A 115,343-nucleotide genomic window follows, 5' to 3' on the forward strand; every position below is an offset into this window, starting at 1 on the left:
CTCGTGGCAGAAGTGGTTGTGCCCGTTGAGGATGATGACGTCCTTGACGCGCCCGGTGATCACCACCTCACCGCCGGCGACGAACGCGAGGTCACCCGAGTCCAGCCACGTGCGGCCGGTGCGCTCGTGGTCGGGGAACAGCGCGCGCGTGCCGTCCTCGTCGCCGAGGTAGCCGGGCGTGACCCGCGGCGACCGCACCTGCAGCCTGCCGACCCGCCCTTCCGGCACCACGTCGTCGTGCTCGTCCACGACGCGCAGCGCCGCACCGGGGGCGGGCGGGCCGACGGAGACCAGGGTGACCAGGTCACGGTCCGGGACCGAGTCGTCCGCCCGCACGAGGTCACCGCTCATGCTCGACTTCAGCAGCCGGTGCACGGCGGCCGGGGTGTACCGGCCGAGGGTGATCGCCGTGGTGGTCTCCGCCATCCCCCACACGGGCCGCACACAGTCGCCGGGGAGGCCGAACGCCCGGGTGGCGTCGAGAAAACGGGACACGACCGCAACGGTGACCTGCTCGCCGCCGGTGACCATGGTCCGGATCCCGGACAGGTCCCAGCAGCGGTCACAGTCGGGGTCGCTGCCGGCGAGCGCGTCGGCGACCAGCTGGTAGGCGAAGTTGGGTGCCCAGCCGTGCTGCGCGCGGTGCTCGACGAGCAGGTCGAGCCACAGCAGCGGGTCGCCGAGGACGAGGTCGGTCGGGGCGTGCACGTTCGTGGCGCCGACGAACACCTCCAGCACGTGGTACAGGAGCAGGGCTCCGCTGTGGTCGAGCGGCATCCAGTTGACGCTGGTGTGTTCCGGCCGCAGGTCGAGCCCGCGGCGGGAACTCGCGGCGAACTCGGCGAGCGCGTGGTGGGTCAGCCGCACCGCCTTCGGCGGGCCGGTGCTGCCGGAGGAGAGCATGAGCAGCGAGGTGTCGTCCCCCTGCGGCCGGTGCGGGTCGGCGGGTTCGGCCGCCGCGCACTCGTCGACACCGGTCACGGAGCCGCACTCGCCGGTAGCGCGGAGCCGGTCCACGGCTTCCGCGCCGGTCAGCACGAGTGGGCGGCGGAGTAATCGACAGACGTGCGCGAACCGTTCGGCCGCCGCCGGTGACGGGTCGTCGGACATCGGCTCGGCGATCACGGCCGGGGTGATGCCGCCGAGCAGGCACGCCCACAGCGCGGGGAAGAAGTCCGGCAGCGGCAGCCCGTGCAGCACCACCGCGTCGCCGGGACGGCGGCCGCGGGTGCGCAGCCCGGCGAGCAGGTGCCGTGCCCGCCGGAGCAGCTCCGGGTAGGTGAGCCGGACGGCCCGACCGGGCGAGGTCACCGCGACGACGGCGCTGTCCGGGTGGTGTTCCGCCGCACGCAGCAGAGCGGCGCGGGCGTCAGGTGGGTCGTCCTCGTCGTGGACGAGCGGCGCGCCCACGGTCATGGCCATCGGTCTAGTCGACATCCTTTTCCACACTCCCAGCGGGTGCCGTGGCGCGGCGGAGGGCGAACGCGACGGCGAGCAGAGCGGTAGCGGCGAGGAAAGCGACACCGTGGAAGATCGCGACGACGGTCACCTCCGGGGCGGCCTCCAGCACCGCGGAGCTGCTCAACATCCCGACCGCGAACCCCGCGGTCTCGGCGGTCGCGGACATGCCGAAGAGGCGGCCGCGTTGCTTGTCGGGGGCGGCCTGCAACCGCGAGGTGTAGACGATCTCGGTCCAGCCGTCGGCGAGCCCGGCCAGCAGCGCCACCGCGATCAGGGCCGGCCCGGCCGGGACGGCGAAGGCGAGCACGAAGCCCACCGACATCAGGCAGGTGCCGAGCCCGAACGCCCGCTCCCCCAACGCTTCCCCGTGTCGCCACCGGCGGAGGACCTGGTGCGCGAGGAGCGTCCCGACCGCCCAGGACGCCCAGAACTGGCTCATCACGACAGCGGGCTCGGCGCCGTCGAGCCGGCTCGCGTAGAGCGGGAGGGCCATGTTGTGCGACGCGGACCCGAAAGCGTCCGCGCCGCGTACCGCGATCATGAGGACGACGACGGGACCGGCGAGCGCGAGCAGCGTCCGTTCCGGCCGTCCCGGCGCGGTGCCGGTCGCGGTGCCGGTCGAGTCGTCGTCCGCGCGGGTGGGGAGCCGAAGGACGACCAGCGCCATGGCGGATACGACGAACGAGGCGGCGTTGAGGTAGAACGCGGCCGCGAACCCGCCCGACGCCACGATGACGCCCGCGGAGGCGAAACCCAGCACGGTGCCGATCGACCGCCCGGTGACGAGCTGGCCGTTGGCCCCGACCCGTTGGTCCTGTCCGACCATCGCGGGCACACTGCTGCGCAGCGCGACGTTGAACAGGGCGTTGCCGGCCCCGAGCACGACGGCGGCGGCCACCAGGAGCCCGACGTTCGCCGGCCCGGCCGCGAGCGCGACCATGGCGGTCGCCTGAGCGAGGTCCGTGCCGATCATGAGGCGCCGCCGGTCGAACCGGTTCACCAGCCACCCGGCGACGAGCCCCGTGCCGAACCCGGCCCCGAGCCGCAGCGCCATCACGATGCCGACACCGAGCGGACCACCGGTGACCGCGAGCGTGAACAGGCTCAACGCGACCAGGTTGAGGTAGTTGCCGTACGCGGAACACGAGTACCCGACCACCAGCACCCGGAAGTTACGCGGCGGGCCAGCCAACAACGCTCCCGTTCTCCGACGGCCAGGTGGACGGCGCCCAAGGTGGCACAGGTCGATGGCCAACGGGGCCACTGAGGCGAAGATCACGTAGGTGCCGCGTCAGTGGCCACAAAGGACGGTCCCGGTACGGGTGTGACGACGAGCCGGCGCCGGTCCCCGTCCCGGACCGCTCAGGTCATCCGTCGGACGAGCCGGCGAAGTTGATCTCACCGAACGGAGTGCTGGCGATGCCGCCCTCGCGCATCTTCGCGGAGAATTCCTGGAGGGCCTTGGTGTCGTTCAGGTGCGGATACGGCGTGTCCGGCACGTCGACGCCGAGGAACGCGCACAGCGGCTCCCAACCGTCGCTGGCCTCGTGCACCAACAGCCGACCGGCCGGTGCCGTGGCGCGAACGTGATCGACGTGGCGCTGGTAGACCTCGACGGCGTCGTCCTCGCTCGGCGCCCGGTCGGCGTGCCCGAACGTCGCGCCGAACACCAGATCCAGCATGGCGCCCGTCGCACCGAGACGGTCGCTGGGGCGGCCGTCGGCGTCGATGCCGGCGAAGATGGTCTCCCGCATGCTGCGGTACCACCGGTGCGGGTCCCGGGTCGTCAGGATGATCTTCGCCTCGGGGTAGGCCGCCGCGATCTCCTGCCAGAAGTGGCCGGACGGCCAGTCGACGGCCGACCGGTACCCCTCGAGCACCCAGTCCCAGTCCACGGTCCGGCGCTGGTCCGACGTGTCGTGCTTGGCCAGCGCCGCCGCGTGCCAGCGTTCGCCCTGCTCGGGGTTCGCGAACACCTCGAACATGTGGTGGCACGGGCCGAAACCCAGTTGGTCCAGCGCCGCCTTCATCGACGACGTCCCGGTCCGCGGGAACCCCGCGCCGATCACCTTCACCATGTGGTCGCCCTCCTACTCCACGTTACCGACAACCACATTGCCACGGCTTCCCGAATCAGGCACGGTCCGAGCCCGACAAGCGTCGGTGACGCTGCGGACAGGTCGTCAGATTGCCCAGGCCACGGCGGCTACGCCTGGGTCGGCGCCGAGTCGGTGTGTACGCGGAGCGCGTGGTACAGGTCGTACCGGGCCGACGGGCCGACCAGCAGGGCCCGACCGAGGAGTTCTTCGACCCGGGCGAGGCGTTTGCGCAGGCCGTGTGCGGAGATCCCCAGCGCGGCGGCGACGGGGGCCGTCCGCAGGTCGTGTTGGAACCAGGCTCGCACGGTGGTCAGCAGCGTCCGCCGGTTGGCGGGCAGCAGCGGGGACAACTGGAGGGCGGCCCAACGCCGGATCTCCGGGCGATCGAACAGCGTGGTGAACTCGACCGCCTCGGCCGGCGCGCCGGGGTGCGGCCGTTCGTCGATCAGCTGCAGCGCCAGGTAGAGCTCGGCCTGGGTCGCGACCCGGGTGAGATCGCGGTCCAGCTCGGCGCCGATGTGCTGCAGACGTGCGGACAGCGTGTTGCGGTGGATCTTCAGCTGCGACGCCGCCCGGGAACCGAATTCGAGCCACGACAGCAGCGTGGCCAGCAGCTCGAAGGCGTCGGGGTCCTGGGGACGAGCGGGCCGGTAGGCCAGCAGCGGTGCGAGCGTGCTCGCGGCCCACGCCCGCCCGGCGTGCCCCAGCAGCTCACCGAGCTCACCGCGGGGCGAGAACCCGGCGTACCGCTCGGGCCGGTGGCGGGCCACCGACAGCGCGTGGAACGCCTGCTTGTACCCGACCACGATGTCCCGCAGCGCCACTCGCGTCCCGACGCCCATGCGGGCCTCCGGGACCCGCTCGGTCAGTTCCCGGATCAGGTGGGCCGGCGGCGGCACGGCGTCGGCCTCGGCCGGGGCGATCACGATGACGTGCCTGCTGTGGACCGGGCACGGCACCACCCAGGCGGCCGTGCCGAACACCTCCCGGCACCGCGGGGTGAGCAGCCCTCGGGAGTCCGGCCCGCCCTCGACGATGTGCACCCGGGCCAGGTCGGGCAGTGCCGGGCGGAGGGCTTCCGCGGTCCGGCGGGCACCGGACAGCTGCCCCACCATGAGCAGGTGCAACACCGATTCGCGCACCGCCGCGTCGGCGGCGTCGAGGCGCTCGGCCCGCTGCTCGGCGATCATCGTGCGCCAGCTCAGCCAGAGCGGGTTCGCCGCGTCGGCGAGGAGGCTCCGCTGCTCCGCGGTCAGCGGCCCCCGGCGCGCGACGACGAGCACCGGCCGCGCCGGCGGTGGCCCCACCGGCAGTACCGCGACGTCGTACCCGCTCGCGTGTACCGCGGCGGCGTCGACGTGCCCGGCGCGCACCCGGGCGACGTCCTCGGCGAGTTCGCCGCCGAGCATGCGGACCAGCCGATCGGCGCCCGACGAGGTCACGACCGCCCGCTCCTCGGCGGGTCCCGCGAGCACGATCTCCCCGGCGAGTCGGCGGGCGAGCAGCTCCAGCACGCGCCGCACACCGTCCGGGCCGGTCGCCTCCTGACACACCCGTCGCAGTTGCTGGCTCGGCACTCCGGGCAGCTCCCTGTAGGTAGCGCTCTCCGCCCTGACCGAAGCGGCGCTGGCACAGCGGAGGGTGACTGGATGCCAGGGGCACTGTGCGCATCAACACTGGGGCGGCTCGTGCCAGCAGTCTAGCGTTCCTGGTGACCGTGGCCGGCCCGCCAAGGCCGGCCCGGCCCGCCCGGGACCGAGACGGGGAAGGATCGGTCCGTCATGGGCACGACAGGGGGAGCTCCGGGCGCCGGTGGGGAGTGCCCGGAGTCCTCTTACGACCGTCCGGTGACGTCCGACGAGGCCGAAGCCCTCTGGTCGGAGGTGCACGCCGCCGCCGACACGTACCGGCAGGCACGGTGGCGGTTTCTGCGGGACGTTCCCTTCGAGGAACGCATCCGCGTCCTGCACGAAGCGCTACGCGGACCGGCCGTACCCGTCCCCGGCGCTCGAGTTCCTCCTCGATCACCCCGATCATGTCCACGGGTTGCTCGTCCGCCGCGCGCTCGCCGGCCACGACGAGGACGTCCGGGAGATCGGCCAGGACATGGCCGACGAGTACGGGCCACTCGTCACCGACCCGCGATTCCCACGCCGTCGATGAGCAGCCGCCGGCCTCAGCCGATGAAGCCCTGTTTCCGCAGCCATTCGGCCGCGACCTTGGCCGGCGCGGCGCCCTCGACGCTCACCTGTTCGTTCAGCGCGAGCAGCGTCTCGTCGTCGAGTGCCTCGGCGATCGGGGTGAAGACGTCCTCGAGGCCGGGGTACTTCGTCGCGAGTTCGGCGCGGATCGTGATCGCCGGGTTGTAGACCGGGAAGAACGACCTGTCGTCCTCCAGCACGACCAGGTCCTGGGCGGGGATCCGGCCGTCGGTGGACGCCACCGAGCCGAAGTCGCAGGTCTTGCCCGAGCCGACCTCGGTGTAGACGACGGCGTCGTTGACCTCGTGCCGCTGCGCGTCCGGCAGCGTGAAGTCGTACATCGCGGCCAGGCCGGGAAGCCCGTCGTCCCGGCTGTTGAACTCCGGACCCATGCAGGTCGACGCCGCCGCCGGGTTGGTGTTCGCCAGCTCCGCGTAGTCCGAGATCGTCGTGATGCCGTGTTCCTCGGCGGCCTCGCGGTTGGCGGCGATGGCGTAGGTGTCGTTGCCCGGTGCGCGCGCCCACCAGGTGACGCCGTTCTCCGCGTCGAGCGTCCTGACCCGGTCGAACAGCTGCTCCGGGTCGGTCACCCGTTCGGTCTGCTTCAGGAAGGAGACCCAGGCGGTGCCGGTGTACTCCCAGTACAGGTCGATCTGGCCGGTGGTGAGCGACCGGCGGACCGCGTCCGTACCGGTGATGTTCGTCTCGTCGACCGGATCGGCGCCGGCGGCCTGCAGCGCGAGGATCGCGATCTGGCCGAGCACCAGCTGCTCGTCGAACTCCTTCGACCCGACGGTGATCGACACGCCGCTGAGCTCGTCGATCCGCTCGATGGAGCCGGATCCGGTCTCGGCCCGGGGGGACTCCTCCTCCAGCGTGCAGCCGGCGGCCAGCACCACGAGGCCGACGACGACGGCGACGACCGACAAGCCGCGCATGAGAGTTCCTCCTCGAATCGACGGGTCACATTCCCTTGGGGCGCAAGAACATCTCGGCCAGCAGGCCGAGCCAGTCGGCGAACAGGGCGAGGGCGGCCACCAGCACCCCGAAGGTGACGCTGATGACCGGCCGGTTCAGGGAGAGGCCGGTGAACAGCCCCTCCCCCAGCCCGCCGCCGTCGATCAGGGCGGCCAGGGGCGCACTGGCGACGGTCAGCACCAGCGCGGTGCGGACGCCGGCGAGGATGACCGGCACGGCGAGCGGCAGTTCCACCGTGAACAGCACCGCGAGCCGGGACAGCCCCATGCCGCGGGCGGCCTCGGTCAGCACCGGGTCGACGCCCTCGATGCCGACCATGGTGTTGCGCAGTACCGGCAGCACGGCGTAGGCGACCAGGGCGATCACCGCCGTGCCGACGCCGATGCTGATCACCAGGGCGAGCAGGACGATCAGGCCGACGGACGGGATGGCCTGGCCGAGGTTCCCCAGGCCGAGCACCACCACCCGCCCGACCCGGCTGCGCGACAGCGAGACGGCGACCCCGAGCGGAACCGCGATGGCGATCGTCAGCGCGGTGCAGATCAACGTCAACTCGACGTGCTCGAGCACCTGGGACCCGATCACCTCGCCGTTGACGTTGCGCGCCTCGATCGAGTCCAGGCGCTGTCCCCGCGTCCACAACCACAGCACCAGCAGGCCGGCCACGATCAACGCGGGCCGCACGAGCAGGCCCGCCCACCGCGGCCGTCCGGTTCCGCGTGCCGCCCTGGCCGGGCGGCGGGCTTGGATCGGTGCCGTCATGGGTTCCCGGCTTCGCCGGCGGCCGCGCCCATCACCATTCGCAGGTCCAGCGACCCGATCACGGTGGCGTCGTCGCCGAAGTCGTCGGTGACCAGCACCACGTCGCTGCCCTCGCCGAGCATCAGGTCGAGCGCGTCGCGCGCCGTCGCCTCGACCGCGATCCGCGGCAGTCCCTCGGCTCGCGGTGCCGGGGCCAGCTCGACGTCCCGCAGTCGCAGCAGGGCCAGCTTCTTCAGCTGTCCCCCGGCGCCGATGAAGCTGGCGACGTAGTCGTCGGCGGGGGCGGCCAGGATCGCCTCCGGGGTGTCGTACTGGGCGATCACCGACCTCGGCCGGAGCACGGCGATCCGGTCACCCATCTTGAGCGCCTCGTCGAAGTCGTGGGTGACGAACACGATGGTCTTGCGGACCTCCCGCTGGAGCCGCAGGAACTCGTTCTGCAGGTGGTCCCTGGTGATCGGGTCGGTCGCGCCGAACGGCTCGTCCATCAGCATCACCGACGGGTCGGCCGCGAGCGCCCTGGCGACCCCGACCCGCTGCTGCTGGCCGCCGGACAGCTCGCGGGGGTAGCGCCGGGCGTAGTCCGCCGGAAGGCCGACCAGTTCCAGCAGCTCGGCGACCCTGGCCCTGATCCGGGACCTGCTCCAGCCGAGGACCTTGGGCATCAACCCGATGTTGTCCTCGATCCGCTTGTGCGGGAACAGGCCGATCTGCTGGATGACGTAGCCGATGTCGCGCCGGTGCTGGTCGGGGTCGAGCGTGAGCACGTCGGTGCCGCCGATCGTGATGGTGCCCGAGGTCGGCTCGATCAGCCGGTTGATCATCTTCATCGTCGTGGTCTTGCCGCAGCCCGACGGTCCGACCAGGACGACGACCTCGCCGGCGGGAATGACCATCGACACCGCTTCGACGGCGGGCTCCGCCTGACCGGGGTAGCGCTTCGTGACGTCGGTGAGCTCGATGGTCTCCCCGGGGCGGCCGGTGGGTTCAGGCACGGATCCCCCGTGAGGTGGTGAGCCTGGCGACGCCGGCCAGCGCCAGGTCGAACAGGAGTGCGAGCAGGATGATGCCGAGGGTGCCGGTGAGTACCTGGTTGAGTGAGTTGGCGCCGCCGAACCGGCCGAGCCCGTCGAAGATCTGGTTGCCCAGGCCGGGCCCCTGTACCCAGGCGCCGATGGCCGCGATCCCGATGATGATCTGGGTGGAGACCCGGACCCCGGCGAAGATCACCGGCCAGGCCAGCGGGAGCCGAAGGTCCCAGAGCACCCTGGTCCGGCTCAGGCCCATGCCGCGGCCCGCCTCCACCACGGCCGGGTCCACCTCCTGCAGGCCGACGATCGTGTTCCGGGTGATCGGCAGCAACGCGTAGACGACCAGCGCCACGAGCACCGGCAGCACGCCGAGGCCGAACGGCGCGATGAGCACCCCGAGCAGCGCGACCGACGGGACGGTCAGGAACGCGCCGGTGGTCGTCGTGGCCAGCGCCGCGAGCGTCGAGTGCCGGTAGGTGAGCATCCCGAGCCCCACGCCGATGACCACCGCGATCGCGATCGCGCCCAGGGTCACGTCGAAGTGCAGGATGGTGTCGTTGACGATCGTGATCCAGTTCTCCCGCAGGTACTCCGCAAAGGTCACCACCGCCTCCTCACCGTCATCCGGGTGATCGAACCCTAGCAGCGAGCCGGGCCGACCGGGTCCGTCGCGAGGCCGCGCTGCCTGCGGCGACGTTCTTCAGCGCGGGGTGTCGTCGTGGTCGGCGTCCTGTTCGTCGCGGTCGGGCGGCCACCGGAAGGCGATGTCGTTGCGGGTGCCGTAGCTGGCGGTTCCGGTCCGGGTGACCCGGTCACCGAGGCGGCACAGGTCGTCGGCGCGGTACGTGTCGGGGTCGGGCTGGACGCGGTGGTCCGGGTGGGCGTCTCGGTCGCCTGGCAGGAGACGAGCACGAGCGTCGCATCCGTACCGTGACCGCGCGCGGACTATTGACACAGGAGTCACAGCGGCGACAGGCTGAACATGCCTGTGTGACGGTGCGAGACCTACCTCAATGGCGAGAGTGAGGCTGCCGCATGACAGAGGACGACGGACCGCAGCGCGTCAAGCAGTGGACCCTTCCCGACAAGTACCTTCCCTCGGTCCCGGTCCGCGATCTTCCGGAACCGTTGGGCCTGCGGAAGATCACCGGCGCGAGCGTGATCATCCTGGCGACCGCGATCGGCTCCGGGGAGACCGTCCTCTGGCCGTACATCACCTCGCAGGTCGGGTTCGTGTTCCTGTGGGCCGCGGTCGTCGGGTTCGGGATGCAGTTCTTCCTGAACATGGAGATCGAGCGCTACACGCTCGCCACCGGCGAATCGGCCATCACCGGGTTCGCGCGGCACTGGAAGCCGTGGTGGTGGCTGTTCATCATCTTCGCGCTGTTCCAGAACTTCTGGCCCGGCTGGGCGACCGGTGCCGCCACCACGCTCGGCTTCACGCTCGGGGCCGAGGACTTCCCGGTGGTTCCGGTGACGCTCGCCGCGCTGGTGGCCATCGGCATCACCCTCACCCTGTCGCCGGTGGTGTACCAGTACGTCGAGAAGATCCAGTTCGTCCTGGTCGCGCTGATCATGCTGTTCGTCGTGGTCGCGATCCCGGTCGGCACGACCGCGGACGCGTGGGGTGCGGTGTTCACCGAGGGCATCGGGGACATCGGCTTCCCCATCGGGGAGGCGAACCTGAGCATCGCGCTGCTGCTCGGCGCGCTGGCGTTCGCCGGCGCGGGCGGTGCCAACAACCTGGTGCAGAGCAACTACATCCGGGACAAGGGCCTCGGGATGGGCCAGCACATCCCGAAGATCGTCTCGCCGATCACCGGGCACGAGGAGGCCAAGCCGTCCCTGGGGTACACGTTCCCGCTGGACGAGGAGAACATGCGCCGGTGGCGTGGCTGGTGGAAGGTCGCGAACCGGGAGCAGTTCATCACGTTCTTCGTGATCGGTGTCGTGTCGCTGGTCGTGCTGTCGGTGCTCGCCTACTCGACGGTCGGCGTCGGGCGGGCCGACCAGGAGGACCTCGAGTTCCTCTTCCTCGAGGGCCAGATTCTGCAGGACTCCGTCGCACCGTGGTTCGGCACGGCGTTCTGGGCGGCCGCGACCCTCGCGCTGTTCTCCACCAACCTCGGCATCATCGACTACACCAGCAGGCTGATCGCGGACCAGCTCAAGATCCACGCGGCGAAGGACAGTTCGTTCTGGACCGAGAGCAAGATCTACGTCGGCGCCGTCTGGCTCATGATCGTGGTCGGCTCGATCATCCTGCTGTCCGGGGTGGACCAGCCGTTCGTGCTCGTGGTGATCTCGTCGTCGATCGCCGGCGTGCAGATGTTCATCTACTCCGGTCTGCTCATCATGCTGAACCGCAGGGCACTGCCGAGGCAACTACGGATCAGCGGTGTTCGCCTCGCGGTGATCGCGGCGGCGTTCCTGTTCTTCGGCTTCCTCTCGGTGATGCTCGTGATCGACAACTTCTGAGCGGGTTCCGTGCTCAAGCAACTGTGGCTGAAGCTCCTGGTGGCGCTGACGATCTGGGCCGGGTTGATCGTCCTCATGTGGGCCGTCGGGATCATCTAGCCGTCCACCAGGTCGGCCAGCTGCCCGAGTCCGTCCACTCCCACCGGTTCGCCGGGAAGCAACGGGATCTCCAGCAGCGGCACCCCGGGGATCCGGTCGCGTACGACCTCGAGTTGCCGATCCTCCTGGGTGCGGCGGGCGGCGAGCAGCCCGCCGGCATCGGCCGGGGAGCGTCGGTTGACGACCAGGGCCGCGACGTCCACGCCGAGGTCGGTGAGCTGTGCGTGGACGTCGAGGGTCTCGGCGACGGGGAGTCGCTCGGCGGCGAGGACGAGGACGAAACCGCTCCGGGTCGGGTCGGTGACGGTGTCGCGCAACAGCGCGAACCGGTCCTGCCGGCGCAGCAGTACCCGGCGCAGCTCGGCGTCGGACTTGCGGCCGGGATCGTCCCGCGTGCTCGTGATGCCCCGCATCGCCGCCCTGAACCGTTCCGACCGGTCCCGGTTGGCCAGCAGGGTCTCCGTCCACGCGGTGAGCTGCTCGGGCAGTGCCATCAGCCGCAGCGTGTGACCGCTGGGCGCGGTGTCGAACACGACGAGGTCGTAGGCGGCGTCACCCAGCGCGACCGCTTCGGCGACCCGTTCCAACACGGCCGATTCGTGCGTCCCCGGTGCCGCCCTGGCCAGCGCCAGGTGCCGGTCGGCCTGGCCGTGCAGCCGCTCGGGCAGCAGCCGTCGCATCGTCCGCCGGACCGCGGCCAGGTGCCGGTCGACGGTACGTCCCGGGTCGACCTCCAGCCCGTCGACATACGCCTCCGCACCGGCCCCAGGAAGCGAAGCCAGCCGGGTCGGCTCGTCACCGACGGTGATGTTCCACAGGTGCCCGAGGTTGTGCGCGGGATCGGTGGAGACGACCAGCACCCGCCCGCCGGCGCGCGCACGGGCGAGCGCGAGGGCGGAGGCCAGCGAGGTCTTGCCGACTCCGCCCTTGCCGCCGACGAAGAGCACCCGGCGACCGCGCGCGAGCTCTAGCAGCATCCGACGTGTTCCAGCGGGGAGCGTTCCATGCCCATCCGACGGTGCCAGTCGTGGAACTCCGGATACAGCGCCGGCATCAGCTCGACCGTGTAGTAGGCCGCCGGGTCGGGTACGCCGAGCGCCTCACCCAGCACCACCACGGTGAACAGGTCGTCCTCCTCGCGGCGGGCGCGGGCGAACGTACGTCGGTAGGGACCGGCGTAGAACTCCCGCAGCCCCGCCGTGAAGGCGGCCCAGCGCGACGTCACCGCTTGCCGAAACCGACGTCGACCAGGTCGGCGTCCGGTGCCTCCGGCGGCTCCTTGCTCGCGCGCATCATCGCCAGCACCGCCTCCGCCGCCACCCACACCGCGGCGACGATGATGACGATGTCGAGCCCGAGCAGCAGCCAGTCGCCCGAGTCGCTGAACGTGCCGAGTTGTTCGATCGCGGCGTAGAAGGACATGACGAAGACCAGTACGAGGGGGATCAGCGCCGGCAGCGGGTTGCGCCGCTTGCGGATCAGCATCACCGCGATGATCGCCAGGGTCAGCGACGCGAGCAGCTGGTTGGTCGTGCCGAACAGTGGCCAGATCAGCAGGCCGCCGCTGCCGTCCACACCCTGGCTGAAGGTGAGTCCGACCGAGACGACGATCACGATCGCCGTGCCGGCGAGCGTGCCGATCCGGACGCCGACGACCTCGCCGCCCTCCTGGACGACGAACCGCAGCAGACGCACGCCGGTGTCCATCGTGGTCGCGGCGAACAGCACCGCCATCGTGGCCAGCACGGTGGCGCTCAGCGAGGAGGGCAGCCCGAGGCCTGCGTTGACGAGGTTCCCGCCACCTTCCACGAAGGCACCGACGCCACCCGCACCGAACGCGCTGTAGATCTCCTCCCACTGGGTGACGGTCTGGAACCCGGCGGTGGCGGCGAGGATCGCACCGAGCGCGAGCAGACCTTCACCCACGGCACCGAAGTAGCCGACGAACCGGGCGTCGGGCTCCTTGTCGAGTTGCTTCGAGCTGGTGCCGGAGGACACCATCCCGTGGAAGCCGGAGATCGCGCCGCAGGCGATCGTCACGAACAGCAACGGGACGATGCTCGGCGTGTCCGCGGGGAGGTTGTCGTTGAAGGCCGGAGCGACGAGGGTCGGCGCGCTGAACAGCACCGCGACGAACAGGATGCCGAGGCCGACGAAGAGCTGGACGCCGTTGATGTAGTCCCTCGGCTGGAGCAGCACCCACACCGGGAGCAGCGAGGCGATGCCGGCGTAGAGGAAGAGCGCGATGATCCAGAAGGTGCCGGGGGACATGCCGAGGAACGGGTCGGGCAGTTCGACCGGGACCGCGTCCCCGAGGAGGATCAACGAGTACAGCGCGACGACGCCGACCACGGTGACGGCGGCGAGGTTCATCTTCCAGCGGTAGACCGCCTGGCCGACCACCAGCGCGACCAGGACCGCGCCCCACGCCGGGATGACCGCGGACGGCGTGCCGATCAGCAGATCCTTGATCACCACGGCGAACGCCGCGATCACCATCAGCAGCAGCAGGAAGATGACGACCAGGAAGAGCTTCGCGCCACGACCGCCGATGTACCGTCCGGACAGCGCGCCCATCGACCGGCCCTTGTTGCGCTGCGAGGCCCACAACGACCCCATGTCGTGCATCCCGGCGAAGAAGACCGTGCCGAGCGTGACCCACAGGAAGGCCGGCAGCCATCCCCAGATCACCGCGATCGCCGGTCCGACGATCGGCGCCGCACCGGCCACCGAGGTGAAGTGGTGCCCCCAGAGCACGAGCTTGTTGGTGGGGACGTAGTCGACACCGTCACGCAGCTCGTGCGCCGGCGTCACGAATCCGTCGTCGAGCCGGAAGATTCGACGAGCCAGGTACTTGGAGTAGAGGAGGTAGCCGGCCACGATCATGGCGAGGCCGATGAGCATCAAGATCAAGGCACTCACGGCGGGACACCCTTCCGTCGGTCAGAACCCAGGATCTTAGACCCAACCGGCCAGGTCGGGCACGTTGCCGATCACGCAACGCCGCCGGCCCCCCACGGGCGGAGCTTCTCGGGGTTTCGCACCGCCCAGATGTGGGTGATCCGGTCGCCCGCGACGTCGAACGCGATCACCGTGACGCTTCCGTCGTCGACGTGTGCCACCAGGCCGGGCTGGCCGTTGATGGTGCGTTCCGACAGGGTCAGCCCAGGCGCCAGGTCCGCGAGGTCGACGAGGTAGCGCGCGACCCGCTCGGCGCCTTCGATGGGGACGAGCGCGGCGACGGCGCGACCACCACCGTCGCCCACCGCGGTGACCTCGGGATCGAGGAGGTCGACCAGGGCGTCGATGTCCTTGGCCTCCCACGCCCGTTTGAGGCTCCGGACGAGGTCCGCCCGCCGGTCAGCCGACGTCGTGGATGTCGTCGATGTCGCCGATGTCGCCCGCCCGGAGCGGATGCGGCGTCGGGCGGAGGTGGCCAGCTGGCGGCAGGCCGCCGGTGTCCGGCCGACGATCTCGGCCACCTCGGGGAAGGAGTACCGGAAGACGTCGTGCAGGACGAACGCGACGCGCTCGGCCGGCGTCATCGACTCGAGCACGACCAGGAACGCCATGTGCACCGACTCGTCGAGGGTGATCCGGTCGGCCGGGTCGGGGGTGGCGGCACTCCCCCACTCGTCGCGGTCGGGCAGCGGCTCCGGGATCCACTCGCCCACGTAGCGCTCCCGCCTGGCCCGGGCCGAGTCGAGCAGGTCGAGACAGATGCGGCTGGCGACCGTCGTCAGCCATGCGCCGGGTGACCGGATGTCGTTCCGCCGCTGCTCGGACATCGCGTACCAGCGGGTGTAGGTCTCCTGGACGACGTCCTCGGCCTCGGTCAGCGAGCCGAGCAGCCGATAGGCGAGGTTGATCAACTGTCGTCGCTCACCCGTGGCCGAAGCCAGGTCCGAATCGGACCGGCCGTCGTCGGATCGCTCGTTCATGGTGTCCCTGACTCCCCTGGTCGCGGCTCTCATGGGATCCGACGAGACACGCCGAGAAAGTGTGAGGTCCGCTCACCGCCGACAGCGCACCTCACACCCCGAGACGCTACATCGTCGGTTGGACATGAACATCGCACTGTGGATCGTCGCGGGCCTGCTGGCCGTGGTGTTCCTGGGCAGCGGCGTCACCAAGCTGGCCCAGCCCAAGGAGAAGCTCGTCGCGTCCAGCACCGGAGCCGCACTCGATGGCTACGGAGCCGGCGCCATCAAAGCCATCGGAACCCTGGAAGTCCTGGCCGCGGCAGGACTCATCCTGCCAGCCGCCCTGACCACCGCGACGGTGCTCGTGCCACTGGCCGCCCTCGGCACCGCACTACTCATGGTCGGCGCCGCCCTCACCCACCTCCACCGCCACGAACCACAGGCGATCACGGTGAACATCGTCCTGCTCGCCATGGCGGTGTTCGTGGCCTGGGGCCGCTTCGCCGCCCAACCCTTCACCACCTGAACCGGCCGTCGCCGCCACGGGCCGGTTCGTCAGCGGACCGCCACCGCACCGGACCGGCGCTTGGTCCACACGTCGTAGGCGACGGCTGCCAGCAGGACAAGGCCCTTCACCAGCATGACCCGCTCGCTCGGTGCTCCGATCAGCGACATGCCGTTGTTGATCACGCCCATGATCAGGCCGCCGGTGATCGCGCCCACCACCTTGCCGACGCCGCCCTGCACGGCCGCTCCGCCGATGAACGCCGCCGCGATCGCGTCCAGTTCGAACGCCGTGCCCGCGGTCGGGCCGGCCTGGTTGAGCCGGCCGGCGAAGATCACCCCGGCCAGTGCGGCCAGCACACCCATGTTCACGAACACCCAGAAGGTCACCGGCCGGACCCGCACGCCGGACAGGGTCGCCGCCTGCAGGTTGCCGCCGACGGCGTACACGTGCCGGCCGAAGACCGAGCGGCTCGCCATCAGCGAGTAGCCGAGCGCCAGTACGGCGAGCAGCACCAGCACCCACGGCAGGTTCCGGAACCGCGCCAACTGCACGACAACGAACAGCACCACCACCGCCGCGAACACGATCTTGCCGACGAACAGCGGCATCGGGTCCACGCTCTGCCCGTACCCCTGCCGCGCGCGCCGGCTCCGCCACTGCGCGACGCCGAACCCGACCACGACGAGGACGCCGGCCAGCAGGCTCACGAGGTCCGCGCCGCCGAGCGGGCCGAGCCCGACGTTGCCGAGGTAACCACCGGTGAACCCGTTGGCCAGGGTGCGGATCTCGTCCGGGAACGGGCCGATGCCCTGGTTGCCCAGCACGGTCAGGGTCAGCGCGCGGAAGACCAACATGCCGGCGAGCGTCACGATGAACGCGGGGATGCCGAAGTAGGCGATCCAGTACCCCTGCGCGGCGCCGATCAACGCCCCCGCGACGAGGGTCGCCAGCACCGCGAGCCACCACGGCAGTCCCAGCTGGACGGTCAACACCGCGCAGATCGCACCGGTGACCGCGACGACCGAGCCGACCGACAGGTCGATGTGCCCGCTGATGATCACCAGCATCATGCCGACCGCGAGGATCAGCACGTAGGAGTTCTGCACGATGATGTTGGAGATGTTGCCCGGCCGCAGCAGCGCGCCGTCGGTGAGGACCGCGAACAGCACCACGATCAGCGCGAACGCCACGTAGATCCCGCTCTGCCGCGGGTTGATCCGCAGCCGCCGCGGTGCCTCGGCCGGCGCTCGCACGTCCGAGCCGGGCACGACGTCGAGACTCATCGGCGATCCTCCTGGGTCATGTACCGCATCAGCCGTTCCTGGGTGGCCTCCCCCGCGGTCAGCTCACCGGTCACCCGGCCGGCGGACAGCGCGTAGATCCGGTCGCACAGACCGAGCAGCTCGGGCAGCTCCGAGGAGATCACCAGCACCGCCTTGCCCTGTGCGGCGAGGGAGTTGACGATGGCGTAGATTTCGTACTTGGCGCCGACGTCGACGCCGCGGGTCGGCTCGTCCAGGATCAGCACGTCCGGCTCGGTGAACATCCACTTGGCCAGCACGACCTTCTGCTGGTTGCCGCCGGAGAGCGTGTGCGTCGGGGCCAGCACGTCGGGGGTCTTGATCCGCAACCGGTCCCGGAACCGCTCGGCCACCCGCAGCTCCTCGTGCTCGTTCACCCAGCCGCGGTTCGCCAGCAGACCGAGGCCGGCCGCGGAGACGTTGCGCTTGACGTCGGCGACCAGGTTGAGCCCGTGGCGCTTGCGGTCCTCGCTGACGTAGGCGATCCCGTGCCGGATCGCGGCGCGCACCGAGCGCACGTCGATCTCCTTGCCGTCCTTGAAGATCCGGCCGGAGATGCGCACTCCGTAGGACCGGCCGAACACGCTCATCGCGAGTTCCGTGCGGCCGGCTCCCATCAGGCCGGCGAGGCCGACGATCTCCCCCCGGCACAACGACAGCGTGGCGCCGTCGACCACCCTGCGGTCGGGTTGCGTCGGGCTGTGCACGGTCCAGTCCTCGATCCGCAGCACCTCCTCCCCCGGCGCCGTGGGCTCGCGGGGCGGGAAGCGGTGTTCGAGGTCGCGGCCGACCATGCCGGCGATCAGCCGCTCCTCGGTGAGCTGGTCCGCGCGCACGTCCAGCGTCTCGATCGTGCGGCCGTCACGCAGGATCGTGACGGTGTCGGCGACGTCGATGATCTCGCCCAGCTTGTGTGAGATCACCACGCAGGTGATGCCCTCGTCGCGCAGGCCGCGCAGCAGGTCGAGCAGGTGCGCGGAGTCGTCGTCGTTCAGCGCGGCGGTCGGCTCGTCCAGGATGAGCAGCCGGACCTCCTTGGACAACGCCTTCGCGATCTCCACCAGTTGCTGCTTGCCGACGCCGAGAGCACCCGCCGGCGTGGTCGGGTTCTCCCGCAGCCCCACCCGGCGCAGGTGCCGTTCCGCCGCGTGGTTGGTGCGGTTCCAGTCGATCAGCCCTCGGGTGGCCCTCTCGTTGCCCAGGAACAGGTTCTCCGCGATGGACAGCTGCGGCACCAGGGCCAGCTCCTGGTGGATGATCACGATCCCGCGGGCCTCGGAGTCCCGGATCCCGCCGAACGCGCAGTCCTCGCCGTCGAAGACGACCTGCCCGGTGTACGAACCGTGCTGGTACACCCCGGAGAGTATCTTCATCAGCGTCGACTTGCCGGCGCCGTTCTCCCCGCACACCCCGTGGATCTCGCCGCGGCGCACCGACAGCTCGACGTCGCGGAGCGCGGTGACGCCAGGGAAGGACTTGGTGATGCCGCGCATCCGCAGGATGTGGTCGGTCATCACCGGAGCTGGTCGGCGGAGTAGTACCCGGACTCGACGAGCACCTCCTCGTAGTTGGTCCGGTCCACGATCACCGGTTCGAGCAGGAACGCGGGCACGACCTTCTCGCCGTTGTCGTAGTCCTCGGTGTTGTTGACCTCCGGCTCCTCGCCCTTGAGCACCGCGTCGGCCATCCGCACCGCGACCTCGGCGAGTTCCCGGGTGTCCTTGTGGATCGTGGAGTACTGCTCACCGGCGATGATCGACTTCACCGAGGCGACCTCGGCGTCCTGGCCGGTCACGACCGGGTACGGCTGCTCGGCGGTGCCGTAGCCACTCGACTTGAGCGCGGACAGGATGCCGATCGACAGCCCGTCGTACGGCGAGAGCACCCCGTCCACGGCCGCTCCCCCGCGGTAGGTCGAGGTGAGCAGGTCCTCCATCCTGCGCTGCGCGGTGGCCGGGTCCCAGCGCAGGATCGCGATCGTGCGGAAGTCCGTCTGTCCACTCCGGACCACCAGGGTGCGGGCGTCGATGTGCTCCTGGAGCACGGACATCGCCCCGTCGAAGAAGAACGTGGCGTTGTTGTCGTCCGGCGAGCCGGCGAACAGCTCGATGTCGAACGGGCCCTCCGCCGAGCCGGGTGAGCCGTCCGGCTCGAGCACCCCGAGCCCGGTCAGCAGCGAGGTGGCCTGCTGCACACCGACCTCGAAGTTGTCGAACGACGCGTAGTAGTCGACGTTGGGGCTGTTGCGGATCAGCCGGTCGTAGGAGATCACCGGGATGTTCTCGTCCGCGGCCCGCTGCAACTGCGAGGTGAGCGCGGTGCCGTCGATCGACGCGACGATCAGCACCCGTGCGCCCTTGGTGATCTGGTTCTCGATCTGGTTGGCCTGTGTGGGGATGTCGTTCTCCGCGTACTGCAGGTCGACCGTGTAGCCCAGGTCCTCCAGCGCCGCGGAGATGTTGTCCCCGTCGTGGATCCACCGTTCCGAGGACCGGGTCGGCATGGTCACGCCGACCAGGGCGCCGTCGGTCGACTGCGGTTCCTGGTCGACCGTCTTCTGCGACGAGCCGCACCCGGCTAGCACCAGCGCGATGGCGGTGACACCCGCCGCGAGCCGTGGAAACGTCATTGTCTCTCCCCAATCTCCTAGTGCAGCCCTTGTGCGAGGCGGTGGTAGGCCTGGTTCCAGCGCAGTCGGTCGGCGAAGGCGTCGGTCGTGGTGTGCTCGTCGATCAGCACCAGCTCGGTCCGGGCCATCTGCGCGAAGTCACGCAGGACGCCCGAGCCGACGGCCTGGGTGAGCACGGTGTGGTGCGGGCCGCCGGCCATCAGCCAGCACTCCGCCGAGGTCGACAGGTTCGGCGCCGGCTGCCACACCGCGCGGGCGACCGGCAGCCTCGGCAGCGGCTCGTCCGGTGGAACGACCTGGATCTCGTTGGCCACCAGCCGGAACCGGTCGCCGAGGTCGACGAGGCCGGCGACAACGCCGGGACCCGGGGCCGCGTCGAACACCAGGCGGACCGGGTCCTCGCGGTCGCCGATGGCCAGCGGGTGGATCTCGCACGACGGCCGCGCGGCGGCGATCGTCGGGCAGACCTCGAGCATGTGCGCACCGAGGATCTTCGGCGTGCCAGGGCCGAAGTGGTAGGTGTAGTCCTCCATGAACGACGTGCCGCGCCCGGTGCCAGTAGTCATGGCTTTGATCGCGGCCAGCAGCGCGGAGGTCTTCCAGTCACCCTCGCCGCCGAAGCCGTACCCCTCGGCCATCAGCCGCTGCACGGCCAGGCCCGGCAGCTGGCGCAGCCCGCCGAGGTCCTGGAAGTTCGTGGTGAACGCGCCGAACCCGCCGTCGGTGAGGAACCGGCGCAGGCCGGCCTCGATCCGCGCCGCGTACCGCAGCGAGCCGTGCCGGTCGCCGCCACGCGCCAGCTCGGGGGCCAGCGTGTAGGTGTCGGCGTAGTCGGCGACCAGCAGGTCCACGTCGGCCTCGGGGACCGCGTCGACCAGCGCGACGAGGTCGTCGACGCCGTAGGTGTTCACCGAGACGCCGAAGCGCAGCTCCGCCTCCACCTTGTCGCCCTCGGTCACCGCGACGTCGCGCATGTTGTCGCCGAAGCGGGCGAGCCGCAGGCCGCGCAGGTGGTGGTGGCCGGCCGCGGCCCGCACCCACTCGTCGATCCGCCGCGTCACCTCGGGGTCGGCGGCGTGCCCGGCGACGGTCTTGCGGGCGAGGCCGAGCCGGGTCTGCACGAACCCGAACTCGCGGTCGCCGTGCGCCGCCTGGTTGAGGTTCATGAAGTCCATGTCGATGGTCGACCACGGCAGCGCCTCGTTGAGCTGGGTGTGCAGGTGCAGCAACGGTTTCCGCAGCACGTCCAGCCCGGTGATCCACATCTTCGCCGGCGAGAACGTGTGCATCCACGCGACCACCCCGACGCAGGACGAGTCGGCGTTGGCGTCGGTCATCACCTGCCGGATCGCCGCCGAGTCGGTGAGCACCGGCCGCCACACGATCTCCGCCGAGATCCGCGCGGTGTCGGTGAGCATCCGCTGGAGCTGCTGCGACTGGTCCGCGACCCGCGCCAGCGTCTCGGCTCCGTAGAGGTGCTGGGACCCGGTCAGGAACCAGATCTGCGGCTTCGCTGCGGACGGCACGTGGCCTCCTCCTGCTGGGTTCACTGCCCGTAGACGTTCTGGTAGCGGGTGTAGAGGTGGTCCACGTGCCGGGCCTCGATGGTCTCCGGCGTGCCGAGCTGGTGTGCGAAGTGGACGGTCCGGGCCACGTCCTCCAGCAGCACCGCGGCCTTCACCGCGGCCCTGGCGTCCTGGCCGACGGTGAACGGGCCGTGGTTGCGCATCAGCACGGCCGGGGACCTGCTGCCGCGCAACGTGTCCACGATGCCGCGGCCGATCGAGTCGTCGCCGATGAGCGCGAACGGGCCGACCGGGATGTCGCCACCGAACTCGTCGGCGATCATGGTGAGCACGCACGGGATCGGTTCGCCGCGCGCCGCCCACGCGGTCGCGTACGGCGAGTGCGTGTGCGCCACCCCACCCACGTCCGGCAGGTGCCGGTAGACGTAGGCGTGTGCCGCGGTGTCCGACGACGGGCTGAGCGCGCCGTCGACCAGCGTGCCGTGCAGGTCGGTCACCACCATGGCGTCCGGTCCGAGCTCGTCGTAGGAGACGCCGGAGGGTTTGATCACCATCAGGTCCTCGCCCGGTACGCGGGCCGAGACGTTGCCCGCCGTCCAGCTGACCAGCCCGTACCGGGTGAGCTCCCGGTGCAGAACGGCGACGGTCTCCCTCAGCTCGGCGATCACGCGGTCCTCGCCTCCCGCCGCAGCGCCTTCAGCCGGCGCATCACGTCGTTGCCGCCCCGGCCGAAGTGGTCGTGCAGCTCGGTGTACTCGGTGAACAGCCGCTGGTAGGCGGCCACGTTGGCCGGGATCGGCTCGTAGGTCGCCCCGTCCGGCGCGCCCATCGCGTCGGCCGCCGCGCGGATGTCCGGGTAGGCGCCGGCGGCGACCGCGGCGTGGATGGCCGAGCCGAGGGCCGGTCCCTGTGCCGAGCCGATCGTGCGCAGCGGCAGGTTGGTCACGTCGGCCTGGATCCGCATCAGCAGCGGGTTGCGCACCAGCCCGCCGGCGACGACCAGCTCGTCCACCGGCACGCCCGCCGAGGTGAAGGCGTCGATGATCGTCCGGGTGCCGAACGCGGTCGCCTCCAGCAGCGCCCGGTAGACGTCCTCCGCGCGGGTGGCGAGGGTCTGGCCGAGTACCAGCCCGGACAGCTCGTGGTCGACGAGCACCGAACGGTTGCCGCTGTGCCAGTCCAGCGCGACCAGCCCGTGCGCCCCGACCGGCTGTTCGGCGGCGAGTTCGGTGAGCAGCTCGTGCACCGAGATCCCGCGCTCGCGGGCCAGGTCGTGGTACGACGGCGGCACCATGTGCTCGACGAACCAGCCGAAGATGTCCCCGACACCGCTCTGTCCGGCCTCGTAGCCCCACATGCCCGGCACGATCCCGCCGTCGACGACCCCGCACATGCCCGGCACCTCGCGCAGGTCCGCACCGTTCATCACCAGGCAGGTCGAGGTGCCCATGATCGCGACCATCCGGCCGGGATCGACCGCGCGGGCGGCCGGCGCGGTGACGTGCGCGTCGACGTTGCCGACGGACACCGCGATGCCCTCGGGCAGCCCGGTCCAGTACGCGGCGAGCGCGGAGAGGCCGCCCGCGCGGTCACCGAGCGCACCGACCGGCTGGTTCAGCTTGTCCACGACGAACGTGCCGAACCGGGGGTTCAGCTCGCGCAGGAAGTCCGCCGACGGGTAGGTGCCGTCCTGCCGGATCCCCTTGTACCCGGCCGTGCCGGCGTTGCGCACGTAGCGGCCGGTGAGCTGCCAGACGATCCAGTCCGCTGCCTCGACCCAGTGCGCCATCGCGCGGTAGACCTCTGGCGCCTCCTCGAGCACCTGCAGGCCCTTGGCGAACTCCCACTCCGAGGAGATCAGGCCGCCGTAGCGGGGCAGCCACTTCTCCGCGCGTTCGGCCGCGAGCCGGTTGATCCGGTCGGCCTGCGGCTGGGCGGCGTGGTGCTTCCAGAGCTTGACGTACGCGTGCGGGTCCCCGGCGAACTCGGGCAGCTCGCACAGTGGGGTGCCGTCGGCGGTGGTCGGCACCATCGTGCACGCGGTGAAGTCGGTGCCGATGCCGATCACCCGGGCCGGGTCGACGTCCGCGTTCCGGACCGCCGCCCGCACCGCCGTGCGCAGGACGTCGAGGTAGTCGCGCGGCACCTGCAGCGCCCAGTCCGGCGGCAGCGCCGCGCCGGTGGCCGGCAGGACTTCGTCCAGCACCCCGTGGGCGTAGTCGTGCACGGCGGTGCCGAGTTCCGCCCCGTCGCGCACCCGCACCACGACCGCGCGGCCGGACAACGTGCCGAAGTCGACGCCGACCACCACGGGCTCGTCCATCATGCCCGGTAGTGTTATCGCTAACAATCAGGCCGTCAAGACGTATTGATCACTTGTCGAGTAATCGAAGTGAACGCGCACATGAGCGCGCGAAGGATCAGGCCGGGGGCGGGGCGACGCTGTCGCGGGACACCAGGGTCGGCGGAACCGTCCGCTTCGGGTCGGCGACCTCGCCCTCGTCGACCTGCGCGAGCAGCAGGCCGAGCGTCTCGCGCGCCACCGCGTCGAAGTCCGGGCGGACCGTGGTCAGCGGCGGGATGAAGTAGGCCGCCTCCGGCACGTCGTCGAACCCGACCACGCTCACCTCGTCCGGCACCTTCCTGCCGCGTTCGCTCATCGCGCGCAGGAGCCCGAGCGCGAGGTGGTCGTTCGCCGTGAACACCGCGGTGACCTCCGGCATCCTGGCGAGCATCTGGCCCGACCGGTAGCCGGAGGCCGCGCTCCAGTCGGCCGCTACCAGGGGCGGGACCTCCGCGCCGGCGGCGGCGAGCGCGTCCTGCCAGCCGCGGACCCGGCCCATGGCGTCGAACCAGTCCGGCGGTCCGGACACGTGCCACACCGTCCGGTGCCCGGCGTCGAGCAGGTGCCGGGTGGCCTCGAAGGCACCGGCGTGCTGGTCCACGGTCACCATCGCGGTCGCCCGCTCCGGGTCGCCGTCCACGGTGACCAGCGGGACCCCGGCCGGCACGTCGGCCAGCGCCTCGTTGGCCGACGCGGTCGGCGCGATCACGACGATGCCCGCCACCCGCTGGTCCCGGTGGTGCTCCACGGCCTCGGCGATCGAGGTCCGGTCGAGCACCCGCACCCGCTTGAGGCTCACCGCGAACCCGGCCTCCCCCGCGGCGAGCTCGAACGCGGCGAGCAGCGACGCCGGCCCGTACAGCGTCGAGTTGGCCGCCACCACCCCGATGAGCTGGGTGCGCCCGGTGACCAGTGCCCTGGCCGCCTTGTTCGGCCGGTACCCGAGCTCCGCGATCGCCGCCCGCACCCGCAGCCGGGTCTGCTCGCGCACGTTGGGGTGACCGTTGAGCACCCGCGAGACGGTCTGGTGGGAGACGCCCGCCAGCCGCGCGACGTCGGTCATCGCCGGCTCGCGCGCGACCTTGCTCCCCACCACCGGGTCGTCCACCGCCGAACCTCGCTCCGGGTCATGATCGTCCTGTCCAGGTCCAGTGTCGCACCCGGCAGCGGGTTCGGAGCGTGGCACGCACTCGTTCGGCGCGTCCCGGGGTCACACCCCGGCCGTCGACCTGATCCAGTCGCGGTGGGCGGCGACGCTCGAGTAGACGGCGGTCCCGTTCGGGTCGTTGCCGTCGTGGTCGAGCATCGACGCGACGCCGACCTGCTCGCCGTCGTGGAACTGGGGGCCGCCCGAGTCGCCCGGCATGGCGGCGCCGGTCCGGCCCTCGTTGACGAGTGCCCGGCCGCCGAACATGTCCGTGCGGCCGCCGGCCGGCAGCACCGTCACCTCGGCGACCTTCAGCCTCGGCGCGGGCGGTCCACCCGGGGTTTCCCTTCCCCAGCCGTAGATGCTGTCGACCTCGCCCGGGCTCGGGTCGGTGTCGGCGAGTTTCGCGTACCTGGTGCACACGGGTCGGGACAGGTGGAGCAGGGCTATGTCGGAGTCGATCAACGGGTTCTTCCCGTCGACACGCACCTCGGTACCCGCTCCGAACGTGTTGGCTCCGATCCTGACCCGCATCCCGTCGTCCGCGTCGACGCAGTGCCGGGCGGTGAGGACCCATCGCGGGGCGATGATCGTGCCGCCGCAGACGAAACCGTCCGCCGGGCGGCCGGGCTCGTCGGTGTACACCTGGGCACCCCAGGGGGCAGGCGGGGCGACGGTGCCGCCCACGATGGCGTCAGCTTCGGTCGGTGCCAGGACGACCGCTGTCATGGCGCAGGCCACGGCCAGAACGCGCATGGGAATCCGAATCCTTTCCGTGCTACCGGGTGACGGGGATGGCCGGGCGGGGCTGGCCAGGGCAGGTCAGGTCCGCGGCGGGCAGCGTGCCGTCCAGCAGGTACCTGGTGACGGCGTCGTCCAGGCAGGCGTTGCCGCGGCGGGCGTACTGGCCGTGGTTGCCGTCGTCGACCACCGTGATGAGCCGGTTGTGCAGCCGGCGGGCCATCTCCACCCCGCCGGAGTACGCGGTCTGGATGTCGCCTTCGGCCTGCACCACGAGGCCGGTCGGGTAGCCGGCCCGCCGGAGCGTGGTCGCCCTCTCCTTCGGTGGCTCGGCGCGGAAGGTACAGGGGTCGGGCATGGCGGTGACGGCACCGGCGCCGTACGGGTACTTCTCGCTGAACAGCGCCGTGTCGCGTCGGTAGGTGTCCAGGTCGGTCGGCCACTCGGTTTCACAGTGGACCGTCTGGTTCACCGGGATGTAGCCGGTCAGCAGCCCCGTGCCGGAAGGAGCGGCCGGCGGGACGGGGGCGGGGAACGTGCCCGTGGCCCTGGTCTCGCGCACCAGCTCGGCCAGCCGGTCCCAGTCCGGGCGCAGGGCCGCCGCGAAACCCACTTCCTTGTCGAACCGCGTTCGTTGGCTGCCGAACTGCTCCGTCGTCTCCGGCAGCTTCGCCGAGACGGCTGCCACCGTGGCGAGGACCTCCGCCCGCGAGGCGCCGAGGTGGTAGCGGCCGTCGCGGTGCGCGGTCCACTCCGCCCACTGCTCCACGTTGCGCTTCGCGGCGACCGCGCTGTTCATCTGGGTGCGGCGCCAGTCCATGTTCCCGGGGACCGCGGAGTCGAGCACGCTGCGGTCGAGGTGTTCCGGGAACAGCGTGCCGTACACGGCGCCGAGGTAGGTGCCGTACGAGTAGCCGACGTAGTTGATCTTCTTCGCGCCCAGGACGCCGCGCAGCACGTCCATGTCCCGGGCCGTGTCCCGGGTGTTGATGTGCGGCAGCAGGTCGCCGCTCACCTGCTCACACCCAGCCTGGGCCTGGTTCGCCCATTCGATCGCCGTGTCGAAGTCGGCTTCGGTCGGCCGGGAGGTCAACGGCTTGGCCGTCGTCGGCTGCTCACAGGACAAGGAGGTCGACCGGCCGACACCACGTGGATCGAAGCCGATGAGGTCGTAGTGCCGGCTCAGCGGTGTGTCCGCGAACCGGTCCTTGGGCCAGGAAACGGTGTCACCACTGGCGTCCACCGTGACGAGCCCGGAACCGCCCGGCCCACCGGGATTCGAGAACAGCACCCCGCGCCGGGTCGCCGGCTGGGCGGCCGCCTGCCTGCTGACCGCGATCGAGATCCGTTCTCCGCCCGGGTCTCGGTAGTCCAGCGGCACCTCGATCGAGGCGCACGACACCTCGGCGTCGAAGTCGCACGGACTCCACTCGGGCCGCTGCTCGTAGAACTCGCGCAACCCGACGGACTGGGACGCGGCCACGGGTACGGCGGTCACGGCGGCGGTGGTCAGCAGCAGTGCCGCCAGAGCCACTCGTCGGATACCAAGCAATTCCGTCCTCCTCGCAGATCTCACGATGACCTGCGACCACCCTCTCCGGTGGACGTCCTGGCTTCGTCCGCGTCATGTCCCAGTTCCGTCGCGGGGGACGGACCCGCACCGTCAGGACGGGAGGGACTCCAGGAGCTGGCTCAGGCGCGCAAAACTCCGGCGGGCAGTCCCGCGAGGCGGCCTCCGCGCCGCGCCGCTCGCAGCGACATCGGCCGCTGACCCCTCGACCGGCTCCTGGTTGGGCCGGCGCCGGCGCCGTCGGCGCGACCCGCTCCGCCGATGTGCGGCGAACTCTGGACCTCCAGCGCGGTGGAGGTTCCACAATGGCGGGCGTGATCATGTTCAGCGGGTGGTCGTACCGGCGGGTGTTGCGCGACGGTCGGATCAGGGCACTGTTCGCGGGGGATGTCGTGGCCAAGGTCGGCGACGGCATGATCATCACGGCGTTGCCGCTGCTGACCCTGCGCGTCCACGGTGACGTGCCCGCCGCCCTGGCCATCGGGGCGGTCCAGGCTTCGCCGTACGTGTTGGCGACCGTGCTCGCCTTCACGATCGGGCTCGGCACGCTGCGGATACCGCCGCGCGCCCTGATCCTCGCCGACTGCCTCCTGCGCGGCGGTGCGCTGGTCCTGGTTCGGCGTGCTCGCCGTGGCCGACTCGGTCACGCTGGTCACGCTGGCCGGTGGCCTGCTGGCCGGTTCCGTGTTCCGGATCGTCGCGATGAGCGCCCGCCGGCTGGTGTTCACCGCCATGGTGGAACCCGAGGCCCGGTTCACGGCGAACGCCTTGCTCGGCACCAGCACCAGTCTGGCGCTCTACGCCGTGGGGCCGGTGCTGGGCGGGGTGCTGTCCACCGCAGCGAGTCCTGGAACCGCTGTGCTGGTCAACGGGCTCAGCCTGGTCGTGTTGGCGGTCGCGGTGGCCTTCGCCGCCCCGGCGAAGGCCGGTGCGGTCAGCGGGGCGAGCGTGTCCGTCTCCGGTTTCCAGGTCCTGCGGCGCATCCCGGTGGCCGCCCGGCTGCTCGTCGTGGTGTTCGGTTTCAACCTGTTCTACATGCCGGTGGAGGTCGCCCTGCCGCTGCTGGTGCGCGGTCTCGACGGCAGCGGGGTCGCCCTGGGGTTGGTCTGGTCCGGTTTCGGCGTGGGCGCGTTGCTCGGTGCGGTGCTGGCGAACCGCCTGCAGCGGTTCTCCGGGCAGAAGATTCTGGTCGCCATCATCGGCGGCTGGGCCGCGACGGTCCTGCTGCTGCTCGCCGCGCCGTCCACCCCCTTCGCGGTCGCCGTGTTCTTCGTCGGCGGACTCGTCTACGCACCGTTCACCCCGGTGGTCCACACCCTGGTGCAGTCGGCGCTGGAACCAGCCGAACAGCAGCCGTTGATCACCTTGTGGACCGCCGGCTCGGTGCTGGCGGCACCGATCGGACTCGCGTTGGCGGGACCGCTGGTCCACGGGATGGGCCCGGAGGGCGCACTGCTCGTCTCCGCCCTGCTGACCGTCGCACTGGTGCCCTTCGCCGGCGCGGGGCTGCGGACGACCCGGTTCAGGGCGAAGGCATGAGCCCGACAGCGGCCAGCAGCGCCGGCACGGCCACGAGCACCAGGCCCAGCAGCACCGGCCCGCCCAGCACGCCGAGAACCGCGAGCCGCCGGCGCGTGCCGTGCCGCCGCGAGTAGGAGACGGCCAGGACGCCGAAGCCGGCCGCCACCAGCAGGAAGAACAGCACGTACACGATGCCGGCGAGATCGATTCCGTCGACGGTGCCGGTGAGCCCGACGGCCATGCCGACCGCTTCCGCCACGCTGCCCAGGGCGTACCCGGCGAGGGTCGCGAAGGCACCCCAGAGCGACACGGTCACCACCGCCGCCGGGACCGGCCAGGGACGCCTGGCGACCGACAGCAGGGCAACCGCCGCTCCGGCCACCTTCAGCACCACCACCAGCCAGTTCAGCACGCTGAACGCCGAGGAGTACTCGGCGTAGCGGCCTCGGTCGAAGTGCCCTGTGACCTCGAAGACGACGTTGACCAGAGCGAAACCGAGACAGCACAGGCCCACCAGCACCCCGACGACGGGGACGACGTTCGGGCGAACATCCACAGCGGACTCCTTTGCCGTTGTCGTTGGCACGCCTACTGGGACGCACCGGCTCGACGCCCTGTGACAGGGACGGGTGTCACAGGTGCTCGGTCGCGTCCACGGTTGGAGGAAGGTCTAGTTCCGGCTTCGTCGGCTGGATATGTTCACACCGTGTTCACCCTCCGCGCGTTGTTGGCCGACCGGCGTCTCGAGCTGCGCCTGCTCGTCGAGGGCCGCCCCGGCGCCCTCGACGAGGAGGTGCTGTGGCCGCACAACACCGAGCTGCCCGACCCGTCGCCGTACGTGCGGGCGCGCGAGCTGGTGCTGACCAACGGGCTGTGGCTCGACCGGACCGAGCCCGCCTCGTTCGTCGCCGGCGTGGTGCGCGCCGGTGGCGCGGGGATCGTCTTCGGACTGCGCACCCAGACCCCGCACACTCCCCCGGAGCTGGTCGCCGCCTGCACGGAGGCGGACCTGCCGCTGGCGGAGATCTCGGTCCGGGTGCCGTTCACCGCGCTCACCCGGGCCGCCGCCGCGATCTACACCGAGCAGCGGCAGGACGCGCTGCTCGGCATGGTCCGCCGCGGGGACGCGCTCGCCGCCGCGATCTCCCACGGCGCGGGCGCGTCCGGGGTGCTCAAGGTGCTCCGCCACGACCACGACCTGCCGCTCGCGGTGGTCGACCGGATGGGCCGGCCGCTCGCCAGCACCGGTGTCGACCTCACCGCGGAGCAGCGCGCCGCGGTCGCCGACGCGCTGGCCCGGCGGCCGCCGCCGCTCGAGGTGGAGCTCGACGGCTCGGTCTCGGCGGCGATGTTCCCGGTCGGGGCGGTCGGCGACTTCGACGCCACCCTGCTGTGCCTGCGACCGGCCGCCGACCTCGGTCCTGGCGAGCGGGACGCACTCGACCAGGCGGCCCGCTTCCTGTCCCTGGAGGTCGCGAAACGGCAGGCCGTGCAGGCGATCGAGCAGCGGTTCGCCAGCGAGCTGCTCGACATGATCCTGTCCGGGGCGCAGCGCGCGGCCGAGGTGCCGGAGCGGCTGCGGGCCTTCGGCGTCGATCCGGGCGGATCGCTCGCGGTGTGCGCGGTGGCGTTCGCCGATCCGGACACGCCGACGCTGCCGGGGCTGGCCGAGGCGGTCGGCGAGTTCCTCCTCGCCGAGAACACCGCGGTGGTGGTGGCCGGCGGCAGCCAGGACGTGGTCGCGGTGCTGGCCTGGCAACGGCCGGAACGGGAGCTGCGGGAACTCGCCACCCGGTTGGTCGACGCGGTCGAGGCGCGTTTCCCCGGGCACCACCCGGTGCTGGGGCTCGGCGAGCCGGCCGCCGACGCGACCGCGCTGCGCCGCCCGCTCGTCTCGGCCCGCGAGGCCTGCCGCGTGTTGGTCCGCCGCGGCGGCCCGGGGGTCGCGGTGTTCGGCGAGTTGGGCACCCACCGGCTGCTGCTCGGCCTGCACGAGCCGGAGACGCTGCGGGGTTTCGCCGACAGCGTGCTCGGACCGCTGCGCGAGCACGACCTGCGCCGCGGCGGCCAGCTGGTGGTGACGCTGCGGACCTTCCTCGACCACGACGGCCAGTGGGCGGCGACGGCGGCCGCACTGTTCGTGCACGTCAACACGCTGCGCAACCGGCTGAGCAAGGTGACCGAGCTGACCGGCCGCGACGTCACCCGCACCGAGGACCGGGTGGACCTGTACCTGGCGCTGGCGGCCGACGCCTTCCAGCGGTAGCCGCCCCTCAGCGGTAGTCCGGCGACGCGGGAACCGGGCGGGCGGGCAGCTCCTGGTCGGCCATGGCCGCGTCCGCGACCTCGCGGCAGCGGGCGAACCGCACGTCGCCGCGGTCCAGCGCGTACTCGATCAGCCGCCGCAACGCCATGATCCGCCCCGGCCGCCCGGTCAGGAACGGGTGTGAGCACAGGTTGAACAGGCAGCCGTACCGGCGCATACCGTCCAGCTCGGCACGCCACAGCTCCAGCGCCTTCTCCGGCGACTCGATCACCGAGCCGATCCTCGGCCGCGGCAGGAACGCGTACTGCTCCCAGTCGTCGAGCGACCAGTGCACGGGCAGTTCGGCGATCTCCCCGTGCCGGGTGGCGATCCGGTACGGCCGGTCGTCGGCCATCAGCGACGAGTCGTACCGCAGCCCGTACCCCGCCACCAGGTCCGGGGTCCGCCGGCTGGCCGCCCACAGCGCCGCGCGGTGGCCCGCGACCTCGATGCCCTGCGCGGCGAAGACCTCCAGCGCGCGCTCGAAGTCCGCCCGCTCCTCCTCGGGGGTCATCGACGTCGGCGGGCGGTGGGCGTAGGAGTGGTGGGCCACCTCGTGCCCGCGCTCGACGACCGACGCGGCGAGGCCGGGGCGGTGCTCGGCGACCCAGCCGGGCACGAAGAACGTCGCCGGCACGCCGAGGTCGTCGAGCGTGTCGAGGATCCTCGGCACGCCGACGTCCGGGCCGTAGGACTGGTGGGTCATCGTCGCCAGGTGCTCGGCGTATCCGGGGTCCTCGGCCAGGACCGGTGTCTCGGCGTCCACGTCGAACGTCAACGTCGCCACCGCCGCCGCACCGCCGCGCCAGCCGGTCATCCCCGCACGCCCTCCCGCCACCGGCGCGCCACGGACAGCGTCGCCATGGGCTTCAGCATGCCCGCGTCGAACGGCTCCAGCGCGACGTCCTTCGCCACACGCCGGGGCAGGTCGGGGTTCGCGAGCGCCCCACGGCCGATCGCGAGCAGGTCGGCGTGCCCGCCCTCGAGCACGTCGGCGGCCCGGCGCAGGTCGTGCATGCCGCCGTTGGCGATCACCGGCAGGCCGGTGCGCCGCCGGGCGAGCGCGGTGATCGTGTCGCCGCCGGCGAGCCTCGCGGTCTCGATCCAGTCCCGGCCCTCACTCGCGACGTGCACGAAGCCGGCACCGGCCGCGGCGACCGCGTCGAAGACGACCTCCGCGTCGCGCACGCCGCCCGGCCAGCGGTAGGTGAAGTCGTTGACCTTGGTCTGGGAGAACCGGATACCGACCAGGAAGTCGGGCAGCGCCCCGTGGACGTCGGCGACCACCTCGGCCGCGAGGCGCACCCGGCCGGACACCGTTCCGCCGTAGCCGTCCGCGCGCCGGTTGGTGTAGTCGGTGAGGAACTGGTCGAGCAGGTAGCCGTTCGCCCCGTGCACCTCGACGCCGTCGAACCCGGCGGAGTGCGCGTTGCGGGCGGCCGCGACGAACCCGGCTCGCACCTGCTCGATGTCGTCCGCCGACATCTCGCGCGGGACTGGCCACGGGCCGCTGCCGCCGTACTCCGGCATCATCTCGCCCAGCGGCGCCACGGCCGACGGGGCGATGCGGACGGCACCGTGGGCCGAGCCCTGCGACAGCGCGCCGGCGTGCATCAGCTGCGCGATGATCCGCCCGCCCGCGGCGTGCACCCGCCGGGTCACCTCCCGCCAGCCCTCGACGTGCTCCGCGGTGACCAGGCCGGGTTGGTTGTGGTAGCCCTGGCTGTACGCGGCGTCGGTGTAGACGCCCTCGGTGATCACCAGCGGGAACCCGCCCTCGGCGAACTCCGTGTAGTAGTCGGCCATCTCGGTGGTCGGCAGCCCGTCGGGGGTCGCCGAGACCCTGGTCATCGGTGCGACCGCGAAGCGTCCGTCGAGGTCCAGCGCGCCCAGCCGGAAGGGGGTGGCCGCCGCGTGCGGTGAGTCGTTCATGTGGTGCTCCTGGTCGGTGCGTGCTTTGTGGCTCCACCCAACCAGCGGCGACCGGGTGCGCGCAGTGGACGATCATCCACCGAGACGTGGCCGGACTGGCGAAGTGAACAGCCCATCGGCGTCAGGTCCAGGACACGAGCCGCTCCAGCACGAGCGGCTTCGGGGTGCCGGCGTTGATCCCGGACAGGTCCTGCGGGCAGGCCGAGACGACCACCACGCAGTCCGACTCGGCGCGTACCGTCACCGCGGCCCCGGGACCCGCAGGTGAGGAGTTCCAGCGCAGCTCGCCGGCGGGGGTGACCGGGATGTCCATGAACAGGTTCACCGGCTGCGGCACCACGTCGAGGTCCAGCCCCAGCGCCGTGCGCAGGTTCTCCGCGCACGACGCGTGCCAGCCGGTCACCCCGAGCGCGGCGTACCGGACGGGGTCGCAGGCGGGCAGCAGCATGTCGTGGCGGCCGGGCGAGGTGTCCTCCACGAGCGTCAGGATCGGGCGTCGCCGGGTGGTGACGAACGGCTGCCCGATCTCGGGGAACAGGCGGCTGTGGTGCACGCGAGTGTGCGCGGCGCTGAGCCACTCCGCCGGTGTGCCGGTGCAGGCGAAGAGATCACCGACCTGACCACCCTCCTCGGTGACCACGCGCAGGTGCTCCCCCGTCCGCAGATCGATCCGGCGACCTTCCCGTGCGGGCACGACCACCCGATTCCGAAGCGTGAGCTGCATGCCGACAGCCCACCACCGCCGCCCGCCGGCCGCCATGGACGATGTCCCACCTCGACTCCCGTCGCGGTGGACCTTCACCCAGTGGCCCGTCCCCACATGTCACAGCCGACGGGCCTGCTTCGTCCCCGGTCCGGAAGCCACCAACCGAAACGAGGGAACTCATCGTGAGCGAGCAGAGGATCGCGCTGGTCACCGGGGCGAACAAGGGGATCGGTCGCGCGACCGCCGAGCAACTCGCCGCACTGGGCATGACGGTCGTCGTCGGGGCCAGGGAGCCGCGGCGCGGCGAGGAGACAGCCGCCGCCCTGCGCGCGGCGGGCGGCGACGCGCACCCGGTCACCCTGGACGTCACCGACCAGGAGACCGCGCGAGCGGCCGCGGAGCGGGTCGAGGAGCGCTTCGGCCGCCTCGACGTGCTGGTCAACAACGCCGGCATCACCGGCTCCGGGCAGGTCGCGCCCCAGGACGCCGTCGACCAGGTCCCCAGCTCCGTCGACCTGGTCATGGTCCGGGCCGTGTTCGAGACCAACGTCCTGGGCGTGATCGCGGTGACCAACGCCCTCCTGCCACTGCTGCGACGGTCACCGGCGCCGCGCATCGTCAACCTCAGCAGCCACGCCGCGTCGCTGACCATCTCCGCCGACCCGGACGGTCCCCTGGCGGCGCTGCCCGCGTCGGCCGCGTACACGCCGTCCAAGGCCGCGCTGAACGCGGTGACCGTGCAGTACGCCAACGAGCTGCGCAAGGACGGCGTCCTCGTCAACGCCGTCGCTCCCGGCTACGTCGCCACCGACATCAACGACCACCGCGGGTTCCTCACCCCGGCGCAGGGCGCCGCGGCCGTCGTGCGGCTGGCCACGCTCCCGTCGGACGGGCCGACCGGTGGGTTCTTCGACGCCGACGGCCCGGTGCCCTGGTGAGGGCGGGCGCGCTCCGGAACGAGGAGTTCGAGCGGCTGCGACCGCTGCTGTTCTCGATCGCCTACCGGATCCTCGGCAGCGTGGCCGAGGCCGAGGACGCCGTGCAAGAGACGTGGCTGCGCTACGAGGGTTCCCCGGTCGAGCCGGAGTCGGTCCGGGCCTACCTCTCGGTCGTGGTGACGAGGGTCGCCGTCGACGTGTTGCGCTCGGCACGGGTCCGGCGGGAGTCCTACGTCGGCCCGTGGCTCCCCGAGCCGCTGCTGACCGACCCCTACCAGGATCCGGAGCGTTCGGCGGAGCTGGCCGACTCGGTGTCGATGGCGGCACTGCTCCTGTTGGAGCGGCTGAGCCCGTTGGAGCGGGCGGTGTTCGTGCTGCGGGAGGTGTTCGGGTTCGGCTTCCCGGAGATCGCCACGGCGGTGCGGCGGTCGGAGGCGGCGTGCCGGCAGCTCGCCGTACGCGCACGCCGCCACATGGAGGCGGGGCGGCCGAGGTTCGAGGCCGACCGGGCCGAACGCGAGGAGCTTGCCGGCCGTTTCCTGGACGCGTTCCGGAACGGGGACGTCGAGGGCCTGCGCGAGCTGCTGGCCGCCGACGTGCGACTGGTCGGCGACGGCGGTGGGAAGACCCCGCAGGTAGCCGCCGCCTTCGTCGGCCCGGTGAAGGTGGGACGAGCGCTCGCCGCACTCGCCGCCTGGCTCGGGCGGGCGGAGGTGGAGTTGGAACCGCACGAGGTGAACCGCCAACCCGGCGCGATCTTCCGCGACCGCGACGGCAGGGTCGTCAACACCTGGGCACTCGACATCCTCGACGGCCGGATCCAGACGATCCGTACCGTCCTCAACCCCGACAAGCTCGGGCACGTGGGTCCGGTGGCGGACGTGTGGGCGCTCGCCCGGCGGACACGCCGACCCCGTGACTCGACGGAGTGACCGACCGCCGGCCCCGGGCCGGGTCACGGCTGGAGGGCCGCCTCCCGCGCGGGTGTGTATGGCCGGGGTGTACTCGTCGACGCGGAGCAGCATCGCTGCGCACCGAGGTCAGCGACTCGGTCACCTGGACGGTCGACACGTGTACGACCCGTTCGAGGAGATGTACCCGGACTACAGCCAGCTGGCCGAGAAGGCACGCGAGCACGTCCGCGACACCGTCTGGGACCTCGTCGTCTGCGTCACCGACCAGCCGATGCAGGACGACTCGACGGTGGTGGTGGCCAACCCGCACCTCCGTGACCGGGTCGCGGTGGTCTCGCTGCCGGCGCTCGGCGGGCGGCGGCTACGCCGGCGACTGACCGCGGCGGTGGTGGCGGTCATCGCCCGGCCGCACCTGGACCCATTACCCGGCCAAGGCCGCATGGCGCCACTAGTGTCCTGAGTCGTCAATTCGTTGACAGTAGACAGTGAGGGTCTCTCACGCCGTACTCCAGCACCGGCGCCACCTGGTCGAACCAGGACGTCGTCGACGGGGTGATGCCGCCGACCACGGCCAGCATCGCGTCGGTGGTGACCGGCACCAGCTCACCGCGGCTCATCGACTCGACCATCGCCTGCCGCAGCCGGCCGCTCGGCGTCCCACAGCGACGCCGACGCGGCGGCGCTGTCCCGGGGGTCGTCGGCGGCCGGGACCGGAACCGGAGGACCGGGCTCGACGGGCGGCGGCGGGTTCGACGCGCGCAACCGCGCCGCCACCAGTTGAGCGCGCAGCAGCCGGACCCGCGCCGGATCGCCGCCGCGGGCCTCGAACGCCTCCAGTTCGGTGGCGGCGCGACCCGGATCCCGTTCCAGCAACAGCGTGACGAAGTCCTCACGCAGCGCCAGGTTGCCGGGGTCGGCCGCCACCTCGCGGGCGATCACCTCCACGAAACCGTCGTTGTCTCTGGTCATCCGGTTCTTTCTCGTCTCAGCTCAGCCGGTCGCGTCCGCGATCCGTCTGGTTGGAGACAAGCAATGCCGCCGATCATGGTGAACAGGCGGCCCGACGGCCTACGAGCAAGCCGCCCGTGGAGTGAGCGTGCCGACCGGTGTCCTGGCGCGGAACGTGTTCGACAGGGGCCCGACGGTGATCGGGTACGTGCCGGCGGCGTCCGGAGTGACCGTCCAGCCCACCGTGGTCGACGCGCCGGCGGCCAACGTCACGGGGGTGACCGCGAACGTCGAACCGCGGACGGTCAACTCCGCGTCGTACGTGCCGGCCGAACTGCCGACGTTCTTCACCCGCGCCGCGACGCAGACCGGCTCGCCGACCTGGACGTCGTCCGGGCTGACGGTCAGGTCGTACGCGGCGAAGTGCGGCGCGTTCGCCTGCGGTTCGGGTGCGGCCCAGTCGATCGCGTTGTAGAAGATCTCCTTCGCGTCGGGCGTCCAGGCGTCTGGGTCGGCCCCGTGCATGGACAGCAGCACATGCCGGTTGTTGGCTCGCTGGTCGATGGCGACGCCGCCGCCGACGGTGCCGCTGTTGCGGTCCAACATGCCGATGATCCGCCTGCCGTCGCCTTCGTAGCCGGCGAACCAGGCGGCCCATTTGGGCAGGTCCGAGTCGACCGGGGCCAGCATCACGTTGTCGCCGACCTTCCGGTCCCCGAAGATCGGGTGCTCCTCGGTGACCTCGTAGCGCAGGTCCTCCCCGGCGATCCAACCCGCCGTCGACCAGGTCGCCTCGGGTTGGCCGGTGTGCTTGGACAGCTGACCGATCCCCTTGAGGGTGCCGGTGGCGTAGTCGAGGAAGAGCACGCCGGCGCCACTCGCGTCGGTGGCGTCCAGCATCGCCTGGAACCGGTCCCGGTTGTAGGTGCCCGTGCTGATGTTGTAGCCGATCACCACGACCGGGTGCCGCGCGGCCTGCTCCAGTTCGCTGTAGGAGTAGATGGTGGCCGGGATGCCCGCCGGGGTGAACACGTGGTCCAGGAACGGCTGGGCGTACGACTCGGGGTAGGACACGATGGCCACCGACGGCGGTTGCCGGGTCAGGGTGAAGTTCGCCGTGGTCGACCCTTCCGCCGTGACGGTGACCCGGCTGGGTTCCGGTGCGGTGAAGGACGGGTGGTCGACCTCGACGGCGTAGTTACCCGCCGGAACGAGCGGGATCGTGTACCGCCCGTCCGCGCCGCTGGTCGCGGAGACGTCCCTTGGCACGTCGAGGACGCGGATGGTCGCGTTCGGCACGCCGTGGCCGGACTCGTCGAACACCACCGTGCCGGTCAACTGTCCACTCGGGACGTGCTGGAGCGGTACGGCGACCGGCGTGAAGGAGTTCGCGGAGACGACCACGTCCGACACCCTGGCGTCCTCGAAACCGAACACGGACACGGACAGCTCGTACGTGCCAGGAGCGAGCCGGGTGCCGAAGGTGCCGTCCGCGTCCGTGGTCAGCGTGCGATCGCCCGGCGAGACTTCGACCGTCGCCCTGCCGACCGGGTCACCCGTCGCGCCCGCGGTGACCATTCCGCTGATCCCGGAGTGCACCGCGACCCGCGCGGTGGCCTCGTAGGCGTTGATCCGGCCGTGCCCGAACCGGGTGTCCGGCCGGTCCGGCGCGTTGCGGTCGTCCCAGAACGACGTGTCGGCGAGCGCGTCGAACAGCTCGTCGACGGACAGGTCGGGCGCGGCGGAGCGCATCAGCGCGGCCGTCCCCGCGGTGTGCGGGGTGGCCATCGAGGTGCCGGAGAGCGTGCTGTAACCCCCGCCGGGGGCAGCGGAGTACACGTCGACCCCGGGCGCGGAGATGTCCGGCTTGACCCACTCCTCCGGCCACTCGGCGGGCGGTTCGGTCCACTGGTCCTTGCGAACCACGGCGCCGCAGGAGAACGAGGCGACGTTGTCCGACGAGTCGGTGGCGCCGACGGCGACCGCCTCGTACACGTTGCCCGGGCTGGCGGTGCCGGCCGTGCCGCAGTTGTTCCCGATGGCGATGGCCGGGACGATGCCCGCGGCCCGGATGGCCCGGACCGGCGCGATCATCTCGGTGTGGAAACCGTTGCTGCCCAACGACATCGACACCACGTCGGGCGGCGACCCCGCCGGTTCGCCGTTGCTGTCGGTCGGCGCGACGGCCCACTGCATACCGGCGGCGACCTGCGCGAACGAGCCACGCCCGTGCGGGATGATCAGGCCGTGCATGTACTCCGCGTCGGGCGCGACGCCGATCGCGGTGCCCGAGGTGTCGCCGCCGACCACGGTGCCGGTCACGTGCGTGCCGTGCCCCGACGTCTCCCGGGGCAGGGTGTCGACCCGCGCCCCGGCGGTGTCGAACTCCGCCCAGCCACCGGGGTGTTGGGGGTCGCGGGGGTCGGTGGTGGCCATCTTGCCGGCCAGGTCCGGATGGTCGATCGCGACGCCCGTGTCCAACACCGCGACCTTCGCGTCGGCGCCGGTGACGCCGAGTTCCTGCCAGACCCGCGCGGCCTCGATCTTGTCCAACCCCCAGGTGGACGCCTGCGCCGTGACGTCCGCGGATTCCGCCACGTCCGGCACGGTCAGCTCGAAGTTGGGGATCAGGCGGTCGACACCCGGGATCTCGGCGAGCGCGCCAAGGGCTCCCGTGTCGGCCGGGAACTCGACGACGAGCATGTTGGTGAGCCACAAGCGGTTCAGCACGGTGATGTCGTCGCGGGCTTCGAGGTGCCGCACGACCTCGGCCTGGCTGTCGGCCGCGTGCTCGCGCAGCGTGTCCACGACGGTGTCGTAGCCGCCGTCGTGATCGGTGGTGTTGGGCAACATCACCAAGGCCTGTACCGGCTCGCCCTCGTCCGCGTCCTCGACCAGCGCGACGAGTTCCGACGCGATCGACGCGGCGCCTGGTTCCGCGGCCGCCGTCGTCGACGCGGTCACCGTGCCGGCTAAGCCGGCGATCGCGGCGATCGTGGTCAACCTGGCCACCATGGATCTCATCCGGAAGAGCCGCATCAGACCACCTCAGAAGAGTGTGAAATTTCAACCATCTCCAAGGATGGTGGAGAACACACCCACGTTCAATGCTCTGTTCGGCCGCCTACCCACAGGTTCGTCCGGCCCGGCCACGTCGCGGCTGGGCCGGACACCTGGCTCCTACTCCACCTTCCAGGCCCTGGTGATGGTCTGGTCGATGCTGTTTCCACTCGCGTCGGCGGCCTTGACCCGGATGGTCACGAACCCCTTGTCGCGAGGCGCGGTGAGCCGGAACGTGGCGTCACCCCGTCGATCCGCGCGCTTGCCGCCCGCGCGCTGCCAGCTCGCGCCGTCGTCGGCGCTGGTCCACACCTCGACGTCGTAGCTCCTGCTCCTCGGTCCGGTGTACGCGGACTGGTAGCCCACGTTGAACGTCGCCCGGTACGGCCGGCCCGCCCGCACACCGTTGGTGAGGCTGAGGTGGTCCACGTCGTAGCGCAGGTCCACGACGGGAACGGTCCTCTCGCTGTTCACCGGGTGGTCGAACGTGGCGTGGAAGTCCCACACCGTGTGCGTCGCCGTCGAGGTCGGCCGCACCTCCTGGGTGTAGCCCACCTCCAGCCGGTACCGGCCGTTCCCCGAAGCGCGACAGGAGAAACCGAAGTTCATGTCATCGCGCTCGCACAACGTTTCCCCGTCGCGCGAGAACCGCCAGCCGGAGCTCGTCAACGGCCACCCGGACACCTGTCCGGACGGCGACCGGTACAGCGACAGACTCGGCTGGAGATAGCCAAGCGGGTTGTTCGGGGTCCCGTAGATCCGCGCGATCACGCCGGGTTGGGAACCCGGTGCCGACACCACGGGTGCGGTGCCGTAGTCCTCGGTGACCCGCGTGCCAGCGGCGTGCTGTCGCGGTGCCACCTCGTACACGGCCCCCGTCGGAACGCGGAGGAACTCGTAGCGGTGCGACTTCTCGCTGATGGCGCTGGGCATGGGCGGTGAGACGTACTCCGTGCGAGTGTGCGGTGCGCGGAACTTCGTCCAGTCGTGCGCGGTGTACGGGGTGAGGCCGCTGGACCCGGTGCTGCTGACCGAGCCGGGGACATCGGTGTGGTACCGCGCGTTGATCGTCGCCAGGTTCCGGTGGCGCACCGACGGGTCGGGCACCGTGAGCCGGTCGACCTCCGTCGCCAGGTCGTAGACGTAGGGCGACACGGGTTGGCCGCCGGTGCTGATTCGGACCGGCCCGTTCCGCAGGGCCTTCGCCAGGTCCCTGCCCTCCGCGGCGGACAGGGTCGCGACCGGGATCGTCGTCGGTGCCTGCTGGTGGCGCAGGTGCCAACCCGGATACGCGGCCGAGATCAGCACGCCCGCCGCCCCCGCGGCGGCCGCTGCGGCGGCCACCGAGTCGACCGTCGGTGCGTCGGAGGACCAGTACTTCTGCTCTCCCCACTGCTCGTCGACCAGCACCACCTTGCCGCGCACGTTCGCCGTGCCCGACTCGGCGGCGGTGCCGTTGCCCACGCGGACGACCTCGTACCTCCCGCGCTGGTCGAACGGCGGGAAACAGAGCTCCAGCTCCGCGCAGCTACTCCTGTCGCCCTCGGCGGGATACCAGGGATGCAGTACGGGCGCGCGCCGCCCGTGGGCACGCATCGTCAGCGCGGGCGCCGTCCGGTGGCTGGTGAACTGCGTGAAGAACTCTCCGGTCGTCGCGGTGGTGCGGTTGGGCACGACGTACAGCTCCGGCGCCACCGATGCCCGCCGCAGGAACCCACTCCAGACACCGGTCTCGTCCTCGAACATCACGTGGCGGAACGCCAGCATGCCGATGGCCCGGCCGCGGTACCGCGTCGCGAGCTGTTCCGACGGCCGTGGGGTGTGGAACTCGACCCGCTCGGCCTTCCTGGCGTCGATGTCGATCTTTCGGTCCCTGTCGAGCTGGAACTCGATGTCGCCGCCGATGGTGTCCGACAGCAGGAAGTACGGCGCCTCCTGGGTGTAGGTGCACACGTTGCCCAGCACCGCGTACCTGCCCTCGGGAAGCAGCGGGTCCGGGCCGCCGTAGCGCCACGTGTGCGCCCGCCCGTCCTGCCACCAGCCGGGGATCATCTCACCGGTCCCCAGGTTGAGGATGTTCACGAACGAGCAGTCGCCGGTGCTCGCCGGGATCCCCGCTCGGTCGGTGCCGGTGATGATCAACCGGTGCCGGGGAGGGGACTTCCGCCAGGACATCGTGGTGTGCGTGCGGACGGTGTCGCCGTCCTTCGCCGTCAGGTAGGCGAAGTAGGTGTCGATCTCGAACTTGGTCGTGTCCACCGCGATGTCCACGGTGACCGACCCGCCAGCCGGAATGTCCACTGTGGAGGGGGTGACGGTGACCGCGCCGGCGGCCGGGGTGATGGCGGCCATGCCCTGCAGGCCCTTGCGCACGTCGAGGGTCAGGTCGGCGTGCACGGCCTCGTCCGACAGGTTCCGGAAGGTCGCCTTTCCGTGGCGCACGGTGTAGGGCGGCTCGGCCACGCCGATGTTGACGGTGCCGGTCGCGACGATGTCGGTGGTGGTCGCCGCCGCCACGTCCAGCATGCCGCCGCCCTCACCCGCCGGTCCGTTCTCCGGGTTGCGGTCGGCGGAGCTGACCAGCACGTCCTTGAGCTGTTCCCCGGTCCAGTCCGGGTGTTGCTGAGCGAGGATCGCCGCGGCGCCCGCCACGTGCGGCGTCGCCATCGACGTGCCGTGCGCCTGGAGGTACCAGTCGTCGACGATGATCCCGCGGCCCAGCATGCTCGTGCCCTCGGCGCGGGCGGCGACGATGCCGGTGCCCGGCGCGGCGATCTCCGGCTTCACCGCGTGGTCCAGGATCCGCGGTCCCCGGCTCGTGTAATAGGCCAGCGGATACGGTTCGGTCTTGTCCACCGCCCCGACCGTCAGTGCCCGGTCCGCCGATCCTGGCGTGTTGACCGTCTCGTTGATCTCGTTGTTGCCCGCCGCGACGACGAACAGCGCGCCGGTGTCCGAGGAGATGCGGTTCAACGCCTGGGACATCGGGTCGGTGCCGTCGGTCGGCTGGCCGCCGAGGCTCATGTTGATCACGTCGGCGCCCTGCTCGGCCGCCCACGCCATCCCGGCGATGATCTCGGAGTTGAGACCGGTACCGGTGTCGTCCAGTACCTTCCCGACGATGAGCCCGGCGTTGGGTGCGACACCCCGGTAGCGGCCGTCCGAGGCCGCGCCCGTGCCGGCGGCGATGGACGCCACGTGGGTACCGTGCCCGACGCGGTCGTCGACGCCCAGCCCCGGCACGAAGCTCTTGCTGGCCACGATCCGGCCCGCCACATCGGGGTGGTCGGCGTCGATGCCGGTGTCCAGCACGGCGATCTTCGTGCCGGTGCCGTCGAACCCGGCCGACCACGCCCGCGGCGCCCCCACCGCGGGCACGCTGACGTCGAGGGACGCGGTGACCTTGCCGTCCAGCCAGAGCTTCCGGACCGGCGCGGAGGTTCTGTTCCGCTCGCCCTCCCCGGTCACCTCCGACCAGACGCCGCCGGTGTTCTTCTTGTCCACCGACAACGCGGCGGCGCTGACCGCGGGCAGTTCCCTGGTCCGCTTCGCACCCGCCGGTACCGCCCGCGCGGCCCGTGCCCCGGCGCCGGGGTACGTGGCGATGACGGGCAGCGTGGCGGACGAGGCGTCGTCGTAGCCGAACTCGGCCAGCCTGTCCAGGTTGAACAGATTGCGGTCCAGCCTGCCGGTGCCGATCAACGGCACCGCGGCGGCGGGGAGGGCGTGGAGGTCGCGGTCGATCTGCTGGAACTCCACGTCCCCACGCGGTTCCGCGTCGAAGACGACCACGCCGTCCTTGGTGCCGTCCGCCGCGGTGTCGAGGCGGACCCGGTCACCGCTCAGCAGCGTGAACGTCGGCCCCTCGGTGGGCTCACCAGCCGGAGGTGGCTCCGGAACGGCGGGTGGCGGAGGTTGCGGTTGCGCCGCGACCGGACTGGCGACGGAGAACACGAGCGCGACCGTGAGCACGGCCACGGAAGATCGTCGTAAACGCATCGAAGCCCTCTTCTGTGTGGGGTGGCGGCTCACAGCGGCATCCACTCATCTGACCCAGAAGCCGCGGTGACCGCCGGTTCGACCGGTTCGACCGGTTCGTGCGCACCGTCGTCCGGTGGAGGTGTCCCCGGCGTGCACCGGTCGTCGAAAGCCCGCGTGTCGTGAGCAGCGGAGTCCGCCTGATCCATGGCCGTCACCCTGCACGGCCCCGTCCGGGCTAGCTATGGCACGGACTTACCATTTTCGCCGCTCCCGGGACGACCCCGGCCGGCGTCACCCACGAGCATCCCTGCCGACCTGGCCGCGAGCAGAACGCCGGTTCACACCGGACTGCACCGACCGCCCGAGCACGTAGCGCTCGCCGGTGAGCATGGACCCTGTTGATGACCGGGTCAGGCACGCCACACCGTCGCTCGGCGCCGCGCCCGCCTTCCCGGAGGCGTCGCGAGCTCACGCGCGGCGAACCGGCGCACGTCCTCGTCGGCGGAAGCGGCCGCGTGATCGAGCGGACGCCGGTCATCGTCGAAGAAGACCACGGCCACCGCGGCGGCGAACGATCGGACGACGGGATCGCCCGAGTCCAGCCGCGGGACGACGTCCTCGGCCGTCGTCCCGCCGCGCATGGCCGCCGCCAACCAACCGGTGAGTTCACGAACCTCACCGGTCAGGTGCGGGACGGCGGCGTCCACCTGTTCCCGCGCCGACCACGCGAGGAAGTCCATCACCCTGGTCCGCAGCGGGCCCCACTGGTCGGCGACCCGCGCGATCGCCTTCGCGATCACCGGCCCGTCCTCGGTGCCGGCCGCGGAGTGGACGGTGTCCACGGCATTCCACCGCACCGTGCGACTGGGGTGCTCCAGCAGGATCGCCACTTCGGCCAGCAGCGGCGCCGCCTGGATCGCGAGTTCGGAAAGGATCCAGGAGCCGGACTCCACCACCGGGTCGTACTCACTGCGCAGCAACGGAACGAGCCGCTCGAGCGGGTAACCCCGGAACGCCTGCCGCAGCAACTCGTACGCCGCCTCGCCAACGGCCTCCGCACGCCGGTCGGTGAACCCGGTCAGGAACCGCACGAGTTCGTCACCACGCTCGAGACCGGCCGCGCCCTTCCCGCTCGACGGCATGCCACACATCCTGCCACTACGGTCGAGCCCTGGCGGTCCCGTCCCGGTGCCGAACGACCAAGGCGTCCAACGGGATGGGCAACGGCAGCACCGGCACGGTGGTACCCAACCCGGTCCAGGTCTCCGGCCTCAGCGACATCGTCGACCTCGCCGGCCTCGGCGACGCCGTCATCGCACTGGACTCCACCGGGACAGGTCCACGGCTGGGGCGCCAACACGCACCGCGAGCTCCCCTGCCCGACCTCACTCACATCGAAAGCATCTCCAACGGCACCGACGACGGCCGGGCATTCCGGTCATGGCGCGCGGGCACGCAGTCAGCCCTTGCGTGGCTCGTCGGCCGCCTTCAGTCGGGCGGCCTCCTTGCGGACGTCGACCTGTGTCTCGCGTTCGCGCTGGAGCCACTCCGGGTTCTCGGCCTTCAACGCCTCGATCTCGTCGGTCGTCAACGCGTCGGTGATGCCCGCGCGGGCGAGGCCGCTGACCGAGATCCGCAGCTTGGCCGCGACGACCTGGCGCGGGTGCGGCCCGTTGCGGCGCAGGTCGCGCAGCCACTCGGGCGGGTCGGCCTGCAGCGCGTTCAGCTCGTCCCGCGACACGACCCCGTCCCGGAACCCCGCGGGGGTGGCGTCGAGGTACACCCCCAGCTTCTTCGCCGCCGTCGCGGGCTTCATCGTCTGTGGGGTCTTGCGGGACGTCATGCGGCGAGGGTAGTCGCCCCGTTCCCGCCGCTCACACCCGGTAATCTGCCCTCGTGACGAGCCAGGACGCAGCGCCGACGTTCCGGCTCGCGTACGTGCCGGGTGTGACGCCGGGCAAGTGGTCGCGGGTCTGGCACGCGCGGCTGCCCGACGTGCCGTTGATCCTCGATCAGGTGACCGCCGCCGACGCCGTCGCCGTGGTGCGCGACCGCGGCGCCGACGCGGCCCTGCTGCGGTTGCCGATCGACCGGACCGGCCTGCACGCCATCCCCCTCTACACCGAGACGACCGTGCTCGTGGTGCCGAAGCACCACGAGCTGACCGCGGCGACCGAGGTGTCCGAGGCGGACCTCGCCGACACCGTCCTGCTGCACCCCCACGACGACACCCTCGACTGGGCCGAGCCACCCCGCGTCGCCGCCCACCGGCCGGACACGACCACGGACGCGGTCGAGCTGGTGGCGGCCGGGGTGGGCCTGCTCGTCGTCCCGCAGTCGATAGCCCGGCTGCACCACCGCCGGGACCTCACCTACCGGCCGGTCACCTTCGCCCCCGAGTCCCGCGTCGCTCTCACGTGGCTGGAGGACGAGACCACCGACCTCATGGAGCAGTTCATCGGGATCGTGCGGGGGCGGACGGTCAACAGCACCCGGGGCCGACCGCGGGCCCAGGAGAAGCGTTCCCAGCCCGCCGCGCGCAAGGCCGAGACGAGTCGATCCGCGAGCCGGGGGCGCGGCGCCAGGCGCGGTAGGCCTCGCCACCGCTGAACTCCTCGTCACACCCGTGGATCCGCACGTTGTCCGTCAACGAACGATGACGGTCCGGCCGTCCCGCGGCGGGACGAGCTCGCCGATCACCGGTGCGCCGGGGATCTCGCCCGCGATCAGCAGGCCGCCGGAGGTCTGCGCGTCGGCCAGGAGCAGGGCGGTGTCCTCCGGCACGGTGTCCAGGGCGGCGTGCGGACGGACCCAGTCGAGGTTGCGGCGGCTGCCGCCGGGGACGAAGCCGTCGCGCACCGCCTCGTGCGCGCCGTCCAGGTACGGCACCGCCGCCGCGTCGACCACCGCGCTCACTCCGCTGGCGCGGGCCAGCTTGTGCAGGTGACCGAGCAGGCCGAATCCGGTGACGTCGGTGGCGCAGGTGAGGCCGGCGGCGACGGCGGCGGTCGAGGCGGCCGCGTTGAGCGTGACCATCACCTCGACGGCCGCCGGGAAGCGCTCCCCCGTCGCCTTGTGGCGGGAGTTCAGCACACCGAGCCCCAGCGGCTTGGTCAGCGACAGCGGCAGGCCGGCCCGCCCCGCGTCGTTGCGCAGCAGGCGGTCGGGATGTCCGAAACCGGTCACCGCGAGCCCGTACTTGGGTTCCGGGTCGTCCACACTGTGCCCGCCGGCGAGGTGGCAGCTCGCCGACGAGCAGACGTCCATGCCGCCGCGCAGCACCTCGGCGGCCAGCTCCATCGGCAGGATCTCCCTCGGCCACGCCAACAGGTTCAGCGCGACCACCGGGTGTCCGCCCATGGCGTAGACGTCGGAGAGCGCGTTCGCCGCGGCGATGCGGCCCCAGTCGTAGGCGTCGTCGACGACCGGGGTGAAGAAGTCCGTGGTGGCGATCAGCGCACGGTCACCGTCCACCCGCACCACGGCCGCGTCGTCGCCGTCGTCGAGGCCGACCAGGAGCTCACCGGCCGGCTGCGAGGCGGGCGCGCCGTTCAGTCGCCGGACCACCTCCTCGAGCTCGCCCGGCGGGATCTTGCAGGCACAGCCGCCGCCATGGGCATATCGGGTCAGCCGGTAGCTCATGCGGACGATTCTGTCGTTTGCGATGATGACCGCATGTCGCAGGGAGGCGCTTCCGGCCTGGTGACCGGCGCGGTCTTCAACACCGTTGAACGGCGGACACCGTCGTTGGCGGGTTCGATTCCCGTTCGCCTCCGCGTGGGGGCGGGGATGTGCCGGCGTGGGTGATCCGCGGCGGCACATCCCGCGCACCGATCTCCTGCTCGCCGAACCCCCGCTCGCCGACGCCGCGCGGGTACTCGGGCAGGCGCTCGTGAAGGCCGCCGTCGTGGCCGCGCAGAACCGGGCCCGCGCCGGCGAGATCGGCGTCGACGCGATCGTCGAGCACGCGATCGCCACCCTGCCCCCGACGGCGTCGACCCTACGGCCGGTGCTCAACGCGACCGGTGTCGTCGTGCACACGAACCTCGGCCGCGCGCCGCTGTCGGCCAGCGCCCTCGACGCCGTGCGCGCCGCCGGCGGCAACACGGACGTGGAGTTCGACCTGGCGACCGGGCAACGGGCCCGCCGGGGGCGCGGCACGCTCGCCGCCCTGGCCGACGTGGTGCCGGACGCCGAGGCGGTGCACGTGGTCAACAACAACGCCGCCGCACTGCTGCTGTGCGCGCTCGCGCTCGCCGACGGCCGGGAGATCGTGCTGAGCCGGGGCGAGCTGGTCGAGATCGGCGACGGGTTCCGCATCCCCGAGCTGCTCGCCGCGACGGGGGCACGGCTGCGGGAGGTGGGCACGACCAACCGCACGACGGCCGCCGACTACGCCGCGGCGGTCGGTCCGGACACCGGGTTCGTGCTGAAGGTGCACCCGTCGAACTTCCTGGTCACCGGGTTCACCGCGGCGGCGGGCATCGCGGAGCTGGCCACGCTCGGCGTGCCGGTCGTCGCCGACATCGGCTCGGGCCTGCTCCGCCCGGACCCGCTGCTGCCGGATGAGCCGGACGCGACCACCGCGCTGCGAGCGGGCGCCGCGCTCGTGACCGCGAGCGCCGACAAGCTGCTCGGCGGTCCGCAGGCCGGGCTGTTGTTCGGGCGGCGTGACCTCGTCGAACTGCTTCGCCGACACCCGACCGCCCGCGCGCTGCGCGTCGACAAGCTCACCCTGGCCGCGCTCGAGGCGACGTTGCGCGGGCCGGTGCCGCCGGTCCGGCGGGCCATCCACGCGGACCTCGCCGCGCTGCGAACCCGTGCGACGCGGCTCGCCGAGGAGCTCGGCCGCCGCGGGGTCGAGGTGACGGCGGTGGACTCCGTCGCGGTGGTCGGCGGCGGCGGAGCGCCCGGCGTCGAGCTGCCGAGCGCCGCGCTGTGCCTGCCCGCCCGGCACGCCGAGCGGCTCCGTACGGCCGACCCGCCGGTCGTCGGGCGGGTGGAGCGCGGCCGGTGCCTGCTCGACCTGCGGACCGTGCCGCCGGAGGACGACGGACGGCTGCTGGAGGCGGTGGCGCGGTGCACGTGATCGCCACCGCGGGGCATGTCGACCACGGCAAGTCCACCCTGGTACGGGCACTGACCGGAATGGAACCCGACCGGCTCGCCGAGGAGCGCCGTCGCGGGCTGACCGTCGACCTCGGGTTCGCCTGGACGGCGCTGGCCGGCGAGGAGCTGGCGTTCGTCGACGTGCCGGGCCACGAGCGGTTCGTGCCGAACATGCTCGCCGGAACCGGGCCCGCACCCGCCGTGATGTTCGTGGTCGCCGCGGACGAGGGCTGGCAGGCCCAGTCGACCGAGCACCTCGCCGCGCTCGAGGCGTTCGGGGTGCGGCACGGCCTGCTGGTCGTGACCAAGTGCGACCGCGCCGATCCGGCGGCCGCCACCGCGGTGGCCGGGGAACGGTTCGCCGAGGGCGGGCTGGCCGGGGTGCGCGCGGTGGCGGTGAGCGGGCGGACCGGCGTCGGGTTGCCGGAGCTGCGTGCCGCGCTGCTGGCGCTGGCCGCCGAGCTCCCCGTCCCGGACACCACCGCGGACGTGCGACTGTGGGTCGACCGCGCGTTCACCATCCGGGGCGCGGGCACGGTGGTGACCGGCACGCTTGGGGCGGGCACGATCCGCGTCGGTGACGAGCTCGTGCTCGCCGGCCGACGGGTGTCGGTGCGCGGGCTGCAGGCACTCGGTCGGCCCCACGACGAGGTGCGGGCCGTGGCACGCGTCGCGGTGAACCTGCGCGGTGTCGACCGGCGCCACGTGCGGCGCGGTGACGCGCTGCTGACCCCGTCGGCGTGGCGGCTCACCCGCGAGGTGGACGTCCGGCTGCGCGGCGACGCCGCCGCCGACCTCCATCGCACGCTGGTGCTCCACGTCGGCGCGGCGGCGACGCCGTGCCGGGTTCGTCCACTCGGGACGGACAGCGCCCGCCTCTCGCTCGCCGCCGGGCTGCCGTTGCGGGCCGGCGACACCGGCCTGCTGCGGGACCCCGGCGAGCACCGGATCCCCGACGGCGTCGAGATCGTCGACCCCTGCCCGCCACCGCTCACCGGGCGCGGCGCGGCGCGAACACGAGCCGAGGAGCTGGCGGCGGCGGCCCGTGCGCACGTCCGGCGACACGGCGCGGTGCGCGCAGCCGACCTGCGCGTGCTCGGGTGGTCCCCGACCGGGATCCGGATCGGCGACTGGGTGGTCGACGAGGCGCTGCACCGCGACCTGCCGGGCCGGATCACCGCGCGGTTCACCGCATGGTCGGCGGCCGACCCGGTCGCGGCCGGAATGCCGGTCGAGGTGCTGCGCCGCGAGGTCGGCGTGCCGCGACCGGTCCTGCTCGCCGCGCTCGCCGAGACGGAGCTGACCGTCCACAACGGGCTTGTCTGGGCCGGGGACAGCGGGCCGTCGTTGCCGGAGACGGTGGCGCGGCCGCTCGCGGAGGTCGAGACCCGGCTCGCGGCGGAACCGTTCGGCGCGCCGGAATCCGCGTACCTCGCCGAGCTGGGACTCGGCCCGCGCGAGCTGGCGGCCGCCGAGCGCGCCGGCAGGCTGGTTCGGCTGACGGGCTCCGTGGTCCTCGCGCCGGACGCGCCGGCGCGCGCCGCCGAGGTTCTCGCCGCGCTGCCGTCGCCGTTCACGGTCGGCGACGCCCGGCGCGCGCTGGGCACCACCCGCCGGGTCGCGGTGCCGCTGCTGGAACACCTCGACGCGAACGGGGTCACCCGCCGCCACGACGACGGCACCCGCACGATGCGCCGCGGCGACTGAGCCGGGTCAGCCGTTGAGTGGCTTCGCCGCGTGGACGGTCACGGTCACGTCGGCGATGTCGGCGCGGCTCACCCGGTCGTCGCAGTTGTCGGCGAGTACCGCGATCTGCTCCTTCACCGGAAGCCGTTGCCACTGCGGGGAAACCGGGCCCCGATGTCCGGGAAGTGCCGGTTCGTCCTCGGTCACCACGAGCTTCTCGGCGATCGCTCCCGCGGCGGTGACACCGCCTCGGACCGAGCCGGACCACTGGCGCACGCCGTAGAACGTCGAGTCGGGACCCGGGTTGATCCACTGGGAGACAAGCAGTTGGGCGTTGCCCAGCGTCGAGTACGGGTGCACCACCGGCGCGTAGAGATACGGCGCCTGGGACCAGGTCACGTGGGTCCTCGGCGCCGACCACAGGCCGGTCGGGTACGGCGCCGTCTGGGTGACCGCTCCGCGTCCACCGTTGAGGAACGACAGCACGACGCGCCCCTCGATGACCTCGGCCGCGATCTCACCGATCGCCTCGGACGGGCTCGGCGCGCCGATGATCGGCGTCGACGGGCCACCCGGCCGCCAGTCCCAGCGCCCGCCGCCGTCCGCGCCCCAGAACTGGTACTGGCTCGGCTCCCACATCCTGTTCCAGTGCACCCGCATGAGGTGGATGCCGCCGCCGTTCCACCGGCCCTCGTTGGTGCCGTAGATGTAGACCCAGTCCTCGCCCGGCCACATGATCATGGCGTTGTTCTGGAAGTGCGACCAGAGGCCCTGGTTCCAGAAGTCCATGTTCTCCCGGTTCGTCTCCAGGTTCCAGGTGCGTTGCCAGTGCTCGGCGTGCGTGTCGGTCGAGGTCCACTGGCGGGAGTACCAGGTGCGCCAGCTGCCACCCGGGCTCGGGATCCCGCCCTGGTCCGGGATGGCCCAGTCGCGTACGCCGAACGTGGTCATCAGGTAGCGGCCGTCCGGCAGGTGGATCAGGTCGTTGGGGATCTCGGTGACCACCTGGCCCGGCTCGTTCCGCGCCACGTGGGGATCGGCGTGGTGGTAGTCGATCATCTGCTTCGCGCGGGCGCCACCGATGCAGTTGTCCCAGCGGATCCCGGTGTGGATGTCCGCGTTCGACTGCCGCAGCCCGACCGGGGACCGCCAGCCGGTGCTGTTCTGCGGCACCGGCTGGTCGAACGTGTCCCCGAAGAGAGTGATGCAGTAGCCGTGGTTGGTGCGCGCGGTGAAGCCGAGATCGGTGCCGCGGAAGCCGAACCGGGCGGTCTCCTCGCCGGTGAGGTCCTTGACGTGGCCGGCGCGGGCACCGGGCGAGGTGCTGGCCGAGGCACCGCCCATACCGGCGACCAGGCCGCTCGCGCCGAGCGCCAACCCGGCGGCGCCCTTGAGGAACGTCGCCCGGCTCACCCCCCGCGCCGACAGGTTCGGATCGCTACCGGTGTCGTCGTCGCGCCGCATTCCACTCCCCTGACCTGAGTACGGGTCCGCCACCAGACCTTCGTCGTGATCTGGCAGCAGGTACGCGGTGGGGGAAACGGCCTATTTCCCCACCGGACTTCACGTAATACATTTACGTTATGTATCCACTCATGGTCAATGAGTACCCAACACCGTGCCGGGGGGTGCTGTGACGACCTCCGTGGTGCACCGGGCGCTGGACGGGCGGCGGTACGAGCTCAGCGGGTCACTCGACCTCGGGTACCCGGGCACGTCCTCGGTGCGGGTGACCGTGCGCGGCCGGATGTACGAGCTGGTCGCGGGGGTGAGTGGGCTCGCAGAGGAAGTGGCCTCGGCACTCGGCGTGTCCGGGTTCGACGAGAACCTGCGGTTCGCCGGCGGCACCCTGCTCATCGGCCGCACCCACCGCGTCGAACCGGGTTCGCGGATCGCCGAGGACATCATGGTCGCCGTGTGGCGCGGGCGGCGACACTGCCTGATCATCCACTTCTACGGCGCGTCCACCACCACGGCCGTCGAGGTGCTGGACACCCTGGGCATCGTCGAGCACGACGACGGGATCGCCCTGCGCCCCACCGCCGGCAGCGCCCTGGTCTCCCCGGCGGCGGTGGTCAAGGAGGTGCCGTCGCTCGGCCTGCTGGAGCTGACCGTGCCCTCGTCTCCGCAGGCGACGCGGCTGCCGGGCTGGAAGGGCAGGGCGACCCGTTCCGGCGAGCTGTTCTCCGACCGCCTGTCCAACGGCGATCCGTACTTCGTGCTCGCCGGTGCCGACACGTGGACGACCGTGCTCCCGCTCGCCGACACCGATCTCGCGCGGGTGCCCGAACTCGTGGACCGGCTCGACACCCGCCTGCTCGGCGACCGGTGAGATGGTGTTCCCGGTCAGCGTCGCGGCCAACGTGGTCCTGGTCGTGCTCGTGATCGCGGTGGCCGAACGGCTCACGGCGCCCCGCGTGCTGCCCGCCGCGATGACCGCGCACCGCGTCGTGCCGGGCCGCGCGGTCCGCCCGGTGGCCGTCGCGGTGACGGCCGCGGAGGCCGGGCTCGCCGTGCTACTGCTCCTCGCGCCGTCCCCGATCGTGCTCGCGGGCGCCGCGGTGCTCTTCGCCGCGTACGGCGGCTACGCCTGGCACGTCACCGCGAGCGGTCGTGGCGGGCCGTGCGGCTGCGGCGGGGCCGAGGTGCCGATGAACCACTGGGTGGTGGGTCGCGCGGTCGTCCTCGCCGCGCTGGCGGCGGTCGCATCGGCGGCGCACGCCGCGGTGCTACCGCTGACCCGGTTCGACTCCCGGCTGGTGTTGGTCCTGCTCGCCGCGGTCACGATCGCGGTCCTGCTCTGGCACCTGCCCGCCGCCATGACCCAGCACAATTCCGAGGAGGCGGAACGGTGAGCTTCACGACCAGCGCGTTGATCGTCACGTGGGTGGCCCTGTTGCTGCTGGCCTTCGTGGTCGCCGGGCTGGTCCGCCAGGTGCACGCGCTGTCCGCCGGCACGGGCGCACGGCCGGTCGCCGCCGGGCTCAGGACCGGGGACCGGGCCGACCTCGACGCGCTGCCCGCCGACGCGCCCGCCGTGCTGCTGTTCCTGCGCGCGACGTGCCACACGTGTGTCGAGGCGCTGGCGGAGACCGTCGAGGTGGTGACGGGCCGGCTGCCCGTGCTCGCGCTCTACGAGGGACCGGCGCCCGAGACACCGCCCGAAGTGGTGGCCCTCGGCGACCGCGCCCACCTGTTCGCCACCTATGGCGCGCTGGCCACCCCCTTCGCGGTCCTGGTCGGCCAGGACGGCCGGATCACCGCCGCCGCCCCGGTCGGCTCGAGGGCGGCCGTCCGCGAACTGCTCGCTCCCGTCAGCGTGATGGAGGTCCCGTGACCAGCGATCTGTCCACCGGAGTGCCGCCGCTGCGCGGCACCGACCCCGGCATGCCCGTCGAACCCCGGTCCCGCACCAGGAAGCCGCACTGGGCGGGCTGGGCGCCGACGAGGCGAGCCGTGCTGCGCGCCGGCGGCGTGGCGGGCCTGACCCTGCTCGGCGGCGTGTTCCCGTCAGTGCGCCGGGCGGTCGCCGACGGCTACGACATCTACCCGCGGTGCCCGTCCTACGCCTCGGACCACGACTGCTCGCCGGGCTGCGGGCCAAGCACGGTCTTCGCCGACGCGTGCGTCACCTCCGGGGAGAACACCGGTTTCCACAAGGACGACCAGGTGACGTGGCGGCTGCGGCCCAACGCGTGCCTGTCCGGCAGCTACGACGGCTGGATGTGGCGCTACGACCAGGCGTGCGGGGCGTGCTCCTGCCACATCGAGCGGCGCTGCCACGACGGCTACCGCAGGACCGGCTCCGGCTGGGTCAACTCGATCTGCCGGTGGACGACCGAGTGCGGCTGCCCGTCGACGGTGAACTGGCCGACCGTCGCCGCCGGCGACCGGGGCGCCACCGTCACCGCGATCCAGTACCTGGTCACCCACCACGGATTTCCGACCGAGCCCGACGGGGTGTACGGCCCGGCGACGGCACAGGCGGTCCGGGACTTCCAGACCGGGAGCGGGCTCCCGGTCTCCGGCGAGGTGTCCGCCGACACCTGGCCGTCCCTGGCGGCCACCGCCCGCCGCGGCGACTCCGGCGAGCACGTGCACGCCGTCCAGGCGCAGCTCAACGCCTACGGATACCGGCTCGTCGTGGACGGCGTCTTCGGTGCCGCGACGGTGGCCGCGACCACGGACTTCCAGCGCCAGAACCGGTTGACCGCGGACGGGATCGTCGGCCCGGTCACCTGGCGGACCATGACCGGCGGCGCGGTGTGAGCGAGCCGGGAGCGGTGCTCCGCCGCGGGCTGACCCACCCGGTGGCACCGCTGGTCATGGTTCCCGCGTTGGTCGCGCTGGTGCTGGCGGGCTGGGCGGTCGCGGCGTGGGCGGTGCTCGGCGGGCTGGCCGGGTACACGCTGTCCGGCTCCGTTTGAACCAGGAACAGCGCGTTCGCGCTGACCTCGTCAGGTTGGCGGGGTAGGACACGGCAGGGCGTCGCGCTCCTGCTGTTCGACACGGGTCTGGTACTGGGTGCGGTGCTGAGCGCACTCGTGCTGTTCGTGGTGAGCGGGCTCGCCACGCCGGTGCCGGAGCCGGTGCGACACGGGATCGTCGTCGCGGCCGCCGTTCTCGGCGTGCTTCGGGACGTGGGAGCGGTGTCCTTCCCGCTGCCGCAGAACGCGCGCCAGGTGCCCCAGGACGTGCTGCGGCGCGACGTGGTTCGCGGCGCGCTGCGGTTCGGGTTCGAGATGGGGACCGGGGTGCGCACGTACGTCTCGTCGACGGTGCCGTACGTGCTGGTGGTCGCGCTGCTGCTGACCGCGCCCGGCATCGCGACCGCGATCGCGGCCGGCGTCGGTTTCGGGCTCGGCCGCGCCCTCACCCCGACCACGCGCTACGCCAGCGGCGACGGGGAGACCTGGGATGATGCCCTGCACGCGCACGTGCGGGGCATCAAGGTCGCGGCCGGGCTGGCCGTGGCCGCGGCGCTCGTGTTCCTGCTGTTCGCTGCCCGGTGACCGGCGTGGAATGTCAACGAACTTCTCCTGGTCGCGCGACGCGTCCTGTTCTCGACTTCCGACAGCACGTCGTCCGACAGGTCGACGCCGAGATCCTGTCGGAGCCGAGCAGGAACTCGGCCGCATCAACAACAACGTCCACCCCAGGACCGCGTCCCTGATCGACAGCGATGAACCATCGACCGACGCGTCGGCTGCGGCACTCGGTCCCGTACCGGACTGCTCCCGTTGTCCGCCACCGGGACCCCGGCCGTGGGGTCGGTTCGGGCACATCGACGGCTTGCCCCGGTTCGGTCAGTCGGCGGGCCGTCCGTGCCAGTGGACGACGTCCGGGAACTCGTGGTACTTCCGCAGGTGTCGGACCTCGGTCTGCCCGCGCAGCGGGAACTCGAACTTCGAGCCGTCCGGCCAGGTGAGCGTGCGGGTGCGGAAGCTTACTCGCGGGCGGTCCGCGTGCTGGGCGTGCCAGAGGATCCGGGGTGACGGGGCGTCGGCCGGGTCGAGGTGGGTGGCTCCCGAGTCGACGACCGCGAGGTGTGACGGCGAGCAGGCCAGCCAGGGTCCCTTGGCCGGCTTGACGCTGTCCAGCAGGCCCAGCGCCATCGCGTTCTCCGGGCCGGTCACACGGATGTCACGTTTGAACGGGTTTCCCGCTCCGCCGGCGGCGAACAGCGAGAGGACGACGGCCACCGCTCCGCCCACCCCACGGACGACGTTCCAGCAGAAACGGCGGACCAACCGCTTGCCCTTGACGGTGCCGTCCAGGCGCCTGCCGGGCACCGCGAAGCCCAGGTCGACCGTCTCGTCGAGCCGCAGCACCAGCACCGGTTCCCGCCACTGGGCGCGCAGCATTTCCTCGACGCGCTCGCGATGACCGGGGCGCACCATCGAATTGTCCATTTTGGCCTGTGCGCGCTGTTCGGACTCGAAGAGGTCGCGGGCGGCTCGTTGCCTGGCCTCGCCGCGTGCCTGTTCGGCGTGGGCCGCTAGATCTCCAGGTTGCCCCGGGTCTCCTCCGCGCTCCGGTCCCCGCCGATCTCGCTCTTGTCGAACCACGGCTCGCCCCCTCCGACGCCCATGTCCTCGGTACCCTCGCCGTAGACGCTCCTGCCGGCCGCGATCCCGGCCTTGACCCCGGCACCGCTCAACAGCGGTGTGACGCCCACGGACGTGCCGAACATCGTGGTCAGTGCCCGGTTGCTCGGGGTGAGCGCGACGCCCGCCGTGTTCTCCAGAACGTCGAGGCTGAACTTCGACTCGCCGGCGAACGTACCGATGCGGAACTTCCTCGTCGCCTGCATGACCTTCGTCGAGTACTTCGCCAGGAACTCCACGAAGGTGTCGAGCAGTCTCCCGAACCGGCCGAGGTAGCCGGTGACCTTCGTGAACACGGAGGCGGCCTTCGCGATGGACGCGGTCATCGCGGCCGCGACGGAGCTGCCGAAGCTGATCACCGAGGAGGCCAGTGCCGGCAGCCAGATGGTGATCAGCCAGGACACCAGCTCGGTCATGATCGCCTTGATCACCTCTTCGATGACCACCATGACCATCGACCACATCCGCAGCACCTCGGCCACGGAGCCGGCGGAGGAGCCGATGCCCCGGATGCCGGCCGAGAAGTCGCCGAGCGCCTCCCGCGCCGCGTTCCCGGCGTCGTCGATCCAGTCCTTGAGCGCGGTGTCACCGGTCCGCTCGAAGTCGTCCGCCAGCGCGACGAAGCCCTGCGCGATCGTGACGAAGTTGTCCGAGGCGTGCCCGATCGCCGGGCCGTCCCCACTGACCTGGTGCAGCGCGTCCTGCAGCGGCTGCACCAACTCGAGCAGCATGTTCAACCCGTGGCCGACCAGCCAGCCGATCGGATCCATCGCGAACGTGGTCACGTCCGCGGCGGCCGCGCCGACGAACGCGGCCCCGTCACCGACCAGCGCGGCTGCGGCGGACGCCAGCTCCTCCGGGTTGTCCGCCTGTGCCGCTTGCCGCGCGTGCTCGGCGACCGACTTTCCGGACTTGTACACCGTGCCGACGACGGGTACGTGCCCGAGCGCCCGATCGACGTTCGCGCCGGTGCTCTCGTCGTACCCCTCCACGTCGAGGGCGTCGGCGATGCTGGGCTTCGGATCCGTCACGTCACTGGCCTCCCATCGCCTCGATCTGGGCTTCGTACCGGCCGAACGTGATCGTGCCGGCGTCCTCGACGCCCTGGTACATCCGAGCCGACTGGTCCACCTTGGTGACGAGCGCGTCGACACCGTTCCTCATGTCGTCCAGCAGCGAGCGCAGTTCGGCCAGCCGGTCCGTGTAGCCCTGCTTGGCGAACGCGCCGACGACGCCCCACGCCTCGTCGGTCACGTCGGCGGCGTCGATCAGGTTGCCGAACTTGTCCGCCTCGTCCTCGTAGTAACCGAGTTGGCGGCCGTACGCGGAGAGCGCCGTGATATCGACCTGAGATCCGCCTGACATCGTCCCGTCCCGTCTCGTCAGCGCCCGAAGATGGTGTCCTGGTCGAAGTCGTCGTCGCCGGAGGCGTCCGGCGGCCGGCGCGACGACGTCTCGTCCTGTGACGCGAGGTCGCCCTCCCAGGTTCCGAAGGCCGCGGCCTGGGCCTGTCGGACGTGCTCGGAGGCGTCGACGTTGAAGGCCCCGCCGAACGCCTCGTCCACGATGCCGGCCTGCTGCCGCGCCGCTCCGGCCACCGCCTGCCGCAGCGTCGCCATGATCGTGGCGGACAACTCGGCGGAACCGAGGCGCAGCGCCTCGGGCGCCAGGCGGATGTCGGTCACCATCCCCCCGGCGCCGGCCACCACGGTCACCCCGCGGTCCGGCGAGGTCGCGACGCTCTCCACCTCCGCGACCCGCTCCCCCAGGTCCGACACTCCGGCGAACCGCGCCTCGGCCTGTCGGATCCTGGCACCGAACTTCTCGAACTCGGCGATCAGCTGCTCCATGTGAGCGGACATGACGTACTCCCCTACGTGCCTGAGCCGAGCGACATCATGGCACATGCCGGGATCTCCGAAGCGCATCGTCGCTGTTCACGAAAAGGTCGCCCTGGCGCGCAAGATCGCGAACAAGGAGACCCACGAATTCGACATCTGGCTCGGCGAACCACTACTCAGTGAGCAGTTCGCCACGGCGCGACTCGACCGCCCGGGCGCGACAGCCGCGGCAAAGACACTGTGTGCGTCCATCCCGGCGTGATCAATCAAGAGCGCCAATGGTTTTCAGGACCGCTGACGCCTGTGCGCGCGCTTGGTCGTACGTCGGGGCGGCGCTGAGTCCGAGGAGCCGGCGCCGATGCGGCTCGCCCAGGAGCAGGGCGAACAGGTGCTCCGCGCGATCGGCGACGACCTCGGGAAGGGCGGTCGCGATGGCCCGGATGTAGGACTCAGGGCCGTCACGGTAGAACCGGTCGGCGAGTTCGGGGAACCGGTGTGCTTCCGCGATCATCAGCCGGTGCAGGGCGATCGCCTCGTCGGAATGCAACCCGTGGACGATGCTGGCGGCGAGATCGATGAGTGACGGGTGGTCGTCGGGAGTCAGGGTGAGCGTGCGCTGCCTGAGTCGCTCGACGGCGGCGAGGAAGATGTCGTTGCGGTCGCCGAAGTACTTGTAGATCGTGCGTTTGGTCACATGCGCTTCGGACGCGATGTCGTCGAGCGACACCCGCTGGAAACCCCCCGCACCGAACAGCCGGACCGCGGCATCCAGGACTTCGTCCCGCCGCTGCGCACGCTCAACCTCCGTGGGGCGTCCACGCTTGCGGGCGCCGGCTTGCTGCTCGGTCACGGCGTGCGGCCTCCTCGGGAGTCGACGACGGGCTACCCCCACCCTATATAATGAGACGTAGAACGTATCATTATGGCGCCCCTCCATCCGATGGGTCGCACTGTCGCCCGGCCAGGATCCCGGCCGGAAGGAGATCCCATGCCCCCGAACGCCGCCGCACGATCCGCGCGTGCCACCTCGACCTCCACGGCCCGACGGAGACGACCCGCGCCGGACACGACCGTGAGCAGCGCCGAGGCGTTGGGGTTCTACCGGCAGATGGTGCTGATCCGCCGATTCGAGGAGCGGGCCGCTCGCGCCTACACCGAGGCGAAGGTTGGTGGGTACTGCCACCTGAACCTCGGTGAGGAGGCGACCGTGGCGGGGTTGATGGCCTCGCTGGACGAGACGGACTACGTCTACACGAACTACCGAGAGCACGGCTACGCGATCGCTCGGGGGATCGAACCCGGCCGGGTGATGGCCGAGTTGTACGGGCGCAGCGACGGGGTCTCCCGCGGCTGGGGCGGCTCCATGCACATGTTCGATGTCGCCTCCAGGTTCATGGGGGGTTACGGCATCGTCGGCGGCCAGGTCCCCCTGGCGACCGGAACCGCGCTGGCGATCGACTACCGCGGCGGCCGCGAGGCCGTGGTCTGCGTGATGGGCGACGGCACGACGAACATCGGGGCCTTCCACGAGTCGCTCAACATCGCGGCCCTGTGGTCGCTGCCCATCGTCTACGTCGTTATCAACAACGGCCTCGGTATGGGCACGACGGTCGAGCAGTCCTCCGCGGAGCCTGAGCTGCACAAGCGCGCGGCGTCCTATCGGATGGCGTCCGCCCGGGTGGACGGCAACGACCCCGAGGCCGTGTACGACGCCGCGCGGACGGCCCTCGCCGGCGCCCGTTCCGGCAAGCCGTACCTGTTGGAGACCGTGTCCGGCCGGCTCAAAGGGCACTCGGTCGTCGACCCCGCCACGTATCGCACCAAGGAAGAGGCCGCAGCACTGAAAGCGGCCGACCCGGTCGCCGCCTACGCCGTCACCCTCCACGATCGCGGCCTGCTGACGGACGAATCCATCGCGGAGATCGACGCCGACGCGATGTCGGCCGTGGCCCGCGCGGTCGAGTTCGCCGACGCCAGCCCGCACCCGGACGTGTCGACGTTGTTCGACTACACCTACGCCACACCGGTCCCGAACGACTCCCGCCGGCTGCCCGGCGCGGCCCTCTACCCCGCGCCGCCGCGTCCCGGCGCCGAGGATGCCGGGGCCGTGCGGATCGGAGCCGCACGATGAGCCTGATCACCTACCGCCAGGCCCTCAACGACGCCCTGCGCTCGGAGATGCTCCGCGATGAGGACGTGTTCCTCATCGGCGAGGAGATCGGCCAGTTCGAGGGCTCCTACAAGATCACCGCGGGGCTCCTCGCCGAGTTCGGCCCGAAACGCGTGCGCGACACCCCGATCGCCGAAGAGGGCTTCACCGGCGCGGCGACCGGCGCGGCGATGGTCGGGTTGCGCCCGGTCGTGGAGATCATGACCATCAACTTCTCCCTGCTCGCCCTGGACCAGATCGTCAACCACGCCGCGAAGATCTACGGCATGTTCGGCGGGCAGGCCCGAGTGCCGATGGTCATCCGCACCCCCGGCGGTGGCGGCCAGCAGCTCGGCGCCACCCACTCGCAGAACATCGAGCTCTTCTACGCCTTCGTCCCGGGGATGAAGGTCGTCGCCCCGTCCTCCCCCGCCGACGCCAAGGCGCTCATGCTCGCCGCGATCCGCGACGACGACCCCGTGCTCGTCCTGGAAAACCTTTCCCTCTACAACACCAAGGGCGAGGTCCCCGACGAGGACGTGCCCGGCGAGATCGGCAGGGCGAAGGTCACGCGCGAAGGATCCGACATCACCGTCGTCGCCTACTCCCGGATGGCCGCGGTCGCGCTCGAGATCGCCGGGAAGCTCGCCGAGAGCGACGGCATCGACGTCGAGGTCGTCGACCTGCGCAGCCTCCGTCCCCTGGACCGCGACACCGTGATCGCGTCGGTGAAGAAGACCAACTGCGCCGTTGTCCTCGAAGACGACTGGCTCACCTACGGCATCGGCGCGGAGATCGCCGCGACCATCTCCGACGGTGCGTTCGACTGGCTCGACGCCCCCGTCAGGCGCGTCGCGATGGCCGAGGTCCCCCTGCCCTACGCCAAGCCACTGGAAACCGCCGCGCTCCCCTCCGCCGACGACGCCATCACCGCTGTCCGCGAAACCCTCGACGCCACCGCACGGCGCCGCTGAGCCGAAGAGACCTCACCGTGATCGACATCCTCATGCCGCGCCTGTCCGACACCATGACCGAAGGCGCCATCTCCGCCTGGCACAAGAAGCCCGGCGACACCATCGAGCCGGGAGACGTCCTGGTCGAGATCGAAACCGACAAGGCCACGATGGAGCACGAGGCCTACGAGTCCGGCGTCCTCGCCGAGATCCTCGTCGCCGAAGGCGAGAACGTCGCCATCGGCGCCCCCATCGCCCGTCTCGACGACGGCACCGACGAGCCGGCACCACCGAAGCCGTCGGCCAAAGACGACCGGCCGGAGCTGGGCCAGGAAGTCCCGGACACCCTCCCCGCCGCCACGCGCCAACCCGATGCCAAGCCCGAACGCCGAGCGGCGACACCGCTGGTCCGCAAGCTCGCCCGAGAACGCGGCATCGACCTGGCCACCGTCACCGGCAGTGGTCCGGGCGGCCGGATCGTCCGCGCGGACCTCGACGACGCGACCCGCCGCGCACCAAGCGCACCTCTGGCAACCGACCACCCACCGCAGGCGACAGCGGTGGACGGCGAGGCGATCCCGTTCGATGCGGTTCGGCAGGCGATCGCCGCCCGGGTCACCCAGAGCGCCCTCACCATCCCCACCTTCACCGCCACCGCCTCCGCCGACGCCGAGGCCCTGCTCGCACTGCGCGCCGACCTGAACGCCGCTCTCGACGGGACGGGCACGAAGATCAGCGTCAACGACCTCCTCGTCCGCGCTGCCGCCCTTGCTCTCCGGGAACACCCCGGTGTCAACGCGTCGTACTCGTCCGAAGGACGCGGCCAGACGCTCGTCCACTCGCGAGTGAACATCAATGTCGCCATCGCCTCGCCGGCCGGGCTCATGATGCCCGTCGTGACCGACGCCGACCAAGCAGCTGTCAGCGCGATCGCCGCCCGCGTTCGTGCCCTGGCCGAGAAGGCCGCTGCCCGCAAGATCCAGCCCGCTGACCTGACCGGCGGAACTTTCAGCCTCAGCAACCTCGGCATGTACGGGATCGAGCACTTCACCGCCATCATCAACCCTCCCCAGGGCGCCATCCTCGCGGTCGGCGGCGTTGGGCGCGAGGTACGGATCGTCGACGGCCGACCGGAAGAACGCCGCCGACTGCGCTACACCCTCACCGCCGACCACAGGATCATCGACGGGGCCCTCGCAGCGCGGTACCTGGCGACCCTCACCGAGCTCATCCACCACCCCCACCGGATCGTGGCGTAGGCGCTGGGGAAGGCATCGAGCCCCACCTCGCGCCCGGCGACGACCTCGGCTGTTCGACACAATGTTCTTCGGGTGATCACAGGGTCGGGGGCAGGTCCAGCCATGGCTTGTCGGTGACGTCGAACCCGGTGAGCTCGACGATCTTCCCGTCCGCGATGTGCAGGACCGCGATGGCGAACAGCCGGTACTCCGGGTCGTCGGGGGCGCGGAGGTACAGCACGGCGGCAGGCATGCGGTTGACCGTCGTGGTGATCCCGCGCCAGTCGTCGTGGCCGCGCTGGAAGAGCCCGCCGGACAGCCAGCCGTCCACCGCGTCCTTGGCCGTCCTGATCACGGTGCCCGACCCGGGCAGCATCGTGAAGCGCAGGTCGTCGCGCAGCAGGGAGATCAGCCCGTCGAGATCGTTGCGCTCGTGGGCGTCGATGTAGGACCTCACAACGCCGCGCTCGTCGTTCGACAGCTCGTGGGTGGCGGGGCTGCGCCAGTCGAGGCGGCGGTCGGGCAGCCGCTCGCGCATCGTCACGCGCGCCCGCTGCAACGCGCTGGTCACCGATGCGACGGTCAGCTCGAGGGCGTCGGCCGCCTTCGACGCCGGCCAGCCGAGGACGTCGCGCAGGACGAACACCGCCCGCTGCCGCGGCGGCAGGTGCTGGACGGCGACGATGAACGCCAGCTCGATCGTCTCCCGCGCCACCACCGATTCCTGCGGGTCCTCGGGGAGCATCCGGTCGGGGTAGGGCTGCAGGTACGGCAGCTCGGAGCCGGAGTCCGCCAGTCCGGACGGTACGGGGGTGCGGTCGTTGCGCTTGTCCAGGAAGTCGAGGCAGGCGTTCGTCGCGATCCGGTACAGCCAGGTCCGCAGCGTGGCGTGGCCCCTGAACGAATCCCGCTTGTTCCACGCTCGCAGGAGCGTCTCCTGCGTCATGTCCTGGGCGTCCTCGTAGTTCGCGAGCATCCGGTAGCAGTGCACCTGCAGCTCACGTCGGTGACGCTCCGTGATGAGCGCGAACCGCGCCGTATCGCCCGCGTCGGTCATGATCATCGGTCCTTCCACCGGTGCGACAGTGCCACCAGAACCGACGACGCGGCGGAGGATTTCTGATCGGTGGCGCCGCTGACACCGGGCCGTTCGCAGGCCGGACGGGTCAGGTCTGCGTCGTGAACAGCGCTCTCACCGCGGCGGTGAGAGCGGACGCCGACGGTGTCGCCTCCGGTTCGATGAGCCACTGCAACGCGGTGCCGGTGATGACCGCCAGGACGAGAGAGCCGAGCTGCCGGCCGGCTTCGTCGACGGCGGCGGGGTCGATGTCGAGCAGCATCGCCGCGATGCTCCGGCGGCTCTGCTCATAGGTCTCGGCGAGTTGTTGACGCACGTCGGGTGCGAACTCCGCTTCGGCGAATGCCTGCACGCTCGCCACGAGCGTGGCTCTCTGCTCGACGGATCCGGCGAGGAAGCCCGCGAGGAACCGCTCCAGGCGCGCGAGCGGCTCACCTGTTTCCGAATGGCCCCGAGCCTGCTCGATCGCGGTGCCCCACTCCTCGAGCGACTCCACGACCGCAGCGTTGAGCAGAGCCTCCTTCGAGCCGAAGTGGTAGCCGATCGCGGCGAGGTTCGCGCCCGACGCTGCGGTGATGTCGCGCGCCGTCGTACGCGAGTACCCCTTCTCGGCGATGCATCGCTTCGCTCCGGCGAGGAGATCCTGACGCTGTCCCATACACCCACTCTAGCCCGCGATCAATACGGGCGTGTTGTACGCACGTATTAGACGTATGTATTCTAGGGCTCGTGACGGTCACGACGCGCTCTCGCGCAACCACCCGCGACTGGCTCGGCACGGCCGTGCTGGTCCTCCCCGCACTCCTGGCCTCGATGGACCTCTCGGTGCTGTTCATGGCCTCTCCGTGGATCAGCGCCGACCTCGCCCCCACCGCCGGTCAGCAGCTGTGGATCATGGACATCTACGGCTTCATGATGGCCGGACTGCTCATGACGATGGGCACCGTCGGAGACCGGATCGGACGCCGGAAGCTCCTCCTGATCGGTGCCGTCGCGTTCGGGACGGCGTCGACACTCGCGGCTTTCGCCTCCAGCGCGGAGATGCTCATCGCGGCCCGCGCCCTTCTCGGTCTCGGCGGCGCCACCCTCGCGCCGTCCACTCTCTCGCTCATCCGTGGGATGTTCGACGACGAGAACCAACGCCGTACCGCCGTGGGCATCTGGACCGGAGCATTCACCGGCGGCATCGCCATCGGCCCCATCATCGGCGGGCTCCTGCTCGAGCACTTCCACTGGGGCTCGGTGTTCCTCATCAACGTCCCCGTGATGATCCTGCTGCTCATCGCCGCCCCGCTCACCATCCGCGAGGCCCGCGACCCCAACCCCGGCAGGTTCGACCTGCTCGGCGCCGCCCTGTCGCTGGCGGCGATCCTGCCCGTCATCTACGGCATCAAGAAGATGGCCGAGAACGGCACCGACCCGACATCCGTCGCCGCCATCGTCGTCGGCGTCGTCTTCGCCGCGCTCTTCCTCGTCCGGCAGCGCACGGCCGCGAGCCCGATGATCGACGTGCACCTCTTCGCCAGCCCGTCGTTCAGCGGGTCGATCATCGCCAACGCGATCGTCGTCTTCGCCACCGCCGGAATGGGGCTGCTCTCCGCGACGTTCATGCAGACCGTCCTCGGCTTCGCTCCGTTCGCCGCCGCGCTCTGGATGTTGCCCACCGTCGCTGGGAGCTTCCTCGGCGTCGCTGTCGCCTCCCTGCTCGCGCGCACCGTCCGTCCCGCGCTTCTCGTCTCCATTGGACTCCTGGTCGCCGCGGGCGGGTTCGCCGCCGTCAGCCTGGTCACTCCGGACTCACCGGTCGGCCTACTGATCGCCGCGTACAGCACGCTGACTCTCGGCGTCGGCATGACCGCGACCATGGTCACCTCACTCGTGCTCACCACCGCCCCACCCGAGAAGGCCGGAGCGGCATCAGCCCTCGCCGAAACCAGCAGCGAGTTCGGCGGCGCCCTCGGCATCGCCACCCTGGGCACCCTCGCCGGAACCCTCTACCGCGGCACCATGACAGCCGACCCCGTCCCCGGCGCCGAGGAAGCGGGAGCCGCCGCGGCCGACACCATCGGAGCAGCCGTGGCCACTGCCAAGGCCCTCCCGAGCGAGGTCGCCGACCGGCTCCTCCACCAGGCCTTCGACGCCTACACGAACGGTTTCAGCGTCGCCGCGATCGTCGGAGCAACCGTGCTCGCACTCGCGGCGATCGGAGCCGGCCTGACCCTCCGGAACGTGACCGCCCAGCAGATCAGCAAGGCCGAGGAGTGACGACTCGATGACCAACGACAACATTCGACCCCGGCAGGTCCAGGCCTACGTCGGCGCCACGGTGATCGACGCCACGGGAACTCCGCCCAGACCACACCAGACCGTGATCGTCATCGACCGCGTGATCACGGCGGTGGGACCGGCGAACGAAGTCCCGATCCCCCCGGGAGCCGTGGTCCGCGATGTCCGCGGCAAGTACGTCATCCCCGGCCTCACCGACATGCACGTCCACAGTGAGTCCGAGACCGGCGACCCTCGCCACTTCGCAAACCTGTACGTCGCCAACGGCGTGACCGCGGTGCGCGAGATGTGGGGTCGTCCACGGCTGCACGAGATCCGTCGGATGATCGAGTCCGGCGAACTGCTCGGGCCACGAATGACCATCGCCAGCCCTCTACTCGACGGCAGTCCTGCCTTGTGGTCCGACGTCCCGGACTCCCCGATCGTCACGGTCGGTTCACCCGAGCAGGCCCGTCGCGCGGTGTCCGAGGCGATCGACGGTGGAGCGGACTTCGTCAAGGTCTACTCCCGACTGGGGCCGGAGGCCTACCGGGCCGTCCTCGCCGAGGCACAGCTCCGCGGGATCACCGTCGCCGGCCATCGGTCGGACAATGTGCCCTTCCACGAGCAGATCGAGTCAGGACAGCGGTCGTTCGAGCACCTCTTCGGTGGCATCTGGCCCGCGGCGTCGTCGGACATGGATCGGCTCGAGGCGGCCATGTCGCGAATCCGGACGACCCCCGACTTCCACCTGGGCAGCTGGATCAAGCAGGTCAGCCGGATCGAGTGGGAGGCCGTCGCGTCGTACAGCCCCGCGAGGGCGACGTCCATCTTCGAACGGCTCGTCGCCGCGGATGTCGCCTACACACCGACCCTCGCGGTTCACGCCGTCATCGACCGTCCAGAGTCGATCCGACTCGACGATCAACGGATGGAGTACATGGTCCCCAGCACACCCGAATCCTGGGACTTTCTCCGGACGGAGATCTACTGCGGGGGTCACCGGTCGAAGGAGGAAGTCCACCAGCACCGCGAACTGCGCGACTGGCGCCTCGCGACCGTGGGGGCCATGGCGGAGGCAGGGGTCAGGCTGCTCGCCGGCACGGACTCGGTCGGCCCCGGACTCTTTCCCGGGTTCAGCCTGCATTTCGAACTCGAACAGCTCGTCGCGGCGGGCCTGACCCCGATGCGTGCTCTCCAGTGCGCCACACTGGAACCGGCCAGATTCCTTGGCCGCGAGCAGTGGGCCGGAACGGTCGAGAAGGGACGCGTGGCAGACCTCGTGATCCTGGACGCCGACCCGATGAACGACATCCGCAACACCCGGTCGATCCACGCGGTGGTGGTCGACGGCTACCACGTCGATCAGGCCGAGCGCGAGGAACTGCTGGCGACCGCGAGGCGAATCGCGGAGGGTGACCGGTGAACGCACCCGACCGGCGCCGGCGAGTCCAGCGATCGCGCGTCATCGACGCCCCCGCGACGCGTATTCACGACATACTGGTCGCCGCCCCGGAGCTGCCCGATTGGAACCCGGCCTTCGTGCGGGTCGAAGGCCCCGCGCGTGCGACCACCGGCATCGAGTACCGACTGGGCGTCATCCGAGGACTCCGTGGAACTCTGACCTACACCCGCATCGACGCCGACGTGATCGCCATGTCCTGGGCTGTGCCGTTCCTGTCCGAGACCGCTACCTGGACACTGACGCCACATGCGACGCCCCACCAGACTCGCGTCACACACGAGGTCGAGCGTCTCGGCGCCCTCGCCGCGTTCCTGGGACACTCCCTCGACACCCTCCCGGAACTGCGGCTGGAACGCCTCGCACAGCGAGCCGCCGCACGGTCTAGGCTCGGTGAACCATGAGCAACCGGTCGAGGTCAGTGGATCTGGTGGCGTGGTTCGCGTACGCGGGCATGGTGGTCGCCCTGCCGACCGCACTGTGGCGACTCCCGCTGGCCATGGGAGCCACTCTCGGCACACCGGACGCCTGGCGCGAGGAGCAGAGCATCCCGGGCGCGGGAGCGTGGTACCTCGTCCTGTTGTCGGTCATGCAGCTCGCAGCCATCGGGTGCATGCTCTTCCTCACGGTCGAGCCGAAGAAGGTGACCCCGCGCTGGCTGCCCGCTCGCCTGCGGCGCCTCGTACCGGCGCTCGTCGGCGGAGCCGGCTTGGCCGGTGCGCTGGTGCTCACTCTGCTCGTGACGATGTCGATCATCGCCTGGGACAAGGTCGACCCGTTCGCCGGCACGGACTACGACGCCTGGGCGTGGCTCTGCGCCGCCTGCTACCTGCTCGCCGCCCTCTGGCCACCTCTACTCGGCGCGGCCTCCGTCGGATACCTCCGTCGCCACCGCCACGAACCGTCCCCGGTTTTGACGCAGTAGTGGTGTGGTGCAGCCACGGCTACGCGCGGTGGTCCCAGTCCAGCTCCCAGCACTGGACGTCGTGGTGGCCCAGGATGGCCGCCACGGCGTACCCGTCGGCGGACAGCTCGACGTCGATGACGTCCTGGCGGCATTCGACCTCGGTGACCAGGTCGCCGCTCGGCAGGTGCCACAGGCGCAGCAGCCGAAGCGACGCCGTGAGCAGGAGTTCGCCATCCGCCGACAACGCCAGGGACACCACCCGGTCGTCGGCCACCGTGGCCACGGTTTCGGCCGACCCCGCGACCGAGAGCACGATCTGCCCACTGCTGTCGAAGAAACCCGGCGCGGCGGCGAGCACGCGGCCGTCGGTGCTCGCCGCGACCTTCCCCACCTCCGCGAAGACGCGTGCCTCACGGACGACCTCGAAGGTCCCGGCGTCGAACACGAAGGCGCGTTGGCCCCCGACCAGGACGGCGACGTCGCCGGACAGCACCACCCGCTCGTCCTCGTGCGCCGACCACCCGTGCACCGGTCGGCCGGTCACCCGGTTGCGCAGGATGCTGAGTCCGCTTCGGCGCGCGAAATCGAAAGCGGGGTTCTCGTCCCTGAACACGGGATCTCCCGCGTCGTCCCGCACGATCACACCGGCTCGCCGGGCCTTCCGGAGGTCCCACAGCACCTCGGCGCCATCGACGTCGCGGGTGAGGACGTGGCGGTCGTCCGCGCAGGCGGTCGCGGATTCGGAGTCCACCTCGTGCCGGTCCCCTGCCGCCACCACATCGCCCGTGCGCAGGTCGACGATCCGGGCCTCCCGGCCGAAGAAGTCCGCGAAGGCGTAGCGCCCGTCCCGCGTGAGCGCGGAGTGGCCGTGCAGCACAGCATCGAAGCGGCGGGACGGCCACACACCGGCGAACGCGGTCCGCGCGCCGACCGCGCCGATCCGCCGCCACAGCGTCCGCAGCCGCGGGTGCCGCCGGTAGGCGGGCAGGGCGCGTACGATCTCCAGCTGCCGCCGGGCGTCGGTGACGCGGCCGGTTTCGAGGAATTCGGCGGCCAGCTCGAGGTTCTCCTCGGCGACCAGCGCGTCCCCGGCGATGCGGTCGGTCGGCTGCGGGCGGGCGTAGCTCCACGGCGCGGCGGGCCCCGGCTCGGGCACGTGGACGACGGCCGTGGTGTGCACCGTGCGCGGGGTGCGGCTGCCGAGGAGAACCAGCGCCGTGCGGCCGGCGGCGTCCACGGCGACGTCCATCGGATCGCGGGAGTGGACGGTCGTGGTGAAGGTGCAGCGGCCCTCGTCGAGCCGCCAGCTCTGGAGCAGGACGTCGAAGGTGTTCACCGCGGTCCGACCGTCGTCGGCGACCGCGAGCCAGCCGAAGCCGTTGTTCCACAGCCGGGAACCGCCGAGGACCGTGACGTCGAACGTCGTCAGGTCCAGCAGCGCCATCTTTTCGTCGTGCGTGGCCGAAAGCGCGTACCGGGCGGAGGGGCTGATGGCGCAGCTGTGCCGGAGGCCGCCGACCCGCCAGAGCGGTTCGCCGGTGCGGGCGGCGAGGACCTGGATGGACCAGTCGTAGCCGTCGAACACAACCAGCCGCTCGTTGTAGGCGGTCACCGCGATCGCCCAGCCGTAGCCGCCTCCTTCGTGGGCCGCCGCCGCGACGACGTCCACCGCGTCTGCCACGTCGTCCAGCACCCGCACGGCCCCGTCCGTGCCGACGACGGCCACCACGGTCCCGTCGGGGCTGACCGCGACGGCCGCGACCGCGTTCGCCGGCAGGTCGACGATCCGGGTGCACTCCCCCGTCGTCGTGTCCCAAACCCGCACCTGCCCGCTCTGATCGGCGGAGGCCAGCACCCGGCCGTCGGCGCTGAGGGATTGCGCGCGCAGGCGGTGTTCGTGGCCGGTCAGGCGGCACCGCACCCGCCCGTCCACCAGCGACCAGACTTCGGCCTCCCGTTCTCGTGACGTCACCGCGGCCACCCGGCCGTCAGCGCTCAACGAGATCGGGTGCGCCCGGTCGGTGTGGACCGGGCCGGGCGCCTCGGTCACCGGCCGGTCCGGCAAGGCGCGGGCGGCCGCGGTGTCCGGACCGTCCGGCAGGTCGGCGAGCAGGCGCAGCGCCGCTTCCTTGTCCCCGCGCTCGAGGTGGACGGCGGCGAGCAGGTGGTCGGCGGTCCGGTCGCCCTCCGCGGTCAGCCGCACCGCGTCCAGCTCGGCGACCAGTTGCCGGTCGGTCCGCGCCCCGGCCCGCCACCGGCGCAGCCCGCGGTTGTAGGTCGCGTGCGGGTGGTGCGGGTCGGCGCGCAGCGCCTCTTCCCAGAGGTCGTCCGCCTGCTCGGGGTGCCCGAGGTCCAGCAGGGAGAGCGCGCGGTTGGACAGCGCGTCGGCGAGCAGCGGCGCTTCGTCCGGCCGCTGCCGCGGGTACGGCTCGAAGGTCGTGGCGCGGTAGAGCTCCGCCAGCTCGTCGACGAGCTCGCCGAAGCCGGCCGGACGGGCCGCGGGGGCTTCGGCGAAGCAGCGTCGCAGCAGGTCGGCCACCGCCGCGGGCACCGGCGGGAGGACCGGGTCGGCGGGCGCGGCTTCGAGGAACCGGGCGAACACGCCCGCCGCCGCGTGCCCGAACATCGCCGGCGGCCCGCCCGCGAACATCTCGAACACGCTCACCGCCCACGACCAGACGTCCGTCGCCGGGCCGAGCCGCTCGCCCCGGGCCTGTTCTGGCGAGCAGTACTCCGGCGTCAGGCCCTCGCCGCCGGTGAGGTTGGCGAGACCGAAGTCCGTCACCTTCGCCGCGCCGCCGGTTTCGAGCATGATGTTGGCCGGCTTGACGTCCTGGTGCACCACCCCGCGCTCGTGCGCGTGCCCGAGGCCCCACGCGGTCTGGATCGCCAGGTCGAGGATCCGGCGCAGGGCCGGGCGGTGACCGCCGGCGTAGAGTGCGCGGTCGCGGACGGCCTCGGCCAGGCTGCCCCCGCCGACCCACTCGGCGAACACCCGGGGCGTGCCGTCGACGCGGCGGACGTAGGCGCAGCTGACGATGTGCGGGTGCGCGCCGAGTCCGACCCAGGTTTCCGCCTCGGCTTCGAACCGTTCGGCGTCGGCCGCGGACGCGACCAGTTCCTGGCGCGGCGTCTTGACCGCGAGCTCCATGGCCCACTGGCGGTGCCACACGCGGTACACCAGGCCCATGCCGCCGGTGGTGACGACGTCACGGACCTCGTACACCCCGAGCACGACGTCCCCCGGGGACCACATCTAGTCGACCAGCGCCACGTACAGCGGTGTGCCGAGCACGACGTGCCCGCCGTCGGCGGTGGGGCCGGGCCCGTCCAGCAGCCGCTTGGCGACGAACTCGAGGTTCTGCTCCGGTCCCGGCATGACTTCGTTGGCCCGCAGCACCGCGGCCAGCGCACCCTTGTGCGCCCCGTCGACTTCGTGCTTGATCGCCTCGGTCAGCGCGCCGATCCCCGGGTTCGCGCGCAGGCCGGCCAGCATCGACGGCAGCACCGACCGCGGCACGCCGGTGGGCGCGGAGCCACCGCCGAGGATGTGGTGCCCGGACCCGCCGAGCCCGACGACGGTCCGCCCGGTGCTCCCACCGAAGTACACGAGCGTCGGCTCGGCGGGGAACGGTCCCCAGCTCATCGGCAGCAGGCCCCAGAAGAACTGGCCCGGTTCGTCGACGGTGCCGAGGTCGCCGTGCTCTTCCAGGTAGCGGACCACCCGCTGCAACTTCGCCGTGCGCTCGCCGCCCGGGGATGTCTCCGTGGCCCGCTTGCCGCCGAACAGCTTCAGGTTCAGGCTCACCTCGGTGCTGCGCTTGCGCGTGAAGGCCGCGTCCATCTGCGCGAGCAGCATGTCGACCTTGCTGTCACTGACGTACAGGTAGTACTGGAACGACAACGTGCTCCCCATCCCCGATGACGCTGGTCGGATCATACCGGCGCCGAAGCCCTGGACGGCCTTCAGCACGCTCGCCAGGATGATCGTCGCCAGACGTCCCGTGGAGGGCCCGGCGGTCCACGATCATGGCCCCGACCTCGCGCGGCGCACGTCAGATCGATCACCAGCTACCGCTGGACAGCCGCCACACCCGCCGCGATCGGGATGGCAGCGTGGCTGCTCCGCGCACACGGCGTCGGCAGTGACCCGCGCGTCGACGTGTCAGCGGTGTTCGCTGCCGAGTTGTGCGTGGCGGTCCATGATGTCCCACACCTTCTGCTGCACCTCGGTGGGTGGGGTTGGCAGCAGTGAGCGGCCGTGGTCGCGGCTGCGCAGGGCGATGGTCGCTTCGCCCCGGGTGGTCTCCTCGCCGCGTTGGTTGACCGCGCGCAGTTCGACATCGACGAGGTTCATGTCGTGTTCCCGCCGTTTGGCGGTCACCTCGCCGGTGACGTACTGGATGTCGCCCTGGTAGTTGAACTTGCGGATCTCGTCGTGCTGGCGGACGACGAAGCCCTCGTCGCCCATCCAGTCGGTCAGCCGGTGGTGCAGCCAGCACTCGCGCAGCACGCCGTAGTCGTAGGCACGAGGGTTTCCGATGGCCTTCGCCCACTCGGAGTCCCAGTGCACGCGCTGGGCGACGTCGGGGACGCCGTACTCGTTGTCGACGTAGAAGGCGGGGATGCGCTGGCGGTTGCGCCAGTTGAGCCTCGACGTCCTGAGGCCGTAGGGCACGAACCCGTAGCCGCCCGCGTGGAAGACGACCATGTCGGTGGTCGTGAGCGGGCCCTTTGCCAGTGTTCCCAACGACTCGCCGACGGTGACGTCCTCGAACCAGCGGGTCTCGGTGCCACGCACGGTCTCCGCGGCGAAGACCTTGTCCAGCTCGGCGATGTCCTCGGGGGTGTAGGCGGGTTCCGGGACGTCCTTGTACTTCCCGGTCTCGCGGGCCTTCTTCCGCGCGGTGAGGATGATCAGCGTCCGGTACACGCCCACGACCTCGCCACGCTGGTTGAACTTGACCTCGCGGTTGACCCGGATCACCGACCGCCCCGCGAACTCGGACTTCTTGACCTCCACCGACTCCAGGCCCTTGAAGGAGTACAGCCGGTCGCCCGCGTGGATCGGGCGGTACCACTCCCAGGTACCGCCGGAGACGAAGGCGTGGATGCCGCGGTAGCTGCCACCGCGCAGCTCCTTCGGCAGGCGGTCGCCGCGCAACGGCGTGTTGAGGACGGCGGCCATGATCTGGGGGGCGACCTGACCGCCCCAGCGAGTCGTGGCGCCGTGGTCCGGGTCGACGTACAGGGGATTGTCGTCGCCGTAGCCGAACGCGAAGTTGCGGATGGCCTCCGGGGTGGCGGTACCGACGTGTGCGAGGTCGCGCACCGCCGCGACCGAGCCCGCCGCGGCACGGTCCCGTTCGATGTCGGCGTCGTCGATGTCGAAGTCGGTCGCCTCGTCAAAGGCCCGTCCGGCCTGCTCGGTGCTCATCGGTCGTTCCTGTTCTCGTCGGGGGTGCGGACCGGCCACGCCGGAACGGCGGCGGCCGCCGCGTACTCCGCGCTCATGCGTGCCACCAGCTCGTCCACGGACGGGACGTCGTCGATGAGCTCGATGCCCTGCCCGGCGGACCAGAGGTCCCGCCACGGCCGGACGTCGGTCGGGAGGTGGGAGTGGTCGCCGTGCCCGCTCGGCGGTGCGAGCGCGGTGAGGTCGATGTCGGCCCGCCGCAGCGAGGGCAGCAACCAGTTGGCCGGTACCGTGGTGACCGCGCCGGTGTATGACAGGTCTGTGGCACGGCCCTCGACCAGCATCCGCTTGTACTCGGTCGGTGCCGTCGCCTCGTGGGTGGCGATGAACCGCGTGCCGACGTAGACGAGGTCGGCGCCGAGGACCTCGGCGGCGCGGACCGCGGCGCCGGTGGAGACCGCACCGGCGAGCACCACGGTGCCCTCGAACATCGCGCGGACCTTCGGGACCAGCGTGAGGTGGGAGATGGTGCCGGAGTGGCCGCCGCCGCCCGCCCCGATGCAGATCAGCCCGTCGACCCCGGCGGCGATCGCCTTCTCGGCGAACCGGATCGAGGTGACGTCGTGGAAGATCCGCCCGCCCCAGTCGTGCACCCGCTTGGCCAGCTCGGTGGGATCGCCCTGCGCGGAGATGACGATGTCCACGTCGTAGCGCCGGCAGACGTCGAGGTACTCGTCGAGTCGGGGGCGCATCGCACGGGTCACGCCCACCGCGACGGGGCCGATCGGCGCGCCGGGGTGGCGTTCCCGGTGGGAGTCGAGCGCGACGCGGATGGTGCGCAGCCAGTCCGCCAGCTCATCGACGCCCTGCGCGTTCTGGCCGGGCAGCCCGCCGACGAGCCCGTTGCGGCAGGCGGCGATGACGAGGTCGGGCCCGGAGACCAGGAACATGGGTGCGCAGACCACCGGCAGTGCCAGCGACCGGCGCAGGCTCGGATCGAGGGTCATGCGCCACGCACCCGTGCTCGCGCGTCGCGGAAGCGGCCTCGTTCCAGTGACGCGAAGACCCGTTCGTAGCCATCGGCGAGCGCCTCGGGGAACGGCCGGGACGCATCGAGCCTGACCTGCTGGCGGATCTCCCGCAGCGAGTCGGGGTCGTTGTCCGCCAGGGTCGCCGCGTACGCCCGGACGTCGGACATCAGGGAGGCCGGCTCGCTCAGGAACTGGGCGAGCCCGTATTCGTGGGCCTGCCGTCCGGAGATCCGCCGCGCGCTCAGCAGCAGGTCGAGCGCACGACCGGTGCCGACGAGGTTGGTCAGCAGCCAGCCGATGCCGCACTCGGCGACCAGTCCGATCCGCGCGAACGCCGTGGTCCACTTCGCGTCCGGCACGGTGAACCGCACGTCGGCCATCAGCGCGTGGGCGAGCCCGATCCCGGCGACGGGGCCGTTGACCGCGGCGATGACCGGCTTGCCGAGGTGGAACGCGACGTCGCGTGGCTCCTCGGCGACCCGGCGGCGGAACTCCTCGATGTCGAGGGACTCGAGCCGGGTGAAGTCGGCACCCGCGCAGAACCCCCGGCCCGCTCCGGTGACGACCACGACCCGTACCTGCGGATCGGCGTCCGCCCGGCGCAGGCAGGAGAGGTAGGTGGAGAGCATCCCGTCGGCGAAGGCGTTGAGCCGGTCGGGACGGTTCAGGGTGAGCGTCGCGATCCCCGCCTCGACCGTGTAGAGCACGGTCGGGGCGGGCTGCGGGGCGGGCACGACCATGGCCAGCAGTGTACCGATCAGTCCAACGAGCGCAATGGTGCGCACGGAAAACGCTGGGAGCGCCCTCGCGTGGACGTTGCCGCACGACCAACCGATCAGTACATTGATCGCTCTCGGCGACGTAACGGAGGACAGATGCCGGACCTGACCGATGTGGACTTCGACGGCATGTCGGTGCGACTGGACGGCCAGGTGCTCCGCCTCGTCCTCAACCGGCCCGACCGGCGCAACGCCCTCAGCTCCGAGAGCACCCGCGCCGTCGCGACGCTGCTGACCGACCTCGGCCGCGAGGACACCGTGCGCGCCATCGCGATCACCGCCGACGGCGAACACTTCTGCTCCGGCATGAACCTCCGGCGCGAACGGCCCACCGCCGGCGAGCGACCGCGGCCGACGTCGGCGCATCGCAGCATCGACAGCGGGCCACACCGGCTGATCGGCGCGCTCGCCCGCATCGAGGTACCGGTGGTCGCGGCCGTCCGTGGCCACGCCGCGGGTCTCGGCTGTTCGCTCGCGCTGGTCGCGGACTTCTGCGTCACCAGCGACACGGCTGTCTTCTCCACGCCGTTCACCCAGCGGGGCTTCACCCCGGACTCGGGCAGCACGTGGTTGCTGCCCCGGCTGATCGGCCCGGCACGAGCGCGGGAGATGCTGCTGCTCGGCAGGAAGATCGGCGCCGAGAAGGCGGCGGCGTGGGGGCTGGTCGGTCAGGTCGTGCCGGACCCCGAGCTGGACGAGGCCGCCGAGGCGCTCGTCCGGGAGCTGGCCGAGGGCGCGACGACCTCGCTCGGGCTGACCAAGTGGCTGCTGGAGGTCAACGCGTCGGCGACCTTCGACGACGCGTTGCGCACCGAGAGCCTCGCTGAGGACATCGCGACCCGCTCGCTCGACTTCCGGGAAGGCATCACCGCGTTCACCGAGCGGCGCCGCCCGAACTACCGGGGGAACTAGTGGCCGAGCAACGACCCGGTTTCGGGATGAGTCCCGGCCTGGAGTACCAGCGGGCGATCATCGACGGCACGCTGCCCACGCCGCCGTTCGTCGCCCTGCTCGGCCTGCGCATCACCTCCGTCGCCGAGGACGGCGCGACCGTGTGCGAGGCGACTCCCCGGCCCGAGTTCGCGAACTCGGCCGGCCGGCTCCACGGCGGGTACCTGACGGCGCTGATGGACTGCGTCACGGCGACAGCGGCCCATTCCCAGCAGCCCGCGGGCGTCGGCGTCCCGCACATCCACGCGTCGTACCGGTTCCTGTCCGCCGCGGACCACCGCACCCCGGTCGTGGTGACCGCACGGCCGACGCACGTCGGCCGGTCCGTCGTGCACGCCGCGGCGGAGATCCGCGACCACCGGGGCACGCTCATCGCCTCGGGCGAGACGATCCACAAGACACGGCCGATCCGGCGCGGATGATCCGGACCGCGAGCGCCTCAGCCCACGAGCGACCGAACGACCTCGACGTCACGCAGCCGGCGGTCGTGCCCGGCCGCCAGGAGCCGCAGGTTGAGCGTGGTGGCGCCGGCCGCCGCGAACGCGGCCAGCCGTTCCGCCACCACCGCGCGGGACCCGACCAGCGCCAGGCCGCGGACGAGGGGCTCCGGGACCGTGGCGGCCGCTTCCGCCCGCCGCCCGGCGAGGTACAGGTCCTGCACCCGCAGGGCCTCGGCCTCGTAGCCGAACCGGACGACGAGGTCGGTGTAGAAGTTCTTGCCCCGGGCACCCATGCCCCCGACGTAGAGCGCCAGGTGCTCACGGACCTGGCTCAGGGCGGCGGCCTCCTCGTCCGCGTCGTCGACGACGGCGAGGTAGCTGGGTGCCACGACGTCCAGCTCACCGAGGGCGGCGTCCCGCGACGCCCGACCCTTCCCCAGCCCCGCGCCGAACACCGCGTCCGCCGCCTCGGGCAGGAAGAACATCGGCTGCCACGCCTCGAACAGCTCCGCGGCCAACGCCACCGCCTTGTCCCCCATGGCACCGAGCATCATCGGGATCCGTTCGCGGACGGGGGTGTTGATCAGCTTGAGTGCCTTGCCCTGACCGCTGCCGCCACGCTCGGCGCTCAGCGGCACCTGGAAGTGCGTGCCGTCGTGGCGCACCTCCTCACGGCGCCACACCGCCCGGCAGATCCCGGCCACCTCACGTGCCCGGCCCAGCGGCGCGCGGTACGGCACGCCGTGGAACCCCTCGACCACCTGTGGCCCGGACGCGCCGATGCCCAGCGTGAACCGCCCACCCGACACGTGGTCGAGCCCCGCCGCCGTCATCGCCAGCAGCGACGGGGTGCGGGTGTAGGTGTTCAGAACCGAGGTCGCGAGCCCGATCCGGTCGGTCGCCGCGGCCAGATACCCGAGCAGACTCACCGAGTCGTAGGAGTAGGCCTCCGGCACGAACACGATGTCCACCCCCGCGGCCTCGTAGTCGCGGAGGCGGGCGGCCACGTCGGTGATCCCGCCGCTGTACGACAACGGCATCCCGATACGCATGTGGTCCTCCGCGGGTTGAGGCGACTTTCTCACCATGACTCGTGTACCGGTCGGTATAGGAAGGTAGCATGGTTCCGCGGTGGCACCCGCCGCCCCGACCCGGAGAGGACGAGACGATGAACCTGCGTGAAGCGGTCGTCGTGGACGCGGTCCGCACCCCCATCGGCCGCAAGAAGGGGGCACTGGCCGGCGTGCACGCCGTCGACCTGTCCGCGGTCGTGCTCAACGACCTGCTGCGGCGGGTCGGGGCCGAGCCGGGCATCGTCGACGACGTGTACTGGGGCTGTGTCACCCAGCTCGGCGACCAGTCCAGCAACGTCGGCCGGTTCGCCACCCTCGCCGCGGGGTGGCCGGAGTCCATCCCCGCCGTCACCATCAACCGGGCCTGCGGATCGAGCCAGCAGGCCCTCGAGTTCGCCGCCCACGCGGTGATGTGCGGTCGCGCCGAGGTCGTCGTCGCCGGTGGTGTGGAGACGATGAACCGGGTGCCGATCGGGTCGGGCCGCACGATGGGCGAGCCTTACGGCAGGACGACCCTGGACCGGTACGGCGTCGACACCTTCAGCCAGGGCATCGGCGCGGAGCTGATCGCGGAGAAGTGGGACCTGAGCCGAACTCGGCTCGACGAGTTCGCCGCCGTCTCGCACGAACGGGCGGCGGCCGCGATCGACTCCGGCGCGTTCACCGGCCAACTCGCCCCGGTCGCGCTCGGCGACGCGCGGCTGGAGGTCGACGAGGCCCTGCGCCGCGGCACCTCCGTCGCGACCCTGGCCGGGTTGACGTCGTCCTTCCGGGAGGGCGGCCGAATCCACGCCGGCAACTCCTCGCAGATCGCCGACGGCGCTGCCGCCCTCCTGGTCACCACGCCGGAGCGGGCGGCGCGGCTGGGCCGCACACCGCTGGCGCGCTTCCACTCCGGCGCCGTCGTCGGCGACGACCCGGTGACGATGCTGACGGGGCCGATCCCGGCGACGGAACGGGTGCTGGCATCGGCGGGGCTGGGCATCCACGACATCGGCGCGTTCGAGATCAACGAGGCGTTCGCCCCGGTGCCTCTCGCGTGGCAGCTCGAGACCGGGGCGGACCCGGCACGCCTCAACCCCGTCGGCGGGGCCATCGCGGTCGGGCACCCGCTGGGCGCCTCCGGCGCCATCCTCGCCACGCGCCTGATCCACCATATGCGCCAGAACGACATCCGCTACGGCCTCCAGTCGATGTGCGAGGGCGGCGGCACAGCCAACGCGACGATCTTCGAGCTCGTCGCCCGAGCCTGACCAGACCCGAGGACCGAACAAGAGGAGCCATGGCAACAGAGGCGCCGAAAGAGACCACCGGCGAGCGCGTGCTGCGCATCGCGACCGAACTGTTCGCGAAGAACGGCTACGCGGCGACCGGGGTCCAGGAACTCTCCGAGGAAACCGGGCTCGGCCGGGGAGCCCTGTACTACCACATCAAGAACAAGCAGCAGCTGCTGCTGACCATCGCCGTCAACCTGCTGGAGGGCGCCAACCGGGAGGCACGCCGCATCCTCGCGAGCGGCGGCACGGCCGAGGACCGGCTGCGGCGGATGGCCGTGCACCTGCTGTCCGAGCTGTCCACCAACCGCAACGCCTGGATCACCTCGATGCGGGACTGGAAGTCGCTCGACGAGCCGCACCGGACCCGGGTGGGGCACCTGCGGGACGAGTACGAGCAGTACTGGCAGACCCTGTTCGACGAGGGTGCGGAGGCCGGAATGTTCCGACCGGTACATCCCATGCAGCGGCGGGCGATCGTCGGTATGTTCACCACCAGCTACCGGTGGATCGAGCCGTCCGGGTCGCTCAAGCCCGCCGCGATCGCCGAGATGTACGTCTCGCTGTTCCTCGACGGGCTGCGCCGCCGCCCCGAGGACGACGGCTGAACCGGGTCAGGCGCTCACGGGAGGCGGCAGGGGTTCGACGCCGTCCCGGTCGGCCGGGACGCCCCAGCGGGCCAACAGCTCGGCGGGGTCGGGTGCGTCCGGGACGAAGCCGAGCGGGATCCTCGGCACCCACCTGTCCGCGCCCGCCCGACTGAGAACGCCGCGCGCCGTGAGCTGCGGGTCCGTGGCCGCCTCGGCGAGGGAGAGCACCGGCGTGAGGCACGCGTCGACGCCGTGCGCGGCGGCCGTCCACTCCGCACGGCTGCGGGTCCGGATGACCGCCGCGATGCGCTCCCGCAACCGGGGCCAGTTCGCCGGGTCCTCACGGCCGGCGCGGTCGGCCGCGGACAGGCCGACCAGGTCGGCGAACTGCTGGAAGAACTTGTCCTCCAGCGCGCCGACCGCGACGTACCCGCCGTCGGCGGTCTCGTAGGTGTCGTAGTAGGGCGCGCCGGTGTCGAGCCGGTTCGTTCCCGGTTCGTCCGACCACCTGCCGAGGTTGCGGTACTCGTGCAGCATCGTGGTCAGGTACGTGGTGCCGTCGACGATCGCGACGTCGAGCACCGTGCCCGCGCCGCTGCGGGCGCGGTCGGCGAGCGCGGCCAGCACGGAGACCACGAGGTACATCCCGCCTCCGGCGAAGTCGCCGAGCAGGTTCGCGGGTGGTGTCGGCTTCTCCCCCGCCCGCTGGGCCACGTGCAGGGCGCCGGTGAGGGCGACGTAGTTGATGTCGTGCCCGGCGCGGGCTGCCAGCGGACCGGTCTGCCCCCATCCGGTCATCCGGGCGACGACCAGGCCGGGGTTGCGCGCCAGCAACCGATCTGGCGACAGTCCGAGCCGCTCCAGGACACCGGGCCGGTAGCTGTCCACCACGACGTCGGCGGCCCTCGCGATGTCCAGGAAGCGGTCGACGTTCGCCGGGTCCTTCAGGTCGAGTTCGAGCAGTGACCGGTTGCGGGTCATCGCGCCGGCGGGCTGGCCAGGCCGGGTGATCGTGAGCGTTTCCGCCCCGAGGTCGGCCAGCAGGAGACAGCCGAACGGCGCCGGGCCGAGCCCGGACAGCTCGACGACACGCACACCTGCGAGCGGACTCGCCATTCCCACCTCCGAACAACAAAACGATCAAGACCCTTCTGTACTGAGCGTACGGTACAATTTTGCTCTAGTACAGCTCCTGCGCCCCACCGCTCCCCGCGAACACCGAAGCGAAGGATCCCCGTGAGCACTTCGTTCTACAACCAAGAACACGCGGAGTTCCGCGAACTGGCCCGCACCTTCGTCGCCCGTGCTGTCGAACCGCACCTGCGGCGGTGGGACGCCGATGGACTGATCGGTCGGGAAGTCTGGAAGGCGGCCGCGGCACGCGGGCTGCTCGGCCTGCGCACGCCGGAGGAGTACGGCGGAGCCGGCGTGGCGGACTACCGGTTCCGCTGCGTGCTGACCGAGGAGCTGTCCCGGGTCGGTGCCGCCGCGTTCGCCTCGGGCCTGGCCATCAACGAGGACATCGTCGCCGGTTACCTGCTCAACCTCGGCTCCGACGCCCAACGGCGGCGGTGGCTGCCCGGTATGGCCGAGGGCGAGGTCGTGACCTCGATCGCGATGTCGGAACCGGGAGCGGGCAGCGACCTGCGCGCGATCTCGACGACCGCGACCCGCACCGACGCCGGCTGGGTGGTCAACGGGTCCAAGACGTTCATCACCAACGGGGGCAGCTCCGACGTGGTGCTCGTCGCGGCACGCACCGGTGAGCGCGAGGGCAGGCCGCGGCTCTCGCTGCTGCTCGTCCCGGCCGGCACTCCTGGGTTCACCCGCGGCCGCACGCTGGACAAGCTCGGCCTGCACGCGCAGGACACCGCCGAGCTGTTCTTCGACGACGTCGAGGTGCCGGCGGACAACCTGGTCGGCGAGGAGGGCCGCGGGTTCCACCACCTGACCCACCAGCTGCCGCTGGAGCGGCTGTCGATCGCGTGGCGCGGGCTCAGCGGTGCGGATGCCGCGTTGCGGTGGACGCTGGACTACGTGCGCGACCGCTCGGCGTTCGGGCAGCGCGTCATCGACTTCCAGCACACCCGGTTCCGGCTCGCCGAGCTGGTGACCGAGGTGGACGTGACCCGCGCCTACCTGGAGAAGCTCGTCCTCGACCTCAACGACGGCCGGCTCGACGCCACCACCGCGGCGAAGGCGAAGTGGTGGGCGACCGAGCTGCAGCAGCGGGTCGTCTCCGCGTGCCTGCAGATGCACGGCGGCTACGGCTACATGACCGAGTACCCCATCGCCCGAGCGTTCGCCGACGCGCGCGTCCAGACCATCGTCGGCGGCACTACCGAGATCATGAAGGAGATCATCGGCCGCGCCCTCGCCGCGGACCGCTCCTGACCCCAGGCGTCCCAAGAAACTACGGAGGAACTCATGGAGCTACAGGGTGCGGCCGCGGTCGTCACCGGCGGAGCGTCCGGTCTCGGCGCGGCGACGGCCGCCGCGCTCGTCGATCGCGGCGCACACGTGGTGGTCACCGACCTGGCCGGCTCCGACGGCACCGGCGTCGCCGAGAAGCTCGGCCCGGCCGCGCGGTTCGTCGCCGCGGACATCACCGACGAGGACGGTCTGGCCGCGCCGTTCGACGCCGCCCAGCAGCTGGGTGACCTCCGCGCGGTGGTGCACTGCGCGGGCCGCGGCGGTGACCGGCTGCGCATCGTCGACAAACAAGGCAATCCCGCGCCGCTGCGGAGCTTCGTCGACGTGCTCCAGGTCAACCTGGTCGGCACGTACAACGTGCTGCGGCTGGCCGCGTCCCGGATGAGCGGCAACACCGTCGAGGACGGTGATCGCGGCGCCATCGTGCTCACCGCGTCCGCCGCCGCGTTCGAAGGCCAGATCGGGCAGACCTCCTACGCGGCGGCAAAGGGCGCCGTGCACGCCATGACGATCGTCGCGGCCCGCGACCTCGCGAGTTGGGCCATCCGCGTCAACACGATCGCCCCCGGCGTGTTCGACACCCCGATGCTGGCCCGGTTGCGCGACGACATCCGGGAGGGTCTCGCCGCCACCGTGCCCCACCCCAAGCGGCTCGGCGCGGCCGACGACTATGCCGACCTCGCGATCACGCTGCTGCGCAACGGCTACGTCAACGGGGAGACCGTCCGCCTCGACGGCGCGATCCGGATGGCACCGCGATGAGCGACGAGCTGGTCGTCACCCGGCACGACGACATCCTGCTGATCGAGGTCAACCGCCCCGCGCAGCGCAACGCGATGACCCGTGACGTCGCGGTGGCGATCGACGACGCGTTGACCCGGCTCGACGGCGATCCCGCGCTGCGGGTCGCCGTCCTCACCGGACGGGGTGGCGTGTTCTGCGCTGGCATGGACCTCAAACGCCACGCCGCCGGTGAGCGCGCCGCGTCCGACGGGCGGGGGTTCGGCGGCATCGTCGAGGTACCACCCCGCAAGCCGGTGATCGCCGCGGTCGAGGGCTGGGCGCTCGGCGGTGGTTTCGAGATCGTGCTCGCCTGCGATCTGGTCGTCGCGGGCGCCACCGCCCGGTTCGGGCTCCCCGAGGTGAAGCGCGGTCTGCTCGCCAAGGGCGGCGGCATGTTTCGCCTTCCCGCCCGGCTCCCCCGCCCCATCGCGCTCGAACTGCTCCTCACCGGCGACCCGATCACGGCCGAGCGCGCCGCCGCGCTCGGCCTGCTCAACGAGGTCGTCCCGGAGGGACAGAGCCTGGACTCCGCCTTCACGCTGGCGCGCCGCATCGCGGTGAACGCGCCCCTGTCGGTCGAGGCGTCGAAGGCGATCGCGATCGAGTCCGCGGACTGGCCATCGGGCGACGGTTTCGCCCTGCAGCGCGACATCGCCGACGCGGTGTCCACATCGGACGATGCGAAGGAGGGCGTACGCGCCTTCGCCGAGAAACGCGCCCCCGTGTGGACCGGCCGCTGACCCGGTGCCGAGCGGTGAGCGCTACGCGGTGAGCGCCTCGGTCTGGGCGGTGCGGGGCAGGAACCCGGCGGCGAGGAACGTGGCCCGCTTGAGCAGGCGGTGGGCGTCGTGCTCCCAGGTGAAGCCGGTCGCACCGTGGACCTGGATGGTGGCACGGGTGTTCTCGAGCGCGGCGGTCTCGGTGTGGCGGCGGGCCGCCGCGACGCGCCGCCGCGCGTCGGGGTGGTGCTCGTCGACGCTCACCGCGGCGAAGTCGGTGACCGCGGTGGCGGCGCGGGCCCGCATCGCCATGTCGGCACAGCGGTGCGAGATCGCCTGGAAGGCGCCGATCGGCTTGCCGAACTGTTCACGCAGCCCCGCGTAGGCCACCGACAGGTCGGTGGCCGCGTTCGTGATGCCGGCGAGCATCGCCGCGACGAGGACGGCGGCACGAACCAGTTCGTGCTCGGCGGCGGCACCGGTGACCTCGGCGAGGACCTCACCGCCGGACAGGTCGACCCGCTCGGCGGTGACGGCCGGGTCGAGCGGGGTCAGGTCGGCGACGACCATCGCGTCCGTCATCGGCACGAGTCGCAGCGACCCACTCTCCTCGTCGACGAGCAGCAGCACGTCCGCGTCGCGTGCGTCGAAGGCGACCACGCTGCCGGTCGTCGCGAACGCGTGTCCGGCCCTGCCCTCAGCCAGCCGTTCGACGAGGTCGAGCCGTCCGGCCGAGGCGGCGACCCGGACCGCGGTGCTCGTGGCCAGGACCGGACCCGCGACGGCCGAGGCGCCGATCTCCGCGTACAGCCGGGCCTCGTCGGCGAGGCTGCCGCCGAGCCCACCGGCGTCCTCGGGCAGGCCGAGTGCCAGCCAGCCCTGACCGGTCGCCGCGGTCCACACGTCCGCGGCGCCGGCACGGGTGACGGCTCGAGCCGCGGTCACCAGCTCCCGCTGCTCATCGGTGGGATACAGGTCCATGTCGTCCTACTTCCGTATCAGCCGCGGGGAAGCCCGAGCACCCGATGTGCGATCACGTTGCGCTGGACCTCGGCGGTGCCGGTGCCGATGGTGTGGCCGAACGAGTGCAGGTAGGCGGGCACGAACCGCGCGGCCTCGTCGGTCCCGTCCGTGGTGAGACCGTCCCGGCCGAGCAGCTCTGCGCCCGTCCGCTTCACCCGCTGGGACAGCTCGGCGTAGAGCGGTCTGATCATCGACCCCGCCGAGGAGGAGCCGGTGCGCTTGACCTCGGAGACGAACGCGACCGCGAGCGCGTGCAGCGCGACGCCCTCGGCCTCCAGGTCGGCGAGACGAGCGGCGACCTCGTCGCTGGTCGACAGCGGCTGGCCGCGGCAGTCGACCCGGGTCCGGGCCAGTTCCTTGACGTCGTCGATGAGCTTGAGCAGCCGGATCACCGTGCCCAGGGTCATCGTGCCGCGTTCGAACCCGAGGGTCGTCATCGCGACCTTCCAGCCGTCGCCGAGGCCGCCGACGAGGTTGCGCAGCGGGATCCGGACGCCGTCGTAGAAGACCTGTGCGAAGTGGACCTTCCCGTCCATCGCGGTGATCGGCCGGACCTCGACGCCGGGGGTGGTGAGGTCGACGATCGCGAAGGAGAGCCCGCGGTGGCGTGCGGCGGCGGGGTCGGTGCGGACGAGCAACTCCTGCCAGTCGCTCAGGTGGGCGCCGGTCGTCCAGATCTTGGTGCCGTCGACGACGAGGTGGTCGCCGTCGACCACGCCGCGCGTGCGCAGCGCGGCGAGGTCCGATCCCGCCTCGGGTTCGGAGAACCCCTGCGCCCACACCTGGTCGCCGCGCAGGATGGCGGCGAGGTGGTCCTGGCGCTGCGTGTCGGTGCCCTCGGCGATGAGGACCGGGCCCGCGTGCCCGAGGGCGATGTTGAGCACGCCCGGCTCCGGTGCGTCGAACCGCGCGCACTGCTCGAACCAGATCATCTGCTCGACCAGCGACAGCCCGGCGCCGCCGTACTCCTTCGGCCACGCGACGCCCGCCCACCCGGCGTCGTACTGCAGGCGCTGCCAGGCGCGGTCGAACGCGGCCATCGGCTCACCGGCGGGGGGCCGTGGTTCGCGGGGCACGTTGCGGGACAACCATTCCGCGGCCAGGTCGGCGAACTGGCGCTCCTCCGGGGTTGGTCGCAGGCGCACGTCATCCCTCTCGTTCGAGCAGCTCACGCAGGCCGACCGCGCTGACCTTGAGCGACGGGGTGCGCGGCAGCGCCTCGACCAGGTGCACGCGGACCGGCACCTGGTAGGGCGCCAGGTGTTCCCTGGCGAAGGCGATCAGGGTCTCCTCGTCCACCACCGCACCTGGCTCGACCTCCACGGCGGCGACGGGCACCTGGCCCAGGCGCGGGTCGGGGAGTCCGACGACCCCGGCGTCCCGCACCGCCGGGTGGGTCCTGAGCGCCTCGGCCACCGCCCCGGTCGACACCTTGAACCCACCCCGGATGATCACGTCGTCGGCGCGGCCGACGATCCACAGGAACCCGTCGGCGTCGAGGCGGGCGCGGTCGGTGGTGCGAACCCAGTCCGCGCCGCGTGCGCCCAACTGGGGTGCCCTGACCTCCAGCAGGCCCACGTCGTCCGCGCCGAGCGGGGCGCCGGTCCGCTCGTCGACGACGCGCAGGTCGACGCCCGGGTGCGCCCGGCCGACCGAGCCGCGTTTGGTGGCCGCCCAGTCCTGGTGGTCGGCGACCGTCCAGCCAGCGATGCCGCCGGCGAACTCGGTGGCGCCGTAGACGACGAGGACCGGGATGCCGTAGCGCTCCTCCCAGGCGAGTTGCTCCTCGACGCTGATCGGCGCGGTACCGACCAGCACGCTGCGGGCGAAGGACAACCGCTCCGGCTCGACACCCGCGGCCATGACCATCCGCAGCGCGGCGGGAGGCAGCGTGATGGCTTTGGGCCGGTGCTCGGTCACCAGGGCGAGCCAGTCGTCGACCGCGAACCGTTCCAGCAGTGCGATCCGGCGCCCGGCCTGCACGTTCAGCAGGAGGGTGAAGATCCCGCTGACGTGGAGCAGCGGCGCCATGACGATGGCGGTGCTGGCACGCAGGCGCACGCCGTCGCCGCCGCGTTCGTAGTGCGCCGCGCCCGCGTAGCCGGCGTCGAAGCCCGCGTAGGTGAGTGGCACCCGTTTCGGCGGTCCGGTGGTGCCGCTGGTGAGCATGAGGATCGCCGTGCCCGGGGCGGCGTGGTCCTCGCTGTCGGTGCGGCGCAGCGGCTCGACCAGCTCGACGCCGTCCTCGTCGACCGCGATGGCGAGAGTTCCCGCCGCGGCCGCCGCGGCACGGACGCCGGGGCGGGCCCAGTCCTCGCGGTCGGCGAGCAGCACGGCGGCGGGCAGCGTGCCGATCTCCGCCGCGAGCCGGTCGTCCGGCTGCATGGCGGAGACGGTGACGAGGGTCTGACCGCGGGTGAGCAGCGACAGGACCGCGGCGACCGTGCCCGGTCGGTTGCGCATCACCATCGCGACCGGGGCCGCGGGAGCCAGACCGTGGGCGTCGATCAGCGCCTGGACGGCCTCTCCCCGCTCGCGCAGCCACCCCCAGCTGAACCACCGACCGCGGAACTGGAGGGCGTCGGCGCCCGGATCGAGCCGCATCACCTCCGCCACCCGCTCGGACATGGAGTAGCCGGTGTGCGTGGTCACGAAGCCACCTCCTGGCCGAGCACCACCAGGGCGTCGACGGCGATCACCCGGTCGGCGGTGGCGATGAGCGGGTTCATGTCCACTTCGGACACCCATGGTTCGCTGGCCGCGAGTCGCTGCACCGCCAGGATCGCCTCGACCAGCGACACCCGGGCCGCGGCGGTGAGGCCACGCGGATGCCGCACCAGCCGACCGTTCCAGAGCCGGTCCACCATCGCCTCGGCACGGGCCCGGTTGAACGGGACGACCGAGGTCTGCGACTCCCCCATGATCTCGGTGGTGACACCACCCGCGGCGAGCGTCACCACCGGGCCGTGCACGGGGTCGCGGGTGACGCCGAGCATCAGCTCCACACCGGACGGGACCTGTTCGGCGACGAGGACCCGGTAACCCGCGTCCTCGCTCGGCCGGTTCCGTTCGGCGACCTCGGCCAGCCGCCGGTAGGCGGCGGCCGCCTCGTCGCCACCACGCACGCCGAGGACCACTCCACCGACGTCCGACTTGTGCGGCAACCAGGGGGCGTCGATCTTGAGCACCACCGGGCCGGCCAGGGCGTCGGTCGCCGCGGCGGCGGACGGCGCGTCGGTCACCGCCGTCTCCCGGGGCACGGCGATGCCGTAGCGGGCGACGAGCCGGGTGGCGTCCGTTTCGGACAGACCGCGGACCGGGCCGGTGAGGGTGGGTTCTCCTGGCTCCGGGGCGTCGGTGAGGTCGAGGAACCGCCGCGCGGACTCCGCCTCCACCAGCCTGCCGAGCACGCGGACCATGGCGGCGCCGTCGGCGAAGCAGGTGAGGCCGCGCCCTGCCATCGCGGCGAGCACGTCGGGCTGGTGGGCCACGGCGAAGAACGGTTTGCCGGTGCCCGCCTTGGCTTCGAGCAGCATCTCGCGGTGGGCCTCGGGCAGGGTTCTGGCCACCGTGCTGTAGGCGACCAGGTCGAACTCGTCCGTCGCGCAGATCTCGTCGAGGACCGCCGCGGTGGGCCGCAGGTCGTTGACGAGGTTACCGGTGATGTCGACGGGGTTGCTCGCGGACCCGAACGAGGGCAGGTGCCCGGCTAGCCGGTCGCGCAACGTGGCGCTGGGCTCGGGCAGTTCCAGCCCGGCGTCCTCGGTGACGTCGGCCATGAGCGCGCCGCTGCCCCCGCTGCTGCTGACGATCACGAGCCGGTTGCCGCCGGCGCGGCGGCCCGCGGCGAATCCCCTGGTGACGTCGACGAGCTCGCGGATGGTCTCGACCAGGACGATGCCGTTCTGCTCACAGGCGGCGCGGAATGTCACGTAGGAACCGGCCATGGCCGCGGTGTGGCTGACCGCGGCCTTGCGGCCCCGGTCCGTGCGGCCGATCTTGAGCAGGACCACCTGTTTGCCCGCCGCCGCGGCCGCGCGCCCGGCACGCATGATCGCGTCGGCGTTCTCGACGCCCTCGACGAGCACGGCGATGACGTCGGGGACGTCGTCCGCGCTGCCCAGCAGCTCCTCGGCCAGCTCACCGGTCGACACGTCGAGCTCGTTACCGGTGGCCGCCCAGAAGCTGACGTTCGCGCCGTCGTCGCGCAGCAGGCTCGCCGTGCCGATCCCCATCGACCCGCTCTGGCTGAGCACGGCGATGTTGCCACCGTCCATCTCGAACGGGATCCTCGTGAAGGTCGCCTTCATGCCGCGCCGGAAGTTCACGAAGCCGAGGCAGTTCGGGCCGAGCAGCCGGACCCCGGTCTCCCGGACCGCGGACCGCAGTTCGTCCTGCAGCGCGCGACCGTCGCCGCCGACCTCGGCGAACCCGGACGAGAACACCACCGCGCCACGCGCGCCCGCCTCCGCGCCGTCGCGGAGGACGGCGGGGATCTGCCTGGCCGCGGCGGCGGCCAGCACGAGATCCACCTTCTCCCCCACGGCGCCGACGGCCGGGTAGGTCCGCAGGCCGCGGATGTCGTCGTACTTCGGGTTGATGGGGTAGACCGGGCCGTCGAACGTGGTCGCGAGCTGCCCGATGATCCGGCCGCCGACCGAGTCCTCCTTCGCGGAGGCGCCGACGACGGCGACGGAACGGGGGTTGAGGAAGACGTCCAAGCTCACACCGGGGTCCGATCTGGTCGTGTGGGTCCGGTCAGCACCGCGGCACTCCCTGTGGCGCCGGTCATCCGGCCAGCCACAGGTAGTGCGGGCGCAGGCTCCAGTCCTCGGGGGCGAAGAAGGGCTGCTGGGTGGCCACGACCGACTCCGAGGCGGCGGCGATCCGGGACCGCAGGCTCAGCGGGAAGATCACGCCGCGCTCGATCACCTCGGCCTGCAGCTCCCGCATCACCGGCGCGCGCTCGGCGCCGGAGAGCGTCAACGAGTCCAGGTACCGCTGTTCCAGATCGCCGAGGTCGGTCAAGCCGAACGGGTTGAACGGGCTGTTGTTGGATACCGAGCGCGTCCACCACTGGTCCATGTCGACGGCGGTGGGAATGAGATAGGCCGCCGGGCTCTCCCCGTTGCGCTGCGCGGCACTGTACTCCGACGGCGGGAGCTCGACGATGTTCATCTCGATGCCGCCGGCGGCCAGCATCTGCTGGATCGCCACGACCGCCGTGGCGATGGAGGTCGTGCTCGGCATGTCGAAGGAGAAACCGTTCTCGTAGCCGGCCTCGGCCAGCAACGTCTTGGCCCGCTCGACGTTCAGCGCGCGGTCGTCGAGCGACTCGTCATGCCACTCGGTCGTGGGTGAGGCGAACCCGCCTGCCGGCAGGCCGCTGTCGCCGAGGACGGAGGCGTTGAACCCCTCGCGGTCGAGCAGCAGGCCGATCGCCTTCCGGACCCGCTCGTCGGCGAAGGCGGGCACCACTGTGCCCTCCCGGTCGAGGATGGCGAGGGACGTCGCGATCGTGAGGTCGGAGAAGACACGGGTGCCCGCCGTCTCGACCGACGCCTTGTTGGCGTCCGGCACGTAGCTCATCACGTCGATCTGGCCGCTGGTGAACGCGTTGAGCCGGGCGGTCGGGTCGGTGAGGATGCTGATCTCGACGGTCTCCACCCTGACCGCGTCGGGGTTCCAGTAGTCGGGATTGGCGGTGTAGACCTGCTTCGACCCTTCGACGAAGCCCGCGGCGTCCCAGCGCCAGCCCCCGGAGCCAGCTGGTTGCCTGGCGAGGTCCGTGCCCTCCTGGATCGCCGTGGGGCTGACCATCATGCCCGCCGGCGTGGCCATGTTGTAGTAGAAGTTCGGGTAGGGCCGGGTGAACTCGACGACGGCGACGTACTCACTCTCCACGGTCACCGACTCGATCAGCGAGTACATGTTGGCGTTGGGGCTGGTCGTGGTCTGCGCCGCGCGCTCCAGGTTGACCTTCACCGCGGCGGCGTCGAACGGCGTGCCGTCGTGGAACACGACGTCGTCGCGCAGCGTCAGGCGGACGCTGTTGTCGCTCGGTTCGTCCCACTCGGTCACCAGCCATGGCACTGGCTGGTTGTCGGCGTCGATCTGGAACAGCGGGTCGTAGACCGCGTGCAGGTTCTGCCCCTGGATGAGGGAGACCGCGACCGGGTCGAACGAGGTGTTGGAGATCCAGGAGCCGACGCGCAGCGTGCCAGTTGGCTCGGCGGGCGCGCCGTCGGTGCGCACCATCTGCTCGAGGGACCCGCGACTGGTGTGTTCGAGCGGGTTGCTGCCGCCCGCGGCGCCGCCTCCGCCGCCACCACCGCCGCAGGCGGTCGCGACCAGTGCCACGGCCGTGACGAGTGCGCCGATGCCGGCGGCGCGCCGGGTGACCCGAGTACGCATGTGGGTCCTCTCGTGATCGGGGACATCGCTGTCCCGTGCAGTCAGGGGGTGTCGGTAAGCGCGTGACAGGCGGCCGCACCACCGCCGGGCACCGGCGCCCGCTCGGGGAAGTCCGCCGCGCACTCGACCCTCCGGTGTGGACAGCGGGGGAAGAACGGGCAGCCGCCGTCGGTCGGCGCGACACCGAGGTCGGGCAGCTGGGCCAGCAGGTCCGCGGGCTGGCGCACCCGCGACCGGGTGTGTCGGCGGGTGTGAGCGGTGAGGTCGGGGACGGCGTCGAAGAGCCGTCGGGTGTAGGGGTGGCGCGGCGAGCCGCACACGCGGTCGGCCGGGCCGACCTCCATCACCCGACCGCGGTAGAGCACCGCCACGTCGTGGCTCGCGTGCCGGACGACCGACAGGTCGTGGGCGATGAACAGGTAGGAGATGCCCCGCTCGCGCTGGATCTCCGCGAGCAGGTTGATGATCTGGCCCTGGACGGAGACGTCGAGTGCGCTGACGGGTTCGTCCAGGACGACCAGTTCCGGCTCGACGGCGAGCGCCTTGGCGATCGCGACGCGCTGGCGCTGCCCGCCGGACAGTTCGTAGGGGTAGCGAGTGAGCTGTTGTGTGCTCAGCCCCACCATGTCGATGAGCTCCCGCACGCGGGTCTCCCGTGCGGAGCGTTCGAGGCTGAAGTGGATGCGCAGTGGTTCGGCGAGGATCTGCCGCACGTCCTGCTGCGGGTCGAGGGAGCCGAGCGGGTCCTGGAACACCGCCTGCACGGCGCGGCGGTAGGCCGCGGGCGGACTCCCCCGGAACTCGTCGACGCGGAAGCCCGCGGCGGTGATGGTGCCGCCCGCCGGCTCGATCAGCCGCAACACGGCCCGCCCGATGGTGGTCTTGCCGGAGCCGGACTCCCCGACGAGCCCGAGGGTCCGGCCACGCCGCACGGTGAGGCTCGCGCCCGCGACCGCGTTGACGACCGATCGGGCTGCCCACGGTCGCGGCCTGCCGCCGCGGAACGTCACCGACAGGTCCGCGATCTCGAGCACGGTGTCGTGCGCGGTGTTCACATCGGCCATTGTGGACACGTCGACTCCGTTCACGGCCGACCCGCCTCTACGTGGCTGTCCGCGTGCTCCCGCACCGGTTCGGTCCCCGGCCCGTGGTCGCCGAGGCCGGGCAGGTCCAGTTCGCCGGAGCGCACGCAGCGCACCCCGCGGGTGCGGTCCGGCAGGAGGACGAGGGGCACCGGCTCGCCGCCGCAGGCGTCCACGGCGAAGGGGCACCGGTCGGCGAAGTGGCACCCGTCCGGCCAGTCCGCGGGCTGGGGCACCACGCCGGGGATCGAGGCGAGCGGTCCGGTCGCGAGCTCGTTGCGCGGCACCGAGTCCAGCAGGCCCTGGGTGTAGGGGTGGCGCGGCCGGGTGAAGACCTCCGACACGGGCCCCGTCTCGACGAGCTGGCCCGCGTACATCACCGCGACGGAGTCCGCGACCTCGGCCACGACACCGAGATCGTGGGTGATCAGCAGCACCGCCATGCCCCGTTCGTCGCGCAGCGAGACGAGCAGGTCGAGCACCTGCTGCTGCACCGTCACGTCCAGCGCCGTGGTGGGCTCGTCGGCGACGAGCACGTCGGGGTCGCAGGACAGCGCCATCGCGATCATCACGCGTTGCGCCATACCGCCGGAGAACTGGAACGGGTAGTCGGCCAGGCGTTCGGCCGCCCTCGGAATGCCCACCCGTTCGAACAGCTCGACGGCGATCCGGTCGGCCTCCGCGCGCGACACGTCGCGGTGGGCCGTGATCGCCTCGCGCATCTGGTTGCCGACCGTGAACGTGGGGTTGAGGCTGCCGAGCGGGTCCTGGAACACGACGCCGACCCGGTTGCCGCGGATCGATCGCATACCGGCGAAGTCGAGCCCGCTGATCTCGTCGTCGCCGATCCGGATGCTCGCGGCGGTGACGGTGCCGGGATGGGACACCAGGCCCAGCATGGACATCGCGGTGACGCTCTTGCCGCTGCCGGACTCGCCGACCAGGCACAGCACCTCGCCCCGGTGCAGGCGCAGGCTGACGTCCCGCACGACCGTCACCCGCCCGGCGTCCTGGTGCGGGAACGACACGCTCAGGCCCTCCACCTCCAGCGCCACCGGCCGATCGGGCTCGCCCGGCTCGACTACCGGTTCGCCCTGGCCGCGCGGCGCCGGGTGCACGACGTTGAGGCCGAGGCGGCCCACCGCGATCTCGCGGCTGAACAGGTCGCGCAGCCCCTCCCCGATCTGGTTGACGCCCAGCACCGTCAGGAAGATCGCCACCCCGGGCGGTATGACGAAGAAGAAGTTCTCCCGGATGGTGTGCTGGGCGTCCGAGAGCATCGACCCCCAGCTCGCCGTCGGCTGTGGGACACCCAGCCCCAGGTAGGACAGCGTGGCCTCGGCGACGATCGCCGTGGCGAACATCAGCGTGGCCTGGACGATGACCGGCGGCGCGATGTTGCGGAGGATGTGCCCGAACAGGATCTTCGGGCCGCTGACGCCCGAGACCTTGAGCCCGTCGACGTAGAGCTCCTCCTTCGCCGACAGCACCTCGCCGCGTACGAGCCGCAGCACCGACATCGCGTAGACGACCCCGACGACCGCCATGGCGTTGGCCAGACCCGGCCCGATCGCGGCGATCACGGCGATCGCGAGCACGAGGAACGGCACCGACATCACACCGTCGACCACGCGCATGACGATCTTGTCGAACCAGCCGGAGACGTAGCCGGCGACGAGGCCGAGCGGCACGCCGAGCGCGAGCGCGATCGCCACCGCCTCGACGGCGGCGAGGAGCGCGACCTGACCGCCGTACAGCACGCGGGTGAGGACGTCGCGCCCGTACCGGTCCGCGCCGAGCCAGTGCTCCGCCGACGGCGCCGCCATGCTGTCGCCGAAGACCCCGACGTTCGGGTCGAAGTCGGTCAGCAGCGGCGCGCACACCGACGCGAGCGCGATGAGCAGGACTATCCCGCTCCAGACCAGCATGCCGCGCTGGCGCAGCGCGCGAGCGACGAACCGGCTCCGCCCGGCCGCCGCGCTCATGCGGTCCTCACCTTCGGGTTCAGCCAGGTGTAGGAGAGGTCGACGAGCAGGTTCACGACGACGACCACGACGACTGCGAACAGCACGACCGCCTGGATGATGTAGGGGTCGTACCGGAGCACGGCGTCGATCGTCAGCGACCCCAGCCCGGGCAGCGCGAACAGGCGCTCGATCACGATCGCCCCGCCCAGCAGCTGCGCCACCTGGAACGACACCGACGTCACCACCGGCGACGCGGCGTTGCGGGCCGCGTGCTTGAGCACCACCCGCCGGCGTGACAGCCCCTTGCTGAGCGCGGTGCGCGTGTAGTCCCGCTGCAGCGCGATGACCATGCTCGACCTGGCCTGCCGCGACAGCGCCGCGGCCACACCCAGCCCGAGCGCGAAGGACGGCAGCACCAGCGACCGCAACCAGCCACCGGGGCTCTCCGCCAGCGAGGTGTAGCCGGTGGCCGGGAACCAGCCGAGCTGAAGCGCGAAGACGTAGATGACGAGCATCCCGACGAAGAAGCTCGGCGCCGCCTGCCCCGCGGTCGACACCATGATGATGCCGCGGTCGGTCCGGCTGCCCGCGGTAGTCGCGGCGAGCACCCCCATGCCGACGCCCAGGATCACGCCGATCAGCAGCCCCCCGACCGCCAGTGACAGCGTCACCGGCAGAGCGCCCGTGAAGAGGTCGGTGACCTCGGCCCTGGTGTAGAGCGACTGCCCGAGGTCGCCCTGGAACAGCCCGCTCAACCAGCTCCAGTACTGCTCGAACGCCGGCCGGTCGAGCCCGAGGTCCGTGCGCAGCGCGTCGACCTGCTCCTGAGTGGCGTTCCCACCCAGGATGATCTCGGCGGGGTCCACGTTGGAGGCCAGCGACAGGAAGAAGGTGGCACTCACGACGACGAGCACGAGCGGAACGGCGGCGAGCAGTCTCCTCACTACGGTGTGCATCGAGCTCCTTCGGCCAGGCTGATCATCGCCCCACCTCGACGAGCTCGCATGTAACGTGGAGCACGCCGAGACGTGGCCCATTCTGTGTTGTACCGTTCAGTCAGTCAAGACATCGTCGCCATGGATGCTCCCCGCTGGACAGAAGCTGCTGCTCAGGGCGATACACTCTACTCATATCTTAAAATGGATCGGCGAGAATGTACCGTTCAGTCGGTGGATAACCGACCCGCCGAACCTTGTTGGACAGAGGCTCGGCGGCGTCTCCCGAAACGGCATGACGCCGACCGCCCAGCCCTGTCGCGCGCGAACGACGCCACCCACTCGGCTACTGTCAGTAGCTGGCGTCCACGCCCCCGCGGGTGTGGGGCTACTCGAACTGTTGGCTGCTGTCGGTCCACCGAACGGTGGAGGCGTGAATCAACCCAAGCGCAGCCGCCGCGGTCGAGGTGGCGCGGTGCGGCGCCCTCGTAGTTTCGCGGTATGACGGCATTAGAGGTACGAAACCTGCATAAGCGCTACGGGCCGCACGTTGCCGTCGACGACGTCTCTTTCACCGTGGCGGAGGGCGAGATCTTCGGCATCATCGGGCCCAACGGCGCCGGCAAGACGACAACCGTCGAGAGCATCGCCGGCCTGCGAACGCCCGACTCGGGCTCGATCTCCGTGCTGGGACTCGACCCGGTCAAGGACCGGGCGGAGGTGCGTGAGCGACTCGGCGTGCAGCTGCAGGAGAGCAGCTTCCCGGACGCGATCAAGGTCGCCGAAGCGCTCGAGTTCTACAGCTCCTTCTACCGGGACCCCGTCGACTGGCGCGAGCTCCTGGAACTCCTGGGTCTCACCGAGCGGCGCAACACGCGGTACAAGGCCCTCTCCGGCGGGCAGAAGCAGCGGCTTTCGATCGCGCTCGCGCTGGTCGGCAATCCGAAGGTCGCGATTCTCGACGAGCTCACGACGGGACTGGACCCGCAGGCGAGGCGCGACACCTGGAGCCTCATAGAGCGGGTTCGTGACACGGGCGTCACGATCCTCCTCGTCACGCACTTCATGGACGAAGCGGAGCGCCTCAGCGACCGGATCGCCGTCATCGACGGTGGCCGGGTCGCCGCGGTGGACACGCCGGCCGGGCTGATCGCGCGCGCGAGCGCGACGCGGCAGGTCCGGTTCCGCGTGAGTCAACCGCTGGCCAGGAGCGTCCTCGCCGAGCTTCCCGACGTGACCGATGTCGAGATCACCGGGGACCGCTGGCTGGTCACCGGCAGGGGACAGCTGCTGAGCAGCGTCGCGGGGGCTCTCGCCAGAGCGCAGGTCGTGGGGCACGATCTCCGCGTCGACCAGCGCAACCTCGACGACGCCTTCGTGGCCATCACGGGACGCGCACCCGCCGAGAGGAGGGCCGGCTGATGCGCGCTCTCCCGAAGATGGTCGAGGTCGAAACGAAACTCTTCCTCCGCGACTCCGCCACCGTCGTCTTCGGTGTGCTGTTCCCGGCCGGGCTCCTGCTCGGGCTGGGTGCCGTCCCGGCACTCGGAGAGCCGTCGCCGGACACCGGGGGGCTTCGGTCCATCGACATCTGGGCACCTACCGCACTGGTGTTCGGAATGGTGATGATCGCCGTCCAGCACGTCCCGGCGGTGATCGCGACGTATCGTGAGCGCGGCATCCTGCGCAGGCTGTCGACCACTCCCGCACATCCGCGGAGCGTCTTGCTCGCGCAGATGATCGTCGCGTTCGCTTCCGTGGTCGTCTCCGCGGCACTTATGATCTTCCTCGCGTGGGCGGTGCTGGACATCGCGCCGCCCGAGCGGCCCCTGGAGTTCGTCGTCGCCTTCGTCGTCGGCTACGCGGCGCTGCTCGGGCTCGGCATGATCTCCGCGGCCGTCGCCCCCACGAGCGGTGCCGCGAACCAGATCGGCACCCTCCTGTTCGTTGCGCTGATGTTCTTCGGCGGGGCCTTCCTGCCCCGTGTCGTCATGCCCGACGTGCTGCGCGAGGTCGGCGAGTTCATACCGCCCGGGCTGCAGGCTCTCACCGCGGCGTGGTCCGCCGAGGCGGGCGAGGTCACCGCCACCGCCGGTGGGCAGCCGTTCTGGCCGCAGGTCGCCATAATGGCGGGTATCGCAGTGATCGCGAGCGCGATCGCCGCGAAGCTCTTCCGCTGGGAGTAGGTGTCGATGACGGGGGAAACCGGGGCCGGTGAGCGTCCGCGCGTGGGGACGCACGAATCCGCCGTCGTCGAAGAGGCGGAGACCGCGAACCGCTCCCGGTTGGCCTGGAAAGCGGAGCAGCTGCGAGTCTGGGACCTTCTGCAGTTGATCACACCGTGGTTGCTGCTGACGATCTCGACGGCGATCTATTTCTCGTGGGTGCTCCCGGCCTCCGGTGAACGCTTCTGGCGCGAGGGCGCATCCGTCCTCGGGCTGGTCGCGGTCTCGGTGCTGTGGGTGTTGTTCGGGCACACGCTGCCCATCAGGAGGAGGACGCTCCGGCCCGTGTCGGCTGGCATCTTCTTCATCGGGCTGCTGGCGCTGTGCGTCACCCTCATGGCGTACTCCGACATCTTCCTCGTCTTCACCATCACGGGGTTCTTCCACGCGTACCTGATCAGGCCGTGGCCGTTGGGGGTGCTCGAAGTCCTGGCCACCTCGGTGGCCCTCAACGGCTCGGCCATGCGGGTGTGGGCCGACCCGACCGCGAACGTGCTCGCGGAGTTCATCCTGATCGTCGCCGTGCAGACCGCGGCGATCGGAGTGGGCATCCTGCTGACGGCGCGCAGCGAACCAGAGGAACGCAAGCGGGAGGAACTCGTCGAGCGACTCGAGGCGGCACTGCACGAGAACGCCGGGCTGCACGCGCAACTGGTCGCCCAGGCCCGTGAATCCGGGGCGCAGGACGAGCGGCAGCGACTTGCCAGCGAGATCCACGACACGCTGGCCCAGGGTCTCGCCGGCATCATCACACAGCTCCAGGCAGCGGAGCGTTCCGCGAGTATGCGGGGCGAGACGGAAGAGCACGTCGCGCGTGCGCTTCGGCTCGCGCGCAGCAGTCTGACCGAGGCCAGACGGTCCGTGCGGGCGCTCGCTCCCCAGGAACTCGGGCGAGCGCACCTCCCCGACGCGCTGCGCACCCTGACCGAGCGATGGTCGGCGGACCACGGGATCAGCGCGCAGGTGGAGGTGACCGGCACCCGAGAGCCGCTGAGCCCGGCGATCGAGGTGTCGCTCTTCCGGGTCGCGCAGGAGTCGCTGACCAACGTGGCGAAGCACGCGGAGGCAACACGCGTCGGTGTCACGCTGTCGTACACGGGCCCCGAGGTGCTGTTGGACGTGCGGGATGATGGGCGCGGGTTCGCGAAAGGGGTCGGCACCGGCTTCGGCCTGACGAGCATGCGCCAGCGCATCAGAGGGGTCGGCGGTCACGTAGAGGTGCAGAGCGCACCGGGTGAGGGGACGTCCGTCAGTGCGCGCGTTCCGGCGATCGCCCCCGGGGGCAGGAGAGCAACGGAGGAGACCGACCGATGATTCGACTAGTCGTCGTCGACGACCATCCGATCGTGCGGGGCGGTCTTCGGGACACCTTCGCGAATGCCGAGGACATCGTCGTGGTCGGTGAGGCCGGTGACGGCGCCGAGGGCATCGAACGTGCCGAGCTGCTGGCAGCGGATGTCGTGCTCATGGACCTCCGGATGCCCGGGATGGACGGCGTCGCCGCGACCGCTGCCCTGCGGGAGCGCTGCCCGAGTGTCCGAGTGCTGATCCTGACCACCTTCGACAGCGAGAGCGACGTACTGCCGGCGATCGAGGCGGGTGCGATCGGATACCTCCTGAAAGACGCGCTGCCCGACGAACTGATGCGAGCCGTCCGTGCGGCCGCGCGTGGAGAGTCGGTGCTCGCGCCGTCGGTGACGCAGCACCTCATGGGGCAGGTTCGGAGACCCGGCGCCGGCACACTGACCGATCGGGAGAAGGAGGTGCTGCAGTTGGTCGCGAACGGCAGTTCGAATCGAGAGGCCGCCGCCGCGTTGTTCATCGGCGAGGCGAGCATCAAGACCCATCTGCAACACATCTACGACAAACTCGGCGTTCGTGATCGAGCCTCGGCCGTGGCCGAGGGCTACCGCCGCCGGCTGCTCACGTGACGCCCCGCGGCTGACCACCCGCACGGCGGAACGGTCGCGAGCGGCATCGAGACCGAACCGGACGGCTCGCGCCCGCTTCCCGACTCGGCGGAGCACCACCGTTTGTTCCGGGGTGCGGCCGGGAGAGCCGTCTCGGAGACGGCGAGGTGCCGTGACTGGCGCTCCGTCGATCACCGGCGGGCAGAGTTTGTGTTCCTCCAAACCTAGTCCACTCCGGACAGATCACGTTCGGCGAAGGCGTGCGGGCACGAAGTCACCCGAAGGCAGGCCGTGCGGATACAGCAACGGCGGCACTTCGGTGGTCTTCTGAGTCTTGACCTCGCGAGCCGTCACCGACACCCGGAAACGCCGATCACCGAGAAGGCGCGCTCTTCACCAGCCGATCCACAGGTTCGTCGAGGACCGAATCCCTGGACCGCTTCCGCCGGGGGATGGTCTTCTTGTTTCACCGGACGGGACGCAGGTCGCACAGAAGCCCTGACACCTGAACCGGAGAAGCCAGAGACAAGGAGGTGACGAACATGAAGAAGTACGCCAAGCCGGCCGTCAGCAAGGTCTCGCAGGCCACGGTGCTCAAGGACAACACCTGAGCCGAACGGGTTTCCGGCCTTCGTGAGTGAGGCCGGGTCCGGAGACGTTCGTTTGGTGCGCGCCCGCGCGCGCCGGGCGCGCCCCCACGCCTGAACCGCCTGTCGTGAGGCACACCAATGTGCGGAAACGCGGGTCTCGCCCGAATCGACGGACAAGATCTCGGTCCTGACGCCGACGCGCTGCTCGCGCTGCTCGCCGACACCCTTCACCATCGCGGACCCGACGATCGGGAATGTCTGCGAACGGGACCGGTGGGGCTCGCCTTCACCCGGCTCTCGTTGGTGGACCCGGAGGACGGTAGCCAGCCATTGATCAGCGACGACGGCAATCTCGTCCTGATCGCCAACGGCGAGGTCTACAACCACCGGGAGCTCGCGGCACAACTGCCGGCCGGAACGCGCCTCAGGACCGGCTCCGACTGCGAGGTGCTGCTGTATCTCTACCGGCAGCACGGTCTGGACTTCCTACGGAACGTCCGCGGCATGTTCGGTCTCATCCTCTGGGACCGCGCCCGGAACCAGCTGATCCTCGCCCGCGACAGGTTCGGCATCAAGCCGCTCTACTATCACCGGAACGACCAGCGAATCACGTTGTCCTCCGAGGTCAAGGGCCTGTTCGCCGACCCTGCGACCCCACGCTCCTTCGACTGGGAGCGATCCCTCTCGAACCCCTTCATGTCGGCCTCCGCCCGCTTCGGCGGCCCCGAGGTGGTCACGTGGTTCGAGGGTGTCGACAGCGTTCCCGCGGCCACGATCCTTCGAATCGATCTGAGCGACGGCCGTACCCACACTCATCGCTACTGGGAGATGCCCACCGAGGCCGAAGAGGGCGTCAGCGCTGAGGAGTTCATCCGTCGCTACGGCGACATCCTGGAACATTCGGTCCAGGAGTGCGCGACCGCGGACACCGAGCTCGGTCTGTTTCTGTCCGGCGGCATCGATTCCGCCGCCGTGCTGGCGCTGGCGGCGCCCCAGTTGACCGAGGTGCACACCTTCACGGCGCTGTCCGGCGGCACCCAGGTCAACGGTGACGCGGAGCATGCGAGCTGGCTGGCCCGGACGCTGGGCGTCCCCAACCACCAGGTGGTCTTCGATCGCGATCACGTTCCGACGCCCGAGGAATGGTGTCGACTCGTGTGGTTGGCGGAGACGCCGATGACTGGGCCCGAGATCTACTACAAGCACGAGTTGCACCGGTTCGCCCGAGCCGAGCGTCCGGATCTGCGCGGCATGTTGCTCGGTGCCGCCAGCGACGAGTTCAACGGCGGCTACTCCCCCAACATGAGCGGCAACAGCGACTGGCAGTCCTTTGTGGCCGCTCTGCGCCACATGGACCGCGCTACTCGTCTGGACCTCCATCCGGGACTGCGCAGCTGGTGGTCCGAGGGGCATGACTTCTTCTCCGACGAGGCCCTCACCCGTTTGGTCGGCGACACCACCACGGACGTGTATCGCGCGTACGTGGATTCCCAGTACGCGAAGGTCCAGCAGTACAACCTGTGGCACGAGGACCGCACCGCGGCGGGCAGTGGCATCGAGGCCCGGGTGCCTTTCCTCGACCACCGGCTCGTTGAGCTGACCGCGGTCATCCCGGCCCGAATGCGCCCACAACTGTTGTGGGACAAGCAGATCCTGCGCGAGGCGATGCGCGGCCGGTTGCCTGCCCGGATCGCGGACCGTCCCAAGGGGCCGTTCTTCTACGGATCGGGTACCTGGCACGCCTATCAGATGCTGATCCGGCTGTTGCGCAGGAACGACAGCGAACTCGTCGATCGAGCCCTGTCCGCCCCCGGCGCCGACCTGTACCTCGACGGCGACGCGATCCGGCACCGGCTCGCCGAGTTCGGCGACGGTGTGACGGACGCTCCCGCCGTGGAAATGCTCATGCGTGTGGTCAACATGGGCCTGTTGGCCGAGATGACGGCAGCTCCACCGCGTCTCGCGGAGCTGTCCGCAGGGCCCGTTCGGGTCGGTCTTTCGGCGACGAGCGCGCACGGTGCCGACACGGAGAACGACCTGTTCAGCGCTGACCAGGACCACTCGTCGGACCGGGTGCTGGCGCTGTCCGACGACGTCCAGCTCCTCACCGATGCCCAGGAGACGTGGTTCCTGCTCCACGCGGGTCAGATCGAGTACGTCCTGGAGCAGGACAGCCCCATCCTCCGCGTGTTGGTGCTCATCGACGGCACGACCCCCTTCGATGAAGTGCTCGCCAAGTCAGGAGTGCGTGCTGACGAGGTCCGGTCCGACCTCAACGACCTCTTCGGCGAACGACTTCTGACCTTCAGCGGGTGAGGTGGACATGTACCAGCGGATGGCTCAGGAGCAGTTGCTGCGGGGTGACGCCTCGTCCCGGCCCGCGGTGACCGTGTACGCCAGCCGATACGAGCGCTGGGAGGACCTGGCGAGCGTCCGGCGCAGGCCTCGACGGGACTTCGTCCCGGACGAGGAGACCTCGGACCTCTTTTTCCCCCCGGAGCTCTACCCGGTCGTGCTGCATCCGTTGGTCGCCGCGAAAGGCGAGGTGGTCGTCAAGGCACTGCTGCTGCATCGCCTGTACGACTACCTGGACTTCACCACCGAACTCGAGAACCTCGCGGTCATCCCCGTGGCCACCAAGATCAGCCGAGGCCGGTCCGGACTGGTCCTGCCCGCGCAGATGAAGGCCGACGCGTACAAGATCGTGACTGACGAGGCATGGCACGCACAGTTCTCACACGACTTCGTCCGCCAGATCGAGGCAAGCACCAACATCCCGCACCGCACCACTGAGGACGCCCCCGCTCCGTCGTTCCTGCTGCGGCTCGACGAACTGCGGGAGAAGTTGCCGCACGACATACGCGGCGTCGAGTCGCTGCTGTTCGCCATCGTCAGTGAGACGCTGATCTCCGGGATCCTGTCGGACATTCCCCGTGACGAACGGCTGCCCTTCAGCGTGCGCGAACTGGTGCGCGACCACGCCGTGGATGAAGGACGGCATCACCAGTACTTTCGAACCGTCCTGAAACACCTCTGGCCCGCACTCAGCCCTCGCGAACGCCGAGCTGTCGGGCCGCACATCCCCTCCGTGGTCAACGCCTACCTCGAACCGGACTACGAACAGACCTTCCGGCACCTGCGAGGCATCGGTCTGACTGACGACGAGGCCGTCCAGGTCATCACCGAATCGTGGCCGCCGCACACGGTTCAGCACACCATCGCCGACGCCGCTCGCCCCGTCGTGCGCTACTTCGCCGAGGCAGGAGCGATCGACGACGACCGGACTCGGGAGTCCTTCGAGTGGGCGGGGTTGTGGGGTGCAGACTCCACCGGAGACCTCACGAGGACCGAAGGGATGGTGCTCCGGTGAACGGCCAGGACAAGGCTGGTGTCGACGTGACGACCCCCACCGATCCAGCAGGCAGCACTCGCGATGCCGCTCCCCTGATGAGCCCGGCTGTGATCTTCCGCCGGTTCTGGCTCGCGACCACGGTGAGCGGTCTCGGGTCCGCGGTCACGCTGGTCGCGCTCCCGCTGGTCGCGCTGATCGTCCTCGACGCCTCCGTCATCGAGGTCACGCTGCTCACCGCGGCGGGCCACGTGGGGTGGCTGGTGCTCGGTCTCCCCGCCGGGGTGATCGTGCAGCGCTACCCGCTGCGTGGCCTGCAGGTCACCATGGATCTCGTCCGTTTCGCCGCGATCTGCTCGATACCGCTGGCCTGGTGGTTGGGTGTGCTCACCTACGCGCAGCTGCTGGTGGTGGCCCTGATCGTCGGTTTCGCGAGAGTCCTGTTCGACATCGGCAGTTTGACCTTCCTGCCGGCGATCGTCGAGAAGAAGGAACTCAACGCTCGTAACAGCCTCATCTCCGGGACACACGCGGTGAACCAGACGGGCGGCCCGTCGGTCGGCGCATTGATCGTCCAGGCCATGGGTCCGGTCGTCGCATTGCTTCTCGACGCCATCAGCTACCTGGTTTCTGCTCTCACCCTGCGTACCCTCCCGGAGCCCGGCGCCAGCGGGAACTCCCAGGTCAAGCCAGTCCAACTGATCAAGGAGGGCTGGACCTTCGTCGTCCGACACGCCGTGATGGGCCCCTGCCTGTGGTGGGCGACGGCGACGAACTTCTTCAGCACCGCCCTCATCGCGCTCACCCCGGTCTATCTGGTGCGCGCCGCCGAGACACCCCCCGCCACCGTTGGTTTCGTCCTGGCCATGGACGGCCTCGGCGCCGTGATCGGTTCCGCCGTGGCGACACGGCTCGCCCGGCGGTTGGGCACCGCCCGCACGCTGATCGTCGCGAGCGTGGCGGGCGGCCTGATCGCCCTGGTCATCCCCTTCACGACCAGCCTCGACACCATCTACTTCTTCATGATCGGCAACGCGGGGCTGTCCGCCGGTGTGGTGATCGGCAGCATCCTGACCCGGACCTACCGGCAGACGGAGAGCCCACCAGAGCTGCTGTCGCGGGTGATGGCTACCACGAGGTTCGTCTCCTGGGGAGCGATTCCCCTCGGAGCCGCGATCAGCGGCCTGGTCGCGGACTCGATCGGCCTGCACCCCGCTCTGTGGCTGGTGTGCGCGGGGACGCTGGTCGCACCTCTCATCCTGCTGCTCAGCCCGTTGCGTTCGCGCCGCGACTTCGGGTGAGCCGGCGCGTCGCGCTCGGTCGTCATCGAACACGGTGATGCGGGTCATCGAGAACGTTGCGCGGCACCGCGTTGCCCAGGCGCTCCCCCGTCGATGACGATGGGTGCACCATCCCGCGGTCGCAGGGCAGGGGAACATGGGCACTGATGGACGCACGGTCAGCGCTGTCGACGACTCCGCCGAGGTGACATCGCCCGCGATGACGACCATGCTCGCGACCATCGGCCCCGCGACTCGCGCACCTGAGACCATGGCTGCCCTGATCCGCCTCGGCGTCAGCGGGTTCCGGTTCTCCGCCTCGAAGTTCGGCGTGGTCGAGCTCGCGGCCCAGGCGGCGGACGCCCGCGCGGCGGGTCGTGCCGTCGGCCGGCCCGTGGAGCTGCTTCTCGACCTGCCCGGCGCCAAGGTCCGGTTCACGAACCCGGAATCGCTCGACCTCGGCGCCACGCCACGGTTCAGGATCTCCTACGCACGACAGCTCACCCGCCACGGCCAGGACATGCCAGAACTCGGTGTGTCCGATCCGGAGCTGGGCGCCGGCATTGCTCCCGGCGACCTCCTGCTCATCGGCGACGGCGAGATCGCTGCCCGTGTGGTGTCGGCATCCAGGACCCACTGTGTGGCCGAGTCGCTCGACGGTGGGGTGCTCGGCCCGCGCAAGGGTGTCTGGGTGATGGGAAAGTCACGACGACTCCGGCCACCCGACCCGGAGGCGGACCTCGCCCTGCTCGAGAAGTTGAGCGACTCGGCCTTCACCGGGGCGTTGGTCTCGTTCGCCGAGGATGCGGCCGTGCTGGACCCGGTCCGCGCGCGGTGGGGCGGGCGAAGCGCCAACGCCGTCGTGGCGAAGGTGGAGACCCGGGCAGGCGTGGCCAACATCGCCGAGATCGCGCGGGCGGCGGACAGCGTGCTGGTTGGCCGTGGTGACCTGCTCATGGACAGCGGGGTGCTCGACTTCCACGACCTGTGCACGACCGCTGTGCGGGAATGCAGGCGATTGTCCGTGCCGGTCGTGGTGGGCACCCAGCTGCTGTCCGGTCTGGAGCACTCGTGGCTGCCGCTTCGTTCCGAGCTCGCCTATCTGTGCGGCGTGCTCGAGTCGGGTGTCGACGGGCTGTTGCTCACGACCGAGACCACCTTCGGCAGCGATCCGCTTCGTGCGGCGGGCTTGATGGCAGAGCTGATTCGGCGCTACGGCGTCCGCGAGTAGCGGTCGAGAATCAGAACACTATCCAGTAACGCCGTTTCGGGCCGACCACGGTGTCCCGTACGTCCTCCAGCACCCCACCGGCATTCTCGATCATGCGGCCGGACACGTGGTTGTCGGGCGAGCAGGTCAACAGCACCCTGTCCATTCCCCGCGACCGCGCCCGCTCGAGTGCCACGTCCAGTGCCCAGGTCGCGATGCCACGCCGTCGGTACCGGGGACAGACGCTGTAACCGATGTGCCCGCCCGCCTCCAACAGGAGCGGGGTGAGCGCGTGCCGAAGCTCGATCGCGCCAAGACAGATGTCCTCGTGGGTGATCCACCAGTACGTCGAGTGTGCCCGGCCGGGCGCCGGCTCCACCGCCGCGTCGGCGGAACGGAGCAGTTTGGCGACCCAGGCGGCGAAGCCCTCCTGGCTCGTCACGTCATCGTCGGCACCGAGCCCGGCCCCGTCCAGGTGAGACCCGGCAGGCCATTCAGCGTAAGCGGCGAGCCACGAGGCGTGCAACCGCGGGTCGGGCCGGGTCAACTCGGGACGGAGTTCGTCCGGCTCCCGCGCAGGAACCATGCCCATGTCAGAACCCCAGTCGCTGTAGGAGGGCGGCGCCGCCTTGGTCGAGTTGGTAGAATACCCGCCCGCCGAGCCGTTGCTTCCACACCAGGCCGGAGGCGGCCAGGACGGTCAGGTGCTGTGACACCGTGCTCTTGGCCATTCCCAACGAAGCCGCCACAGCTGTGGTCGTCTGCGGAATCTTCAACGCGCGCACCACCTGTGCTCGCCCGCTGCCGAGCAGAAGCGCCAGGCGATCCTCCGTGGGGGCGGCACGGTCGGTCGCCGTCAGGACCTGGAAGAAGCCGGTGGCCCGAGCCTGGTACGAGACAGCCACCACGCCCGGCTCCCGCAGGAACAGCCGCACGCCGCCCGCGAACACGGTCGGCACCAGCAACAGTTGCGAGCTGGTCACCGACACCTCGAGATCGCAGTGGAACGGTGCGGTCAGGAAGGGCCGGGACCACAGCACCCGTCCGTCCAACTCGTTCAGCATCGCCTCCGGCCCGGACACGACGAGGGTCCGGCCCCGGAAAAGAACCTCCTCTTCCAACGAGGTCCGCATCTGGACCCAGTGAGGGGCGATCGCCCAGTCCCAGTACTGCTCGAGGAGTCCGCAAAGCCGGTCGGCGGAGTTGCCTTCGCACCGGACCCGCATTTCCATGAGCTCGGGCTCGAGCGTGCTGCACGCGGCGCTGGGCAGCGGCACGGAACCTTGTGGGAACAGTGACAGGTTGGCGCGCCGCATCGGCTCCACCAGGCCTTCCACAAGGTGGCGAGGCAGTTCGCGGCGAACCGCACGGGCCCAGCGGGAGTAGGGCGACGGCGCCTCGCCCGGATAGCGGGCGAGGATCGCCAGGCTGCCGATGGTTTCCCACAGCGGGCTGAGCGCGAGCCGCACTCGGCCGAGGCTGTCGTCATCCACCCGCAGCCGGATCACCGCAAGGGCTCCTCGACCACCCATTCGACGACACCGCGACCAGCGAGGTCGTCGAGAAAATCACTCACGTCGGCGCTGACCTCCGCGGGGTCGGCGTCGTACCTGGCGACGACGATGGCGACGATGTCCGCGACGCGGTTCCGCCCGTCCGCCGACTCGTAGATCAGCTTCGCCACGTCGGTCAGTTCCAACGCGTCCGCGTCGACGCCGATGACCAGGTCGCCGGAGACCCGGCGGACCCGGACGCCGAGGGCCCGGCGCGGCACGCGAAGGCCGGTGCTCATGTGGTCTCCACACGGATGGCGATGTCCTGGCAGATGGTGAGCACGGATCGGACCCACGGTCGCGGATCGGCCGGGTCGTAGTCCCGCATGGTCTCCAGCGCCCAGTAACGCTCGAACGAAAGCACCTCGGGAGCAGCCGCTTTGAACCGGTTGGGTCGCCACTTGGGCATGTGGCTGCCGTACTCGCCCGCGCTCTCCAACAGTGAGTCGACGGCGTGGCCGAGTGCCCGGCGAGCCGACAACACCGCGCTTTCCAGATGCCCGGCCTCCAGTTGGCCCAAGGCGTCTTCCGCGGCGTCATCGGCCAGGCCGAGCGACCGGACCACGACGATGGAGCGGAAGGCGGACTGGTTCAGCAGTTCGCATCTGGCCTCGATCCACTCGCTGCCCAGCAACGGCCGGCAGTGGACGAGGCGGGCCAGGGAGGTCTCCTCGCGTGGCGAGAGGATCTCGCCGGCGAAGACCTCACCTGTGTACCTGTCCCAGCTGATCTTGGCGAGCATCTGGTCGAACTGGCGCTCCAGCCAGTAGGTGATCTCCCAACGACGGCCGTTCTCGAAGAACACCTCGTTCCGCACCCGTGGCGGGTCGAGCGGCATCAGGGCGGCGTTGTAGCTCTCTGTCCGCACCTCCTCGGTGGTGACGACGTAGATGTCGAAGTCACTGCGGGAGTTCTCCCAGCCACGCGCGACCGAGCCGACGACGAAGGCGGCGATCGTGTCGTCAGGGAGCAGGTCGCGCTCTCGGAGCGGGTTGAGCCAGTCGGCGGTGTCCTGCTCCGGCGTGGGCACCGCCATGAAGGTCCGCTCGCTCATGTGCGGCTCACCAACGACATGCCGTCGGCGACGGGGAGCATGACGACCTCGACTCGGGAGTCCTTGACCAGCCGCTTGTTGAACTCGATGACCGCGTGGTCGGCCTCCTTGACCGGCTTCAGCACCCGGCCGCTGCGGAAGACGTTGTCGAAGGCGACGATTCCGCCCGGTCGGGTCCGCACGATCAGTTCCTCGAAGTACTCCAGGTACCCCTCCTTGTCGGCGTCGACGAAGGAGAAGTCCAGGTGCGGCTCGGCCGGCAGCGCGCGCAGCGTCTCGATCGCGGGCGCTATGCGCAGATCGATGCGGTCCACGACGCCGGCCGCCTGCCACGCTTCACGAGCGATCGGTGTCCAGTCGTCGGTGATGTCGCAGGCGATCAGGCGGCCGCCGGGCCGCAGACCGCGGGCGATCGCGAGGGAGGACATCCCCGTGAAGCTGCCCACGTCGACGGCGTGACGTGCGCCGAGGGTCCGGGCCAGCAGAGTGAGCAGAGCACTCTGCTCGGGTGCTGTCTGCCAGTGCGCCACCCGAGGAAGGGTCGAGGTCTGCTCGATGATCCGGCGCTGCACGGCATCGAGCGGAACGCTGTGCGCGAGCATGTACTCGCGCAGCGGGGCTGGTATGAGGAGTGTGCTGTCCTTCATGAGGCCGTGGCCTTTCGAACGGTCGGGTGGGTGAGGATGCGGCCGGAGGTGGTGGCGTCCCCGGCGGTCCGGCCGGCGTTGTCGAAGAGCTCGAGCACGTGCTCGGCGAGTTCAGGCGCCGTGGAGCGGTCCGAACGCACCACTGTCCACTCGGGATCGCCGGCGATCAGCCGGGTGGTCAGCTCGTCGAGTCGCACGATCTCGTCCAGGTGTCGACGCAGGAAGTCGTTGACAGCGTGCTTGGCGGGTCCTTCGCGGGCCGCCATCCGTTCTCGCCGGGCCGCGGGAGCACAGGTCAGGTAGATCTGCACGGCGAAGCGGGGAACACGGGCACGGATCCACTCGGGTGCCAGGTAGCACTCACCAGGGGTCAGAAAGGTGTTGAACGAGTGCTGTGTCAGCCAGTACCGGTCCTGCACCCTGACCGCACCTGGTTCGGGCGGTCTCTGCTGAGCGGCCAGTTCGGCGTCCACGATGAGCTGTGCGGAACGCACGCTGTTGAAGCGGCGCCACAGCCCCAGGTCACGGAAGGGTCGGTCCGTGGCATCGTCGAAGACCGCCACCGCTTCGCCGAGCATCGCGTCCACGAGTCCGCCCTTGGTCAGCGTGCCGTGTGACTGCGTGACCTCGTGGCCCCGTGCGCGCAACTCGGCCGCGATCAGCCGCGCGAGGCTGGTCTTGCCGCTGCACTCGTGTCCGTCCAGGAGGATGCCGGGGATGAAGGGACGTTGGACGGTGGTCCCTCGACCTGGGTCGGGTTTCATGGGCGGCTCGGGAAGAGTGCGGTTCTGACGGTCGTGGGTGCGTATCGGTCCCGAAGTCCGGTGAGGAGTGTCACCGCCCGAACCGGGTCGGTGGCCCCCGCCGTCTCTTCGGAGAGCATCAGCCCGGCCACCCCCTCAGCCAGCAACCCGCTGACGGTGGCGAGCTCCGATCGGTGCGGCAGCCACCCGGCCGCGAGGCTGGTCAACAGCTGGGTACCGACGAGCACAGGGCATCCGATCGCGCGCGCCGCGTCCAGCACCCGGCGGCAGGCCGCGTGGAACTCGACCGGGCCGGTGTCGAGCAACAGGTCGCCGCGTCCGAGCAGGATCCCGTCGGCGGCCCGGGCGACCTCGTCCGCCGACGCCGCTCCGGTCGCTGTCTCGACCTTCGCGACCACCGAGGGCAGTGGACCCTCGCGGACACCCTCGCTCAGCACCGCGCGGGCACGGTCGACGAGATCGGCCGACTCGGCGAAGGAGATCACCACAGCGTCGAACGGTGTACCGGCCATTGCCCGCAACCCGGCGAGGTCGTAGGGGGTGAACTCCTGTGCGCCCCCGGCGTCGCGGGCACCGGGGAAGGAGAGCCCTCGCCGGATCCCGATCACGCCGGTGGTCAGCGGTACCGCCCTGCACGAACCCGCGGCGTGTTCCACGATCCGCAACGCGTCCTCCCCGTCGCCGATGACGACGAGGTCGCCGACCGATGGACGCGGGTCGCCGGGACCGAGGCCGGACACCCCGAGCCGCGGCACCGGACCGGTGAGATCGGAAGGGCCGGCGTCGAAGCGCAGCACGAGCTCGGTGACGCCGGCCAGGTCCAGGTAGGCGTCGTTGGTCAGTCGCGGTTTGGCGCCGGGGAGGTCGAGCACCAACTCGACCGGCAGACCAAGATCCGCGGCGAGCTCACGAACCACTTCGGCGAGGGCCGCGAGCTGGGCCACGGGGGTCTTGGATGCCGTGAAGCGGAACACATCCACCCCGGCTTTCAGCAGGTCACCGAGGACCTCCCTGGAGGAGCAGGCCGGTCCGACCGTGGCGACGACGTGGGTCATGCCGGCCCGCTCAGGCCCACGCACCGAGCAGCCCGAGCGTCTCGGCGGCTCGGGTGGCCGGGCCCGCGTCGAGGCGAGCCAGCCCCGCGTGCGTGAAGGACAGGCTCAGGCGGAAGACGAGCCAACCCACTTCCTCATGCTCGCGCCTGGTGAAGTCGAAGGGATCTCCGAGCATCTCGGACGTCCACGTACCCAGTCGGTCGTACAGGTGGGGCGGCACCAGGGACAGCGCGCTCAGGCCGTAGCGCAGCAACACCAGGCAGGCCATCAGCTCCAACCGGGCGGCCTCGCTCGCATCGACGGGGCGGTCGAAGTAGGCCTCCAGGAACTTCTCGAGCAGCGCGCCCTCGATGCCGAGCGAGAGCATCGCGTTGGCCAGGTCGTACAGCGGGTCCCCGAAGCCGAGGTGGTCGAAATCGATGAGCCAGGCGCGCATGCCGTCGAACAGGACGTTGCCGCGGTTCAGGTCGTGGTGGCAGAGCCGGTCCTCGACCCCGAGCCGGCCGAGCGCCGCTCGCAGGCCGTCGAACCGTTCGGACGCCTCGCTGTAGATCGCGAGCTCGGGAATCCGGGGGGCGAGTCGCGCCACCCCGGACCGCGCGGCGTCTATCTTGCCCTCGTGCAGCCGCGGGTCACCGTCCATGTCGAGGGTGTGCAGCTCACGCAGGACCCGAGCGAGTGAGAGAGCCTGCCACTGGGCGATCGGTCGGGTGGCGGGAGCGCCCAGGATCTCGTCCATGACCAGCACGCCGCTCACGGGATCGGCGTACTCCACCCTCGGGCCGACCCCGTGCTTGCCGAGCAACTGGGCTGCCCTGAACTCCGTTGGTACGACGCCTTCTTCAGCGAACCGCAGGTCGATCACACGTGCGACCCGACGGGTACCGTCAACAGCGATGGAATAGGTCGATGCCCATGGCGTGGGGGTGGCCGGGAAGGCGCTCACCGTCGCCCTGTCGCTCAGCCCGAGGATCTCCAGAACACCCGCAAGCCGATCATCAGCACACATGGATGACCTCTTTCCGATCAGCGTCCGTGCAGCATCAAACAGCGCGCTCCCCTTCGTCAAGGCACCGATCACCGTATCCGATAAGGGCATTCGTGAACTTCGATGCTGAATCCGGCCAAGCGTCGCTATGGTAATCATGGAGGTTGTCGGTTCGCATCGCGGCACATTCGACGGTTGCGGGCCCGGTCAAGTGGCCCTGTCGTGAGGGTTATCAATCATGCGCGAAGATGTTGCCATCATCGGTGTTGCCTGCCGATATCCTGGCGCCGCGCATGCCCACGCGTTCTGGGACGACCTCGCGAACAAACGGTCCGGGATCAGAGAAGTCGGTCCGGACAACTGGAGTTCGGACACGTTCTATTCGCCGGACGGCGTTGAGTCCGGGCAGGTGAACACGAAATGGATCGGCGGCCTCAGTGACTCGCGCAACTTTGATCACGCGTTCTTCAACATCTCGCCACGTGAGGCGGTCGCGCTGGATCCGCAGCACAGGATCCTCCTCGAGGAGGCATGGCACTGCCTCGAGGATTCCGGCCTGCCGATCGACCTGCTCCGCCGGTCACGGACGTCGGTGAACATCGCCCTGTCGGTGCACGACTACCTGCTCAGGGCCACCGCCAACAACAAGCGGGTCGACGTGTTCGACCCGGTCGGCAACTACCACTGCATGTCGGCCAACCGTATTTCGTACTTCCTGGATCTGCGCGGCCCCAGTCGCGCGGTGGACACTGCCTGCTCGTCCTCACTGGTGGCGTTGAGCCACGGCCGACAGGACCTGCTGCACGAGGACTGTGATTTCGCCGTCGTCGGCGGCGTGAACCTGATCTCCTCGCCATGGCGCTATCTGGCATTCACGCAGTCCCGCATGCTCAGCCCTGACGGCCGCTGCTTCACCTTCGATTCCCGGGCGAACGGATACGTGCCTGGTGAGGGCGCCGGCGTGGTACTGCTGACCAGGCTGTCGAACGCCGAGCAGCTCGGCTGTCACGTGTACGGCGTGCTCAAGGGCATCGCCACCAACCATAACGGGCACAATCGAACCGTCACCGCGCCCAGCGTTTCGGCACAGGTCGATGTCATTTCCCGTGCGCTGGCCGACGCTCAGGTGGACCCGGCCCAGGTGAGCTATGTGGAGGCGCACGGGACCGGCACCAGCCTGGGTGATCCGATCGAGATCGAGGCCCTCGACATCGCCTACGCCCGGCGGGAACGGGCATCGGCGCTGACGGTCGGCTCGGTCAAGACCAACATCGGTCACGTCGAGGCGGGCGCGGGCATGGCCGGCCTGATCAAGGTCCTGCTCATGCTCCGGAACAGGACCATCGCACCCACCCTGAACGTCGAGCGGGTCAACCCGCTCATCGAGCACACCGCGGAGCGAATCGAGTTCCCCGGCGACGCCGCGCCGTGGTCGAGCGAGGGGCCGCGAACGGCGGGCATCAGCTCGTTCGGGTTCGGTGGCGTCAACTGCCACGCCATCGTGTCGGAACACCAGCCGCGTGAGCGTCGGCCGGACCCGGTGCGAGGCGGAGTGTCCGACGGCGGTGTCCCGCCGGTGTTCACCCTCGCGGCGAAGACTCGTACCGCACTCGAGCGTTCGCTCGGTGAATGGTCCCACCACGTGCGTTCCGCGCGGCCGGAGACGTTGGCCGGCCTTTGCCGGGCCACGAACCAGCGAGATCTGACGCTGCCGTACCGGTTCGCCGCGCGCGCCGGCGATCTCGTCGTCGCGCTCACCCGCGTGGAAGGCGAGATCCGACACAGCCAAAGGTCCCCGGAACTCGCGATCCTCCTGACAGCCGACCCCGTGGAGTCGATCCGCGACCCGGGCGTCGCAGCGCACCGGTCGATCGTTCTCGCCGAAGCCGTCGCGGACCCGGCGAATCCAGCTCTTGACCCGTTCGCCACACGATTGGCCGTACTGCGTGCCTTGGCCGAACGCGCTGTGCACGGGGCCGAGTTGGTCGCACACTGCGGCGATGGTGCCGCCGCTGTCATGGTGCATTCCGGGATGATGTCCGTCGCCGACGCCGCCGAGGCACTGGCCGCCGACGGCCCTCTCGTCGTGACGGCGTCGCCAACCGTCGCGGTGCACATCGGTGCGCGGTCGTTCCTGCCCAACGAGATAACGGCGGAGTACTTGGCGGAACTCGCCAACAACTGTGCCCGATCGGTAGCCGTGGTCGCGGCATACGCGGCACACGCCGCCGGTCTTCTCGGGCACCAGCACACCTTCGTTCGGGAACTCGGCGCGTGGGCGAACCCGACGCGCGCCCACGGCCTCTTCCTGACCGAGGCTGTTCACGACTTCGCCGAGATCGCGGACTCGTTGAGACCCGAGCACCGCGCGATGACGGCCCTCGCGATCGACGCGGCCCACACGGAGATCGACCACGCCTGGGGTTTGACAGCTGCCGGATGGCGCGACCCGGCCACCCACGAACTGGCGAACCTCGTCCGCAGGAACATCGTGTCGCCCACGACGGCATTGCACATGCTCGCCGGGTCAGCCGATCTGGCAGCGGTCGCCGCGCAGGCGCGCGAACATCGCGATGTCCGCTCCTCGGTGCTGACAGACGTGCCGCTGCTGCGGCGGCACACGGCCGAGCAGCACCGTGGTCTTCGCATTCCCGCCACACGGGCCGAGGCGGTGCGGGATCTCCCGCAGGATGTTCGAGCGGATTGCCTGGCCGTCGTCGGAGCATTCGGCAGCACGGATCCCAGGGTTCGCTCGGTGCGGATCGACCCATCGACAGCGGATGCGTTCGCCACCTGCCTGATCGAACTCTGGCTTACCGGCTGCGACATCGACTGGGCGGGCGCGCAAACCGGTGTCGAGCACATCCCAGGACTACCCGGTTACTCCTTCGATCCGCACGAGCACTGGCACGAGGACGAGGTGTTCAGATTCGACGGCCGTGAACCTGCCACGCCCTCCGTGCCGGAGGGACGGTCGGCGAATGCTCGACGTCACGACGGGTACGAGGCGAGTGACCGGCCAGCGGAAGCGGCCCAGTCCGTCTCCGCGACCATGCCGGACGACGACCTGGCAGCGGAACTGCGACAGCTTCTGCGCCAGTTGGTGGCGCAGAGCACCAAGAACCAGCTCTCCACGGTAGGTACGGACACCGAGTTCGCGGATCTCGGCATCGATTCGCTGATCATCCACTCGCTCAACGGAGAACTGTGCCAACGCTTCGGCGAGGTCGCGGTCACCTTGTTCTTCGAGTGCCGCGACATCCGGTCGCTGGCCGACCACCTTCTCCGGGACTACCGACCGGCCGTCGCCACCTACTTCGCCGAACACACGAGCACTCACCGCACTCCGGAAACGCCGGTGGCACAACACAGCCCGGACGGACCGCGATCGGGCGCGGCGCGGCACCCGATGCCGCCCGCCGCACAGCCGATCGCGATCATCGGGCTCGATGCCAGGTTCCCCGGCGCGGACTCCCTCGACGAGTTCTGGGCCGGTCTCCGCGACGGTGCCGACTGGATCACGGAGATTCCGCGCGACCGCTGGGACCACGACCGCTATTTCGATCCCCGCCGCGGCGTGCCGGGCAAGGTGTACGCCAAGTGGGGCGGATTCCTCTCCGATGTCGACTGTTTCGACGCTGCCGCCTTCGGTATCGCACCGTCCGACGCTCAGTTCATGGATCCCCAGGAGCGGTTGTTCCTCGAGTCCGCGTACGCCTGCCTGGAGGTCGCGGGCTACTCGCGGGAGCGCCTGCGCGCCCAACACGACAACGAGGTCGGGGTCTTCGTCGGGGCCAGCTTCAACAACTACCAACTGATCCAGTACGAAGCCGACCTGGCGAGGCGCGGCAGCCCCGCGGGCGTTCTCAACTCGCAGACCTACGCGATCGCCAACAGGGTGTCGTTCACC

At 70.9% G+C, this 115,343-nt stretch carries 104 protein-coding genes and 1 tRNA gene (2 of these 105 only partly in view); 42 read left to right on the forward strand and 63 right to left on the reverse strand.

Annotation, left to right across the window (positions count from 1 at the left end):
• The 8 genes from JT362_RS03440 to JT362_RS03475 form a co-directional block, all read right to left on the reverse strand.
• On the reverse strand, positions 1–1,422 hold the beginning of the coding sequence (locus JT362_RS03440; protein WP_260189520.1) for a non-ribosomal peptide synthetase/type I polyketide synthase. It extends 8,973 nt beyond the left edge of the window; only the first 1,422 of its 10,395 coding nucleotides appear in the window; its start codon is at positions 1,420–1,422; the stop codon falls past the left edge of the window.
• A gap of 4 nt (positions 1,423–1,426) precedes the next feature.
• Positions 1,427–2,653, reverse strand: a complete 1,227-nt coding sequence (locus tag JT362_RS03445) for an MFS transporter (RefSeq protein WP_260189521.1) — start codon at positions 2,651–2,653, stop codon at positions 1,427–1,429.
• Between the two features lie 175 nt (positions 2,654–2,828).
• On the reverse strand, positions 2,829–3,539 hold the full coding sequence (locus JT362_RS03450; RefSeq protein WP_260189522.1) for a sulfotransferase family protein: 711 nt from the start codon (positions 3,537–3,539) through the stop codon (positions 2,829–2,831).
• 128 nt (positions 3,540–3,667) lie between these two features.
• Positions 3,668–5,137, reverse strand: a complete 1,470-nt coding sequence (locus JT362_RS03455) for a helix-turn-helix domain-containing protein (RefSeq protein WP_260189523.1) — start codon at positions 5,135–5,137, stop codon at positions 3,668–3,670.
• A gap of 599 nt (positions 5,138–5,736) precedes the next feature.
• A complete protein-coding gene (locus JT362_RS03460) occupies positions 5,737–6,699 on the reverse strand; it encodes a glycine betaine ABC transporter substrate-binding protein (RefSeq protein ID WP_260189524.1) in 963 nt (320 codons plus the stop codon).
• 25 nt (positions 6,700–6,724) lie between these two features.
• Complete coding sequence (locus JT362_RS03465) at positions 6,725–7,501, reverse strand: ABC transporter permease (RefSeq protein ID WP_260189525.1); 777 nt, start codon at positions 7,499–7,501, stop codon at positions 6,725–6,727.
• Positions 7,498–8,496: an ABC transporter ATP-binding protein gene (locus tag JT362_RS03470; protein ID WP_260189526.1), complete on the reverse strand. Its 999-nt coding sequence runs from the start codon at positions 8,494–8,496 to the stop codon at positions 7,498–7,500. Before JT362_RS03470 ends, JT362_RS03465 begins: the two co-directional genes overlap by 4 nt.
• A complete protein-coding gene (locus JT362_RS03475) occupies positions 8,489–9,136 on the reverse strand; it encodes an ABC transporter permease (protein WP_260189527.1) in 648 nt (215 codons plus the stop codon). Before JT362_RS03475 ends, JT362_RS03470 begins: the two co-directional genes overlap by 8 nt.
• Before the next feature lie 114 nt (positions 9,137–9,250).
• Here JT362_RS03475 and JT362_RS03480 point away from each other — a divergent pair, with 114 nt between their 5' ends.
• Together JT362_RS03480 and JT362_RS03485 are read left to right on the forward strand one after the other, a co-directional pair.
• On the forward strand, positions 9,251–9,466 hold the full coding sequence (locus JT362_RS03480) for a hypothetical protein (protein ID WP_260189528.1): 216 nt from the start codon (positions 9,251–9,253) through the stop codon (positions 9,464–9,466).
• A gap of 101 nt (positions 9,467–9,567) precedes the next feature.
• On the forward strand, positions 9,568–11,010 hold the full coding sequence (locus JT362_RS03485; RefSeq protein ID WP_260189529.1) for an Nramp family divalent metal transporter: 1,443 nt from the start codon (positions 9,568–9,570) through the stop codon (positions 11,008–11,010).
• A gap of 95 nt (positions 11,011–11,105) precedes the next feature.
• On the opposite strand, the gene JT362_RS03490 is transcribed toward JT362_RS03485, so the two are convergent.
• The 4 genes from JT362_RS03490 to sigJ all read right to left on the reverse strand — a co-directional run bounded on the left by JT362_RS03490 (position 11,106) and on the right by sigJ (position 15,050).
• Entirely contained in the window at positions 11,106–12,086 is a 981-nt protein-coding gene (locus JT362_RS03490) for an ArsA family ATPase (protein WP_260189530.1), read from the reverse strand.
• Entirely contained in the window at positions 12,077–12,334 is a 258-nt protein-coding gene (locus JT362_RS03495; protein WP_260189531.1) for a cory-CC-star protein, read from the reverse strand. The genes JT362_RS03490 and JT362_RS03495 overlap by 10 nt, the downstream gene beginning before the upstream one ends.
• Positions 12,331–14,031 carry a carbon starvation CstA family protein gene (locus JT362_RS03500; RefSeq protein ID WP_260189532.1) on the reverse strand — a complete coding sequence of 567 codons (1,701 nt, stop codon included), beginning with the start codon at positions 14,029–14,031 and terminating at the stop codon, positions 12,331–12,333. Before JT362_RS03500 ends, JT362_RS03495 begins: the two co-directional genes overlap by 4 nt.
• A 71-nt stretch (positions 14,032–14,102) precedes the next feature.
• On the reverse strand, positions 14,103–15,050 hold the full coding sequence (gene sigJ, locus JT362_RS03505; protein WP_260189533.1) for an RNA polymerase sigma factor SigJ: 948 nt from the start codon (positions 15,048–15,050) through the stop codon (positions 14,103–14,105).
• A 124-nt stretch (positions 15,051–15,174) separates the two neighbouring features.
• On the opposite strand from sigJ, the gene JT362_RS03510 reads away from it, so the two are divergent.
• Positions 15,175–15,558, forward strand: a complete 384-nt coding sequence (locus tag JT362_RS03510) for a DoxX family protein (protein WP_260189534.1) — start codon at positions 15,175–15,177, stop codon at positions 15,556–15,558.
• Positions 15,559–15,587: 29 nt separating this feature from the next.
• Here the strand turns inward: JT362_RS03510 and mmsB are convergent, their stop codons facing one another.
• From mmsB to JT362_RS03555, 9 genes are all read right to left on the reverse strand, one after another.
• Complete coding sequence (mmsB, locus tag JT362_RS03515) at positions 15,588–16,823, reverse strand: multiple monosaccharide ABC transporter permease (RefSeq protein WP_260189535.1); 1,236 nt, start codon at positions 16,821–16,823, stop codon at positions 15,588–15,590.
• On the reverse strand, positions 16,820–18,355 hold the full coding sequence (gene mmsA, locus JT362_RS03520) for a multiple monosaccharide ABC transporter ATP-binding protein (protein ID WP_260189536.1): 1,536 nt from the start codon (positions 18,353–18,355) through the stop codon (positions 16,820–16,822). Before mmsA ends, mmsB begins: the two co-directional genes overlap by 4 nt.
• Entirely contained in the window at positions 18,355–19,470 is a 1,116-nt protein-coding gene (gene chvE, locus JT362_RS03525) for a multiple monosaccharide ABC transporter substrate-binding protein (RefSeq protein ID WP_260189537.1), read from the reverse strand. The genes mmsA and chvE overlap by 1 nt, the downstream gene beginning before the upstream one ends.
• A 17-nt stretch (positions 19,471–19,487) precedes the next feature.
• Positions 19,488–20,996: an L-arabinose isomerase gene (araA, locus tag JT362_RS03530; protein WP_260189538.1), complete on the reverse strand. Its 1,509-nt coding sequence runs from the start codon at positions 20,994–20,996 to the stop codon at positions 19,488–19,490.
• A 20-nt stretch (positions 20,997–21,016) separates the two neighbouring features.
• Entirely contained in the window at positions 21,017–21,664 is a 648-nt protein-coding gene (locus JT362_RS03535) for an L-ribulose-5-phosphate 4-epimerase (protein WP_260189539.1), read from the reverse strand.
• Positions 21,661–23,319 (reverse strand): ribulokinase, encoded by a 1,659-nt coding sequence (gene araB, locus JT362_RS03540; RefSeq protein WP_260189685.1) that lies wholly within the window; start codon positions 23,317–23,319, stop codon positions 21,661–21,663. Before araB ends, JT362_RS03535 begins: the two co-directional genes overlap by 4 nt.
• 97 nt (positions 23,320–23,416) lie before the next feature.
• Positions 23,417–24,403 (reverse strand): LacI family DNA-binding transcriptional regulator, encoded by a 987-nt coding sequence (locus JT362_RS03545; protein WP_375546437.1) that lies wholly within the window; start codon positions 24,401–24,403, stop codon positions 23,417–23,419.
• A 147-nt stretch (positions 24,404–24,550) separates the two neighbouring features.
• Positions 24,551–25,243, reverse strand: a complete 693-nt coding sequence (locus JT362_RS03550) for a S1 family peptidase (protein ID WP_260189541.1) — start codon at positions 25,241–25,243, stop codon at positions 24,551–24,553.
• A gap of 22 nt (positions 25,244–25,265) precedes the next feature.
• Positions 25,266–26,762 (reverse strand): alpha/beta hydrolase, encoded by a 1,497-nt coding sequence (locus JT362_RS03555; RefSeq protein ID WP_260189542.1) that lies wholly within the window; start codon positions 26,760–26,762, stop codon positions 25,266–25,268.
• Positions 26,763–27,398: 636 nt separating this feature from the next.
• On the opposite strand from JT362_RS03555, the gene JT362_RS03560 reads away from it, so the two are divergent.
• Entirely contained in the window at positions 27,399–28,337 is a 939-nt protein-coding gene (locus JT362_RS03560) for an MFS transporter (protein WP_260189543.1), read from the forward strand.
• Here JT362_RS03560 and JT362_RS03565 read toward each other — a convergent pair.
• Entirely contained in the window at positions 28,321–28,875 is a 555-nt protein-coding gene (locus JT362_RS03565; RefSeq protein WP_260189544.1) for a hypothetical protein, read from the reverse strand. The two genes, JT362_RS03560 and JT362_RS03565, sit on opposite strands and share 17 nt — an antisense overlap.
• Positions 28,876–29,025: 150 nt before the next feature.
• On the opposite strand from JT362_RS03565, the gene JT362_RS03570 reads away from it, so the two are divergent.
• A complete protein-coding gene (locus JT362_RS03570) occupies positions 29,026–30,585 on the forward strand; it encodes a PucR family transcriptional regulator (RefSeq protein ID WP_260189545.1) in 1,560 nt (519 codons plus the stop codon).
• Positions 30,586–30,592: 7 nt separating this feature from the next.
• Here JT362_RS03570 and JT362_RS03575 read toward each other — a convergent pair whose 3' ends face one another.
• The 3 genes from JT362_RS03575 to JT362_RS03585 all read right to left on the reverse strand — a co-directional run bounded on the left by JT362_RS03575 (position 30,593) and on the right by JT362_RS03585 (position 33,280).
• Positions 30,593–31,441 (reverse strand): polysaccharide deacetylase family protein, encoded by an 849-nt coding sequence (locus JT362_RS03575; RefSeq protein WP_260189546.1) that lies wholly within the window; start codon positions 31,439–31,441, stop codon positions 30,593–30,595.
• Entirely contained in the window at positions 31,438–32,556 is a 1,119-nt protein-coding gene (locus tag JT362_RS03580; RefSeq protein ID WP_260189547.1) for an oxidoreductase, read from the reverse strand. Before JT362_RS03580 ends, JT362_RS03575 begins: the two co-directional genes overlap by 4 nt.
• A gap of 121 nt (positions 32,557–32,677) precedes the next feature.
• A complete protein-coding gene (locus JT362_RS03585) occupies positions 32,678–33,280 on the reverse strand; it encodes a DUF1989 domain-containing protein (protein ID WP_260189548.1) in 603 nt (200 codons plus the stop codon).
• A gap of 164 nt (positions 33,281–33,444) precedes the next feature.
• Here JT362_RS03585 and JT362_RS03590 point away from each other — a divergent pair, with 164 nt between their 5' ends.
• From JT362_RS03590 to JT362_RS03600, 3 genes are all read left to right on the forward strand, one after another.
• The gene (locus JT362_RS03590; protein WP_260189549.1) at positions 33,445–34,200 is read left to right on the forward strand and encodes an SDR family oxidoreductase; all 756 of its coding nucleotides are present in this window, start codon (positions 33,445–33,447) and stop codon (positions 34,198–34,200) included.
• Positions 34,197–35,132, forward strand: a complete 936-nt coding sequence (locus tag JT362_RS03595; RefSeq protein WP_260189550.1) for an RNA polymerase sigma-70 factor — start codon at positions 34,197–34,199, stop codon at positions 35,130–35,132. The genes JT362_RS03590 and JT362_RS03595 overlap by 4 nt, the downstream gene beginning before the upstream one ends.
• A 139-nt stretch (positions 35,133–35,271) precedes the next feature.
• Positions 35,272–35,574, forward strand: a complete 303-nt coding sequence (locus JT362_RS03600) for a hypothetical protein (protein ID WP_260189551.1) — start codon at positions 35,272–35,274, stop codon at positions 35,572–35,574.
• Positions 35,575–35,578: 4 nt separating this feature from the next.
• Here JT362_RS03600 and JT362_RS03605 read toward each other — a convergent pair whose 3' ends face one another.
• From JT362_RS03605 to JT362_RS03630, 6 genes are all read right to left on the reverse strand, one after another.
• Positions 35,579–35,731 carry a hypothetical protein gene (locus JT362_RS03605; protein ID WP_260189552.1) on the reverse strand — a complete coding sequence of 51 codons (153 nt, stop codon included), beginning with the start codon at positions 35,729–35,731 and terminating at the stop codon, positions 35,579–35,581.
• Positions 35,718–36,083 carry a hypothetical protein gene (locus JT362_RS03610; protein WP_260189553.1) on the reverse strand — a complete coding sequence of 122 codons (366 nt, stop codon included), beginning with the start codon at positions 36,081–36,083 and terminating at the stop codon, positions 35,718–35,720. The genes JT362_RS03605 and JT362_RS03610 overlap by 14 nt, the downstream gene beginning before the upstream one ends.
• A gap of 99 nt (positions 36,084–36,182) precedes the next feature.
• Positions 36,183–39,101, reverse strand: coding sequence for a S8 family serine peptidase (locus JT362_RS03615; RefSeq protein WP_260189554.1), 2,919 nt, complete (start codon positions 39,099–39,101; stop codon positions 36,183–36,185).
• Between the two features lie 141 nt (positions 39,102–39,242).
• Complete coding sequence (locus tag JT362_RS03620; RefSeq protein WP_260189555.1) at positions 39,243–43,100, reverse strand: S8 family peptidase; 3,858 nt, start codon at positions 43,098–43,100, stop codon at positions 39,243–39,245.
• A gap of 413 nt (positions 43,101–43,513) precedes the next feature.
• Positions 43,514–44,245: a hypothetical protein gene (locus tag JT362_RS03625; protein ID WP_260189556.1), complete on the reverse strand. Its 732-nt coding sequence runs from the start codon at positions 44,243–44,245 to the stop codon at positions 43,514–43,516.
• A 317-nt stretch (positions 44,246–44,562) separates the two neighbouring features.
• Positions 44,563–44,946, reverse strand: a complete 384-nt coding sequence (locus tag JT362_RS03630; RefSeq protein WP_260189557.1) for a DUF5997 family protein — start codon at positions 44,944–44,946, stop codon at positions 44,563–44,565.
• A gap of 53 nt (positions 44,947–44,999) precedes the next feature.
• On the opposite strand from JT362_RS03630, the gene JT362_RS03635 reads away from it, so the two are divergent.
• Positions 45,000–45,713, forward strand: a complete 714-nt coding sequence (locus JT362_RS03635) for a LysR substrate-binding domain-containing protein (RefSeq protein WP_260189558.1) — start codon at positions 45,000–45,002, stop codon at positions 45,711–45,713.
• Between the two features lie 36 nt (positions 45,714–45,749).
• On the opposite strand, the gene selD is transcribed toward JT362_RS03635, so the two are convergent.
• Positions 45,750–46,745: a selenide, water dikinase SelD gene (selD, locus tag JT362_RS03640; RefSeq protein ID WP_260189559.1), complete on the reverse strand. Its 996-nt coding sequence runs from the start codon at positions 46,743–46,745 to the stop codon at positions 45,750–45,752.
• Between the two features lie 42 nt (positions 46,746–46,787).
• On the opposite strand from selD, the gene JT362_RS03645 reads away from it, so the two are divergent.
• The 3 genes from JT362_RS03645 to selB all read left to right on the forward strand — a co-directional run bounded on the left by JT362_RS03645 (position 46,788) and on the right by selB (position 49,919).
• Positions 46,788–46,880, forward strand: a tRNA-Sec gene (locus JT362_RS03645).
• A gap of 22 nt (positions 46,881–46,902) precedes the next feature.
• The gene (gene selA / locus JT362_RS03650) at positions 46,903–48,192 is read left to right on the forward strand and encodes an L-seryl-tRNA(Sec) selenium transferase (protein WP_260189560.1); all 1,290 of its coding nucleotides are present in this window, start codon (positions 46,903–46,905) and stop codon (positions 48,190–48,192) included.
• On the forward strand, positions 48,183–49,919 hold the full coding sequence (gene selB / locus JT362_RS03655; protein WP_260189561.1) for a selenocysteine-specific translation elongation factor: 1,737 nt from the start codon (positions 48,183–48,185) through the stop codon (positions 49,917–49,919). Before selA ends, selB begins: the two co-directional genes overlap by 10 nt.
• Positions 49,920–49,925: 6 nt before the next feature.
• Here selB and JT362_RS03660 read toward each other — a convergent pair whose 3' ends face one another.
• Positions 49,926–51,362, reverse strand: a complete 1,437-nt coding sequence (locus JT362_RS03660) for a glycoside hydrolase family 183 protein (protein WP_260189562.1) — start codon at positions 51,360–51,362, stop codon at positions 49,926–49,928.
• Positions 51,363–51,531: 169 nt separating this feature from the next.
• On the opposite strand from JT362_RS03660, the gene JT362_RS03665 reads away from it, so the two are divergent.
• The 6 genes from JT362_RS03665 to JT362_RS03690 all read left to right on the forward strand — a co-directional run bounded on the left by JT362_RS03665 (position 51,532) and on the right by JT362_RS03690 (position 54,910).
• Positions 51,532–52,230, forward strand: coding sequence for a hypothetical protein (locus JT362_RS03665; RefSeq protein ID WP_260189563.1), 699 nt, complete (start codon positions 51,532–51,534; stop codon positions 52,228–52,230).
• Position 52,231: 1 nt separating this feature from the next.
• The gene (locus JT362_RS03670; protein WP_260189564.1) at positions 52,232–52,753 is read left to right on the forward strand and encodes a MauE/DoxX family redox-associated membrane protein; all 522 of its coding nucleotides are present in this window, start codon (positions 52,232–52,234) and stop codon (positions 52,751–52,753) included.
• Entirely contained in the window at positions 52,750–53,235 is a 486-nt protein-coding gene (locus JT362_RS03675) for a hypothetical protein (protein ID WP_260189565.1), read from the forward strand. Before JT362_RS03670 ends, JT362_RS03675 begins: the two co-directional genes overlap by 4 nt.
• On the forward strand, positions 53,232–54,167 hold the full coding sequence (locus tag JT362_RS03680; protein WP_260189566.1) for a peptidoglycan-binding domain-containing protein: 936 nt from the start codon (positions 53,232–53,234) through the stop codon (positions 54,165–54,167). The genes JT362_RS03675 and JT362_RS03680 overlap by 4 nt, the downstream gene beginning before the upstream one ends.
• Positions 54,164–54,325, forward strand: a complete 162-nt coding sequence (locus JT362_RS03685) for a hypothetical protein (RefSeq protein WP_260189567.1) — start codon at positions 54,164–54,166, stop codon at positions 54,323–54,325. The genes JT362_RS03680 and JT362_RS03685 overlap by 4 nt, the downstream gene beginning before the upstream one ends.
• A 102-nt stretch (positions 54,326–54,427) precedes the next feature.
• The gene (locus JT362_RS03690; RefSeq protein WP_260189568.1) at positions 54,428–54,910 is read left to right on the forward strand and encodes a hypothetical protein; all 483 of its coding nucleotides are present in this window, start codon (positions 54,428–54,430) and stop codon (positions 54,908–54,910) included.
• A gap of 294 nt (positions 54,911–55,204) precedes the next feature.
• Here JT362_RS03690 and JT362_RS03695 read toward each other — a convergent pair whose 3' ends face one another.
• From JT362_RS03695 to JT362_RS03710, 4 genes are all read right to left on the reverse strand, one after another.
• Positions 55,205–55,798: a hypothetical protein gene (locus JT362_RS03695; protein ID WP_260189569.1), complete on the reverse strand. Its 594-nt coding sequence runs from the start codon at positions 55,796–55,798 to the stop codon at positions 55,205–55,207.
• Positions 55,799–55,896: 98 nt separating this feature from the next.
• The gene (locus JT362_RS03700; protein ID WP_260189570.1) at positions 55,897–57,036 is read right to left on the reverse strand and encodes a hypothetical protein; all 1,140 of its coding nucleotides are present in this window, start codon (positions 57,034–57,036) and stop codon (positions 55,897–55,899) included.
• A 1-nt stretch (position 57,037) separates the two neighbouring features.
• Positions 57,038–57,370 carry a hypothetical protein gene (locus JT362_RS03705; RefSeq protein WP_260189571.1) on the reverse strand — a complete coding sequence of 111 codons (333 nt, stop codon included), beginning with the start codon at positions 57,368–57,370 and terminating at the stop codon, positions 57,038–57,040.
• A 17-nt stretch (positions 57,371–57,387) separates the two neighbouring features.
• Positions 57,388–57,867 (reverse strand): YbaB/EbfC family nucleoid-associated protein, encoded by a 480-nt coding sequence (locus JT362_RS03710; protein WP_260189572.1) that lies wholly within the window; start codon positions 57,865–57,867, stop codon positions 57,388–57,390.
• A 43-nt stretch (positions 57,868–57,910) separates the two neighbouring features.
• Here JT362_RS03710 and JT362_RS03715 point away from each other — a divergent pair, with 43 nt between their 5' ends.
• Positions 57,911–58,108 (forward strand): hypothetical protein, encoded by a 198-nt coding sequence (locus tag JT362_RS03715; RefSeq protein WP_260189573.1) that lies wholly within the window; start codon positions 57,911–57,913, stop codon positions 58,106–58,108.
• On the opposite strand, the gene JT362_RS03720 is transcribed toward JT362_RS03715, so the two are convergent.
• A complete protein-coding gene (locus JT362_RS03720) occupies positions 58,109–58,696 on the reverse strand; it encodes a TetR/AcrR family transcriptional regulator (RefSeq protein ID WP_260189574.1) in 588 nt (195 codons plus the stop codon). It abuts the gene before it with no gap.
• Positions 58,697–58,918: 222 nt separating this feature from the next.
• Here JT362_RS03720 and pdhA point away from each other — a divergent pair, with 222 nt between their 5' ends.
• Genes pdhA through JT362_RS03735 form a run of 3 tightly spaced genes read left to right on the forward strand, consistent with a single transcriptional unit; the run spans position 58,919 to position 62,207 of the window.
• The gene (gene pdhA / locus JT362_RS03725) at positions 58,919–59,977 is read left to right on the forward strand and encodes a pyruvate dehydrogenase (acetyl-transferring) E1 component subunit alpha (protein ID WP_260189575.1); all 1,059 of its coding nucleotides are present in this window, start codon (positions 58,919–58,921) and stop codon (positions 59,975–59,977) included.
• Positions 59,974–60,969, forward strand: coding sequence for an alpha-ketoacid dehydrogenase subunit beta (locus JT362_RS03730; RefSeq protein ID WP_260189576.1), 996 nt, complete (start codon positions 59,974–59,976; stop codon positions 60,967–60,969). The genes pdhA and JT362_RS03730 overlap by 4 nt, the downstream gene beginning before the upstream one ends.
• Positions 60,970–60,986: 17 nt before the next feature.
• Positions 60,987–62,207, forward strand: a complete 1,221-nt coding sequence (locus tag JT362_RS03735; RefSeq protein WP_260189577.1) for a dihydrolipoamide acetyltransferase family protein — start codon at positions 60,987–60,989, stop codon at positions 62,205–62,207.
• A gap of 76 nt (positions 62,208–62,283) precedes the next feature.
• On the opposite strand, the gene JT362_RS03740 is transcribed toward JT362_RS03735, so the two are convergent.
• Both JT362_RS03740 and JT362_RS03745 read right to left on the reverse strand, forming a co-directional pair.
• Positions 62,284–63,243, reverse strand: coding sequence for an RNA polymerase subunit sigma-70 (locus JT362_RS03740; RefSeq protein WP_260189578.1), 960 nt, complete (start codon positions 63,241–63,243; stop codon positions 62,284–62,286).
• 109 nt (positions 63,244–63,352) lie between these two features.
• Entirely contained in the window at positions 63,353–63,922 is a 570-nt protein-coding gene (locus JT362_RS03745) for a TetR/AcrR family transcriptional regulator (RefSeq protein ID WP_260189579.1), read from the reverse strand.
• Between the two features lie 71 nt (positions 63,923–63,993).
• On the opposite strand from JT362_RS03745, the gene JT362_RS03750 reads away from it, so the two are divergent.
• Genes JT362_RS03750 through JT362_RS03765 form a run of 4 tightly spaced genes read left to right on the forward strand, consistent with a single transcriptional unit; the run spans position 63,994 to position 67,916 of the window.
• A complete protein-coding gene (locus JT362_RS03750) occupies positions 63,994–65,529 on the forward strand; it encodes an MFS transporter (RefSeq protein WP_260189580.1) in 1,536 nt (511 codons plus the stop codon).
• A 7-nt stretch (positions 65,530–65,536) separates the two neighbouring features.
• Positions 65,537–66,955: an amidohydrolase family protein gene (locus tag JT362_RS03755; RefSeq protein ID WP_260189581.1), complete on the forward strand. Its 1,419-nt coding sequence runs from the start codon at positions 65,537–65,539 to the stop codon at positions 66,953–66,955.
• The gene (locus tag JT362_RS03760; protein ID WP_260189582.1) at positions 66,952–67,395 is read left to right on the forward strand and encodes an SRPBCC family protein; all 444 of its coding nucleotides are present in this window, start codon (positions 66,952–66,954) and stop codon (positions 67,393–67,395) included. The genes JT362_RS03755 and JT362_RS03760 overlap by 4 nt, the downstream gene beginning before the upstream one ends.
• Positions 67,392–67,916: a hypothetical protein gene (locus JT362_RS03765; RefSeq protein WP_260189583.1), complete on the forward strand. Its 525-nt coding sequence runs from the start codon at positions 67,392–67,394 to the stop codon at positions 67,914–67,916. The genes JT362_RS03760 and JT362_RS03765 overlap by 4 nt, the downstream gene beginning before the upstream one ends.
• Positions 67,917–67,935: 19 nt before the next feature.
• Here the strand turns inward: JT362_RS03765 and JT362_RS03770 are convergent, their stop codons facing one another.
• The 5 genes from JT362_RS03770 to JT362_RS03790 all read right to left on the reverse strand — a co-directional run bounded on the left by JT362_RS03770 (position 67,936) and on the right by JT362_RS03790 (position 75,085).
• On the reverse strand, positions 67,936–71,154 hold the full coding sequence (locus tag JT362_RS03770; protein WP_260189584.1) for a protein kinase domain-containing protein: 3,219 nt from the start codon (positions 71,152–71,154) through the stop codon (positions 67,936–67,938).
• Entirely contained in the window at positions 71,155–71,814 is a 660-nt protein-coding gene (locus JT362_RS03775; protein WP_260189585.1) for a DUF7019 family protein, read from the reverse strand.
• 249 nt (positions 71,815–72,063) lie between these two features.
• Positions 72,064–73,335, reverse strand: coding sequence for an FAS1-like dehydratase domain-containing protein (locus tag JT362_RS03780; RefSeq protein ID WP_260189586.1), 1,272 nt, complete (start codon positions 73,333–73,335; stop codon positions 72,064–72,066).
• Positions 73,332–74,321, reverse strand: coding sequence for an NAD(P)H-dependent flavin oxidoreductase (locus JT362_RS03785; protein ID WP_260189587.1), 990 nt, complete (start codon positions 74,319–74,321; stop codon positions 73,332–73,334). Before JT362_RS03785 ends, JT362_RS03780 begins: the two co-directional genes overlap by 4 nt.
• Positions 74,318–75,085 carry an enoyl-CoA hydratase-related protein gene (locus tag JT362_RS03790; protein ID WP_260189588.1) on the reverse strand — a complete coding sequence of 256 codons (768 nt, stop codon included), beginning with the start codon at positions 75,083–75,085 and terminating at the stop codon, positions 74,318–74,320. The genes JT362_RS03785 and JT362_RS03790 overlap by 4 nt, the downstream gene beginning before the upstream one ends.
• Before the next feature lie 135 nt (positions 75,086–75,220).
• Between JT362_RS03790 and JT362_RS03795 the strand changes: the two genes are divergently transcribed.
• Together JT362_RS03795 and JT362_RS03800 are read left to right on the forward strand one after the other, a co-directional pair.
• Positions 75,221–76,036, forward strand: a complete 816-nt coding sequence (locus JT362_RS03795; protein ID WP_260189589.1) for an enoyl-CoA hydratase/isomerase family protein — start codon at positions 75,221–75,223, stop codon at positions 76,034–76,036.
• Between the two features lie 26 nt (positions 76,037–76,062).
• On the forward strand, positions 76,063–76,497 hold the full coding sequence (locus tag JT362_RS03800; RefSeq protein WP_260189590.1) for a PaaI family thioesterase: 435 nt from the start codon (positions 76,063–76,065) through the stop codon (positions 76,495–76,497).
• Between the two features lie 17 nt (positions 76,498–76,514).
• On the opposite strand, the gene JT362_RS03805 is transcribed toward JT362_RS03800, so the two are convergent.
• The gene (locus JT362_RS03805; protein WP_260189591.1) at positions 76,515–77,567 is read right to left on the reverse strand and encodes an LLM class F420-dependent oxidoreductase; all 1,053 of its coding nucleotides are present in this window, start codon (positions 77,565–77,567) and stop codon (positions 76,515–76,517) included.
• 122 nt (positions 77,568–77,689) lie between these two features.
• Between JT362_RS03805 and JT362_RS03810 the strand changes: the two genes are divergently transcribed.
• On the forward strand, positions 77,690–78,841 hold the full coding sequence (locus tag JT362_RS03810; RefSeq protein ID WP_260189686.1) for a thiolase family protein: 1,152 nt from the start codon (positions 77,690–77,692) through the stop codon (positions 78,839–78,841).
• A 29-nt stretch (positions 78,842–78,870) separates the two neighbouring features.
• On the forward strand, positions 78,871–79,470 hold the full coding sequence (locus tag JT362_RS03815; protein WP_260189592.1) for a TetR/AcrR family transcriptional regulator: 600 nt from the start codon (positions 78,871–78,873) through the stop codon (positions 79,468–79,470).
• 6 nt (positions 79,471–79,476) lie between these two features.
• Here JT362_RS03815 and JT362_RS03820 read toward each other — a convergent pair whose 3' ends face one another.
• Positions 79,477–80,547, reverse strand: a complete 1,071-nt coding sequence (locus tag JT362_RS03820; protein WP_260189593.1) for a CaiB/BaiF CoA transferase family protein — start codon at positions 80,545–80,547, stop codon at positions 79,477–79,479.
• A gap of 141 nt (positions 80,548–80,688) precedes the next feature.
• Here JT362_RS03820 and JT362_RS03825 point away from each other — a divergent pair, with 141 nt between their 5' ends.
• From JT362_RS03825 to JT362_RS03835, 3 genes are read left to right on the forward strand one after another with little or no spacing between them, the layout of a single operon-like run.
• On the forward strand, positions 80,689–81,846 hold the full coding sequence (locus JT362_RS03825; RefSeq protein WP_260189594.1) for an acyl-CoA dehydrogenase family protein: 1,158 nt from the start codon (positions 80,689–80,691) through the stop codon (positions 81,844–81,846).
• Between the two features lie 33 nt (positions 81,847–81,879).
• On the forward strand, positions 81,880–82,647 hold the full coding sequence (locus tag JT362_RS03830; protein WP_260189595.1) for an SDR family NAD(P)-dependent oxidoreductase: 768 nt from the start codon (positions 81,880–81,882) through the stop codon (positions 82,645–82,647).
• A complete protein-coding gene (locus JT362_RS03835; protein WP_260189596.1) occupies positions 82,644–83,408 on the forward strand; it encodes a crotonase/enoyl-CoA hydratase family protein in 765 nt (254 codons plus the stop codon). The genes JT362_RS03830 and JT362_RS03835 overlap by 4 nt, the downstream gene beginning before the upstream one ends.
• A 21-nt stretch (positions 83,409–83,429) precedes the next feature.
• Here the strand turns inward: JT362_RS03835 and JT362_RS03840 are convergent, their stop codons facing one another.
• From JT362_RS03840 to JT362_RS03875, 8 genes are all read right to left on the reverse strand, one after another.
• Complete coding sequence (locus JT362_RS03840) at positions 83,430–84,368, reverse strand: acyl-CoA dehydrogenase family protein (RefSeq protein ID WP_260189597.1); 939 nt, start codon at positions 84,366–84,368, stop codon at positions 83,430–83,432.
• Positions 84,369–84,385: 17 nt separating this feature from the next.
• Complete coding sequence (locus tag JT362_RS03845; RefSeq protein WP_260189598.1) at positions 84,386–85,555, reverse strand: acyl-CoA dehydrogenase family protein; 1,170 nt, start codon at positions 85,553–85,555, stop codon at positions 84,386–84,388.
• A 1-nt stretch (position 85,556) separates the two neighbouring features.
• A complete protein-coding gene (locus tag JT362_RS03850; protein WP_260189599.1) occupies positions 85,557–87,062 on the reverse strand; it encodes a class I adenylate-forming enzyme family protein in 1,506 nt (501 codons plus the stop codon).
• On the reverse strand, positions 87,059–89,137 hold the full coding sequence (locus JT362_RS03855) for an acetate--CoA ligase family protein (protein WP_260189600.1): 2,079 nt from the start codon (positions 89,135–89,137) through the stop codon (positions 87,059–87,061). Before JT362_RS03855 ends, JT362_RS03850 begins: the two co-directional genes overlap by 4 nt.
• Positions 89,138–89,198: 61 nt before the next feature.
• Positions 89,199–90,824, reverse strand: coding sequence for an ABC transporter substrate-binding protein (locus JT362_RS03860; protein WP_260189601.1), 1,626 nt, complete (start codon positions 90,822–90,824; stop codon positions 89,199–89,201).
• Between the two features lie 41 nt (positions 90,825–90,865).
• The gene (locus tag JT362_RS03865) at positions 90,866–91,912 is read right to left on the reverse strand and encodes an oligopeptide/dipeptide ABC transporter ATP-binding protein (RefSeq protein ID WP_260189602.1); all 1,047 of its coding nucleotides are present in this window, start codon (positions 91,910–91,912) and stop codon (positions 90,866–90,868) included.
• Positions 91,909–93,891 carry a dipeptide/oligopeptide/nickel ABC transporter permease/ATP-binding protein gene (locus JT362_RS03870; RefSeq protein ID WP_260189603.1) on the reverse strand — a complete coding sequence of 661 codons (1,983 nt, stop codon included), beginning with the start codon at positions 93,889–93,891 and terminating at the stop codon, positions 91,909–91,911. Before JT362_RS03870 ends, JT362_RS03865 begins: the two co-directional genes overlap by 4 nt.
• The gene (locus JT362_RS03875; protein WP_260189604.1) at positions 93,888–94,829 is read right to left on the reverse strand and encodes an ABC transporter permease; all 942 of its coding nucleotides are present in this window, start codon (positions 94,827–94,829) and stop codon (positions 93,888–93,890) included. Before JT362_RS03875 ends, JT362_RS03870 begins: the two co-directional genes overlap by 4 nt.
• Before the next feature lie 480 nt (positions 94,830–95,309).
• On the opposite strand from JT362_RS03875, the gene JT362_RS03880 reads away from it, so the two are divergent.
• The 8 genes from JT362_RS03880 (at position 95,310) to JT362_RS03915 (ending at position 105,393) form a co-directional block, all read left to right on the forward strand.
• Positions 95,310–96,230, forward strand: a complete 921-nt coding sequence (locus JT362_RS03880) for an ABC transporter ATP-binding protein (protein WP_260189605.1) — start codon at positions 95,310–95,312, stop codon at positions 96,228–96,230.
• A 17-nt stretch (positions 96,231–96,247) separates the two neighbouring features.
• The gene (locus tag JT362_RS03885) at positions 96,248–96,994 is read left to right on the forward strand and encodes an ABC transporter permease (protein ID WP_260189606.1); all 747 of its coding nucleotides are present in this window, start codon (positions 96,248–96,250) and stop codon (positions 96,992–96,994) included.
• A 6-nt stretch (positions 96,995–97,000) separates the two neighbouring features.
• On the forward strand, positions 97,001–98,347 hold the full coding sequence (locus JT362_RS03890; RefSeq protein ID WP_260189607.1) for an ATP-binding protein: 1,347 nt from the start codon (positions 97,001–97,003) through the stop codon (positions 98,345–98,347).
• Complete coding sequence (locus JT362_RS03895; RefSeq protein WP_260189608.1) at positions 98,344–98,964, forward strand: response regulator; 621 nt, start codon at positions 98,344–98,346, stop codon at positions 98,962–98,964. The genes JT362_RS03890 and JT362_RS03895 overlap by 4 nt, the downstream gene beginning before the upstream one ends.
• Positions 98,965–99,671: 707 nt before the next feature.
• On the forward strand, positions 99,672–101,849 hold the full coding sequence (asnB, locus tag JT362_RS03900; RefSeq protein ID WP_260189609.1) for an asparagine synthase (glutamine-hydrolyzing): 2,178 nt from the start codon (positions 99,672–99,674) through the stop codon (positions 101,847–101,849).
• A 67-nt stretch (positions 101,850–101,916) separates the two neighbouring features.
• Positions 101,917–102,903 (forward strand): diiron oxygenase, encoded by a 987-nt coding sequence (locus JT362_RS03905; RefSeq protein ID WP_260189610.1) that lies wholly within the window; start codon positions 101,917–101,919, stop codon positions 102,901–102,903.
• Positions 102,900–104,183: an MFS transporter gene (locus JT362_RS03910; protein ID WP_260189611.1), complete on the forward strand. Its 1,284-nt coding sequence runs from the start codon at positions 102,900–102,902 to the stop codon at positions 104,181–104,183. Before JT362_RS03905 ends, JT362_RS03910 begins: the two co-directional genes overlap by 4 nt.
• Before the next feature lie 136 nt (positions 104,184–104,319).
• On the forward strand, positions 104,320–105,393 hold the full coding sequence (locus JT362_RS03915) for a pyruvate kinase (protein WP_260189612.1): 1,074 nt from the start codon (positions 104,320–104,322) through the stop codon (positions 105,391–105,393).
• A 10-nt stretch (positions 105,394–105,403) separates the two neighbouring features.
• On the opposite strand, the gene JT362_RS03920 is transcribed toward JT362_RS03915, so the two are convergent.
• The 8 genes from JT362_RS03920 to JT362_RS03955 form a co-directional block, all read right to left on the reverse strand.
• Positions 105,404–105,814 carry a GNAT family N-acetyltransferase gene (locus JT362_RS03920; RefSeq protein ID WP_260189613.1) on the reverse strand — a complete coding sequence of 137 codons (411 nt, stop codon included), beginning with the start codon at positions 105,812–105,814 and terminating at the stop codon, positions 105,404–105,406.
• Between the two features lie 151 nt (positions 105,815–105,965).
• Positions 105,966–106,880: an ArsR/SmtB family transcription factor gene (locus JT362_RS03925; protein WP_260189614.1), complete on the reverse strand. Its 915-nt coding sequence runs from the start codon at positions 106,878–106,880 to the stop codon at positions 105,966–105,968.
• A complete protein-coding gene (locus JT362_RS03930; RefSeq protein ID WP_260189615.1) occupies positions 106,877–107,164 on the reverse strand; it encodes a PqqD family protein in 288 nt (95 codons plus the stop codon). Before JT362_RS03930 ends, JT362_RS03925 begins: the two co-directional genes overlap by 4 nt.
• On the reverse strand, positions 107,161–107,979 hold the full coding sequence (locus JT362_RS03935) for a nucleotidyltransferase domain-containing protein (RefSeq protein ID WP_260189616.1): 819 nt from the start codon (positions 107,977–107,979) through the stop codon (positions 107,161–107,163). Before JT362_RS03935 ends, JT362_RS03930 begins: the two co-directional genes overlap by 4 nt.
• Positions 107,976–108,626: an O-methyltransferase gene (locus JT362_RS03940; RefSeq protein ID WP_260189617.1), complete on the reverse strand. Its 651-nt coding sequence runs from the start codon at positions 108,624–108,626 to the stop codon at positions 107,976–107,978. The genes JT362_RS03935 and JT362_RS03940 overlap by 4 nt, the downstream gene beginning before the upstream one ends.
• A complete protein-coding gene (locus JT362_RS03945; protein WP_260189618.1) occupies positions 108,623–109,390 on the reverse strand; it encodes a hypothetical protein in 768 nt (255 codons plus the stop codon). The genes JT362_RS03940 and JT362_RS03945 overlap by 4 nt, the downstream gene beginning before the upstream one ends.
• The gene (locus tag JT362_RS03950) at positions 109,387–110,445 is read right to left on the reverse strand and encodes a pyruvate kinase (protein ID WP_260189619.1); all 1,059 of its coding nucleotides are present in this window, start codon (positions 110,443–110,445) and stop codon (positions 109,387–109,389) included. The genes JT362_RS03945 and JT362_RS03950 overlap by 4 nt, the downstream gene beginning before the upstream one ends.
• Positions 110,446–110,455: 10 nt before the next feature.
• Positions 110,456–111,514 (reverse strand): phosphotransferase, encoded by a 1,059-nt coding sequence (locus JT362_RS03955; RefSeq protein ID WP_260189620.1) that lies wholly within the window; start codon positions 111,512–111,514, stop codon positions 110,456–110,458.
• Positions 111,515–111,671: 157 nt separating this feature from the next.
• Between JT362_RS03955 and JT362_RS03960 the strand changes: the two genes are divergently transcribed.
• Positions 111,672–115,343 carry the 5' portion of a beta-ketoacyl synthase N-terminal-like domain-containing protein gene (locus JT362_RS03960; protein WP_260189621.1) on the forward strand. It continues 825 nt past the right edge of the window, so 3,672 of the gene's 4,497 nt are visible here — the first part of the coding sequence; the start codon lies at positions 111,672–111,674; its stop codon lies off the right edge, out of view.

The sequence above is a fragment of the Actinophytocola gossypii genome, from assembly GCF_025165815.1.
Lineage (GTDB): Bacteria > Actinomycetota > Actinomycetes > Mycobacteriales > Pseudonocardiaceae > Actinophytocola > Actinophytocola gossypii.

Bases quoted from the DNA above. Each gene is read 5' to 3' on its own strand.
- JT362_RS03450 (WP_260189522.1), bottom strand. From the start codon at position 3,539: ATGGTGAAGGTGATCGGCGCGGGGTTCCCGCGGACCGGGACGTCGTCG.
- JT362_RS03460 (WP_260189524.1), bottom strand. From the start codon at position 6,699: ATGCGCGGCTTGTCGGTCGTCGCCGTCGTCGTCGGCCTCGTGGTGCTG.
- JT362_RS03465 (WP_260189525.1), bottom strand. From the start codon at position 7,501: ATGACGGCACCGATCCAAGCCCGCCGCCCGGCCAGGGCGGCACGCGGA.
- JT362_RS03485 (WP_260189529.1), top strand. From the start codon at position 9,568: ATGACAGAGGACGACGGACCGCAGCGCGTCAAGCAGTGGACCCTTCCC.
- JT362_RS03490 (WP_260189530.1), bottom strand. From the start codon at position 12,086: ATGCTGCTAGAGCTCGCGCGCGGTCGCCGGGTGCTCTTCGTCGGCGGC.
- sigJ (WP_260189533.1), bottom strand. From the start codon at position 15,050: ATGAACGAGCGATCCGACGACGGCCGGTCCGATTCGGACCTGGCTTCG.
- JT362_RS03510 (WP_260189534.1), top strand. From the start codon at position 15,175: ATGAACATCGCACTGTGGATCGTCGCGGGCCTGCTGGCCGTGGTGTTC.
- mmsB (WP_260189535.1), bottom strand. From the start codon at position 16,823: ATGAGTCTCGACGTCGTGCCCGGCTCGGACGTGCGAGCGCCGGCCGAG.
- mmsA (WP_260189536.1), bottom strand. From the start codon at position 18,355: ATGACCGACCACATCCTGCGGATGCGCGGCATCACCAAGTCCTTCCCT.
- chvE (WP_260189537.1), bottom strand. From the start codon at position 19,470: ATGACGTTTCCACGGCTCGCGGCGGGTGTCACCGCCATCGCGCTGGTG.
- araB (WP_260189685.1), bottom strand. From the start codon at position 23,319: ATGGACGAGCCCGTGGTGGTCGGCGTCGACTTCGGCACGTTGTCCGGC.
- JT362_RS03545 (WP_375546437.1), bottom strand. From the start codon at position 24,403: ATGACCGACGTCGCGCGGCTGGCGGGCGTCTCCCACCAGACCGTCTCG.
- JT362_RS03550 (WP_260189541.1), bottom strand. From the start codon at position 25,243: ATGCGCGTTCTGGCCGTGGCCTGCGCCATGACAGCGGTCGTCCTGGCA.
- JT362_RS03575 (WP_260189546.1), bottom strand. From the start codon at position 31,441: ATGACCGGCTGGCGCGGCGGTGCGGCGGCGGTGGCGACGTTGACGTTC.
- JT362_RS03580 (WP_260189547.1), bottom strand. From the start codon at position 32,556: ATGAACGACTCACCGCACGCGGCGGCCACCCCCTTCCGGCTGGGCGCG.
- JT362_RS03585 (WP_260189548.1), bottom strand. From the start codon at position 33,280: ATGCAGCTCACGCTTCGGAATCGGGTGGTCGTGCCCGCACGGGAAGGT.
- JT362_RS03605 (WP_260189552.1), bottom strand. From the start codon at position 35,731: ATGAGCCGCGGTGAGCTGGTGCCGGTCACCACCGACGCGATGCTGGCC.
- JT362_RS03610 (WP_260189553.1), bottom strand. From the start codon at position 36,083: ATGACCAGAGACAACGACGGTTTCGTGGAGGTGATCGCCCGCGAGGTG.
- JT362_RS03615 (WP_260189554.1), bottom strand. From the start codon at position 39,101: ATGCGGCTCTTCCGGATGAGATCCATGGTGGCCAGGTTGACCACGATC.
- JT362_RS03625 (WP_260189556.1), bottom strand. From the start codon at position 44,245: ATGCCGTCGAGCGGGAAGGGCGCGGCCGGTCTCGAGCGTGGTGACGAA.
- JT362_RS03630 (WP_260189557.1), bottom strand. From the start codon at position 44,946: ATGACGTCCCGCAAGACCCCACAGACGATGAAGCCCGCGACGGCGGCG.
- selD (WP_260189559.1), bottom strand. From the start codon at position 46,745: ATGAGCTACCGGCTGACCCGATATGCCCATGGCGGCGGCTGTGCCTGC.
- JT362_RS03660 (WP_260189562.1), bottom strand. From the start codon at position 51,362: ATGCGGCGCGACGACGACACCGGTAGCGATCCGAACCTGTCGGCGCGG.
- JT362_RS03670 (WP_260189564.1), top strand. From the start codon at position 52,232: ATGGTGTTCCCGGTCAGCGTCGCGGCCAACGTGGTCCTGGTCGTGCTC.
- JT362_RS03695 (WP_260189569.1), bottom strand. From the start codon at position 55,798: ATGGTGCGCCCCGGTCATCGCGAGCGCGTCGAGGAAATGCTGCGCGCC.
- JT362_RS03705 (WP_260189571.1), bottom strand. From the start codon at position 57,370: ATGTCAGGCGGATCTCAGGTCGATATCACGGCGCTCTCCGCGTACGGC.
- JT362_RS03710 (WP_260189572.1), bottom strand. From the start codon at position 57,867: ATGTCCGCTCACATGGAGCAGCTGATCGCCGAGTTCGAGAAGTTCGGT.
- JT362_RS03715 (WP_260189573.1), top strand. From the start codon at position 57,911: ATGCCGGGATCTCCGAAGCGCATCGTCGCTGTTCACGAAAAGGTCGCC.
- JT362_RS03730 (WP_260189576.1), top strand. From the start codon at position 59,974: ATGAGCCTGATCACCTACCGCCAGGCCCTCAACGACGCCCTGCGCTCG.
- JT362_RS03740 (WP_260189578.1), bottom strand. From the start codon at position 63,243: ATGACCGACGCGGGCGATACGGCGCGGTTCGCGCTCATCACGGAGCGT.
- JT362_RS03745 (WP_260189579.1), bottom strand. From the start codon at position 63,922: ATGGGACAGCGTCAGGATCTCCTCGCCGGAGCGAAGCGATGCATCGCC.
- JT362_RS03755 (WP_260189581.1), top strand. From the start codon at position 65,537: ATGACCAACGACAACATTCGACCCCGGCAGGTCCAGGCCTACGTCGGC.
- JT362_RS03765 (WP_260189583.1), top strand. From the start codon at position 67,392: ATGAGCAACCGGTCGAGGTCAGTGGATCTGGTGGCGTGGTTCGCGTAC.
- JT362_RS03770 (WP_260189584.1), bottom strand. From the start codon at position 71,154: ATGTGGTCCCCGGGGGACGTCGTGCTCGGGGTGTACGAGGTCCGTGAC.
- JT362_RS03775 (WP_260189585.1), bottom strand. From the start codon at position 71,814: ATGGGGAGCACGTTGTCGTTCCAGTACTACCTGTACGTCAGTGACAGC.
- JT362_RS03780 (WP_260189586.1), bottom strand. From the start codon at position 73,335: ATGAGCACCGAGCAGGCCGGACGGGCCTTTGACGAGGCGACCGACTTC.
- JT362_RS03785 (WP_260189587.1), bottom strand. From the start codon at position 74,321: ATGACCCTCGATCCGAGCCTGCGCCGGTCGCTGGCACTGCCGGTGGTC.
- JT362_RS03790 (WP_260189588.1), bottom strand. From the start codon at position 75,085: ATGGTCGTGCCCGCCCCGCAGCCCGCCCCGACCGTGCTCTACACGGTC.
- JT362_RS03795 (WP_260189589.1), top strand. From the start codon at position 75,221: ATGCCGGACCTGACCGATGTGGACTTCGACGGCATGTCGGTGCGACTG.
- JT362_RS03800 (WP_260189590.1), top strand. From the start codon at position 76,063: ATGAGTCCCGGCCTGGAGTACCAGCGGGCGATCATCGACGGCACGCTG.
- JT362_RS03805 (WP_260189591.1), bottom strand. From the start codon at position 77,567: ATGCGTATCGGGATGCCGTTGTCGTACAGCGGCGGGATCACCGACGTG.
- JT362_RS03815 (WP_260189592.1), top strand. From the start codon at position 78,871: ATGGCAACAGAGGCGCCGAAAGAGACCACCGGCGAGCGCGTGCTGCGC.
- JT362_RS03830 (WP_260189595.1), top strand. From the start codon at position 81,880: ATGGAGCTACAGGGTGCGGCCGCGGTCGTCACCGGCGGAGCGTCCGGT.
- JT362_RS03835 (WP_260189596.1), top strand. From the start codon at position 82,644: ATGAGCGACGAGCTGGTCGTCACCCGGCACGACGACATCCTGCTGATC.
- JT362_RS03840 (WP_260189597.1), bottom strand. From the start codon at position 84,368: ATGGACCTGTATCCCACCGATGAGCAGCGGGAGCTGGTGACCGCGGCT.
- JT362_RS03860 (WP_260189601.1), bottom strand. From the start codon at position 90,824: ATGCGTACTCGGGTCACCCGGCGCGCCGCCGGCATCGGCGCACTCGTC.
- JT362_RS03870 (WP_260189603.1), bottom strand. From the start codon at position 93,891: ATGAGCGCGGCGGCCGGGCGGAGCCGGTTCGTCGCTCGCGCGCTGCGC.
- JT362_RS03875 (WP_260189604.1), bottom strand. From the start codon at position 94,829: ATGCACACCGTAGTGAGGAGACTGCTCGCCGCCGTTCCGCTCGTGCTC.
- JT362_RS03880 (WP_260189605.1), top strand. From the start codon at position 95,310: ATGACGGCATTAGAGGTACGAAACCTGCATAAGCGCTACGGGCCGCAC.
- JT362_RS03885 (WP_260189606.1), top strand. From the start codon at position 96,248: ATGGTCGAGGTCGAAACGAAACTCTTCCTCCGCGACTCCGCCACCGTC.
- JT362_RS03890 (WP_260189607.1), top strand. From the start codon at position 97,001: ATGACGGGGGAAACCGGGGCCGGTGAGCGTCCGCGCGTGGGGACGCAC.
- JT362_RS03895 (WP_260189608.1), top strand. From the start codon at position 98,344: ATGATTCGACTAGTCGTCGTCGACGACCATCCGATCGTGCGGGGCGGT.
- asnB (WP_260189609.1), top strand. From the start codon at position 99,672: ATGTGCGGAAACGCGGGTCTCGCCCGAATCGACGGACAAGATCTCGGT.
- JT362_RS03915 (WP_260189612.1), top strand. From the start codon at position 104,320: ATGGGCACTGATGGACGCACGGTCAGCGCTGTCGACGACTCCGCCGAG.
- JT362_RS03930 (WP_260189615.1), bottom strand. From the start codon at position 107,164: ATGAGCACCGGCCTTCGCGTGCCGCGCCGGGCCCTCGGCGTCCGGGTC.
- JT362_RS03935 (WP_260189616.1), bottom strand. From the start codon at position 107,979: ATGAGCGAGCGGACCTTCATGGCGGTGCCCACGCCGGAGCAGGACACC.
- JT362_RS03940 (WP_260189617.1), bottom strand. From the start codon at position 108,626: ATGAAGGACAGCACACTCCTCATACCAGCCCCGCTGCGCGAGTACATG.
- JT362_RS03945 (WP_260189618.1), bottom strand. From the start codon at position 109,390: ATGAAACCCGACCCAGGTCGAGGGACCACCGTCCAACGTCCCTTCATC.
- JT362_RS03950 (WP_260189619.1), bottom strand. From the start codon at position 110,445: ATGACCCACGTCGTCGCCACGGTCGGACCGGCCTGCTCCTCCAGGGAG.